The organism is Rosenbergiella australiborealis, assembly GCF_018494035.1.
In the GTDB taxonomy this organism is placed as follows: Bacteria; Pseudomonadota; Gammaproteobacteria; order Enterobacterales; family Enterobacteriaceae; genus Rosenbergiella; species Rosenbergiella australiborealis.
Genome location: NZ_JABBFO010000002.1, coordinates 115,344 through 230,686, shown reverse-complemented (window position 1 = coordinate 230,686; position 115,343 = coordinate 115,344). Strand labels below are relative to the sequence as shown.

Annotated in this window: 107 protein-coding genes and 2 pseudogenes (2 of these 109 cut by a window edge); 46 read left to right on the top strand and 63 right to left on the bottom strand. The window is 44.5% G+C overall.

The genetic code is table 11. The features are described from left to right. The 5 genes from anmK to uhpT form a co-directional block, all read left to right on the top strand. Positions 1-744 carry the 3' portion of an anhydro-N-acetylmuramic acid kinase gene (gene anmK, locus HGT73_RS03690; protein ID WP_214212315.1) on the top strand. It extends 378 nt beyond the left edge of the window, so the window shows 744 of its 1,122 coding nt (coding positions 379-1,122); its start codon lies off the left edge, out of view; it ends in the stop codon at positions 742-744. 34 nt (positions 745-778) lie between these two features. Continuing rightward, complete coding sequence (gene pdxH / locus HGT73_RS03685; protein ID WP_214212314.1) at positions 779-1,438, top strand: pyridoxamine 5'-phosphate oxidase; 660 nt, start codon at positions 779-781, stop codon at positions 1,436-1,438. A 129-nt stretch (positions 1,439-1,567) separates the two neighbouring features. Next, entirely contained in the window at positions 1,568-2,842 is a 1,275-nt protein-coding gene (tyrS, locus tag HGT73_RS03680) for a tyrosine--tRNA ligase (protein WP_214212313.1), read from the top strand. Between the two features lie 57 nt (positions 2,843-2,899). Next, the gene (gene pdxY / locus HGT73_RS03675; RefSeq protein ID WP_214212312.1) at positions 2,900-3,769 is read left to right on the top strand and encodes a pyridoxal kinase PdxY; all 870 of its coding nucleotides are present in this window, start codon (positions 2,900-2,902) and stop codon (positions 3,767-3,769) included. Positions 3,770-3,895: 126 nt separating this feature from the next. Beyond that, positions 3,896-5,281 carry a hexose-6-phosphate:phosphate antiporter gene (gene uhpT / locus HGT73_RS03670; RefSeq protein WP_214212311.1) on the top strand — a complete coding sequence of 462 codons (1,386 nt, stop codon included), beginning with the start codon at positions 3,896-3,898 and terminating at the stop codon, positions 5,279-5,281. A gap of 31 nt (positions 5,282-5,312) precedes the next feature. On the opposite strand, the gene dtpA is transcribed toward uhpT, so the two are convergent. The 9 genes from dtpA to add form a co-directional block, all read right to left on the bottom strand. Beyond that, positions 5,313-6,794 (bottom strand): dipeptide/tripeptide permease DtpA, encoded by a 1,482-nt coding sequence (gene dtpA / locus HGT73_RS03665; RefSeq protein ID WP_214212310.1) that lies wholly within the window; start codon positions 6,792-6,794, stop codon positions 5,313-5,315. Between the two features lie 232 nt (positions 6,795-7,026). Beyond that, positions 7,027-7,659 carry an endonuclease III gene (gene nth, locus HGT73_RS03660; protein ID WP_214212309.1) on the bottom strand — a complete coding sequence of 211 codons (633 nt, stop codon included), beginning with the start codon at positions 7,657-7,659 and terminating at the stop codon, positions 7,027-7,029. Beyond that, the gene (locus HGT73_RS03655; protein ID WP_214212308.1) at positions 7,656-8,360 is read right to left on the bottom strand and encodes an electron transport complex subunit E; all 705 of its coding nucleotides are present in this window, start codon (positions 8,358-8,360) and stop codon (positions 7,656-7,658) included. The genes nth and HGT73_RS03655 overlap by 4 nt, the downstream gene beginning before the upstream one ends. Next, positions 8,357-8,989, bottom strand: coding sequence for an electron transport complex subunit RsxG (gene rsxG / locus HGT73_RS03650; protein ID WP_214212307.1), 633 nt, complete (start codon positions 8,987-8,989; stop codon positions 8,357-8,359). The genes HGT73_RS03655 and rsxG overlap by 4 nt, the downstream gene beginning before the upstream one ends. 3 nt (positions 8,990-8,992) lie before the next feature. Then, complete coding sequence (rsxD, locus tag HGT73_RS03645) at positions 8,993-10,051, bottom strand: electron transport complex subunit RsxD (protein ID WP_214212306.1); 1,059 nt, start codon at positions 10,049-10,051, stop codon at positions 8,993-8,995. Continuing rightward, positions 10,052-12,322, bottom strand: a complete 2,271-nt coding sequence (rsxC, locus tag HGT73_RS03640; RefSeq protein ID WP_214212305.1) for an electron transport complex subunit RsxC — start codon at positions 12,320-12,322, stop codon at positions 10,052-10,054. It abuts the gene before it with no gap. Beyond that, a complete protein-coding gene (gene rsxB / locus HGT73_RS03635; RefSeq protein ID WP_214212502.1) occupies positions 12,315-12,893 on the bottom strand; it encodes an electron transport complex subunit RsxB in 579 nt (192 codons plus the stop codon). Before rsxB ends, rsxC begins: the two co-directional genes overlap by 8 nt. After that, complete coding sequence (rsxA, locus tag HGT73_RS03630; protein WP_214212304.1) at positions 12,893-13,474, bottom strand: electron transport complex subunit RsxA; 582 nt, start codon at positions 13,472-13,474, stop codon at positions 12,893-12,895. The genes rsxB and rsxA overlap by 1 nt, the downstream gene beginning before the upstream one ends. A gap of 122 nt (positions 13,475-13,596) precedes the next feature. Then, complete coding sequence (add, locus tag HGT73_RS03625; RefSeq protein ID WP_214212303.1) at positions 13,597-14,604, bottom strand: adenosine deaminase; 1,008 nt, start codon at positions 14,602-14,604, stop codon at positions 13,597-13,599. 196 nt (positions 14,605-14,800) lie between these two features. Here add and HGT73_RS03620 point away from each other — a divergent pair, with 196 nt between their 5' ends. Continuing rightward, positions 14,801-15,049: a hypothetical protein gene (locus tag HGT73_RS03620; RefSeq protein WP_214212302.1), complete on the top strand. Its 249-nt coding sequence runs from the start codon at positions 14,801-14,803 to the stop codon at positions 15,047-15,049. A 343-nt stretch (positions 15,050-15,392) separates the two neighbouring features. Further along, positions 15,393-15,653 (top strand): putative hemolysin, encoded by a 261-nt coding sequence (locus HGT73_RS03615; RefSeq protein ID WP_214212301.1) that lies wholly within the window; start codon positions 15,393-15,395, stop codon positions 15,651-15,653. 55 nt (positions 15,654-15,708) lie between these two features. Here HGT73_RS03615 and HGT73_RS03610 read toward each other — a convergent pair whose 3' ends face one another. Beyond that, positions 15,709-17,199 (bottom strand): YdgA family protein, encoded by a 1,491-nt coding sequence (locus HGT73_RS03610; RefSeq protein ID WP_214212300.1) that lies wholly within the window; start codon positions 17,197-17,199, stop codon positions 15,709-15,711. A gap of 251 nt (positions 17,200-17,450) precedes the next feature. Here HGT73_RS03610 and fumC point away from each other — a divergent pair, with 251 nt between their 5' ends. Further along, positions 17,451-18,848, top strand: coding sequence for a class II fumarate hydratase (fumC, locus tag HGT73_RS03605; RefSeq protein WP_214212299.1), 1,398 nt, complete (start codon positions 17,451-17,453; stop codon positions 18,846-18,848). On the opposite strand, the gene tus is transcribed toward fumC, so the two are convergent. Then, complete coding sequence (gene tus, locus HGT73_RS03600; RefSeq protein WP_214212298.1) at positions 18,845-19,768, bottom strand: DNA replication terminus site-binding protein; 924 nt, start codon at positions 19,766-19,768, stop codon at positions 18,845-18,847. The two genes, fumC and tus, sit on opposite strands and share 4 nt — an antisense overlap. A gap of 190 nt (positions 19,769-19,958) precedes the next feature. Between tus and HGT73_RS03595 the strand changes: the two genes are divergently transcribed. From HGT73_RS03595 to HGT73_RS03580, 4 genes are all read left to right on the top strand, one after another. Next, positions 19,959-20,411: an RrF2 family transcriptional regulator gene (locus tag HGT73_RS03595; protein WP_214212297.1), complete on the top strand. Its 453-nt coding sequence runs from the start codon at positions 19,959-19,961 to the stop codon at positions 20,409-20,411. Positions 20,412-20,515: 104 nt separating this feature from the next. Next, positions 20,516-20,857 carry a helix-turn-helix domain-containing protein gene (locus HGT73_RS03590; protein WP_407073139.1) on the top strand — a complete coding sequence of 114 codons (342 nt, stop codon included), beginning with the start codon at positions 20,516-20,518 and terminating at the stop codon, positions 20,855-20,857. A gap of 122 nt (positions 20,858-20,979) precedes the next feature. Next, positions 20,980-21,447: a ribonuclease domain-containing protein gene (locus HGT73_RS03585; RefSeq protein ID WP_214212296.1), complete on the top strand. Its 468-nt coding sequence runs from the start codon at positions 20,980-20,982 to the stop codon at positions 21,445-21,447. Further along, entirely contained in the window at positions 21,448-21,723 is a 276-nt protein-coding gene (locus HGT73_RS03580) for a barstar family protein (protein ID WP_214212295.1), read from the top strand. 46 nt (positions 21,724-21,769) lie between these two features. On the opposite strand, the gene HGT73_RS03575 is transcribed toward HGT73_RS03580, so the two are convergent. The 4 genes and pseudogenes from HGT73_RS03575 to HGT73_RS03560 form a co-directional block, all read right to left on the bottom strand. Then, entirely contained in the window at positions 21,770-24,562 is a 2,793-nt protein-coding gene (locus HGT73_RS03575; protein WP_214212294.1) for a virulence factor SrfB, read from the bottom strand. Then, on the bottom strand, positions 24,562-25,722 hold the full coding sequence (locus HGT73_RS03570) for a hypothetical protein (RefSeq protein WP_214212293.1): 1,161 nt from the start codon (positions 25,720-25,722) through the stop codon (positions 24,562-24,564). The genes HGT73_RS03575 and HGT73_RS03570 overlap by 1 nt, the downstream gene beginning before the upstream one ends. 280 nt (positions 25,723-26,002) lie before the next feature. Continuing rightward, positions 26,003-26,296, bottom strand: a pseudogene (locus HGT73_RS03565) (hypothetical protein); the annotation flags it as partial. Positions 26,297-26,496: 200 nt separating this feature from the next. Beyond that, positions 26,497-26,658: a hypothetical protein gene (locus HGT73_RS03560; RefSeq protein WP_214212292.1), complete on the bottom strand. Its 162-nt coding sequence runs from the start codon at positions 26,656-26,658 to the stop codon at positions 26,497-26,499. Between the two features lie 152 nt (positions 26,659-26,810). Between HGT73_RS03560 and HGT73_RS03555 the strand changes: the two genes are divergently transcribed. Continuing rightward, entirely contained in the window at positions 26,811-27,680 is an 870-nt protein-coding gene (locus tag HGT73_RS03555; protein ID WP_214212291.1) for an NAD(P)-dependent oxidoreductase, read from the top strand. Positions 27,681-27,720: 40 nt separating this feature from the next. Here the strand turns inward: HGT73_RS03555 and dld are convergent, their stop codons facing one another. The 4 genes from dld to HGT73_RS03535 all read right to left on the bottom strand — a co-directional run bounded on the left by dld (position 27,721) and on the right by HGT73_RS03535 (position 31,824). Beyond that, entirely contained in the window at positions 27,721-29,418 is a 1,698-nt protein-coding gene (gene dld / locus HGT73_RS03550) for a D-lactate dehydrogenase (RefSeq protein WP_214212290.1), read from the bottom strand. A gap of 117 nt (positions 29,419-29,535) precedes the next feature. After that, positions 29,536-30,180 (bottom strand): oxygen-insensitive NAD(P)H nitroreductase, encoded by a 645-nt coding sequence (gene nfsB, locus HGT73_RS03545; protein WP_214212289.1) that lies wholly within the window; start codon positions 30,178-30,180, stop codon positions 29,536-29,538. Between the two features lie 88 nt (positions 30,181-30,268). Continuing rightward, complete coding sequence (locus HGT73_RS03540) at positions 30,269-30,889, bottom strand: trimeric intracellular cation channel family protein (RefSeq protein ID WP_214212288.1); 621 nt, start codon at positions 30,887-30,889, stop codon at positions 30,269-30,271. 125 nt (positions 30,890-31,014) lie between these two features. Then, the gene (locus tag HGT73_RS03535; protein WP_214212287.1) at positions 31,015-31,824 is read right to left on the bottom strand and encodes a shikimate 5-dehydrogenase; all 810 of its coding nucleotides are present in this window, start codon (positions 31,822-31,824) and stop codon (positions 31,015-31,017) included. A gap of 240 nt (positions 31,825-32,064) precedes the next feature. On the opposite strand from HGT73_RS03535, the gene ada reads away from it, so the two are divergent. Next, on the top strand, positions 32,065-33,153 hold the full coding sequence (ada, locus tag HGT73_RS03530; RefSeq protein ID WP_214212286.1) for a bifunctional DNA-binding transcriptional regulator/O6-methylguanine-DNA methyltransferase Ada: 1,089 nt from the start codon (positions 32,065-32,067) through the stop codon (positions 33,151-33,153). Here ada and pmrB read toward each other — a convergent pair. The 4 genes from pmrB to HGT73_RS03510 all read right to left on the bottom strand — a co-directional run bounded on the left by pmrB (position 33,150) and on the right by HGT73_RS03510 (position 38,177). Beyond that, positions 33,150-34,244 (bottom strand): two-component system sensor histidine kinase PmrB, encoded by a 1,095-nt coding sequence (gene pmrB / locus HGT73_RS03525; protein ID WP_214212500.1) that lies wholly within the window; start codon positions 34,242-34,244, stop codon positions 33,150-33,152. The two genes, ada and pmrB, sit on opposite strands and share 4 nt — an antisense overlap. Positions 34,245-34,249: 5 nt before the next feature. Beyond that, complete coding sequence (gene pmrA, locus HGT73_RS03520; protein ID WP_214212285.1) at positions 34,250-34,918, bottom strand: two-component system response regulator PmrA; 669 nt, start codon at positions 34,916-34,918, stop codon at positions 34,250-34,252. Continuing rightward, positions 34,915-36,546 (bottom strand): phosphoethanolamine transferase EptA, encoded by a 1,632-nt coding sequence (eptA, locus tag HGT73_RS03515; RefSeq protein ID WP_214212284.1) that lies wholly within the window; start codon positions 36,544-36,546, stop codon positions 34,915-34,917. The genes pmrA and eptA overlap by 4 nt, the downstream gene beginning before the upstream one ends. Before the next feature lie 170 nt (positions 36,547-36,716). Continuing rightward, positions 36,717-38,177 carry a catalase gene (locus HGT73_RS03510; RefSeq protein WP_214212283.1) on the bottom strand — a complete coding sequence of 487 codons (1,461 nt, stop codon included), beginning with the start codon at positions 38,175-38,177 and terminating at the stop codon, positions 36,717-36,719. A 194-nt stretch (positions 38,178-38,371) separates the two neighbouring features. On the opposite strand from HGT73_RS03510, the gene HGT73_RS03505 reads away from it, so the two are divergent. The 3 genes from HGT73_RS03505 to HGT73_RS03495 all read left to right on the top strand — a co-directional run bounded on the left by HGT73_RS03505 (position 38,372) and on the right by HGT73_RS03495 (position 42,507). Beyond that, positions 38,372-39,610, top strand: a complete 1,239-nt coding sequence (locus HGT73_RS03505; protein WP_214212282.1) for an MFS transporter — start codon at positions 38,372-38,374, stop codon at positions 39,608-39,610. Between the two features lie 787 nt (positions 39,611-40,397). Continuing rightward, complete coding sequence (locus tag HGT73_RS03500; protein WP_214212281.1) at positions 40,398-41,495, top strand: DNA cytosine methyltransferase; 1,098 nt, start codon at positions 40,398-40,400, stop codon at positions 41,493-41,495. Between the two features lies 1 nt (position 41,496). Further along, positions 41,497-42,507, top strand: coding sequence for a hypothetical protein (locus tag HGT73_RS03495; protein WP_214212280.1), 1,011 nt, complete (start codon positions 41,497-41,499; stop codon positions 42,505-42,507). Positions 42,508-43,167: 660 nt separating this feature from the next. Here the strand turns inward: HGT73_RS03495 and HGT73_RS03490 are convergent. Beyond that, positions 43,168-44,379, bottom strand: coding sequence for an MFS transporter (locus HGT73_RS03490; RefSeq protein ID WP_214212499.1), 1,212 nt, complete (start codon positions 44,377-44,379; stop codon positions 43,168-43,170). Positions 44,380-44,644: 265 nt separating this feature from the next. Between HGT73_RS03490 and HGT73_RS03485 the strand changes: the two genes are divergently transcribed. Together HGT73_RS03485 and HGT73_RS03480 are read left to right on the top strand one after the other, a co-directional pair. Continuing rightward, entirely contained in the window at positions 44,645-45,994 is a 1,350-nt protein-coding gene (locus HGT73_RS03485) for a carbohydrate porin (protein ID WP_214212279.1), read from the top strand. Between the two features lie 253 nt (positions 45,995-46,247). After that, positions 46,248-46,874 carry an alpha/beta hydrolase gene (locus tag HGT73_RS03480; RefSeq protein ID WP_214212278.1) on the top strand — a complete coding sequence of 209 codons (627 nt, stop codon included), beginning with the start codon at positions 46,248-46,250 and terminating at the stop codon, positions 46,872-46,874. Positions 46,875-46,918: 44 nt separating this feature from the next. Here HGT73_RS03480 and HGT73_RS03475 read toward each other — a convergent pair whose 3' ends face one another. The 20 genes from HGT73_RS03475 to HGT73_RS03380 all read right to left on the bottom strand — a co-directional run bounded on the left by HGT73_RS03475 (position 46,919) and on the right by HGT73_RS03380 (position 65,062). Then, positions 46,919-47,554: a carbonic anhydrase gene (locus HGT73_RS03475; protein ID WP_214212277.1), complete on the bottom strand. Its 636-nt coding sequence runs from the start codon at positions 47,552-47,554 to the stop codon at positions 46,919-46,921. A gap of 83 nt (positions 47,555-47,637) precedes the next feature. Then, complete coding sequence (glsB, locus tag HGT73_RS03470) at positions 47,638-48,561, bottom strand: glutaminase B (protein WP_214212276.1); 924 nt, start codon at positions 48,559-48,561, stop codon at positions 47,638-47,640. Between the two features lie 289 nt (positions 48,562-48,850). After that, positions 48,851-49,714: a LysR family transcriptional regulator gene (locus tag HGT73_RS03465; RefSeq protein ID WP_214212275.1), complete on the bottom strand. Its 864-nt coding sequence runs from the start codon at positions 49,712-49,714 to the stop codon at positions 48,851-48,853. A gap of 11 nt (positions 49,715-49,725) precedes the next feature. Continuing rightward, a complete protein-coding gene (locus HGT73_RS03460; protein WP_214212274.1) occupies positions 49,726-50,628 on the bottom strand; it encodes an AEC family transporter in 903 nt (300 codons plus the stop codon). A gap of 51 nt (positions 50,629-50,679) precedes the next feature. After that, complete coding sequence (locus tag HGT73_RS03455; protein ID WP_214212273.1) at positions 50,680-52,146, bottom strand: aldehyde dehydrogenase family protein; 1,467 nt, start codon at positions 52,144-52,146, stop codon at positions 50,680-50,682. Positions 52,147-52,179: 33 nt separating this feature from the next. Continuing rightward, positions 52,180-52,707: a lactoylglutathione lyase gene (gene gloA, locus HGT73_RS03450; RefSeq protein WP_214212272.1), complete on the bottom strand. Its 528-nt coding sequence runs from the start codon at positions 52,705-52,707 to the stop codon at positions 52,180-52,182. 405 nt (positions 52,708-53,112) lie between these two features. After that, a complete protein-coding gene (locus tag HGT73_RS03445; protein WP_214212271.1) occupies positions 53,113-53,988 on the bottom strand; it encodes a metal ABC transporter substrate-binding protein in 876 nt (291 codons plus the stop codon). After that, positions 53,985-54,851 carry a metal ABC transporter permease gene (locus HGT73_RS03440; RefSeq protein ID WP_214212270.1) on the bottom strand — a complete coding sequence of 289 codons (867 nt, stop codon included), beginning with the start codon at positions 54,849-54,851 and terminating at the stop codon, positions 53,985-53,987. The genes HGT73_RS03445 and HGT73_RS03440 overlap by 4 nt, the downstream gene beginning before the upstream one ends. After that, positions 54,851-55,519 carry a metal ABC transporter ATP-binding protein gene (locus HGT73_RS03435; protein ID WP_214212269.1) on the bottom strand — a complete coding sequence of 223 codons (669 nt, stop codon included), beginning with the start codon at positions 55,517-55,519 and terminating at the stop codon, positions 54,851-54,853. The genes HGT73_RS03440 and HGT73_RS03435 overlap by 1 nt, the downstream gene beginning before the upstream one ends. Before the next feature lie 114 nt (positions 55,520-55,633). Then, a complete protein-coding gene (gene benD / locus HGT73_RS03430; protein ID WP_214212268.1) occupies positions 55,634-56,419 on the bottom strand; it encodes a benzoate diol dehydrogenase BenD in 786 nt (261 codons plus the stop codon). Continuing rightward, positions 56,416-57,438 (bottom strand): benzoate 1,2-dioxygenase electron transfer component BenC, encoded by a 1,023-nt coding sequence (gene benC / locus HGT73_RS03425; RefSeq protein ID WP_214212267.1) that lies wholly within the window; start codon positions 57,436-57,438, stop codon positions 56,416-56,418. The genes benD and benC overlap by 4 nt, the downstream gene beginning before the upstream one ends. A 9-nt stretch (positions 57,439-57,447) precedes the next feature. Further along, the gene (locus HGT73_RS03420) at positions 57,448-57,936 is read right to left on the bottom strand and encodes an aromatic-ring-hydroxylating dioxygenase subunit beta (RefSeq protein WP_214212266.1); all 489 of its coding nucleotides are present in this window, start codon (positions 57,934-57,936) and stop codon (positions 57,448-57,450) included. Then, complete coding sequence (locus HGT73_RS03415) at positions 57,933-59,294, bottom strand: Rieske 2Fe-2S domain-containing protein (RefSeq protein WP_214212265.1); 1,362 nt, start codon at positions 59,292-59,294, stop codon at positions 57,933-57,935. The genes HGT73_RS03420 and HGT73_RS03415 overlap by 4 nt, the downstream gene beginning before the upstream one ends. 45 nt (positions 59,295-59,339) lie before the next feature. Further along, a complete protein-coding gene (gene catA, locus HGT73_RS03410) occupies positions 59,340-60,269 on the bottom strand; it encodes a catechol 1,2-dioxygenase (RefSeq protein ID WP_214212264.1) in 930 nt (309 codons plus the stop codon). 40 nt (positions 60,270-60,309) lie between these two features. Further along, the gene (gene catC, locus HGT73_RS03405; protein ID WP_214212263.1) at positions 60,310-60,600 is read right to left on the bottom strand and encodes a muconolactone Delta-isomerase; all 291 of its coding nucleotides are present in this window, start codon (positions 60,598-60,600) and stop codon (positions 60,310-60,312) included. 14 nt (positions 60,601-60,614) lie between these two features. Continuing rightward, positions 60,615-61,727, bottom strand: a complete 1,113-nt coding sequence (locus HGT73_RS03400; protein ID WP_214212262.1) for a muconate/chloromuconate family cycloisomerase — start codon at positions 61,725-61,727, stop codon at positions 60,615-60,617. A gap of 6 nt (positions 61,728-61,733) precedes the next feature. Continuing rightward, positions 61,734-62,489, bottom strand: a complete 756-nt coding sequence (gene pcaD, locus HGT73_RS03395) for a 3-oxoadipate enol-lactonase (protein ID WP_214212261.1) — start codon at positions 62,487-62,489, stop codon at positions 61,734-61,736. Beyond that, complete coding sequence (gene pcaF, locus HGT73_RS03390) at positions 62,479-63,708, bottom strand: 3-oxoadipyl-CoA thiolase (RefSeq protein ID WP_214212260.1); 1,230 nt, start codon at positions 63,706-63,708, stop codon at positions 62,479-62,481. Before pcaF ends, pcaD begins: the two co-directional genes overlap by 11 nt. Then, on the bottom strand, positions 63,701-64,366 hold the full coding sequence (locus tag HGT73_RS03385) for a 3-oxoacid CoA-transferase subunit B (protein ID WP_214212259.1): 666 nt from the start codon (positions 64,364-64,366) through the stop codon (positions 63,701-63,703). The genes pcaF and HGT73_RS03385 overlap by 8 nt, the downstream gene beginning before the upstream one ends. A gap of 9 nt (positions 64,367-64,375) precedes the next feature. After that, positions 64,376-65,062, bottom strand: coding sequence for a 3-oxoacid CoA-transferase subunit A (locus tag HGT73_RS03380; protein WP_214212258.1), 687 nt, complete (start codon positions 65,060-65,062; stop codon positions 64,376-64,378). Between the two features lie 276 nt (positions 65,063-65,338). Between HGT73_RS03380 and HGT73_RS03375 the strand changes: the two genes are divergently transcribed. Next, complete coding sequence (locus HGT73_RS03375; RefSeq protein WP_407073140.1) at positions 65,339-66,076, top strand: IclR family transcriptional regulator domain-containing protein; 738 nt, start codon at positions 65,339-65,341, stop codon at positions 66,074-66,076. 44 nt (positions 66,077-66,120) lie between these two features. On the opposite strand, the gene HGT73_RS03370 is transcribed toward HGT73_RS03375, so the two are convergent. Next, positions 66,121-67,716 carry a GMC family oxidoreductase gene (locus tag HGT73_RS03370; protein WP_214212256.1) on the bottom strand — a complete coding sequence of 532 codons (1,596 nt, stop codon included), beginning with the start codon at positions 67,714-67,716 and terminating at the stop codon, positions 66,121-66,123. 273 nt (positions 67,717-67,989) lie between these two features. Between HGT73_RS03370 and HGT73_RS03365 the strand changes: the two genes are divergently transcribed. Both HGT73_RS03365 and mdlD read left to right on the top strand, forming a co-directional pair. After that, positions 67,990-68,871 (top strand): transporter, encoded by an 882-nt coding sequence (locus HGT73_RS03365; protein ID WP_214212255.1) that lies wholly within the window; start codon positions 67,990-67,992, stop codon positions 68,869-68,871. A 16-nt stretch (positions 68,872-68,887) separates the two neighbouring features. After that, positions 68,888-70,192 carry an NAD(P)-dependent benzaldehyde dehydrogenase MdlD gene (gene mdlD, locus HGT73_RS03360; protein WP_214212254.1) on the top strand — a complete coding sequence of 435 codons (1,305 nt, stop codon included), beginning with the start codon at positions 68,888-68,890 and terminating at the stop codon, positions 70,190-70,192. On the opposite strand, the gene HGT73_RS03355 is transcribed toward mdlD, so the two are convergent. After that, complete coding sequence (locus HGT73_RS03355; protein WP_214212253.1) at positions 70,189-71,106, bottom strand: helix-turn-helix transcriptional regulator; 918 nt, start codon at positions 71,104-71,106, stop codon at positions 70,189-70,191. The genes mdlD and HGT73_RS03355 overlap by 4 nt on opposite strands. 88 nt (positions 71,107-71,194) lie before the next feature. Between HGT73_RS03355 and HGT73_RS03350 the strand changes: the two genes are divergently transcribed. After that, positions 71,195-72,109 (top strand): bestrophin family protein, encoded by a 915-nt coding sequence (locus HGT73_RS03350; RefSeq protein WP_214212252.1) that lies wholly within the window; start codon positions 71,195-71,197, stop codon positions 72,107-72,109. A gap of 1 nt (position 72,110) precedes the next feature. Here the strand turns inward: HGT73_RS03350 and rutD are convergent, their stop codons facing one another. Genes rutD through rutA form a run of 4 tightly spaced genes read right to left on the bottom strand, consistent with a single transcriptional unit; the run spans position 72,111 to position 75,194 of the window. Next, positions 72,111-72,926: a pyrimidine utilization protein D gene (gene rutD / locus HGT73_RS03345; RefSeq protein ID WP_214212251.1), complete on the bottom strand. Its 816-nt coding sequence runs from the start codon at positions 72,924-72,926 to the stop codon at positions 72,111-72,113. A gap of 15 nt (positions 72,927-72,941) precedes the next feature. Then, on the bottom strand, positions 72,942-73,331 hold the full coding sequence (rutC, locus tag HGT73_RS03340; protein ID WP_214212250.1) for a pyrimidine utilization protein C: 390 nt from the start codon (positions 73,329-73,331) through the stop codon (positions 72,942-72,944). A gap of 10 nt (positions 73,332-73,341) precedes the next feature. Continuing rightward, positions 73,342-74,094, bottom strand: coding sequence for a pyrimidine utilization protein B (gene rutB / locus HGT73_RS03335; RefSeq protein ID WP_214212249.1), 753 nt, complete (start codon positions 74,092-74,094; stop codon positions 73,342-73,344). Continuing rightward, the gene (gene rutA, locus HGT73_RS03330) at positions 74,094-75,194 is read right to left on the bottom strand and encodes a pyrimidine utilization protein A (RefSeq protein ID WP_214212248.1); all 1,101 of its coding nucleotides are present in this window, start codon (positions 75,192-75,194) and stop codon (positions 74,094-74,096) included. The genes rutB and rutA overlap by 1 nt, the downstream gene beginning before the upstream one ends. A gap of 285 nt (positions 75,195-75,479) precedes the next feature. Between rutA and rutR the strand changes: the two genes are divergently transcribed. Then, positions 75,480-76,112, top strand: coding sequence for an HTH-type transcriptional regulator RutR (gene rutR, locus HGT73_RS03325; RefSeq protein WP_214212247.1), 633 nt, complete (start codon positions 75,480-75,482; stop codon positions 76,110-76,112). A 172-nt stretch (positions 76,113-76,284) separates the two neighbouring features. Then, the gene (locus tag HGT73_RS03320) at positions 76,285-77,358 is read left to right on the top strand and encodes a glycosyltransferase family 9 protein (RefSeq protein ID WP_214212246.1); all 1,074 of its coding nucleotides are present in this window, start codon (positions 76,285-76,287) and stop codon (positions 77,356-77,358) included. 493 nt (positions 77,359-77,851) lie between these two features. Here HGT73_RS03320 and HGT73_RS03315 read toward each other — a convergent pair whose 3' ends face one another. Continuing rightward, the gene (locus HGT73_RS03315) at positions 77,852-78,724 is read right to left on the bottom strand and encodes a LysR family transcriptional regulator (RefSeq protein ID WP_214212245.1); all 873 of its coding nucleotides are present in this window, start codon (positions 78,722-78,724) and stop codon (positions 77,852-77,854) included. A 154-nt stretch (positions 78,725-78,878) separates the two neighbouring features. Between HGT73_RS03315 and HGT73_RS03310 the strand changes: the two genes are divergently transcribed. Together HGT73_RS03310 and HGT73_RS03305 are read left to right on the top strand one after the other, a co-directional pair. Next, positions 78,879-79,616 carry an SDR family NAD(P)-dependent oxidoreductase gene (locus HGT73_RS03310; RefSeq protein WP_214212244.1) on the top strand — a complete coding sequence of 246 codons (738 nt, stop codon included), beginning with the start codon at positions 78,879-78,881 and terminating at the stop codon, positions 79,614-79,616. Positions 79,617-79,627: 11 nt separating this feature from the next. Next, entirely contained in the window at positions 79,628-80,326 is a 699-nt protein-coding gene (locus HGT73_RS03305; protein WP_214212243.1) for an acetolactate decarboxylase, read from the top strand. A 238-nt stretch (positions 80,327-80,564) separates the two neighbouring features. Here the strand turns inward: HGT73_RS03305 and HGT73_RS03300 are convergent, their stop codons facing one another. After that, on the bottom strand, positions 80,565-81,296 hold the full coding sequence (locus HGT73_RS03300) for an SDR family oxidoreductase (RefSeq protein ID WP_214212242.1): 732 nt from the start codon (positions 81,294-81,296) through the stop codon (positions 80,565-80,567). 365 nt (positions 81,297-81,661) lie between these two features. Beyond that, a complete protein-coding gene (gene eco / locus HGT73_RS03295) occupies positions 81,662-82,156 on the bottom strand; it encodes a serine protease inhibitor ecotin (protein WP_214212241.1) in 495 nt (164 codons plus the stop codon). 180 nt (positions 82,157-82,336) lie between these two features. Here eco and hpxO point away from each other — a divergent pair, with 180 nt between their 5' ends. Beyond that, on the top strand, positions 82,337-83,494 hold the full coding sequence (gene hpxO, locus HGT73_RS03290; protein WP_214212240.1) for an FAD-dependent urate hydroxylase HpxO: 1,158 nt from the start codon (positions 82,337-82,339) through the stop codon (positions 83,492-83,494). Between the two features lie 10 nt (positions 83,495-83,504). Here hpxO and guaD read toward each other — a convergent pair whose 3' ends face one another. Further along, on the bottom strand, positions 83,505-84,821 hold the full coding sequence (guaD, locus tag HGT73_RS03285) for a guanine deaminase (protein ID WP_214212239.1): 1,317 nt from the start codon (positions 84,819-84,821) through the stop codon (positions 83,505-83,507). Positions 84,822-85,008: 187 nt separating this feature from the next. Here guaD and ydfG point away from each other — a divergent pair, with 187 nt between their 5' ends. The 3 genes from ydfG (at position 85,009) to HGT73_RS03270 (ending at position 86,417) form a co-directional block, all read left to right on the top strand. After that, the gene (gene ydfG, locus HGT73_RS03280) at positions 85,009-85,755 is read left to right on the top strand and encodes a bifunctional NADP-dependent 3-hydroxy acid dehydrogenase/3-hydroxypropionate dehydrogenase YdfG (protein WP_214212238.1); all 747 of its coding nucleotides are present in this window, start codon (positions 85,009-85,011) and stop codon (positions 85,753-85,755) included. A gap of 71 nt (positions 85,756-85,826) precedes the next feature. After that, a complete protein-coding gene (locus tag HGT73_RS03275) occupies positions 85,827-86,162 on the top strand; it encodes a DUF1283 family protein (RefSeq protein ID WP_214212498.1) in 336 nt (111 codons plus the stop codon). A gap of 15 nt (positions 86,163-86,177) precedes the next feature. After that, positions 86,178-86,417 (top strand): DUF1161 domain-containing protein, encoded by a 240-nt coding sequence (locus HGT73_RS03270; RefSeq protein ID WP_214212237.1) that lies wholly within the window; start codon positions 86,178-86,180, stop codon positions 86,415-86,417. 67 nt (positions 86,418-86,484) lie between these two features. On the opposite strand, the gene bioD is transcribed toward HGT73_RS03270, so the two are convergent. Beyond that, a complete protein-coding gene (bioD, locus tag HGT73_RS03265) occupies positions 86,485-87,159 on the bottom strand; it encodes a dethiobiotin synthase (RefSeq protein ID WP_338111576.1) in 675 nt (224 codons plus the stop codon). A gap of 344 nt (positions 87,160-87,503) precedes the next feature. Between bioD and HGT73_RS03260 the strand changes: the two genes are divergently transcribed. The 6 genes from HGT73_RS03260 to HGT73_RS03235 all read left to right on the top strand — a co-directional run bounded on the left by HGT73_RS03260 (position 87,504) and on the right by HGT73_RS03235 (position 94,674). Next, complete coding sequence (locus HGT73_RS03260; RefSeq protein WP_214212236.1) at positions 87,504-88,724, top strand: sugar transporter; 1,221 nt, start codon at positions 87,504-87,506, stop codon at positions 88,722-88,724. A 96-nt stretch (positions 88,725-88,820) separates the two neighbouring features. Next, complete coding sequence (locus HGT73_RS03255) at positions 88,821-89,765, top strand: LysR substrate-binding domain-containing protein (protein WP_214212235.1); 945 nt, start codon at positions 88,821-88,823, stop codon at positions 89,763-89,765. 379 nt (positions 89,766-90,144) lie between these two features. After that, entirely contained in the window at positions 90,145-90,897 is a 753-nt protein-coding gene (locus HGT73_RS03250; protein ID WP_214212234.1) for an FNR family transcription factor, read from the top strand. Between the two features lie 127 nt (positions 90,898-91,024). Continuing rightward, entirely contained in the window at positions 91,025-91,945 is a 921-nt protein-coding gene (uspE, locus tag HGT73_RS03245; RefSeq protein ID WP_214212233.1) for a universal stress protein UspE, read from the top strand. Positions 91,946-92,116: 171 nt separating this feature from the next. After that, positions 92,117-93,067 (top strand): DUF1471 family protein YdgH, encoded by a 951-nt coding sequence (ydgH, locus tag HGT73_RS03240; protein ID WP_214212232.1) that lies wholly within the window; start codon positions 92,117-92,119, stop codon positions 93,065-93,067. A gap of 215 nt (positions 93,068-93,282) precedes the next feature. Next, positions 93,283-94,674, top strand: a complete 1,392-nt coding sequence (locus HGT73_RS03235; protein WP_214212231.1) for a basic amino acid/polyamine antiporter — start codon at positions 93,283-93,285, stop codon at positions 94,672-94,674. Positions 94,675-94,724: 50 nt separating this feature from the next. Here HGT73_RS03235 and HGT73_RS03230 read toward each other — a convergent pair whose 3' ends face one another. Next, positions 94,725-95,102, bottom strand: coding sequence for a hypothetical protein (locus HGT73_RS03230; protein ID WP_214212496.1), 378 nt, complete (start codon positions 95,100-95,102; stop codon positions 94,725-94,727). A 183-nt stretch (positions 95,103-95,285) separates the two neighbouring features. Between HGT73_RS03230 and rstA the strand changes: the two genes are divergently transcribed. The 5 genes and pseudogenes from rstA to HGT73_RS03205 all read left to right on the top strand — a co-directional run bounded on the left by rstA (position 95,286) and on the right by HGT73_RS03205 (position 100,312). Further along, positions 95,286-96,014, top strand: a complete 729-nt coding sequence (gene rstA / locus HGT73_RS03225; protein WP_214212230.1) for a two-component system response regulator RstA — start codon at positions 95,286-95,288, stop codon at positions 96,012-96,014. Then, a complete protein-coding gene (gene rstB, locus HGT73_RS03220; protein ID WP_214212229.1) occupies positions 96,011-97,333 on the top strand; it encodes a two-component system sensor histidine kinase RstB in 1,323 nt (440 codons plus the stop codon). Before rstA ends, rstB begins: the two co-directional genes overlap by 4 nt. Then, positions 97,330-98,817, top strand: a complete 1,488-nt coding sequence (locus HGT73_RS03215) for a carboxypeptidase M32 (RefSeq protein ID WP_214212495.1) — start codon at positions 97,330-97,332, stop codon at positions 98,815-98,817. The genes rstB and HGT73_RS03215 overlap by 4 nt, the downstream gene beginning before the upstream one ends. 125 nt (positions 98,818-98,942) lie before the next feature. Further along, positions 98,943-99,251 (top strand): annotated as a pseudogene (asr, locus tag HGT73_RS03210) (acid resistance repetitive basic protein Asr); the annotation flags it as partial. A 248-nt stretch (positions 99,252-99,499) separates the two neighbouring features. Beyond that, on the top strand, positions 99,500-100,312 hold the full coding sequence (locus HGT73_RS03205; protein ID WP_214212227.1) for a trypsin-like serine peptidase: 813 nt from the start codon (positions 99,500-99,502) through the stop codon (positions 100,310-100,312). Positions 100,313-100,330: 18 nt separating this feature from the next. Here the strand turns inward: HGT73_RS03205 and hrpA are convergent, their stop codons facing one another. After that, positions 100,331-104,233: an ATP-dependent RNA helicase HrpA gene (gene hrpA / locus HGT73_RS03200; RefSeq protein ID WP_214212226.1), complete on the bottom strand. Its 3,903-nt coding sequence runs from the start codon at positions 104,231-104,233 to the stop codon at positions 100,331-100,333. A gap of 250 nt (positions 104,234-104,483) precedes the next feature. Between hrpA and HGT73_RS03195 the strand changes: the two genes are divergently transcribed. Beyond that, positions 104,484-105,077: an FMN-dependent NADH-azoreductase gene (locus HGT73_RS03195; RefSeq protein ID WP_214212225.1), complete on the top strand. Its 594-nt coding sequence runs from the start codon at positions 104,484-104,486 to the stop codon at positions 105,075-105,077. 90 nt (positions 105,078-105,167) lie between these two features. On the opposite strand, the gene HGT73_RS03190 is transcribed toward HGT73_RS03195, so the two are convergent. After that, positions 105,168-105,383, bottom strand: coding sequence for a YnbE family lipoprotein (locus HGT73_RS03190; RefSeq protein ID WP_214212224.1), 216 nt, complete (start codon positions 105,381-105,383; stop codon positions 105,168-105,170). Continuing rightward, positions 105,380-108,001, bottom strand: a complete 2,622-nt coding sequence (locus HGT73_RS03185) for a YdbH family protein (protein WP_214212223.1) — start codon at positions 107,999-108,001, stop codon at positions 105,380-105,382. Before HGT73_RS03185 ends, HGT73_RS03190 begins: the two co-directional genes overlap by 4 nt. Before the next feature lie 147 nt (positions 108,002-108,148). Between HGT73_RS03185 and HGT73_RS03180 the strand changes: the two genes are divergently transcribed. Continuing rightward, positions 108,149-109,144, top strand: a complete 996-nt coding sequence (locus tag HGT73_RS03180) for a 2-hydroxyacid dehydrogenase (RefSeq protein WP_214212222.1) — start codon at positions 108,149-108,151, stop codon at positions 109,142-109,144. Positions 109,145-109,171: 27 nt separating this feature from the next. Here the strand turns inward: HGT73_RS03180 and HGT73_RS03175 are convergent, their stop codons facing one another. Beyond that, positions 109,172-109,438, bottom strand: coding sequence for a putative hemolysin (locus HGT73_RS03175; protein WP_214212221.1), 267 nt, complete (start codon positions 109,436-109,438; stop codon positions 109,172-109,174). A gap of 253 nt (positions 109,439-109,691) precedes the next feature. Here HGT73_RS03175 and ttcA point away from each other — a divergent pair, with 253 nt between their 5' ends. Next, positions 109,692-110,627, top strand: a complete 936-nt coding sequence (gene ttcA / locus HGT73_RS03170) for a tRNA 2-thiocytidine(32) synthetase TtcA (RefSeq protein WP_214212220.1) — start codon at positions 109,692-109,694, stop codon at positions 110,625-110,627. A 229-nt stretch (positions 110,628-110,856) separates the two neighbouring features. Here ttcA and zntB read toward each other — a convergent pair whose 3' ends face one another. Next, positions 110,857-111,840 (bottom strand): zinc transporter ZntB, encoded by a 984-nt coding sequence (gene zntB, locus HGT73_RS03165; RefSeq protein ID WP_214212219.1) that lies wholly within the window; start codon positions 111,838-111,840, stop codon positions 110,857-110,859. An 81-nt stretch (positions 111,841-111,921) separates the two neighbouring features. After that, entirely contained in the window at positions 111,922-113,529 is a 1,608-nt protein-coding gene (locus HGT73_RS03160) for a peptide ABC transporter substrate-binding protein (RefSeq protein WP_214212218.1), read from the bottom strand. Positions 113,530-113,694: 165 nt separating this feature from the next. On the opposite strand from HGT73_RS03160, the gene tpx reads away from it, so the two are divergent. Then, the gene (gene tpx, locus HGT73_RS03155; RefSeq protein ID WP_214212217.1) at positions 113,695-114,198 is read left to right on the top strand and encodes a thiol peroxidase; all 504 of its coding nucleotides are present in this window, start codon (positions 113,695-113,697) and stop codon (positions 114,196-114,198) included. Positions 114,199-114,249: 51 nt separating this feature from the next. Here the strand turns inward: tpx and tyrR are convergent, their stop codons facing one another. Beyond that, on the bottom strand, positions 114,250-115,343 hold the 3' portion of the coding sequence (gene tyrR / locus HGT73_RS03150) for a transcriptional regulator TyrR (RefSeq protein WP_214212216.1). The gene runs 457 nt beyond the window's last position; 1,094 of the gene's 1,551 nt are visible here — the last part of the coding sequence; the start codon falls outside the window, past its right edge — the gene reads right to left on this strand; the stop codon is at positions 114,250-114,252.

Sequence of the window (115,343 nt, the reverse complement as noted above, 5' to 3'; positions counted from 1 at the left end):
ATTACCGTGGTGGGCGATTTTCGCCGCCGCGATATGTCACTGGGTGGGCAAGGAGCCCCTCTCGTTCCGGCTTTTCACCGTGCTTTACTGACCCATCCGACTGAACGGCGAGTTGTCTTAAATATTGGGGGTATTGCAAATATCTCCTTATTGTCTCCGGGAGAAATGGTCAAAGGCTTTGATACCGGACCGGGTAATATTTTGATGGATGCTTGGATTTGGCATCAACAACAACAGCCTTATGATAAAGAAGGGCAATGGGCGAGTACCGGGCAAGTCGATTCGGTATTGCTCAGTGCAATGCTTGATGATCCGTGGTTCAAGCGTCCTGTTCCCAAAAGCACCGGGCGTGAGTATTTCAACTTTGCTTGGATCGAAAATAAGCTGTCAGCATTCCCACCGATCCCGCCAGAAAATGTACAAGCCACACTATTGGCCTTAACCGCTATCAGTGTGACGGATTTGATCAAGCAGCAGGGACACTGGGATCGTTTACTGGTGTGTGGAGGGGGAGGACATAACAAAGCGCTTATGCAAAAAATAGCGGCATTACTCCCCTCTACTCATGTTGCACTCACTGATGAAGTCGGTATAAGTAGTGATGATATGGAAGCATTGGCCTTTTCCTGGTTAGCATATCGAACAGTATCAGGATTACCAGGTAATCTGCCGGCAGTGACAGGCGCAAAAGATTTCACGGTGCTAGGGGCAATCTTCCCAGCAAATACACTAAGTACCCGTTAACGTTCTTAATGATACACAGATGAGCTAACTCCCCATGAGCCAAGAAACTGAACACTTTGCGAAACTCACAGAAATACGCCGTGAATATACCCTTGGTGGATTACGGCGTGAAAATCTGCCTGATACCCCAATCATGTTATTTAACCAATGGTTACAACAGGCATGCGATGCTCAATTGCCTGATCCGACGGCAATGTGTGTCGCCACGGTAGACCAACAAGGTCAGCCTTATCAACGGATTGTTTTACTTAAACATTTCGACGAAAAAAGTATGAGTTTCTATACCAATTTAGGCAGTCGTAAGGCCCAACATCTGCAAGAAAATAACCGTATTTCCCTGCATTTCCCTTGGTATTTTCTCGATCGACAAGTCATGGTTATAGGGCGTGCGGAAAAACTCCCTGTTTCACAAGTGCTGACCTATTTCCATTCCCGGCCTTTTGAGAGTCAAATTGGGGCGTGGGTATCGAAACAATCGAGCCGTATTTCTGGACGCAGTTGTTTAGAGACCGCCTTTAGGGAAATGAAAGAAAAATATCAGCAAGGTGAGGTGCCACTACCCAGTTTTTGGGGAGGTTATCGAGTCAACATCGACGCCATGGAGTTTTGGCAAGGCGGAAAACATCGTCTACACGACCGTTTTATCTACCAAAAACAGGACGATTGCTGGAAAATTGATCGTCTTGCGCCATAACGCATAAATTATTGTGTTCAAAGCTGGAACCTTTATGCATAGCGAATTATTCTATGGCGCTTACTTTATCCGCCGGTGGCGGAAACTGTGTACCAGTTTAGGTGCAGACTGTTCAACGTGGAGTCATTAATGACCAGTAGTAACCTTATCCAACAATTGCAAGAAAGAGGGCTGATCGCCCAGGTAACGGATGAAAAGGCGTTATCAGAGCGACTGGCACAAGGGCCTATTGCACTGTATTGCGGCTTCGATCCTACCGCTGATAGCTTGCATCTGGGGCATTTGGTGCCGCTGCTTTGTCTAAAACGCTTCCAAGATGCGGGACATAAACCTGTCGCATTGGTGGGTGGAGCCACTGGCTTAATTGGTGACCCAAGTTTTAAAGCTGCCGAACGAAAATTAAATACTGAAGAGACTGTCCAAGAGTGGGTTGAAAAAATTCGCCGTCAAGTTTCTCCGTTCCTTAATTTCGAGTGCGGCGAAAATAGTGCGATTGCCGCCAACAACTATGATTGGTTTGGTGGGATGAATGTTTTAACCTTCCTACGTGATATTGGCAAACATTTCTCAGTTAACCAAATGATTAATAAGGAAGCCGTAAAACAGCGCCTTAACCGTGAAGATCAAGGGATCTCCTACACTGAGTTTTCTTATAATTTGCTGCAAGGTTATGACTTTGCCTGCTTAAACAAGCAATATGGCGTAGCGCTGCAAATTGGTGGCTCTGATCAATGGGGTAATATTACTTCAGGGATTGACTTAACACGTAGAATGCACCAAAACCAAGTCTTTGGTCTTACCGTTCCTCTAATCACTAAATCCGATGGGACTAAATTTGGTAAGACTGAAGGGGGTGCCGTTTGGTTAGATCCGGTTAAAACCAGTCCTTATAAATTCTACCAATTCTGGATCAATACGGCTGATGCAGATGTATATCGCTTTTTGAAATTCTTTACCTTTATGAGTATCGAAGCAATCAATGCATTGGAAGTGGAAGATCAACAGAGCGGCAAAGCGCCACGTGCACAATATGTCTTGGCTGAAGAAGTGACGCGAATGGTTCACGGCGAAGCCGGGCTAGAAGCTGCTAGACGTATTACCCAAAGTTTATTTGCAGGAACACTCAGCGACCTGACTGCCAGTGATTTTGCACAATTAGCTCAAGATGGCATGCCAACGATTACGCTCACCGACGAGGCAGACTTGCAACAAGCGCTGGTGGCGGCTGAATTAGTGCCTTCTCGAGGCCAAGCCCGCACTATGATTAATTCTAAAGCCGTTTCAATCAATGGCGAAAAGCAAGATGATGCCGAATATCGCTTTACTGAGAGTGATAAACTACATGGTCGATTTACCTTATTGCGTCGTGGAAAAAAACACTATTGCTTGATTGATTGGGCATAGTCAGCAGTTAAAGGCCGGAAACGGCCTTTTTTTATTTATAATAATAGACATGCAAACATGAAAAATATCTTAGCAATACAATCACATGTAGTTTATGGTCATGCCGGCAATGCAGCAGCGGAATTCCCTATGCGACGGATGGGGGCTAATGTATGGCCGTTAAATACGGTGCAATTCTCTAATCATACCCAGTATGGGCACTGGGCCGGTACAGTTATGCCAGCTGAACACCTGACTGACATCGTGCAAGGTATTGCCGCAATCGATCGCCTTAAGACCTGTGATGCAGTATTAAGTGGCTATTTAGGGTCCGCAGAGCAGGGTGAAAAAATCGTTGAGATCGTCAAACAGGTTAAAGCGGCTAACCCTGCGGCATGGTACTTTTGCGATCCCGTGATGGGACACCCGGAGAAAGGATGCATTGTCGCACCAGGCGTTGCCGAGTTCCATTGTCACGTTTCACTGCCTGCCAGTGATATTGTTGCCCCGAACCTATTAGAATTAGAAATGCTCAGTGGGCGAGTGATCAATAATATTCATGAAGCCATTGATGCGAGTCGCGCACTCATTGAAAAAGGGCCGAAAGTCGTCTTGGTTAAGCATCTATCTCGTGCGGGGTTACGCAGCGATCAATTTGAGATGCTGTTAGTAACTGAGCAGCAAGCATTGCATATTCAACGTCCTTTGATCGATTTTGGTGTAAGGCAACCTGTTGGCGTGGGTGATCTGACCAGTGGCCTTTTATTGGTTAATCTTCTTCACGGTCATTCATATCAAGACTCACTTGAGCATATTACTGCTGCGGTATATGGCGTGATGCTAAAAACCCACAGCATGGGAGAATACGAATTACAGTTAGTGGCTGCTCAAGATGAAATTGCTACGCCGACTCATCATTTTGCTGCAATATCTATGGATAGTATTTAATAGAACTGTGAACTTTATCCCAAGGATAGGCGTTATAGTCCCTAAGCTGTGACACATATCTGCCTATCTTTGGGAAATATCTCCTAGACTCTTCCTTACCTTACTACTCAAGGAAGAGTGACGATTATGTTTAATTTTTTGCAGCAAAAACGCCTCCCTACGCTTGATCTTCCCGTTAGTACACGACGTAAAATGTGGTGTAAACCCTTCTTACACTCTTATCTCGTCGTTTTTATCTGTTATATGACCATGTATCTCATTCGTAAAAATTTTAATATTGCACAAAATGATATGGTCACGACATACGGCTTAAGTCTGACGCAATTAGGATTAATAGGATTAGGTTTTTCAATTACCTATGGTGTAGGGAAAACGCTACTCTCTTATTATGCTGATGGAAAGAACACCAAACAATTTCTACCCTTGATGTTAATTTTATCAGCCCTGTGCATGTTAGGGTTTAGTGCGAGTATGGGGTCAGGCTCAGTGGCATTGTGGTTAATGGTTGCTTGCTATTCGCTGAGTGGTTTTTTCCAAAGTACCGGCGGATCATGCAGTTATTCAACCATTACCAAATGGACACCTCGATCTAAACGGGGGACTTTTCTCGGCTTATGGAATATTTCACATAATCTGGGAGGAGCCGGTGCCGCAGGGGTAGCCTTATTCGGTGCCCACTACTTTTTCAACGATCACGTCATTGGAATGTTTGTTTTCCCCTCGATCATAGCATTGATTGTTGGGTTAATAGGGTTAAGGTTCGGTAACGACTCTCCAGAAGCCTATGGCCTAGGAAATGCTGAGGAGTTATTTGATGAGCCTCAAAGTGAGGAAGATGAAGAGACCGAGAACGATTCGCTGACCAAATGGCAGATCTTTGTCACTTACGTCTTAAAAAACAAAGTTATTTGGTTATTATGCTTCGCCAATGTCTTTCTCTATATTGTTCGTATTGGTATTGATCAGTGGTCAACGGTTTATGCCTATACCGAGCTGAAGCTCTCAAAGGAAGTTGCTGTACAGGGATTTACGTTATTTGAAACAGGGGCGTTAGTTGGAACGTTATTATGGGGGTATCTCTCAGATTTAGCTCGTGGTCGCAGAGCGTTAGTGGCTTGTATTGCACTTGTTTTTATTATTATCACTCTTGGCATTTACCAAAAAGCGACCGAGCAATGGGTGTACTTAACATCCTTATTTTTCTTAGGGTTTATGGTTTTCGGTCCGCAATTACTTATCGGTGTGACAGCCGTTGGCTTTGTCCCTAAAAGAGCAATCAGTGCAGCGGACGGGATTAAAGGAACCTTTGCTTATCTTATTGGTGATAGCTTTGCGAAACTGGGATTGGGGATGATTGCAGACGGTCACTCTATTTTTGGTATGACAGGATGGGCGGGGACCTTTGCGGCACTTGATGCAGCGGCGATAAGTTGTATTACCATTATGGCGGTGGTGGCTATTTTAGAAGAGAAGAAAATTCGTAGTATAGCAAAACGTGCAGTCAAACCTTAAAAAAAACCCGTCAGAAGACGGGTTTGTAAGATTAGTGGGTTTCTTTACGCGTCATACGTTGTAACAACGGTGAAAGTAATGACATCACTACCGCAATGATCAAGGTGAATTGACCTATTTGCATAAACACATGACTATAGATAAGCAGTGATTGAATCGGATCCACCACATTATCGGGAACCGCCATACGGTTAGCAACCTTACCGGCAATCATCGCGGCGCCAGCGGTTGTTAGGAACCATGACCCCATAATAAAGCCCATTAGGCGTTGTGGAACCAACTGTGCAACCATTGCTAGACCCAGTCCAGAAATCATCAGTTCGCCGACACTTTGTAACGCATAACTTAAAACAAGCCAATAGACGGAGACAGTGCCTTGTGCCGAGGCTAAGTTTGCTCCCAAGGGTAGCACGAGAAATGCCGCAGAGCTCAGTAACATGCCGATAGAAAATTTATACGGCATCGGCAAACGATCACCTAATTTATTATAAATGATTGCCAATAGCGGGCTTGCCAACATAATCCAGAAAGGATTCAGTGCTTGAAACTGCTCTGGTTGGACAGTAAAGCCGAATAATTGATGCTCTACATTATGAATAGCAAAAAAGTTTAATGACGTTGGCATCTGCATATATAGGACGAAAAAAACGATAGCCTCTAACATCATCAGAAAGGCCACAATCATCTTCCGACGCTCGGAACCTTTAAGCTGTAAGGTTTCTTTTAAAAACACCAATAGAATACCGACAGCAATTACCCCAAGCGTAATACGTGCAATATTTTGGTGGTGCAGTAGCCAAGTAGCAAGGCTCACCAAGACGACCACGCCGACGAGGGTCATCAAGAACTTATTCCACTGTAGAGGCGCAAAATCTGGCTTTGAACCGTAGTTTTTTACCATGCCTTGGCAGAAAAGGAAGTTTAATAAGGTGATAACTAAACCGACCACAGAGAGTGAAAAGGCGGCGCTCCACCCATAATGGGCAGCCAGTACAGGCGTTAACATCATGGATACCAGAGAGCCAATATTGATCGACATGTAAAACATCGTGAAAGCCCCATCGATTCGGGGATCATCTTTCTCATAACAGGTCGATAATAGTGATGACGGGTTGGCCTTAAAAAGTCCACTACCGACGGCAATAGTCCCCATTCCGATATAAACAAGTGGGATATTATGACCAGAGAACGCAATTAGGCTATAACCTATAGCTAACACGATAACCCCGAGTGTTAGCACGCGTTTAGTGCCTAGCACTTTATCACCCAGCCAGCCACCGATGGCCACCATTCCATAAACTAGTGCGCTAAAAGAGGAGAAAAGGGTGATCGAGTCGGACTCCGACATACCAAGTTGTTTGACAAGGTAGACGGCCATGATGGCTTGTAAGCCATAGAATCCGAAACGTTCCCAAAGTTCAATCGAAAAAATTAGGTAGAAGGCTTTAGGTTGTTTGAAAACGTTCAAACTTACCTGCTCATTTATTTTATGTTGTTTGTTTGTCGTAGACACATAAACCTCGGTGCTGCTAAATCTTAAATGGCTAGGTATTGCATAATCCAGCAATAGAGAGCCAAAAGAGTGGTTATTGTAAAAAGAAGGGGGGTAATGTGTCGGAATATTCCAGTCAGAGCAAGAAGTTTTTCTTATATGGTTAAAGAGTGGTCTACTAGCGATAAGAAATGTGATAGAGATTAATATCACATGAATATGCTGTGACAGTCATCGCTAGTAGAATTTCGTATTATTCAGTTTTATCTTTATATTCACAAAGATCTTCGATGAGACAGGAACCGCAACGTGGCTTACGGGCAATGCAGGTATAACGGCCATGTAAAATAAACCAATGATGACAATTTACTTTAAATGCCGCAGGGACGACGCTGAGTAACTTCTGTTCAACAATATCGACGTTCTTACCTGGTGCAAATTTTGTACGATTCGCGACACGAAAAATATGAGTATCGACTGCAATTGTTGGCCAACCAAAGGCGGTATTTAACACAACATTTGCGGTTTTGCGTCCAACGCCGGGTAAGGCTTCTAAGGCCTCCCGATTTTCGGGAACGCATCCTTGATGTTTTTCAACCAAAAGCTGACAGGTTTTGATGACGTTAATTGCTTTTGTATTAAACAAACCGATAGTTCTAATATGTTGTTTCACGCCATCTACCCCAAGGGCAAGCATTGCCTCTGGGGTCGGGGCCTCGGCAAAAAGGCCGACGGTAGCTTTATTGACGCTAACATCGGTAGCTTGTGCCGAAAGTAAAACGGCAATAAGCAGTTCAAAAGGGGAACGGAAAACTAACTCGGTCGTGGGATGGGGCTCGTGATCACGAAGACGTGTTAATATTTCCAAACGTTTAACTTTGTTCATCCCGCTTGTCCTACGGAGTGATCATCTGCCAGTTGAGACGCTTTAGTCGCTTTACGCACGCTTGCCTGACGGGTACGTTGGTCAATTAAATATTTAGCCGCCAGTAACATCCCCAAACCGATAAAGGCGCCCGGAGGAAGCATGGCTAAAAGCATAGGGGAGTCGAAATGGAAAACTTCAATACGCAACACTTTTGCCCAAGGGCCAAGTAGCTGATCAGCACCATTAAAAATTGTGCCATTACCAATAATTTCTCGAATAGAACCAAGGGTTACCATTGCACAGGTTGCGCCCATACCGATAGCAAAGCCATCTAATGCTGAGAGTCCGACGTTCGCCCGTGAGGCAACAGCTTCTGCACGACCAACGACAATACAGTTCGTCACAATCAGAGGAATAAAAATACCTAATGATTGATAAAGGCCGTGAGCGTAGGCATTGATCAATTGCTGAACGCAACTGACTACCGAAGCGATAATCATCACATAAATCGGTATACGGATCTCTGAAGGCATCCAACGACGGGAGAGAGAGATCGCGCTATTGGTAAGTGTTAGCACAAGGGTCGTAGCTAATCCTAGTCCGAGTGCATTGGTCGCGGTAGACGTTACCGCTAATAAGGGACACAGCCCTAACAGTTGTACCAGGGATGAGTTATTTTTCCATAACCCACCGACCAGGAGTTCTTTTGCTTCACTCATGGTGTTGTTCCCCCACATTTTGGAAGTGTATTAATTTTTGGACGTAGCTCTGCAATAAACAACGTTGTCCGTTTAGTCTGATTAACCACTGCGCGTGGTGTAATTGTAGCACCGGTGAACTGATCGAAATCACCGCCATCTTTTTTAACTGCAAAATGACTATCTTGAGGGCCGTGAATTTTAACGCCGGAAAAATGGGTGATCCAGTCTGAAATACGTAACTCAATCTTATCCCCTAAACCTGGTGTTTCATGGTGTTCCGTCACGCGTACCCCAAGTACCGTCCCAGAAAAATCAGCCCCGACTAACATTTTAATCGCGCCAGAATAGCCATCTGGCGCGATAGTTTCAATTGCGCCAGCAATAGGTTGTCCCGCTTTACGAGCAACATAGAAGGGGTGATGCTGATCGTCACCTAAAACGGGATTTGTGACCCAGTAACATTCCTTTTGTAGATTATTATCGTACAACGTCGGCGGAACGACTTGGTCTAGTAATATTTTTTCTTGAATAGCCATCTGTTTTTCGACAGTAGGCTTAGTCACTTCATTGACTAATGCGGTGACTCCTGTCGTTACTGCGGCAAAGATCGCTAGAATTACCCCATTTTTACGGATAGTTTCAATCATGCCTTACTCCTTATTATGGCCGTAAACAGCGGGTTGCGTATAATAATCGATCAACGGCACACAAATATTGGCGAGTAACACGGCAAAAGCGACACCATCAGGATAGCCTCCAAAACTACGGATTAGCCAGACTAAACACCCAATTAATGCGCCATAAATAAGACGTCCACGGTCAGTGGTAGAGGCAGATATCGGATCGGTGGCGATAAAGAATGCGCCAAGCATTGTTGCACCAGAAAATAGGTGGATTACTGGTGACACCAAGCTGTTCGGTGAGAAATACCATCCTACACAGGCACAAAGAGCAAGTGAAAGTAAAAAGCTTACAGGAATATGCCAGCGAATAGTGTTAGTCGCTAATAAGTAAAGTCCACCAAGAAGAAAACCGATATTGATCCATTGCCACCCTTGTCCTGCAATGACGCCATGATAAATAGGTTGTGCGAGAAGATCTTGGGCAGAATGACCCGCACGTAATCCAGTTTTAAAAGTATCAAGCGGGGTGGCCTGACTTACGCCATCGACACCTATTTGTAGCTGTTGAAGGCTTAGCCCAGCCGTGTTATGGCCAGTAAAAATCATTTGCCAAGTTTGAGCAAAATCCAATGTCGAATGTTGCAGCGCCTCCGGGGGTAACCAGCTTGTCATCTGTACTGGGAAAGAAATCAGTAAAACGACATAGCCGACCATCGCCGGGTTAAACGGGTTTTGACCTAATCCACCGTATAATTGCTTAGCGAAAATCATACAAAAAGCGGTACCGATGACAATGACCCACCACGGTGCCAAAGAGGGAATACTCACCCCTAATAACAGAGCGGTAAGTAATGCCGAATTATCAGCAAGTGTCGGTAGAATAGGTTTTTTTCGCAGGTATAGAACGCCTGCTTCACATCCCCATGCGACTAAGATAGCCACACCGATTTGGATGAGATTTCCCCAGCCGAAGTAGTACCATTGCGCAATAACGCCAGGAATAGCAGCAAGCAAAACTAGGGTCATAATACGATTTGTACTACGACGATTATGTGTGTAGGGAGAGCTAGCGATGCGAAATGCCATTTATTCCTCTGATACCGATGTCGGGTGTAATGTCTGAGTAGGGGGTTGCGTTGTTGTAGTGGCCTGTGCTTCACGTTTTGCTTTCGCACGGGCAATGGCTGCGGCGACTGCGGCTTTACGCGGATCGGCTTGTGGCTCAACGGTAGCGTCCTGAGTCAGGTCTTCACTGCTTTGTGCTTCACGTTTTGCCTTCGCACGGGCAATGGCTGCGGCGACCGCGGCTTTACGTGGATCGGTTTGCGGCTCAACGGTAGCGTCCTGAGTCGGGTCTTCGCTGCTTTGTGCTTCACGTTTTGCCTTCGCACGGGCAATGGCTGCGGCGACTGCAGCTTTACGTGGATCGGCTTGTGGCTCAACGCTAGCGTCCTGAGTCGGGTCTTCGCTGCTTTGTGCATCACGTTTTGCTTTCGCACGGGCAACGGCTGCGGCGACCGCGGCCTTACGTGGGTCGGCTTCTGAAGAAGGTAAAGGCTCTACTACAGCATTGACACCAACACTGTTAGCATTTAGCTGGCTATCATAATCATCCGCAGTAATGAATGTTTCCTCTAATACCGATTGGCTTTGTGCCTTTTTTGCTTTGGCGCGAGCTATCGCCGCCGCTACCGCAGCATGACGTGAATCTTCTTCAAGATTAACCGCCTGCTGTTCGGCTTGATATGCTTTCGCTTGTGCTTTACGTGCCGCACGCTGTGCAATCACTGCACGGTTATCGGGGGCTTCAGCAGTGGTAAGCGATGTCTTTTCGGTAGCGGGAGCCTGACGAGCTTTAACACGTTCTAACGCGGCATTAACCTGCTCTTTTTCCGCATGAGTCACCCGCGCCTTAGCGGCGGCGTGGCGAGCTTCACGGGCAAGTTTTTCTTTCTCTAAGCGAGCCTGACGTGCTTCAAAACGTGCTTTGGCTTCTTGTGTACGTTGGGCTTCAATATCGATCGCTAATAACTCGGCTTTTTCTTGTCGATAATATTGAACAAGAGGAATATTACTAGGGCAGACATAAGCACAGGCACCGCATTCTATACAGTCATTTAAATGATATGCACGGGCTTTTTCATGATCGCCTCCTTGGCAATACCAATAAAGTTGCTGCGGTAGTAGACCGGCTGGGCAAGCGTCTGCACAAGCACTACAGCGGATACATCCTTGCTCTTCTTCAGGTTGTCCCATCTCGTGACGACTAGGGGCGAGGAGACAGTTAGAAATTTTAACGATCGGAACATTCAAGGCAGGCAGCGTAAAGCCCATTAAGGGGCCGCCCATAATAACCATCTGATCAGCTTCTGGTTGGAAACCTGCAAAGTTTAGAAGATGTTCAACGGAGGTTCCCAAACGACCCCATACATTGCGTGGATCGCTGAGTGCCTCGCCAGTCAACGTGACAACACGTTCTGTTAATGCTTCACCGTCAATGACTGCACGCTTTACCGCAAAGGCCGTCCCAACATTCTGCATCAGGACACCAATATCCGATGAACGTCCCCCTCTAGGCACCTCGCGACCCGTTAGGATTTTGGTTAACTGCTTCGCTCCCCCTGACGGATATTTAGTCGGGATCACACGTAGAATTATATCACTGGCACGATTAAGCGCTGCAGTTAAGGCGTTAATGGCTTCTGGCTTATTGTCTTCAATACCAATAATGACTTTTTCAGCTTGTAATAACCAACCTAAGATGCGCGAACCTTCAATGACTTCTTCAGCATAATCTTGCATGAGCCGGTCATCAGCGGTGATGTAAGGCTCACACTCTGCACCATTAATGATTAGCGTATTCACGCCGGATAGTGCACTACGCACTTTTGTCGCAGTAGGAAATCCCGCTCCCCCCAAACCGGCTACGCCAGCTTGATGAATACGCTCGACAATATGCTGACGCTCATAGTCTTGATAAGCAGATATCGCTGGCATTTTCTGCCATTCATCAAGGCCGTCTGACTGAATAAAAATAGAAATTTCAGGGAGTGCCGAAGGATGGGCGGTAATATGCGGAGCAATTGCGGTGACGGTACCCGAGGTAGGAGCATGGATAGGTAACATTTTGTCTTGACCAAAGGTCAAAGGTTGCCCGCGCAATACCTTATCACCCACCGAAACTAAAATCTCACCTTCATGACCAATATGCTGTTTTAAAGGTAAGACAAATTGCTCAGGGAGAGGAACCTGAGTTAAGGGGGTGCCAGACGATTGAGACTTCATTTCTGGTGGATGAATACCGCCCTTAAAATCCCAAATTGGCTCGCGGCGTAAACGTGAAAAAAGTTTAAACATGATTATCAACCGGTATCACTCGGACAGGGATCGTATGTAAATCCCACTTCCAATTATCCTGAGTCGTTGGTACTGGACGCATTTCAATGCAATCAGTAGGACAAGGTGCAACACACAGATCGCACCCTGTGCAGAGATCGGTAATGACCGTATGCATCGCACGGGTTGCGCCGACAATGGCATCAACGGGGCAGGCTTGGATACATTTAGTACAGCCTATACAATTACTTTCATCAATCCACGCAATCTGTTTAACAGGTTGCTTCGCGTTTATATCGCCATCAATCGGTTGAGGATCAACGTTTAATAGCTGTGCTATACGAAGCATTGTCTGCTCGCCGCCTGGGGCGCATTTATTGATTAACTCGCCTTGGTTACCGACAGCCTCTGCATAAGGTTTACACCCCGGATAGCCGCACTGACCACATTGACTTTGAGGGAGTAGTTCATCAATTTGTTCAACAATCGGATCTTCTTCAACGTTGAAGCGTCGAGAGGCATAGCCTAACAAGCTCCCAAATCCTAGTCCTAATAAACTGAGTGCGACGATCGCGATACAAATAGCCGTAATCAAAACTTCACCAATCCTGTAAAGCCCATAAATGCCAATGCCATTAACCCTGCGGTGACGAGTGCTATGGACGAACCTTTAAAGGGTGCAGGAACATTGGCCAACACCAGTCGCTCACGAATCCCCGCAAACAGGACCATTACCACAGAAAAACCGAGAGAGGCGCTAAAGCCGTAAACCGCGGCTTGTAGAAAGCTATGATGCAAATTAACGCTCAGTAACGGCACCCCAAGAACGGCACAGTTTGTGGTGATTAATGGCAGGAAGATCCCTAATAACCGATACAGAGAAGGGCTCGTCTTACGCACTACCATTTCAGTAAATTGAACCGTGACGGCAATCACTAAGATATAAGCGAGTGTCCGCAGGTAAACTAAATCCAGTGGGACTAAAATGAGATGATTGACCAACCAAGCGCAAATCGAGGCAAGAGTAATCACGAAGGTCGTTGCCATCCCCATGCCGATTGCCGTCTCAAGTTTTTTTGAAACACCCATAAACGGGCAAAGCCCTAGAAATTTTACTAGCACGAAGTTGTTAACGAAAACAGTGCCAATAAATAAAAGTAGATAATCAGTCATGTATTTGCCATTAGATGAGATCCCCCTACATTATCTGAAAATATAGGGAGTATCTCAATGCAGGAACTTAAATATCACCGCAGGTAGCACTGAGTATTAAATCAGGTTAAAAAGTAACCATCTCATCCTGCTCGTTGTGCGACTTTTTGTTTGAGGGCCTGTTTTTCTTGCTGGGAAAGAAAAGCCATATACAGCCCGTTCTCTTGTGCTTGACCAATCTCTTCGGCAGTCAACCCCGCAGCAGGAGCGGCAATCTCATATTCATGGGCAAGCTCAATACCCTGAACGGCGGGATCATCAGTATTCAACGAGGCCATAACACCGTGTTGTAAAAATTGTTTTAAAGGATGCTGGCGAAGATCGCCAACGGTACTGGTTTGAATATTAGACGTCAGACAGGACTCAATACCGATACCGTGCTCAGCCAGATAATCCATTAATGCAGGATCGTTAACGGCCTTGACACCATGTCCGATTCGTTCAGCACCTAAGTGTTGAATGGCCTGCCAAATACTTTCAGGACCGGCGGCTTCACCGGCATGGACGGTGATATGTAATCCGGCATCGCGCGCGCGCGCGAAATGTTGCATAAAGCGATCACCGGGATATCCCAGTTCGTCACCGGCAAGATCGACGGCCACGATATTATCGCGATGCGCTAAGATCCCAGCAAGTTCTTGTTCACAGGCTTTTTCACCAAAAGTTCTGCTCATAATTCCAATCAGTTTGGCACTTACGCCAAAATCGCGACAACCGGCCTGCACACCATCGATCACTGCCTCAACAACCCCCGCGACGGGTAATTGATGAGTCATCGCCATATAACCGGGTGAAAAACGTAATTCTGTATAATCTATCCCTGCACGCAAAGCATCTTCGATATTTTCATAAGCAACGCGTCGACAGGCATTGAGGTCACCTAACACTTTTACTCCCCAGTCAAGTTTTTGCAAAAAGCTGACTAAATCAGGTTCATTTGACATCACTTGCACATAGGGGCGTAAGCTATCGAGCGTATCAGCAGGCAATCCACAATTAAATGCACGCCCTAAATCGAGAATAGTGCTCGCACGAATATTGCCGTCTAGATGACGGTGAATATCGGTAAGGGGAAGTTGGGTATTAATCATGGTCGACTCTTTATCATTATTAAGGGCTGCATAGTATAAAAACATCATCCGGTTTTATGCCAACGTTTTAATGTTCTATTCAGGGCTTTTCAATAAATGAAGTGAAATTCGTATTTTCGATAAGTAAATTAGATTGAATGGATAAAATATATAGTTAGAATAATAACCGTAGACGTCCAATTGAGAGGTGATGAATATGATGACTGAATTTCTTCGACTCGCGAACGATGAAACATTGTCCCTATTACGAGAAACGCATTGGTATCATCAAGGTCAGCCCTCCGTCAAAGAGTGGCAAATCGTTGATGGGCACGGCCATGTCACCGGAGCAGTTACCCTGCAGGATCGGATGAATTTACGTCGTTCTTACAGTGGTGATTACCGACTGACACAACGCAATTGTGAGGGTGAGATTGTTGTAGATCGCCTTATTAACCTTGTTTAACCGCTTTGTCTCATTGCCTTCCATGCTTCCTTATCTTGTCTGCGGGATGATGGCATGACATGATGGCTCTTCACGCTTATCCTAATTCTCTTTCGGCAATGGATTGTCGGTTAATTTGATGAATTTTCCTTATCAATCCATCTTAATCGAGGGCAGCTATTGTGCGTGCTAGGTAATGCCAAGGCGTAAGGGTAGGGAAATGAGAAATATCATCTTAACATCAGTCAGGATGATAGCTGTCTTGTCGTCGTTAATGATCAGAATTTATCACGAGTGATTAATAAGGTATTCATTCACCGAAATGAGTACCGTTACTGACTTTGCTATAACATGGAGAAAAACTATGAAGCAACGAGCCTTGCTAACTGTGTCGCTAAATTGTGTGGTGTTAGTGGCACTAACGGGCTGTTCATCTTCGCCTACAAAGACAGCGCAACAACGGAATATTGGAATGGCTAATCCTGCTTCCGTCTATTGCTTAGCGCAAAAAGGACGTCTTGATAGTGTCAGTACTACGCTTGGAGTGAGCAGCTTCTGCACGTTACCGAATGGAGAACGTATAGAAGAGTGGGCGTTATTCCATCGTGATCATCCACAACAATAGTTTACTGATAATAAAAACCCCACGAAAGTGGGGTTTTACGTTTAGTTCAGCGTTATTATTGACTGCTGTCCGTCGTGAGGTATTGCTCGATAAATTTTTCTAGCGTCATTTTATCGTCATTTACCGTGACTTGTCCTGCGCTATATTGGAGAGCCGTGCTGATATCGTCGGCATTGGTGGTAGCAAGATGGTAACTCTCACCTAAGGTTGATAATGCATTGATTTGTTGAGCGGCAAACTGATCGGATTGTTCAACGGCAGCGCCTTGAGACTGTGCAATCACGGAAAGTAGCTGGGTTGCCATTGGCTTATTGACCGATAAAGAAGCACTCAGTTGTTTAATGTATGTATCAACAATGGCTGATAATCCCTGATCTGTGATTTGTGCTTTAGCGGGATCATTAAAGTCAACTTTCATTGAAAAATGGCTTTCGCCTTTATCATTTTTAAGACTGAAATTATCGATAGAAAAATGCGGTGAACCTGCCAATAGTGCGGGGATATTTTGTAATACCGTTGTATTCACTTCATTTTGCATGGCTTGCAATTGGTCTTGAGTGGTAACGTGTGCAATATTCGCCATGTTTTTTTGTACAGCGAGGTTGTACTGATCGTAAAAGGTTTTCATCCCGCTAGCACTAAAGTCACTCAACGACAGTTTGAGTGTTGTCGAGCCCAGCGGCAGTTGTTGCCATTCAATTTTGTCGATTTGATAATTTAATTCGCCATTAAGTAAATTGTTATGGCTATCTAAATTTGAACTTCCTTTCACTCCAACGAGTTGTAGCGACGGTTTATGATTGACCGCATAAACAAAATTGTCTGCGGCAATATGTTGTGTCCCGATACGAAGTCCTTCACTGCTTAACTTGCTATCTGAATCAAGGTTAAGATTATTAAGGGTTATTTCCGTTTCGGTGTTGGCCTCGTTATCAAACCCAAGTGTGAGCTTGCCAGCATTAACTTTTAATACAAAGGCTTTGTTCTCAACAGCGGTCGTGAGGGCAATCGTGATCGGATCACTGGATAAGCGACTATCTTCCGTCTGATAGTTCAAGGGTTCAATACGGATAGACGAAGATGTCGATTGGTTATATCCAACACGTGTTTCTGCAGATAAAGGGGTTTTACCTTTAGTGAAGTCGAAAAGCGATTTCACTGTAGGGGTATTCGCAAGTTCGCTATGTATAGAGGCTAAAGCCGGTACTAGGTTGAAATGTTTCAATTGCGCGAGTGGAAAAGGGCCATGACTGATTTTTTCATTAAATACCAGCTCGTCACCCGGCGCTAATAATGCGTTAGCATCACTGGCGGGTAAGCGACTTTTCACGACAAATTGTGTGTTGCTTGAAAAAAGATGACGTTGATACCCTTGGCGAGTCACGAATAACCCTGCCTCTGGAAAGTTCTTAGTCAATTGCTCATTGAGCTGAGCGACAATATCATCAATATGCTGTTCGGCTTTTTTTCCAGTGAACCAGGCGCCAGCAGTCCAGAGGACGCCAATTCCCACGATAACTGCAATAGTAACTTTTGACTTCTTCATAAAATAGTTAGGTCCTTATCGATCCTGATAGCTGGCCAGTGGTCACTGTGAAGGATCTTCTTCAAAGCTACACAACAGTTTTACATGCTTTTACATTCTAACCCCTTAATCTGTCAAGATTCTGTGTAGCACTCTTTCGATTATTACGGCATCTTACTTATTGGCTTCTTCATCTTTTGACTAAAAGAAGCTAATTCAGACATTCCGCATAGAATTAAATGCTACTGACAGTACAAAGAAAAGGGCCAAAAATGAGTGATTTTCGTTACGAGCAGGATTCTATGGGCAAAATTGAGGTCCCCGAAGCTAAACTTTGGGGTGCGCAAACCCAGCGTTCCTTAGCTCATTTTCATATTTCTACTGAAAAAATGCCACCCGCATTGATCCATGCACTGGCTATCACTAAACGGGCGTCAGCGATCGTCAACCAACAGCTCGGATTACTGGATAAAGAAACGGCGAATGCGATTATTGCAGCGGCCGATGAGGTACTTGCAGACAAACATTCTGGTGAGTTTCCGTTAGCCATTTGGCAAACGGGGTCTGGTACACAAACCAATATGAATATGAATGAGGTATTGGCGAATCGTGGGAGTGAAATCCTAGGGGGACCACGAGGGATGTCTCGCCTGATTCATCCCAATGATGATGTCAATAAAAGCCAGAGTTCTAATGATGTATTTCCGACCGCTATGCATATCGCGGCAAAAGTTGCATTAACACACGAACTTTTTCCGGCACTAGAGCGATTAACCACTGAGCTTGCGAAGAAATCAGAACAATTTCACGATATCGTCAAAATTGGGCGCACACATTTACAAGATGCTACACCCTTGACGCTCGGTCAGGAAATTTCCGGTTGGGTCAGTATGCTCAAGTTTTCTCACTCTCATTTACATGCTTGTACTGATCATCTTTCTGAATTAGCCCTTGGTGGTACCGCTGTTGGGACAGGACTCAATACGCACCCGCATTACGCGCGACGGGTAGCTGAAGAAATTTCTTCGTTCACGAGTATCCCCTTCACCTCGGCAGAAAATAAATTTGAAGCATTAGCCACTTGTGATGCGCTTGTCCATCTACACGGCGCTATAAAAGGGCTGGCGGTTTCATTGATGAAGATAGCGAACGATGTACGTTGGCTGGCCAGTGGACCACGCAGTGGGATCGGTGAGCTTAAGATCCCTGAAAATGAACCGGGTAGTTCCATTATGCCGGGAAAAGTCAATCCTACTCAATGTGAAGCATTGACGATGATCTGCGCACAAGTGATGGGTAATGATGTTGCAATTACGGTAGGCGGAGCATCAGGGAATTTTGAGCTTAACGTATTTCGTCCGATGATTATCCATAACCTATTGCAGAGCCTACGCTTATTGGCCGATGGAATGCATAGCTTTACAATACACTGCGCGACAGGTATCGAGCCTGATAGGGCGCGTATTCAACAATTGGTTGAAAACTCATTAATGTTGGTTACCGCGCTTAATCCTCATATTGGTTATGACAAAGCGGCGGAAATTGCTAAAAAAGCCCATCACGAAGGATTAACTCTCAAGGACTCTGCGCTTCAATTAGGCTATTTAACTGAAGCGCAGTTTGAGCAATGGGTCAGACCTGAACAAATGACCGGAGAGAAAACCAACTAATCCTCCTTCCAAAGCCATAGGCGTGGGATGATAAGCGTCGCAGGACGCGCATCCGGCTTATGGCGATGGGTAACGTTTGCCTCGTCATAATCTGTTAAAGTGCCTAATTCTGGACAGGTTTCACCCTCTAGGCAGGTGACAATCAATGGGTTAGGGCAGGCTAGCTGTGTTTGTTTCTGTTGGTCACTCTGCCATACGCGGGCTATCGGTTGTACTTTAACCGGCCGTTTGATTTTTAATTTAGTGTCAGCCGGTAAGGCTTTAATCAGCGCTAACTCTTCTTGGACTTTTTCTGCCCACTCTTCTCGTGTCCACGGTGCACGGGCACGTTTAGCACTCAGACTTTTTTCTAACGTTTGTATTACGTCATCGGGCGTTAAACGCTTAATAACGTGTTTGTTCGCCCAGCCAAAATTAATCGAATCAACGCTTGGCAGTACGGTCAGTGTGCGATAAACATTTAGCGTCAGTAAGCCAGGAAAATGTTGATGAACAAAAGGGAAGCGTGCGGCAGCGGGAAGCTCAGCATCTACCGTCACCAACTGCTGAAAATACTGTTTAGCTTGATTTATTCTTTCACTCAGTAAGGTAAGGCTATTTTGCTGTTGTGCCGTGACGTTTAAACAGAGTGCGCCAGGTAATCGGGTCGCGCTACGCGTACTTTTCTTTTCAGATTGTTGTTGTAAATAGAGATGAGCGTAATGCTGTACCGCGAGTTGCCGAGCCTTATTGCCCAATTGCTGCTCAACATGAATGGTTGGGGTGGGGGTGAGCTCTTCTCCCTTATGTATGGGCGGCAGAACGAAAACACGAGCCATCATTAAGCGACTCTCGCTGATTATTTGACAGAATTGCAGCAAATCCTGCTCAATGCAGTTGAGCGTCTCACGCATATCTTCGACAAGGGAATATCGCATCACAATCCTTAGTTACAACATACTATAATCATAAAATCTTACCGTGCTTCGGTGACCAATACAAGTCTTCGGTTGAACAGAACAAAACTTAATGTGCGATGAATCTCTGGTAGCCTTCTTCTCAGACCGAGTTTTTGTTACAGTATAAAGGTTCAGCATAAACGTTCTTATTTCTGATGTGACGAGGCTTTAGATGTTAGATTATCGTTTTCCAACCGCGCTACAAATGGTTCTCAGTGTGGCAATGTCTGAAGAACAAGGAAAACGTTCGACTAGCAATACTCTTGCAAACGGCGCTGAAGCCAATCCTAGTTTAATTCGTAAACTCATGGTTCCGCTAACCCGTGAGGGTATTTTCATCACTACTTTAGGGCGAACAGGCTCAATACATCTTGCACGTTCTGCTGATAAAATTTCACTGTGTGATATTTATATGGCGGTGACTGATGAAAAAAAATTATTAAATTCTCGCCCTGATGTGAAAAAACCTTGTTGTATAGTCAGTGCCAACGTCTGCTGGTACTTCAAACAGATTGCTGAAGAAGCGGAACAAGCCTCCCTACAAGTATTGGCAAAGCACACCGTTGCTGATGCACTTCAAGCCCTAAAACAGGGTAAAGACCTGGCACATCAATATACGAGCTGATAGCGCAGCGAGAATAAAGTGTAACTTTAAAGGTTGCATTTAATCAGGTTAGGGTGCATTATTTAATGCAACTAAAACAGATACACTTTCTCTAGGAGTCGCTGATGAATGGTTCTTTCTTTGATGATTTAATTCATTGGATCGATAGCCATATCGAGAACCGCTTAAACTTAGATATGGTCGCTGATCGTGCCGGCTATTCAAAATGGCACCTACAACGTATGTTTAAAGAGCATACCGGTCATTCTTTAGGCGAGTACATCAGAACAAAAAAACTCGAAAAGTCAGCCTGCCGATTAACACATTCGGATGAGCCTATTTTGTCCGTTGCGATTTCTATGGGGTTTGATTCTCAGCAATCTTTTAACCGTAGTTTTAAACGTCAATATGGTATGGCACCGGGTACTTGGCGACGTAATGCCGCTCCTGTTCAAACAATGCACTAATTTTTATCGTTGACCGCCTGATGACAAGGCGGTGTTTCCTGCCTTAATCGCATTTCTGATGACTCTCTGCTAAACTTTCACCACGATTTCTCGACATTTAAACATTTATGCAGAGTAAAAAAATGCGTCCCGTGATCATTATGATCATGTTATTAATTGGTGTATTCATCAAATATTGGCACACGCCATCATCGTCACACCACAGCGCTGCACCTTCATTTTCCCCACAAAATTCCAGTACTCCTACTCCTACTGCCACTGACGTTAATACCGATCCACTCACTGTTGCTCATTACCTTCAGGCTCATCAACGGTTGCCAGATTTTTATATTCGTAAAGGCGAGGCTCGTCGCCAAGGTTGGATTGCGGCGAAGGGAAATTTATGTGAGGTACTACCTGGTCGTGTTATTGGTGGTGATCGATTTTCTAATCGTGAAGGTCAACTACCTAACGCATCTGGACGTGTTTGGCAGGAGGCGGATGTAAACTTTCGTTGTGGGCACCGCAATAGTGATCGATTGTTGTTTTCTTCCGATGGTCTGATTTACCTAACCACCGATCACTACCATAGTTTTCAACAGGTACCCTAAATGTTTACGCTCCATTTTAACTGTCAAACTATTCATTCTCGGGATGATTTTTATCGGCAACTTTGTCAGCAATATCAGACAAATCAACCCTTTGGATACTCACTTGATGCATTATGGGACTGGCTGACTGGTGAACTACCGTTACCTCTTACTTGCCATTTCCATAATTTGCAAAGCTATCCTTTATCCGCCGAACAACCCTTAGCCGCTATTATCGAGTTATTGCAAGAGGCTAGGGCGGAGCAACCTGAGCTTTATCATATTGTTATCAACTAATGCCTAAGCTTAAAGTGTGCCCACATCAGTGGGCACCGAACTGATACTAGGTGATTGATCGCATCACGCAACCGTCATCTCGCCAATAACTCTCCTGATTATTGCCTTTGTACGAAAGGGTGTTCATCACAACGCTAAGGTTTTCACTATTCAGCGGCTGTTGCTGGTGATCCTTAAGGCTAATCACTGAAGGGAGGCTCATTAACTCGCCTTTTTCATCAAAATGCCATGCAAGTTCTACCGTTACCCCTAACGCTAAAGACGTGATCACTCGTCGATTCGGTATTAAAGTAAATAGCGGGGATGCAATAGCCCTCGGATGCGAGCTACATCGGTAACCCATCGATATCGGGCCAGTTATTATTTGTTGAGTATGAAGTATCCCTTGATACGGAGGACTAAGCAGAACTTGTTGTAGGTAGCCTTCTTTTTGTATTGGTCCATACCATCGTTCGGGGGCAGTAGTACCGATATTTCCCGATATGATCGATTGCTCTAACAGATATTGTTCATCGACTAACGCATACAGTAAGGCTCCCACACTAGTCACATGTTTACCATTATCGAGCTTTCCTTGTGCGCAAAAAGGTAATCCCGAATGTATGGGCAATTCTGTCAGTAGACAAGTATGAAGCGAGGGCTGTTTAAAAGGATGTTGAAAAACAGCGAGTGCCATAACTTGCCCGCTTAACAGCATAACATCGCACTGATTATCTGTGACAGTGTCACTAATTATTCTGAGTAGTTGACTTAGTCGACATTCATCACTTTCCAAAAACTCAGTTAGTGTGCCAAATGAAAATTCGATGCACCACTGAGATAATTCAAAATAGGCATTGCCAGACGTAAAGCTGGACATTTTTTCCCTCAGTGTCGATTCGATAAAATACATACAATCGTCACCGGTTAGTCGGTTAACTCGACAGAAATAGCGCTCTTCCGCCAGTTGATAACGCGCTAAAATATCATGCACCACCGGTAGAAAAAGATGCCGGACAATATACTGTCGCCACGTACTGTCTCCTTCATCACTTTTATCTCGGCTAAATAGTCGCTCTAAATGGGTTTCAACCGAGGACAATCCTTGCTGTTTGAGATGACAGATCAGTTGAGGAAATAAAAAATAATTGATGACATCTTCCAATACACTATCGCCAGCTAAAGTAAAACCTTGCCGTAATAGGACTCTAGGGGAAAGGGCAAGCGTACCGACATCCTGAGGATGCAAACAGCGAAATTCAGTAATGGCAAGATCAGTCGTCCCGCCGCCAACATCAATGAGTCCGACTCGTAAATGATTCGTTTTAGGGTGGCGATGGTAACGAGCAATTAATGCCGTGACGGAATACTCACGTAATTGTTGCCATAGCCAAACTATTTGCCCACAACAAGCCTCGTCCCACGGGAAGACCATCTCAATGTCGTGGGCAGTGATCGGGAAAAAATCAGGTTGCGTTGTTTGTAACAGTATCAACGCTTGTCGTGCAAGCTGCTCAAAACGCTGTTTCTCTAATTGGGTAAAATTTACCGGTAAGGTAAAAATCACACGACGTAAATAACGCGGTTCATCGGCAGCACTATGGCGTTGTCGATAGCGCTGGCTATTAATTTGTATCGCTATCTGATTGAAAAGTTCTGTCAGTAAGAAAGCGAAGAGGGTTGCACGGGAAAATTGTGGGATAAACATTGGGATACGTTCAGCCAACGGTAACTCGCTTAATAACGTACCATAATCATCAAGTAGCAAGCTAAAAGGATGGTCAATGGCGGAAAAATCTGCGTGATGCGCTTGTGCGGCATTAAACCATGTGAAGCGCGAGGGGTTATCATCCCACAAATAGCGCCGTGGGCTCGTTATCCCTTGATATTGTAAATCGAAATGTGATTGTCCATTAAGACGATGGGCTTCAGGGCCTATACGTACTGGCGAGAGCCATTGAAATGCATCCAGTCGACCACTTAATGAGGATAATCCTCGATCTCCAAAAGGTGCAGTACAAAAATTCATTTCGCTGCTAAAAAGCGAAGCGGGTGTATTAGTCGGGCAACTCAGATCGCGGATCACCAGTTCACTACATAGTGCAAGGGGATTGGAGTAGTCAGTTCCCGTCTCATATAACACACCACAACTATTTGTATTACCCAGATCGATAATCGCGGTAACGGCCACGCTGGTATCTTGAGAATGCGGCTGTCGCAATACGATAGGGCGTGGCTGAACATGCTGTGCTAAATAACGAATAAGCGTGGTGTAGTGTGCTTGCCAAATAAAAGTTGGATAGTCGGCACGATGAGGATGGCTCTGCACGACGGTTTCCATCCAAGCACTCATCCATTGCTGTTCAATAAAATGCTGCCAGCGTTGTGGCTGTTGGCAAAGGGTAAATTGCTGTCCTTGTTGAATATCGGATAGACTCGGTTGGGTCATGTTTTCATGGCAACTGACACGAGTATCAAAAGCAAAAGTGATCGCCCAACCCTGTGGAACTGTCGGGCTTTCGGTTAAGAAGGCTCTTGCCCAATTAGTGGGACGCAGACCTTCACTTTGCGTCGTGCTATGCAAAAAAGGGATGGGTAACCAATGGTTTTGTAAGTAGTGTAAGGAGTGCTGTAGAGAAAAAAAATACTCCGGCCTTACCCACTCGGCGGGACTCTCTTCTGTTGGACGGTAAACATAATGTCCGGATGACTCGCGCATCACCTCCCGAAGCGGCCCACCGACCTTAGCGCGAATAAAAGCGGCGTCAGGATATAGTGGATCGATAACAAATGATTGGTCAATAAATTGAACCCCCGAGTTGACGAACAGTACATGGGGTTGTTGGCCTAACGTTGACATTATGTTCCCTCACGGTAAAGCGTCATTGGCAGGGATGATGAGGCATTTTTTTTCCACTGACATTCAGTATTAGGTTGGCTTTTTTCACACAGAATGGTGGTCGCAGGGAGGGTAAGTTGCCCCTGACAGGTACTACGCGCTGTTACTATGGCTAACTGCCCAGCGGAAGAAAAGGAGGCATGGCTTTGCGTGACGCAATGTTGCGATCCAGACCTTAGGATGGTTTTTGCCTTACCGTGACGAAAATCAAAAGTAAAACGAGTTGTATGATTATTCTCCTGCACCTCCGCATACCAAATCCCATCAAGAAATGATGTACTGCCTTGGTAACGTGCTGCCGTCGGGATCATCAAAGCCTGTTTCGTCTTTTTAGCTTTTACTTCCGCCAATTGGGGAGCAGGAGCCTGATATTTGGCAGGTTGAACGGGTAAATTATGCGTGATGGTGGTTAAATTCTGCATTATTACTGCCATATCGTCCGATTTAGCAATCTGAGCAACCTCTTTACTATCATCTTGATGCGGTATAGTGAACACCGATTGGTGATAAAACCCCCATGCCGTAGCAGCGAGGATGACAGCAAGGAGTCCGTTACGAAGCGCTATTTTGTGACACCGACGGTGTTGAGCGGATGGCTGAGGCACGCTAACCGGAGGCGAGGGAACAGCCTGCGTTTCGCTTAATGAATCGTAGCACTGACGAAAGTCGACCGTTCGCTGATCCGTGCCGTAATAGCCCCAGTAAAGTAATACTGGCTGCTGATTAATCAGGAATATTGTCTCGATGGAAGGAATGAGAGTCAGGCTTTTCAATATTTGATCAATGAAGGATAGTGACCTTTTAGCCTGTTTAGGTAATGCCAGACGTAAGCGTTCGATGGCATCAGTCATGGCAATCAACTGCTGTAACCCACTTAATTTCTGTGCCGTGGATGCTTCTTGCCATGGGGTAAGTGTCTCGAAACGGGTATCATAAAACCATTGCGCTTTATCAGCGTGTGAAGAAAAAACGGGTTGAGCAAAGTATCGACTGATCCCCTCTAAACCGTATTCAGTGAGTAGCTGACGAATCTGTGCGGCATAACGCCCGATGGGCATACCTTTAACCTTTACTGCGATAAATTCCTCGCCACTGCCAGCCTGTAATCCAATCCTAACCATAAGTTATCTCTGCGAATAGTCGTGCAAAATTAATAACGTATGTTACGTTTAGCGTTAAGTGATTTATGTTATGAATAGAGGGTGTTTAGTCAGCGTAACGACTCTTTTACTGAAATAATTAGGCTTATTGTTATGATGTGGCTGATAAAAGTGGTCGTAATTATGATCAGAATAAGAGTACCGCTGCAGTCACTAGGACGGTATATCAATAGGGAGCAATTTATTCTTATTCTCCTAGAAAAAACGAGAGGATCGACTACGAGATCCTCCCGTTAAAATTTTATTCAAAGGCATAGTGAACAGTCAGACCCTCTGAGAAGTTTCTGCAAGGTGTGGGTCCATAATAACGCCCATTACCTTCGTTCACGATGACCGAGCCGATATAGCGACGCCGCGTTTGTCCGGCATTCTTATAGGTTGAACGGCCATCATTATTATTGATAACAATTTCGTTATCAGTATTCATTTGGAACACTGCCGCAGTGAGAAGTCCTAACCCTATCCGTTTCTTACTGCCCACTTAAACAGGCTTTAGTGCCAAGTTAAGACTAGGGCTGCCATCAGGGCGATAGGCCGGTCCACGTTGCGAGATTCAAACTATCGCTTAACTCACGTGTGTAATGAACACCAGCCTGTGTTTGATTAACGTTTTTACGCGCATTATAAAGTAATACGTTACGCGCGACTTGATAGGGATTACTTTCCCACATTTTGTCGATTGGCAATTTGTAAACCGGGCACGCCAGAAAGGCCTTCAGAGTGTCGTGCTTGGTGTCAGTCATCGCCGCAGATAATGCTGATCGCAGCAGAAGTATCTAGTTCAGAAAGGAATTGGTCCGCTGGGCTTGAAATAATTAATGTTTCAGAGGGTTGAGGAGCCAGTGAGGTCATCATTGGAACACAGGTGACTACTGCATAAATGATCCTGCTATTCATAATAGTCCCTAGGGTGAATCATAGGTGCAACAAAACATGTCAATACTTTACAATTTAATAAATAACTTAATAAAAAATTTCCCACAGGCATGCTAAGGATTATTTCGGGGAAGTTTGCACTACACTGAAATAAATCGATTAAGGAAAAAACTATGCAAACGAAGATAAACACGGTCGCAGTACTAGGTTTAGGGGCAATTGGGCACGCTTTTGCTGTGAATTTGGCTAAAAAATCTTTTAACTTACGCGCTTGGAACCGCAGTGAGGAAAAGGGCAGCGATTTAGTACAGTACGGCGCAACGGTGTCTAAAACACCTGCTCAAGCCGTTGAGGGTAGTCAGGCCGTTATCCTTATGCTGGCAAATGCCGAAATCACCTTAGATGTCGTCACTCAAACACTCGCTTCACTCGACAATAACGCGATTGTTATTCAGATGGGGACTATTGGTATAGATGCGACGCAACAACTGAATAAGTTGTTGCAAGAAAAAAGGCCTGATGTAACTTTTATCGATGCACCCGTTTCTGGGACTAAGCAGCCAGCAGAGATGGCACAAATTGCTATCCTCGCCAGCGGTAATCCTGATGCGCAACCTGTGGTTGCACCGGTTTTCGATGCTATCGGAAAAGTGACGCATTGGTTAGGTGACGTTGGGGCGGGTAGTGCAATGAAGCTGGTCGTCAATAGCTGGCTAATCGGCATGGTACAGAGCTTGGCAGAAAGCCAATGTTTAGCCTCACAGCTTGGTTTTACTCCCGAAACCTTATGGTCGGTGCTTGAAGGAGGGCCTTTAGCCGCTCCGTATGCGAAGAACAAATTAGCGATGATCAGTGAAGGGACATTTACTCCGCAAATGCAGCTAAAGTGGGCGTTGAAAGATGCAAAACTGGCGGCTACGGCGGGAGAGGCAGGGCAAACACCCAATCTACAATCAATTACGGAGATCTGGCAATCTGCGGTAGATGCTGGCTTTGGTGAAAAAGATCTTTCTGTTATTGCTCAGTATCTTGCTCAACAGTAAAAAATAAGGCGATCACTTTTCTGTGATCGCCATACTGCGACTATTTCCAAAATTTACGGCGGCTGGTTTTACCTATTCCGGGATTACAGGTATTGGTGGGATCGAGTTGATGCCAATGTTGCTGATAGTCCTCTCGAGCCGCATACAAATGCCCAACATTGTGTTCCGCTGGATAGCGCGCACCACGTTGCTCAATATAATCAATAACCGCCTGCTTAAACGCTTTGCCATCTACCCCCGGTTTCAACACATAGTCCTGATGATTCACCAAGCAGAAAAAATGTCCGCAGCATGCGTCAGCTTGAATCTGCTGCTGTAAATGCGTAGGTAAATCAAATAACCACTGCTCATCATTGCGGCGCAATGCGGCATCGAAAGCAATGAGTCTTTCATTGGGATCGACGCCAAGATAATCACAATAAGCAATGGCAGCGCCTGCAACTGCGAAGCGAAGTAAAAAGGCGTCTTTTGCCTCTTTCTTATCGCAAACAAAATAGTCGCCCTGATTAGCGCTAAAAAATTGTTTGAGCAATGAGGTTAACTGTGGTGCCTGCTCGCTATCTGCTTTGATGATAAGGTGATGGTGAAAACGCTGACGATACTCAAGGATCCGTTTAGCCACCAAGGGGGGGGTTACTTGGTTAAAGCCTTGGATTAACCGGTCAGTGAGATTATGAGGTAGCCATCGGATCTTTTTCACTCTCACATCGCACATGGCTTTTTTCTTCATCAACCCAGGGATAGACTGGGGGCCAAGTTGTCGAATGGCTAAAATCATATGCTTTGCATAACGTAATGTCATGTCGAAAGCATTGGCATGAATATACTCAGCCTGAATGGGTAGATGATCAAGATGCTGCAGTAAGTGACGCCGTAACGTAATAAGCACTTTTTCATCATCCGTACCGATATACCAAGTTTCTGCGCCACTACTGGCAGGAAACGTCGCGAGCCGTGCTGCAAATACAATAATTTTTCCCGCACAGCCAGCACTATCGTGGAGATAATGTTTATCGCCATTAAAACGTGCGGGTAAGTCAGATTCTGTATCGCGGAGTTTCTGAGCATAATCGTCAGCCCAAATCTTACCCTGCCAATCGTCTGCATCACCGATAGTGAAGTGTTTGTTCTCTAAATTACGTAAAATCTCTTCCGGTGTATCACCTAGTTTAATGCCTAGATGATTAATAAGAGTAAGCTCGCCTTGTTCGCTAATTTGAGCATACAAAGATTTTTCAGTAAAAGCTGGCCCTCGACGAATTAACGACCCTCCAGAATTATTACATAGACCACCAATGACTGATGCACCGATACAGGATGACCCAATGACAGAATGGGGTTCTCGTTGTAAAGGCCGTAATATTTCTTCTAACTCAGTGAGGGTAGATCCTGGATAAGCAATGACTTGCTGTCCATTATCAATCACTTGGATCCCGGTTAACTGGCGAGTACTAATAATGACTACCGGACGGTCATAATCGTTACCATCAGGTGTCGACCCGCCTGTAATACCTGTGTTAGAGGCCTGCATGAGTATAATAACGTCTTGTGCAACGCACAGCGTCAACACTTGCCATAGTGCCGTGAGGGATTGAGGAATAATGACGGCTAAGGCATCACCTTTCCCCACCCGAAAACCAGTGGTATAAAATGATTTTTCATCTTGATCGGTTATTACCTGTTTAGTACCGACAATTCCTGATAATCCCTCTAGAAATGCTGAAGTGTGTAATGTCATAGCTGCCTGCTCCCTCATGCTGAATGATAGGAAAACAATATACCTAAATCAGTGTACGGGAAAGGGGTCAGGATGGGCTATTCGGCAACCGTAAAGACGATTACCGAATAAGGAGGATTAAAGATGAGTTACTGTTTTCGTTAACGGGAAGCGGGATTTAGGGAGTTGTGCGTTAAAGTCACTGTCGCTGTTATAACCGACTGTCGCCATCACAACACTGTGCAACCCTTGTTCTTCAAGGCCTAAAATACGGTCCATTTTTTGAGTATCAAAACCTTCAATAGGGGTCGCATGTAATCCGAGTGCTGGCGCACCTAATAAAAGAAAGCCCAGCGCAATATACAGCTGACGTTCTAACCAAGAGTATTGAAACTCTGGGGAACTTGCATAATTATTGATATATCCGCGGCGTCCTGCATCATTTTTTTGACGTGAAGCATCGTCACGATAGCGCCCGTCAGCATTTTCTTGCGCGACCAGTGCATCTAAATGTTGGTCGGTGACGCGATTCATGCTGGAAAAAACAATGGCAAGGGGCGCTTCGGCAACTTTATTACTATTTAATTCATAAATAGCAGGGGCTATTTTTTCTCGGCCAGCCTGTGTGCTGATGATATGAAAGTGCCACCCTTGCACATTGAGCGATGAAGGACTGTTTTGTAATAGGGAAATTACAGCCGTAATTTGTTCGTCAGTGAGCGAACGAGAAGCATCATAGGCTTTGGTTGTGAAGCGTGTTGCGGCAAGATCAGTAATATTCATCGTCGTTTACCATTATGTTTTCAACTAAACGATACGTTACTGATTAATCACCGGCAGAGCAATCGTTGCCGCACATAGCGTTAATAACTTAATCAAGATACTTATTAGCAATCGTCTTTAGCGTAATATTATAGTGTAATGAGAGCATACGAATTGCTGTGCAGCTGCCAATAGCAATCCAAATGCTGTACTGCGGAGGAATCACTCCTGATGAGCCCAAAATCTGAATACTGGCACCGACTAACGCCGCACTGGCGTAGATTTCCTTAGTGAGGATCACTGGGGAACGTCCCGTTAAAATATCCCGCAGGCAGCCCCCGCCGACAGCACTAACACACCCCATTAGGATAGAAAAAAAGATTTCATGTGTATGCTCAAACGCCTTATTGGCACCAAAGGCGGCAAAAAAGCCTAGGCCGAGGGCATCGAAAAATAATGCAGGCTTTTCAAAAGAGAATACAATTTTCTGAAAAAAACTAATCAGCATGATTGCGACAATAACACAAATTAGATACTCGATATTGATCAGGCCCGCGGGCGGCGTTGCGCCCAAACACAGGTCTCGAACACATCCACCCCCTACAGCAGTCACAAAAGCAAGAACAAAAACCCCGAATAGATCGAAGCGATGTCTTACACCTACCGTCGCGCCACTCAGCGCAAAAACAAAAGTACCAAATACATCAATAAAATGCAGCAAAACAGTCATGGTAAGGGCACTCATACAGAAGTAGGGAGCATCATCAATCAGAGACTCAACGAAACGGGGAGATAATATGCTATAACCGGCACGGAAAAAAGCGTTTCCCGTGCCTTGAGGTGATCGTAAAGGGGTTAACGACGAGAAAAAAGTGAGGCCTCTTGCATTAATTCATCACTCGGTCTGACGCCGGTATACAGCGCAAATTGCTCTAGAGCTTGCAATGCGATAACGCGATCACCGCTAATCACTGACTTACCTAACGCTTTGGCTCTTTTGACGAGAGGAGTTTCTGCTGGGAAGGCAACGACATCAAAGACGGTCTTAGCGGCAGTAATTAATGCGTCATCAAATGCGAGTGTTTCGCTGTCGGGACCACCACTCATGCCTAAGGGTGTGACATTAACGATAATGTCTGCGGGAGAGCATTGCTCAGGTGACTGATAAGTGTATTGATATTTTTCAGCCAGATTCCGACCGTTTTTTTCATTTCGAGCCATTACTGTTAAATGGGTGAAACCTGCATCATGGAAAGCGGCGACGACCGCTTTAGCCATTCCCCCAGCACCTTGTACCACGACATATTGCTGATTATCAGGAAGATTCTCCGCGATTAATTGACGGATAGCTAAAAAATCCGTGTTATAGGCGGTCAGTACCCCCTTGTCGTTAACAATGGTGTTAACTGAATCGATAGCTTTGGCTGAGTCGGTTAAATGGTCGATAAAAGGAATGCAGCTTTCTTTAAAGGGCATAGAAACCGAACACCCACGGATCCCGAGTGCCCGCACGCCTTTAATTGCCGCTTCGATATCATTGGTGGTGAAGGCTTTATAAATAAAATCGATATCAAGTTTTTGATAAAGATAATTATGAAAGCGCGTGCCAATATTACTGGGGCGGCCGGAAAGAGAGATACAGAGTTGAGTGTCTTTATTAAGCATTATTCAGTCCTAGTCACAATATATAACACCTATTATTATCAGTGAACCGATACCATTGAAAGGCCATTAACGAAAAATTGCGACACCGAGTTGTTTTTTAGCTTTATTCAGGGCAAAGATTAAAAAAACGTTGTTTATCGCGTCAAATAAGTGCACTGGGAGTGTAAAAAACGGATATTTTCTGCCGTCGATATGTTTTATCGTGATGAACAATTGAGTTGCTTTAGGAGTGAATTTCCTATGTCAGAGAACAGAGGTCAAACACGGCTTTATCTCAGCGATGACGAGCGTTGGCAAGCGATAAAGTCGAGAGACAAGACAGCGGATGACCACTTTGTTTATGCCGTTACCACGACCGGATACTATGGGCTGCCCAGTGCTGCCAGAATTTTGCCGCCACGGGAAAGCGTCTGTTATTTTACGGACAGTAATGCCGCACAGGCTGCCGGCTATCGGGCGAGTCCCCCCGAATTGCCTGTTACTCTCACATATCCAGAAAAATGGCTAAGCATTGTGGAAATGGTATGTAACGCGTTAGATAACGCTGACAGCGCACCGAGCTTAGCGAGTTTGGCGCAACAGTGCGGGATAAGCCAAACCTATTTGCACCGCCTATTTAAAGCGGTCACGGGATTAACGCCTAAGTCATACAGTGCAGGGTTACGTGCTTGTCGCTTACGCACGCAATTAGCCAATCCCCAGCAATCGGTCACTGAAGCGATTTATCAAGCGGGATATAATGCAAATAGTCGAGTTTATGAAAGTGCCAGTGGTAGGCTAGGTATGACCCCAAAGCGTTATCGCGAAGGGGGAGAGGGTAGCACTATTTATTTTGCACTGGGTCAATGTAGTTTAGGCGCCATACTGGTTGCACAAAGTGAAAAGGGAATTTGTGCAATTAGTCTTGGGGATGATCCTGAACCTCTGATCAACCAATTACAAACGCAATTTCCTCATGCTGAATTGCGCGGCGGCGATAACCACTACGAGCAGTACATCGCCGATGTTATTCGTTACATTGAACAACCACGCTTAACTTGGCACTTACCCTTAGATATACAAGGAACCGTTTTTCAAGAGCGAGTTTGGCGTGCCTTGCGTGAAATTCCTATCGGTACCACAGCCAGTTATAGTGATATCGCTGAACGATTAGGCGCCCCTAAAGCCGTGCGTGCAGTAGCTCAAGCCTGTGCGGCAAATCGTATCGCGGTGATCATTCCCTGCCACCGAGTTATTCGACGTGATGGCAGTCTATCTGGCTATCGTTGGGGGATTGACCGAAAACAAGTGTTACTGTCTCGTGAAAAAGCGCATCGTAATACCGATTAACGTGGCTGATCGTTGTAAGTAAATTCCTGTTCAAAAGTGACCGAAGCGCGGCAGCCATGAGGGCTTCGATTCGTTAATGAAAAACTGGCGCGGTGTAATTCACAAATTCGTTGCACAATATTCAGCCCTAACCCGATCCCTTCGTAGCGCCGGTCCATACGTACAAAGGCTTTACTAAGTTCATTTGCTTTTTCAAGATCAATACCCGGGCCTTCATCATCGATATCAAGTTTTATGGATTGATGATGTAGACTGACTCTTAGCACTATTTGGGATGATTGAGGACTATAGCGGTGGGCGTTCTGAATCAAATTTTGAACAACCATCTGTAGTAACGTGATATCACCGCGCAGTTGCAAGTGTTCAGTAGGAAGTTCTAGCACTAAAGTTTGTTGCCGTTGTGCTAATTGTCTTTCTAACTCAGGAAGCATCGGCGTGATAATCGCTTGCACTAAATCAAAATATTGATAACTCCCGGCTGAAAAAGATTGCCCAACGCGGGCCAGTTTTAGTAGTTGACTGACACTCGCCGTCATTTGATCAAGACGTGAAATCAAATCCCCCAAATTCAGCTGATGTTTTTTTTCAATAAGTTGTAAGTGCAAACGTAAGCCTGCCAATGGGGTCCTTAATTCATGAGCGACATCGGCGGTAAACAGTCGTTCTCGTTCTAAGGTCACCGTTAAGCGTGCCATTGTTGTATTAATAGCTTCAACGACGGCACTAATCTCAGTGTATTCACTGCACGCACTCAAGGGCTCAAAGTTGTCTTCAGTGCGTTGTTTCAGTGCCTCACTCAAGTCGGCAAGCGGTTTTGTGACCCGGCGTAACGCATTAAAACAGAGAATCAAACAGGTAATAATAATCAGCAAAGAGGGAACGGCCAGGCTTGCAACCGCCTCATGGACCTCTTTTTCATAGTCGCTATGACTATCGTGATGGTTGATAGCGCTTTGTACAAGGATAGCGACCTGTTCACGGCTCTCATGCCATAGCCAAAGAATACTGATCACTTGACAAAAAAAGATAATCGCTCCCACCGTTAACATTAATTTCCAACGTAATGTTTTGGGAGAAAAGGGGAGTAGCATTGTTTTCACGGGTTTCTCTGGGTCGGCATCGAATAACCAAAACCCCTTAAGGTTTGAATGCGTTGTTTACCAATTTTTTCGCGGAGGTTATGGATATGAACCTCAAGCGAATTGGTCGTGGGTTCGTTATCCCAACTATAAATATCGCTGTATAACACGTCACGATGAACCGGCTGATTCGCTTTGAGCATCAACCGTGACAAAATAGCGTACTCTTTTGGCGTAAGGTCAAGTAACTGTTGATCAAGAAAGGCTTGGTGTCGCCCAATATCAATCGTGAGATTGTCTATTTGCAGGAGATTATCTGATTGTTGATGATAACGTCTAATCAATGCTCGGCTGCGAGCTAAGAGCTCTTCGAGTGCAAAAGGCTTAACCAAATAATCATCCGCACCACTGTCCAGTCCAACGACCCGCTCTTCTAAAGTATCACGGGCGGTTAGAACGATAATGGGCAGGGCGACTTTTTGTTGCCGCAAATTTTTTAACAGTGTTAGCCCATCACCATCAGGTAGTCCAAGATCGAGCAATACTAAGCTGTAGTGTGACGACTGAAGAAATTCTTCCGCGCGTTTTATGCCGCTGGCAACATCGCAGAGATAGTTTTCACTCTGCATAGCGAGGAGAACCCCCTGCTGTAGCAGGGGGTCATCTTCAATAATCAATACTCTCACGCTTTTCCTCGGCAGCCATTTAAGAGATCAAGCTTAGGTTGGTATTCTTTTGTTTGAACACCAAGCAAGCCTAGCATTGTCGGGAAAAGATTATCTTGAGAACTTTGCATACGATTTGCCTGCTCTGTCATGCATCCTGTGTTCACAGCATAACGCTGCTGGTAGTCAGGGGAAAGCCAAACTAACATGGGGACATGTTTTTGTTGTATCGGCGCGACCATATAAGGTAAGCCGTGCAGATAAACACCATCTTCGCCCAACGATTCACCGTGATCAGAAAGGTAGACCAAGCTCGTGGTGAAACGCTGAGAGTTAGCTTGAAGTAATTGAATCCCTTGGTCAACGATATAATCCATATAACGGATGGTGTTATCGTAAGTATTGACCAATTGTTCAGTACTACAATGTTGTACCTCATTCGTTTCACACGTCGGGGTATAAAATTTAAATTGTGGTGGATAGCGGTGATTGTAGGTCGGCCCATGACTACCAATTGTATGGATAACAATCAGTGTATTACCGGTCTGTTTATCGATATAGCTTTGCAAGTTGTGATAGAGAACTTGGTCATAACACTCACCGTCAATACACATTCCCGGTAAATTCTGCGAAGTCATCTCTTCGGTAGGAACCCGCGTACATGCGCCTTTACATCCACCATCGTTTTCACGCCAAAAGACATGGACACCCGCACGTTGGACAATATCGAGTAAACCTTCTTGGTGATTGGCCAGCTCGTCATTATAGTGATCATGACCCATACCAGAGAACATACAAGGGACAGAAACAGCAGTAGATGTCCCACAAGAGAGAGTATTCGGGTAATAAACGACATGATCCTTCGCCAATAACGGTGTGGTTTGGCGTTGATATCCACCTAGGCCAACATCTTGGGCACGAGTCGTTTCACCCACCACTAAAATCGTTAAAGTAGGCTTACCCGTAAGGTGATCTGCGGCTTGGTGGGCATCTTCGCCGATATGGATTAAGGGTAAATTCGCGGTACGTTCATGTTTGTACCACGATATCCCGGCCGCAATACCGTTTGAAGGACTGAGGTTGGTAATAAGCTCACGGTTATTGCGAAAGAGTGATGCATAGTCTTTGTAAAAATTATCTGAAATTAAGTAGAGTCCTGCGCCCGAAACCAATAGCGCGATCAGAGCATAGCCAATACGGGGAAGATAGCGTTGACGCGTTAATCGCCGAGCTAGAAATAGCAGGATAATGGGAATGATAGCGGTGGCAATAAAATAGCCAATCATTTCAGGCGTTACCAATGCGAAGCTCTCTGCTGTCGTGGTATTGGCCATATTCGCGATCATTGAGCGATCCACGACAATGCCGAACGCACTAATGAAATACTGTGCGCTACTGGCGAGTAAGATGAAAACGATAGCCAGTGGAAACGCTAGCCAGACCAATTCGGCGAGCATTAATAAGCTGAATAAGACGAAAAATGAGACCCAAGGCATGCTCAACTGAAATAGCCAAGTATGGGCATTATTGGGGGAAATTAGTGCGTATGTCTTTTGGAAAAAAGGAATATTTAGACACAAGGTAATTAGCACTGCCGTCAGTGCATTGAGTACTGGATGTGTTAACCGCGCGCGTAACCAACTTTTCATAACCGAAACCCGAAACAATCATCAAGTCGGTAAGTATCCCCTACAGACCTTAAGATAATATTAAGTTTGTATGAAAAATGCCAAGGGAGGAGTCGGCGGGTATAGAGGGTAAAGCAATTGGATCTTACAACAATGGAGTGAGAAACGCCCTGCATAGCAGGGCGTTAATATTAAGATTGTGCAGCTTTTACTTTCTCAGCAATGCGGTCGCCAATATTTTGATCGATGGCACGCCAGTAGTCGAAGGCACGAGACAGCACAGGCTCTTTAACACCGTTTAGCAAATGACCGGCGACATTGTTAACCAGGCGATCACGACCAGCATCATCTAATACTTTGTTGACCAAAGTATTAGCTTGACCATAGTCGTCATCTTCTGCATGTAACGAATAGGGGGCGCGAACTAACTCACCTTGAGTTCCCCATGTGGAGTCAGTCGGATAACGTTCGCCATCAGCAGCGGGGCCGCCTTTGCTGTTGGGCGCATAGACCGGATCGCTCACCGGTTGCATACGCATAGCGCCATCTTTGCTATAGCTATTGACAGGACAACGTGGGCTATTGACAGGAATTTGCTTGTAGTTGACCCCTAAACGAGCACGGTGAGCATCAGCATAGGCAAAAATACGGCCCATTAGCATTTTGTCAGGGCTTAAACCAATTCCCGGCACCAGATTATTTGGCTCAAATGCAGCTTGTTCGATTTGTGCATGGTTGTCGGTCGGATTTTGATTCAGCGTCAGTTTACCCACTTTAATTAATGGATAATCGCTGTGCGGCCAAACTTTAGTAAGGTCGAATGGGTTGAAGCGGTAGTTGTCAGCTTCATCAAAAGGCATGATCTGCATGTACAACGTCCAGCTTGGATTATTACCTTCCGAGATCGCGTTATATAAGTCACGAACGTGGAAATCCCCATCGGCACCGGCTAGTTTGTCTGCCTCGTCTTGTGTTAAACACTCAACGCCTTGATCTGTTTTGAAATGATATTTAACCCAGAACTTTTCGCCCTGTGCATTCACCCACATATAAGTATGGCTAGAGTAACCATTCATATGGCGCCAGCTTTTAGGGATACCCCGGTCACTCATCAGCCATGCGACTTGGTGTGCAGATTCTGGAGAAAGTGTCCAGAAATCCCATTGCATGTCGTTATCACGTAAATTATTGTCTGCGCGGCGTTTTTGCGAACGGATAAAATGTTGGAATTTCATCGGGTCACGAATAAAGAAGACCGGCGTGTTGTTGCCGACCATATCGTAGTTCCCTTCCGTTGTGTAGAATTTGATCGAAAATCCGCGAGGGTCACGCCATGTATCAGGACTGCCTCGTTCGCCAGCAACGGTAGAGAATCGCATGAGGACATCCGTTTTCACACCCGGTTGAAAAAGGGCCGCTTTGGTGTACTGACTAACATCCTCGGTCACTTCAAAATGACCGAATGCACCACTGCCTTTAGCGTGGGGCTGACGCTCAGGAATGCGCTCCCGGTTAAAGTTAGCCATTTGTTCGATAAGGTAATGGTCGTGCAGAACAATAGGGCCGTCTGGGCCTACTGTTAATGAATGTTCATCGCTGGCAACGGGGATTCCCGCATCCGTCGTCGTTACCTTTCTTTTTTGATCGCTCATCACTGCCCTCATTATTTTTATTCACACATTGCTCATAATCAGTGTAGACGAAAGTTAGCCGTTCCGACTAGAGAAGTTATCACTTTTAAATCGATAGGTAATTTCGTTCATTGCGGCTTTTCACCGCTAAAAAAAATATAATCATGATATTATTACCAAACTAATTAACAATACGATTGCATTGGAGTCAAGCCTTGGATCCCGCTCATTCCTCACTATCACCTTATCGCCATCGTGGATTTCGACATTACCTGATCGCTCAAACCTGTTCTTCACTCAGCTTTCAGATTATTTCTCTGGCGGTAAGTTGGCAATTGTATGCGATGACACACAGCGCGTTTATGCTGGGAATGATCGGATTAATGCAATTTTTACCCTCTGTTCTATTGGCGCTTCCTGCCGGTCACATGGCCGACCAATATAATAGGAAAAAATTAATTCTAATCGGGCAAAGCCTTGAACTAGCAGCAGTCATCGGATTGATTGCTTTACCGTTATTGTCAGAATTAACCACACCGGCGTTATTAGGATTAGTAGCCCTTTTTTCGATTGCAAAAGCCGTTGAAGGCCCAGCTAACACGTCATTGCTCCCGGCGTTACTGCCTACGACTTTGCTCTCAAAAGGGATGGCGGCTAACCAAGTTTTTCGCGAGGCGATGGTTATTGCCGGACCTATGCTTGGCGGGCTACTTTATGTCTATTCCCCCGAAGCGGCTTATGGGGTTGCAGCTGGCTGTTATTTGATTGCGCTTATTATGACGGCAACTTTACATTACACCCCCATTGCTGTAACACGCTTACCGATGACGATGAAAAACCTCTTTGCAGGATTACATTTTATTTTTGATCGTAAAGATGTGCTCGGTGTCATTTCCTTGGACCTGTTTGCTGTATTACTGGGTGGCGTCACGGCCTTATTACCCATTTTTGCCCACGATGTGTTAAATACGGGGCCTTGGGGATTGGGGGCGCTACGTGCTGCACCTTCTGTGGGCGCATTGATCACCGGTGTCTGGATCAGTCGTCATGTCTTTACCCGTCACACTGGCCTTATCATGTTCGGTTCGGTTGCTGGATTTGGCGTAGCAACATTAGTGTTCGCACTGTCTCATCATCTTGTGTTATCACTGATTGCGTTGGTTGCACTAGGGGGATTCGATATGGTCAGTATGGTTATCAGGGGGGCTATGGTGCAGCTTGATACTCCTGACGCAATGCGCGGAAGAGTGAATGCTGTGAATTCAATATTTATCAATACCTCTAACCAATTCGGTGAGTTTGAAACAGGGGTATTGGCCAGCATGGTAGGGGCGGTACCCGCATCGGTAATTGGCGGCGTTGGAACGCTATGTGTGGTCGTGCTATGGATGAAAATGTTCCCGACATTACGCAGACGTCAGCAGTTAGCTCCTACTTTGCACGACGAGCGATAGTACCCTGCGAGTAGGGGAATATTTTATTACGCAACTGGTACTGAACAATTAATTTATCTCAAAGAAATTTTAACACAATTACTTAATTGAAAGTGTTAGTTGTAATTTTAAACAGAATGACTATAGCTGGTACAAGAGCCATCATCATATTGAAGAGAAAAACTCTATAAGTTCAGTCATTAGGCTTAGCTTGTTGGATTTTATTACTATAAACAATAAATATTGTCTTGATTTCTCATTACAAGTAATATTTGTAGTGAATTTTTTACGGGCAAAAGCGTAAGGTAGTCTACAAAACGGGGATACAATAGGCATGCTATAAGCAAGTGTAGAGCTGATGAAACTTGTACAACGCGAAACAGAAAGCTTGACGGTCGTAGCTGAGGCAACCTTAGACCTGAAAAAGATGGTCACGATTCAATGGATTAATCGCTAGAATTTGCTGCACAAATGAAAATAGATCAAAAACAGAGAATTGCGGAGTTTTTATAAAAATTAGACTTCATTACACTCATTAATGTAATTGGGTATTGTGTTAGCAGTATTATAACAATGAAGTGAACGGGGTTGCTTTAAAGTAGTTTATTTATAAAATATGGTATAATCGTGCAGTATTGAGAAATACTGAAAGTAGCGTTAAAAAATAAATCGCTATTAATTATATTTAGCATCGCTAGTAAATCGTGTGTTAATTCACCTCGGTGTAATATATATACAAAGTTTTATTTTAAAAAAAATTTATTTGGTAAGTTGTATTTTAGTTAATTTTTTACATAAATGAGATATTATGAAATCTGTAGAGCTTTTTTCTGGGATTGGCGGATTTAGAATTGCCTGCGATGAGCTTGGTATTGAGACTATTTGGGCAAATGACATAGATAAAAATGCCTCGAAAGTGTATATGAATAATTACCCCGATACTAATTATATTAATGGGGATATAAATGAATGCCTATCTGCTATCCCAAAACATGATCTACTTACAGGTGGTTTTCCATGCCAACCTTTTTCCAGCGCAGGTAAAAAACTTGGAGTAAATGATGTTCGAGGGACATTGTTCGCTACTATTATAGAAATAATAAAGGAAAAAGAACCTAAGTTCTTTGTTTTGGAAAATGTTAAGAGACTTTTATCTATGGATAATGGATCTCACTTTTCTATAATTTTGAGTTCTTTAAGCTCAATTGGTTATTTTATAGAGTGGAGAATGCTCAATGCCATTGATTTTGGATTACCTCAAAATAGAGAGAGAGTAATTATTATTGGCTGGAAAAATAATCCATCCTCTGATAATAAACCTAGAATGCTTCCAGAGGGGGATTTAATAAATATAAATAAAAAGAATATCACTGATATTAATGACTTTTCAAAATGGATTAATTTTTCAGATCACAGATTAAAGTTCAAAAATTGGGGTTGTGCCTATGAAGGTAAATTTATAGATTTGAATATTAATACTTTTTCAATGGCAAAGCCGGCTAAGAAACTGTTTGAGGTTTTAGAAGAGCACCCTAATGAAAGTTTCTTTTTTAATGAAGATACAAAGGAAAGGATAAAAAATAGCGTAGAAGTTAATAGGTATTTTAATGGTGTTGAAATAAGATACAACCAAAAAGGAGGTGCTCGTATGGGATACTCAATTTTCGGTATTAATGGCGTTGCACCCACGCTAACTAGTTCAACTAGTAGACATTATGAAAGATATGAAATAGAAGGTAATTATAGGAGATTAACTAATATAGAGTATGCAAGGATACAAGGTTTTCCAGATATGCATTGTCAGTATGTTTCTGTTTATGATCAATATACTTTATTTGGCAATGCGGTACCTCCAGCCTTAGTCAAATGGGCCATAAATCAGCTTATTAATAACGAGAGAAATTAATATGAGTAAAAAAATAAATGAAGCTTGCGATGCTAATCATTTGAGAGGAGTTGTTGCTTGTAATTTACAAAAAGTTCAATTTCAGTTGAATAACTATTTAGCTGGTAATAATTTAAATGAAATTGAAGAAATATTAACTAGACTTGGAAGAGGGGGAAAAATTCCCCATTGGTATGAAGGATTATCTAAACGATTAATCCCAAATTATGATGGTAAAACTATAGGCAGTATTGTTGAAATGATGCTGTTAGCAACCATTGAAAAGAAGGTACTATGTGGGATACCTGACTTACCGACACTAATGATTAACCCAGCAAAAGGAGTTGATTTTCCACAGCTAGGTTTAGGAGTTAAATCACCATCAGATAATTTTTGTACTAGTGAACCATTTTTTTCAACGTATGAGAGGCTACTTGGCAACATGCATGATAGTTTGGTTTTATTAACTAATTATCAAGATCCTGATTTTAAAAATAAAACGAAGCCTCTTTCTATAAAGAGTACAAAATTTTTACGTGGTAGTGAACTAGCAGATAAAAATTTATGTTCTTTAGCGAAAGCACATCGAGAATTTTTATTGAGTAGAAATGAAACCTTGTGCAAAAAACTTGTACAGTTTCTCGCTCATGTCAATCAGTCAAATATAGTTGCTAACTATCTTGTTTCTTTAGTGAAAGTTCTTCAGGAATCTAAAGATAATGTAGACCATACTATTTCATTAATAAATAAAAAGTTTGATAAAAAAATAAAAAGCCAAGTTGATAAAGGGGAGGTCCCTTTTGAAAAAGATATGATTTCAGAAATATTAAAAATAAAGGATAATCCATACCAAGTTGATGCTATTATAAACTGTTGTAATGACTGGGTGATAGAGAACCATAAAGAATTTGCTAGATACCCTAATGATAATGAATGGGATAGGTTTCTCACTAGCCCTTTAGATGGAAAAATATCAATTAGTTTTGCTTTGCAATGGCGTTATAATTTCGCAAGTGTTTTTAATTTAACTTGAAAATACCTTACCTCAAGTAAGATATTTTCTATATATAGCTTATGTGACCATAGTGATCTAAACTTCAACTAGTGATTACTATGGGGCATAGTCTATATATTGAAATGTAGCAAGTATCATTAATTTACAGAAAAATAACCATTATAAATCAAAATAAAAAATAAATTCGTAAGTTTAATTAATTACACCACATTGAATACATACCTGACAAAATAGAATTTGTTTATTTTTACCTATAAACCATAGCCTTAGGATTACTCTATTTGTGTTCGATTATATCGTTGAACGAGTTTTTCAAGTGATTTTACTATTTCACATAATAAGGCCACGATAATTTTACTTTTCTGTAAAGCAATAAATATTCATCATCACAATATTATTATTTGGTTGGCAATTTAAATTAACTGTTCAGTCACATTCTCTGTGTATCTTACTAAGGCATCTTACTTTAATGATAATTAGTTCAATCTTGAAAATTGAATAATTATGAATAATAATTTTTGGACACATAAACTATTTTTCATGAAGAAGTTATTCTGTGGAGAATAAATTTTATTTGTTTTTAGGAAAAACACCAGTATCCAGCCCCCTTTTTATCGCCTATAAAGGGGGGGCGCTGCATGATAGCAAGACCGAGAATCTCCGTCCTAGCCTCGATGGTTATTCAATCAGGCCCCGAAACGTTGAACCTGTATTGCGCAGCGATAAGAGAAACACGCTAAGATTTATCACGACGATAATTGCCGATAAGATAAATACCCACTGCATACCTAAAAGTGACGAAGTAACTGCCCCCAAAAGCGGACCAATCACATTCCCTAGATTCATAAAAGATTGGTTATAGCCAAATAATCGACCAGAAAGTTCTGACGAACTGTAAACAATAATCAAACTTTGAATAGCAGGGAACATCGCACCGTCAGCAATCCCTAACAAAAGTCGAGTAATTGAAAATTGCCAGACCGTAGCAACCCACGACATGCTGAAAAGTATCAAGATAAAAATAGACGAAGCAATAATAATGACCCACTGTGCGCCGTATTTATCGCCAATTTTTCCCCATATTGGCGCAGTCAACAACGCGGAAAATCCGGGTAATGCTGCTATAAATCCGCTAATAAAGGCTAAATCATTTCGATCTGGGGATAAGTGCTCGACATAAAGATAAAGAATTGGATTAACCGATCCATTGCACAGTTGCACAACCAAGGTTGTGAATAGGAGCGAGATGATCAGTTTTTTTGCTGGCAAACGCTGCCAGCTCAACGTAGGCGTATTTCTCCTTGTGAGCGGCAACCCATTGCCGACTGATTCCTTTACAAAGAAAAGGGTGACTAACGTGCTGATACAAAGCAGGCCCGTCGTAACAAAGAAGACTGGACGTAACCCGAGATGATCCGCTAAGTAGCCCCCTAATAGTGGCCCACATAAAAAACCACTAATTTGTGCGGTTGATAGCAGACTGAAAGCAAAACCGCTCCGTCCTTTTGGCGCCTGACTGGCAATCAGTGCCATCGCGTTGGGGATATAACCTGAGGCCAGACCCATCATTCCTCGAAATAAACAGAGCTGCCACACCGATTGGGCAACACCTTGACAGGCAATCGCTATCCCCATTCCCACAGTAGCACGCAAAAGCATTAATTTTCGGCCCCGTGTGTCTGCGAGTTTTCCCCACAGAGGGGAGACTATCGCTGAAATTAGAAACGTAATACTAAACGCAATGCCTGACCATAATGTCAGTTGTGTCGTCGAATAATGGCCTAGCTGTGAAATATATAAGGGCAAGAAGGGCAATAGTTGGCTAGTTCCAAGACCGGTAATAAAACAGCCTACCCACAGTGAAAGTATATTTTTTTGCCAAGCCGTCATTAGGTCGCCAGATAAGAGATATTGAGTCATCGAGGAAGCGTTCATAATATCCCTCATCCCTTTTTTGTAAAGATGAAACACAGGATCAATGGCATTGTCTCTGAGCGAGCAAAGATGATCTTTATCAAAGGTAATGCAGAGATGATCGATTCTCTATTGCCAACTTAGGAGGCTTTGTATACAAGAAGCTCTCCACATTCATTTCAGCATGTTGGAATAACCTGAACGACAACAACAAAGTCCATGAAGGACTTGGAGAAATTGCATGGATGTAAAATCACTCTACTCTTGGCTATTGTTAGCAGGAATCACTGTGTCGGGCTCACTGTCTGCCGCGCCTTTTAATCCCACAGTGTTAGGCTTTGAAGCGCCCCCAAAAGAAGGGATGTTCGGCGATATGCTTGGACTGCGTCACCGGCTAGAAGACAGTGGGTTACAATTTAACCTAGGATACCTTTCCCAGATTGCAACGAATATGCACGGTGGCGCAGATACGCGACATAAAGTTGCCTATATCGATCAATTTGCGTTTACCTTTACCCAAGACTTATCCACGCTGACCGGTATTCCTGGAGCGGTGATAGAAGGTAATATTGTTAACCGAAATCATAATTCAAACTTAGCCACACAACGTTTACAGGCAAGCTCGGTACCGATGACCGATCTTGCCCAAGAGAGTTGGGGAGGGCAGTCTATCACCCGATTAGGCTGGTTCACGGCTGGACGGAGTTTTTTTGATAATCAGCTCTTTTGGCGTATTGGATTGATGAATAAGGTGCAAGTTTTCGATCAAGGTATTCCATGTGATTTCCAAATTCTATCGTTATGTGGAGGTAAATCCGCTTACTCCATGACGTGGAATAACTGGAATGTCCATACATGGGGAACCAGTGCCGAGTGGAAATTCACCCCCGAACTGGCAGTAAAAGTCGCGTTAATGGAACAAAACCCACAAGCAGCCAGTCGCGCGCACGCATGGAGTGTTTCAACGCAACATAGTAAAGGGGTTATTCTACCCGTTGAAGTTGAATGGAGGCCGTTGGTGAATCAGCTCCCGGGTATTTATAATCTCGGCGTCAGTTGGACAAATGCTGAACAAACCCATCTTGCTCGTGGGGTCAATCAATATTGGGGAGCCAGTGACCCACAAGGTTATGCAAAAACGCATAACTCCTATTACCTATGGGCAGGGGCGAATCAGCAAGTAACGAAACATGCGGATGACCCATTACGCGGCATCAGTCTCTCTGCAAGCCTAGGTATCGGTGATAAAAAAACCTTACGTCTACCTTTTGTTAGCTCTGTATCGGCCCGGTATCGCGGACCATTCTCGTTACGTCCGAATGATTGGTTGGGTTTAGGCGTTAGCTACGTCAAGGTTGGAAAGTGGGCGAATAAAGATCAATTACAAATGCAAGAAATCGCTGGAGGGCAAAGCAGTCTGGATTATTGGCCAACAGGAAGTTCTGCAATTAATACCGAGCTTTTTTATCGACTACAAGTCACACCTTGGTTCCAGTTACAGCCAAGCGTTCAGTATTGGCACAATCCTGGCGCAATTAGTGAAACGGATGATGCGTGGGTACTTGGACTAAAAACTGTCGTAACCTTCTAATTATTTAGCACATAAATTATTGAGTCTTCAAAATATTAACCATAGGGGGGCGTAGCGCTCCCCTAATGCTTTAAAAGTCATCACCTTCTCTGTTTCTAATGCCTCATGACTACCACTACCAATTATTCGGCTACTTACCCTTACTGTTCATCTTTGCCCGCGTGGAAAAACGCGATATGCTCAGTGTTAATAAGTGATCAGTGAACTATTACTGATAGTTTGCTGAACACGCAATCGACATATGGGTATTTCAATGAAACAGTTAGTTATTTTATTTCATGGCTATGGAAGTGATGGCGATGACCTAAAAGGGTTAGGCGAATTTTGGGCCGGTGCACTACCGGGACTGAATTATGCCTCACCCAATGCACCGCAGCATTGCGAAGCAGGAATTGGCTATCAGTGGTTTAGTTTAGCTGAAAATAACGAGGCCAATCGCCGCCAAAGCTTAGCGGATGCACGGCCAGATATTGATACACTGCTGGCAACGGTATTGAATGACCATTCGATAGATCCTGTAAATGACCAAATTATGTTAGTTGGCTTTTCTCAAGGAACGATGATCGCTCTCGATATCTTACTGCGTAGCCATTACAACATCGTGGGTGTGATCGGATTTTCTGGAAGGTTGATTGAGACACCGACAGCTACCACCCAGACTTCGGCAGAAGTCCTGCTGATTCACGGTGAGTCCGATGAGATTGTTCCTGCACAAGAGACATTGCAAGCTCAAGCAGAACTTAATCAATTGGGCATTCCTTGCCACTACATGATCGAACCTGGCGTCGTACATACGATTTCTGCCGCTGGCGTCGAAGCCGCGACTCAGTTCTTAGCCGAGCGATTTGGCTGGGAAGATGAAGAAGAGTCAGACGAATAGGGTAAAACCCCAAGGACCAGAACGAATCCTTGGGGTAAAGAGAATTACTCGAAGTGCACGCCTGGATTATCAGCTAAACTGACGAATTGCTCGCCATGTTTATCTAAAGCATGAATTTGTCCACTCTCAATATCATAAACCCAACCATGAAGATTAATTTTCTTATTACGTAATGCTACCGCAACAGAAGGATGTGTTTTGATATTGTTCAGCTGAGCGATGACGTTCTCGCGAACCATCGTATTAAGTTTATCTTCCGGTGTCGCGTGTTCAAGTTTTTCAACCACAGCTTTCGCTGCATCAGCATACCGTAACCAGTGACCTACAGCAGGCATAGTGTCAAGGCATTGGCAACTGGCAATCGCTGACATTGCACCGCAATTTGAGTGACCACAAATGATAATGTCAGTCACGCCAAGAGCCATCACGGCATATTCAATGGTCGCAGAAACACCACCGGGTTCAGGACCAAACGAAGGCACGATGTTTCCTGCATTACGAATAACGAAAAGTTGCCCTGGCTCTTGCTGTGTAACAAGTTCAGGCACGAGGCGACTGTCTGAACAAGAGATAAAAAGGGCTTTCGGCTTTTGGCTTGATGCGAGACTACGGAAGAGTTCTTCCCTTTCAGGATAAATTTCTTGTTGAAAGTTTAGAACGCCATCAATAATTGTTTTCATTTTTATTCCCTATTTATGCAGGTGTTTAAAAGTGATTATCTTGGTGACAAGAGTTCACAAGTTTTTTTATGAAGAGAGTTCTGTTAGAAAACAGAAAACTCGAGCCGGTCAGAGATATGTTCTAATACGGCCGTTCCAGCGAGTGAATTACCAAACTGGTCAAGTTCAGGCGACCATACAGCAATACACATCTTTCCTGGCACTATCGCAACAATACCACCGCCAACCCCAGACTTAGCCGGAAGGCCAACACGCCAAGCAAATTCGCCTGCTGCGTTATACATTCCACTAGTCATCATTAAAGCATTGATATGACTCACTTGTCGGCTATTAAGTTCATGTCTAAACAAAACATTACATAACTCAGGGGAAACTAAGTAACGAAAGCAGAGCGCGAGCTCCTCACAACTCATCGATAATGCACAATAGTGGAAATAATTCTCTAACACAGTATTAACATCATTATTAAAATTATCAAATGACTTCATTAACCAAGCTATCGCTGCGTTACGGGCAGAATGGGCGAATTCAGAGCTTGCCACTTGTCGATCAAAATGAATATCCTCAACACCGCTTAACCGACGAACTAAACTGAGCATCTGTTGGCGAGGAGCGGAAAGACGACTTTGTAGCATATCGCAGACGACTAAAGCTCCAGCATTAATAAAGGGATTTCGTGGGATCCCTTGCTCCATCTCCAACTGCACAAGAGAGTTAAAAGGCTGGCCGGAAGGGTCTTTACCCACACGACGCCAAAGTGCCTGTTCGCTGTAGCGGGTCATTGCGACAGTTAATGATAAAACTTTCGAGATAGATTGGATTGAAAAGCGTGTTGATGAGTCACCGGCGGTAAACAATTGGCCGTCATGGGTACAGACCGCTACGCCCAACTGATCGGCTGGCACACTAGCAAGAGCGGGGATATAACTGGCCACTCGACCTTGACCTAATAAAGGACGAACTTCATCGAGAATCGACTCAAGAAAAGCATTATCTAAACGCGACACGTCACGCTCCCATCCATGATTTTAAAAGGTGAGCATGATGCGTTGCCGACACTCTAAATGCAAGTGTAAATCCCCCTGACACCTTTTCCTAGGCTTACCCCTTCATCTGTATTCCATATTATCATTACCGGCACTGATCCGCAGCAGAGGGGGAAATGTCTTATCCGGTTTGATTAGGCAAACGGTGTGTCTGATAACACTATTTATTCATCTTATTGCCACTGAGGAGAGGGCAGGTAAGTTGTATTATTTGATTAATAATTATGGTCAGAACTATCGTTGTCAGTGACTAAGCGATTACCCCGTTATTCAGGGCCAAGAATGTTTTTTCTACTGGAGAGGCGGTATAGCGACGCCAAACAAGATAGATATCACACGATGAGATATCAGTGAGGGGATAACAATAAAGGCCGTTAACTTGGGGATTATCGTTAATAAAACTTTCGGGCATTACGGTGAAACCCAATTGTTGGTGAATCGCCGCTAGGATCATCGAGTAAGACTCAATATCACATTGTTGTCGAGCTTGAAGCTGCTGCGAAGCTAGCCAATCCTCGATCAGAACATGATAAAAGCAATGTTCGCCGAAGGTATATAAGGTCAGGGCTGCAACTTTCGACGAAAACTCATCAAGGGTTGCACAATGTGTCACTACTCGTAATCTCTCCGGTGCGAAGAGTTGACTTTCCAACACTGGGTGATCAATCGGGCCATCGACAAGGATCATATCAACCTCACCGGCGAGCAAACGATCCATTAAAGGTAGGGAAGAAAAACAAGAGAGTGACACTGTCACGTTTGGGTTTTGTTTCATAAAAGTAATCATCAACTTTTCAAGTTGTTGATTAAGCGCAACATCGAGAGCCCCCAAGCGTAAGTGCCCATGCAGGGATTCAGGTTTGAAAAAATTGAGACACTCCTCGCTCTGCCTTAATAGTTTTTGAGCTTGGGGATAAAAAGCACGTCCTTCAGGGGTTAACGTCAATCGTTGTTTGTCGCGGTTGACCAAATTAACCGTCAGACTCTCTTCCAACTCACGAATACGTGTGGAGATATTTGACGGCACACAATGCATTTTTTTAGCAGCCTGTACCACACTGCCACTCTCTACCAGCGCACAAAAAATTTTTAACTGCGGTAATTTTAACTGCATGGCAATCTTCCTCAGAATGATTTAACTAATAGTATGTGCCAAATCGGTAGGGTAAGGAAAGAGAGTAAAATGGCGTAGCCTTGAATAGCATTGGCTAAAGCGGGTTGTAGTCCTGCACGCTGCGCCATAATAGCGGCGGCAATCATGGGGGCCATCGCGGCTTCAATAATCGTCACTTGCTGTGTTAGTCCTGTACTACCGGTTAGACTGACCACCCCCCATACGATGAGCGGGGCAAATGCTAATTTCCATATCACGCCACTGAATAGCGGTACGATTACTCCTCGTGGTGGACGTAATGAGATTTGCAGTCCCACGCAAAACAGAGCCAAAGGGCTTAAGGTTGCGCCAATTTGTGCCAGCGGCGTTTCGAGAAACTCAGGTAATCCATTGAATGGCTTAATGACAATGCTCACACAGAGTGCGATGAAAGGTGGGAAGCTGAGCACTCTTTTGATAATCATCTTCGCCGTAGGGCGTTGTCCGGCGCACAGTGTCATGGTTATGACACCCGCTGTTGAGAGAATAATAAAACTTCCTACTTGGTCGGCAATCACGGCTATTTGTAAACCCGATGCCCCGTAGTAACTTTCGACAATCGGATAACCCATAAAGGAGGTGTTGCCAATTCCTCCGACTAACGCAACCACGCCAATCACTTCTTTTGACCAAGAAAATATTTTGCCTAAAATAAGGGCAACCCCTAATGCGCCGATAAACACACACCACATCCCAGCAATCGGGACTAATGACTCTTTTGTTATAACAGTATGTGGAATAAGGGTAATAATAAGGCAGGGTAGCGCAATGGTAATTAACCACCAGTTAATAGAAGGTACAAGTTGCTCGGGGAAGGTCAAATAACGACGTGCCGCGATACCAAGCAATAGGCATATAAGTAATAAAGGATTCATTAGGTATACCGGGGATCACTATAAGAACCGGTGCCAAAGCACCGGACAAACTTAAGATTGATAGTTTAGATAAACGGTTTTTTGCTTAACGTAGAGTTGATAACCATGTTCGCCGTCATCACCACCAATACCGGACAGCTTCCAGCCAGCATGGAAGCCATTAATTTCTTCAGGGCCATAACGGTTAATGTAAACTTCACCGTATTCGAGGGCATCGCTGATTTGCATAGCAGAAAGTAAATCACGAGTATAAAGATAAGAACTTAAGCCATACTCACAATCATTCGCTAACCTAATCACTTCATCAATGGTGTCAAAAACGACCACCGGTAGGATAGGGCCAAAGGCCTCTTCTTTCAGGATGGTTGCATGCGCCGGTAAGTCCGTCACAATCGTGGGAGCGACCCAGTTGCCGCCTTTGAATTTCTTGGCATCGGGAATTTTTCCCTGCCAAAATATGTTACCACCCTCTTTTTTTGTTTGGGCAAGCAGTTCTTCAACATGTTCTTTTTCAGCTGCTGACACCTTAGGGCCCATCGTGGTCTTTTTCGCTAAGGGATCACCGACAATAATTTTTTCCGCCGCTTTTTTTAGTGCGCGCATAAACGGTTCATAGGCTTCACGCTGAATATAAGTACGTTCGTTACAGATACAGACTTGTCCACAGTTGGCCATCCGTGCATCAATCGCATCTTGTGCGGCTTTTTCTATATCAGCATCGGCGAGAACAATAAACGGTGCTTTTCCGCCTAATTCCAAAGATACAGGGATGACTTTCTCCGCGGCATTTTTAGCGATGATTTTCCCGGCGCGCGTCGAGCCTGTCATTGTGACAAGTTCAACATCTGGGTGTTTAACCAGTGCATCACCGACCTTGGAACCTTCGCCACAAATAACGTTAATCACGCCGTTGGGTATTCCCGCGGCGTGGCTCAAGGTTGCCAGCGCCAGTGAGCATAGTGGTGTATTTTCACTTGGTTTAACCACAATGGTATTGCCAGCTAATAATGCAGGCGCCGTTTTACGTGCAAAAATGGCTAATGGGAAGTTCCAAGGAATAATTGCCGCTACCACACCAAGCGGTGATTCTTTAGTAATGGCTTGATGGTGAGGATGATTCGAGGCTAACACATGCCCTGTGCGTTTCCAGCCTAATCCGGCATAAAAACGTAACATCAGAATCGCCGTATCAACCTCGCCTTCAGATTCGGCCAGAGGCTTGCCTTGTTCAGTGGTCAGTAAGGTGGCCAACGTTTTTTTGTTTTTTTCTATTTGGCGAGCAAACTCATAAAGGTATTCTGCACGTTGTGGTTGTGGGACTGCGGCCCATTTTTTTTGTGCTTTTTTCGCAGCAGCAACAGCCTTGTCTGCATCAGCTTTCGATCCCATCGCGACTTGTGCAATAGTTTCGCCAGTCGCAGGGTTAGTAACCGGATCGGAAGATTTGCTAGATACCCAAGAATTATTAATGAAATGTGCAGCATTTTCCGGCAGTAATTTTTTAAAATCAGTAGACATGTTCTCTCCTAAATTTCTATCGTTACTGAAAAATTAATTATTAAGGGGGGTAGGTTGTAATATCTCAATCCAATACCCATCAGGATCTTTGATGAACGCGATGTGTTTCATTCGCCCATCGGTCAATCGCTTTTGAAATGTGACGTTAAGCTGCTCAAACCGTTTGCACGCCTGACGAACGTCCGGGACTGAAATACAGATATGGCCGTAGCCTTGGGGAGCATCATTACCATTATGATAATGAAAATCGGGTTTCAGTTCAGTGCCGTGATTGTAGGTAAGTTCGAGTACACCGGTTTGACGGAGCACCCACTCTTGGCGAGCGGTATCATCATCAGGAATCGAAGCCAACGGGGCACGAATTAAATACACAATAGTGAACGCTGCGTCAGAATTGATATGTTCACAAACAGGTACAAAGCCTAACACTTGGGTGTAAAAATTAATCGATGCTTGTAAATTTTTTACGCGGATCATCGTATGATTAAATTGGTAACCGGCCGATGCTTGACTTATTTCACTGTTAACCGAAAATTTTTCTAATAACGCTGATAAAGCCATGAATACTCCTAAGCCGTAGGTGAATTATCGTACTAATTAAAGTGTAGGATAGGATTTGGTTTTACGAAAGTGACAGTTTCAGTGAAAATATTTTCATATTTTGTGAAATAGTGGTCAGCGATGTCGTTGTGCCTAATCGCAGTTTAAGAGCATAAAATGACCTGTCTTAACGATTAATGGGGCGTGACGAGAAGGGGGTTGAGAGATGGGGACTGCGACAGTCGTGGGGGTGTGTAGCTTCGGCTGCTTTGACGTAAAGCAGAAGTATTGCCAATACCGTACTGTGTTTCGCCAGCGAGTTAGACCGCGAGCGTCAATCTTGTTATTGATAGGATATAGTTCGGTATCAAAGGCCAACCCCGTCCGACGTGATAACAGGTTTCGTCAGGGATTGGCCGATTACAACTAACGCATACTCTGGAGTAATTGCTCTGTATTATATTTAAAGGCACTCAGATAAGTCGGTGCAGGGCCTTCTGCGGTGGACAATGCTTCTGGATACAGCTCCCCACCAGGTGTGGCACCGCTGGCTACGGCAATCTGTTTGACCAACCTCGGATCAGTTTGATTCTCAGTAAAATAGTGCTTAATGTGCTTTTTTTTCATCTGAGTGATTAGGTCGCCGACTTGTTGGGCAGAGGCTTCAGATTCTGTCGATAATCCTAATGGCGCACTAAAGGTGACACCGTAACGCTTACCGTAATAGCCGAATGCATCATGGCTTGTCAGCACAAGGCGGCGGTTAGCAGGAATAGATTTATATTGTTGTATCGCCCATTGATCAAGCTGCTGCATTTTTTGAATATAAGCGTCTGCGCGTTTCTGGTAATCAGCTGCATGTTCAGGATCAGCTTTTTCCAAGGCTTTCATGATATTACGTGCATAAATTTCACCGTTTGCCAGACTGTTCCAAGCATGAGGATCGGTAACGGTTTTACCCTCTTCTTGCATAGTATTAGTGGTAATACCGGAGGAAGCGACCGTGATTTTCCCACGATAACCAGAGGCCATTACTAAGCGGTCCATCCATCCTTCCAAGCCTAATCCATTAACGACAACCACTTGAGCCATAGCTAGTGCCCGACTATCATTGGCAGTAGGTTCAAAGCTGTGAGGATCGCCATTCGGTGCGACAAGACTTTTTACCGTCACGTCATTGCCGCCAATCTGTTGAGTGATATCGGCTAAAACGGTAAAACTTGCGACCACTTGTACTGGTGCTGCCAGTGAAAAATGGCTAATAAGTAAGAGACTGCTGACAGCTAGTGCGGGGACCTTCATTGTTTAGCTCCTGAATGACGAAAATAGACCTTTGCTAACCAGCCATTTGTTCGGCCGGTTAGACATGAAATAAGAAAAATAACGGCGCTGCATAAAACAACGGCAGGCCCAGCGGGTAGCGCACTGTACCATGAAAGCATCAAGCCTATCACTGACGATAATACGGCAATCAAGCTGGCAATAAGCATTGTTGGGAGTAAACGTACCGCCCAGAATCTCGCACTTACCGCGGGAACCATCATTAAACCGACAGACATTAATGTGCCGAGGATCTGAAAACCTGAGACCAAATTCAGAACGACTAAAAATAAAAAAACGCCATGAATTATTATCGCGAGCGGTCGATGGCGCACTCGTAAAAAGTCGCTATCAAAGGTATCGATCACTAATGGGCGGTATATCAAACGTAGCAGGATGAGAGAAAATAGGCTGATGGTTGCTGTCGTAATGAGTGCTGAGTGGCTTACGGCTAATAAGGAGCCAAAGAGAATATTCAGTAAATCCATGCCAGATCCCTTAATGGAGATCAACGTAATACCCAATGCTAATGCGCCCATATACAAGCCAGAAAAACTCGCATCTTCTTTTAATAGAGTTGTGCGACTGATGATTCCTGAGAGTAGAGCAACTAGTAGGCCCGCGATAAGTCCGCCGATTCCCATCGCGAGCGTCGACATACCAAAAAGTAGATAGCCTATCGCGGCACCTGGCAATACGGCATGGGAAAGGGCGTCTCCTGCCAGTGATAGACGGCGTAATGAAAGTAGCACCCCTAGCGGGGTAGCACTTAGCGAAAGGCATAAGCAACTGAGCAAGGCATGACGCATAAAATCAAATTCAATAAATGGCTGAAAAAACGTCATTAACTCACCTCAGATAATGGCCGACGTTGAGTAGAGTGCGGCGTGGTCCAGTAAGCCATTTTTTCCGTCAGACGTATTTGTATATCAAAATAGCGCTGCACTAACTGATCATCATGTAACACCATAACCACCGTTTTACCGTCATTCGCCGCTTGCATGATTAATGTCATCAAACGCGCGATGGTGCCCTCATCGACTCCAGTAAAAGGCTCATCCAATAACCAAACATCGCTAGGTTGTAACCACATTCTTGCAAATAACGCCCGCTGTAATTGCCCACCAGACAAATGACTTAAAGGGGTTGATGCTAACGACGTGATACCGGTGATAGCCAGTGCTTGTTCCACGTTTTGTTTTACCGACGTTGGTAATCGGCCATACCATGTACGTTGCTGCCAGCATCCCATCGTGACGATATCGCGAACGGTAACCGGAAACGTCCTATCAAGGGACTGCTGCTGAGGGAGTAAGGCGATGTGTGAGGAATGGATACAATAATATCCTTCGCACGGGGGTTGTAAGCCTGCCAGTGTTTTTAATAGTGTTGATTTCCCACAGCCATTCTCGCCGGTGATTGCGGTAAGACTGCCTGCGGGAAGTTGTCCGTTAATAGGAGGAGTAATGCTGCGTCGCTGATAGCCTGCACGCAGGTCTGTGAAGTGGATCATAATTCTCAACCTTTATTGTAATAGTATAACATTACTCTAATTCGGCGAATTATGACAACTCCTGATGTAATAAAATATGTCAAAACTGGCCACATATTGTGGCCATCGGCACGACTAGCCTAAATCGCCCCCGGCGACCGGCAACACTGTACCCGTAATATAGCTGGCCTCATCGCTGGCAAGAAAAAGAATTGCCGCAGCTTGTTCATCTAAGGTTCCATATCGATGCATTAAGCTCGTCTCACAGGTTTGATCAATCACCCGTTGATACCATGCTTGTTGTTGTTCCGTCGGTTGAGAGGGATCGGTATGGCGTGGGATTTTGCGCTCCGGTGCTTCGGTTCCCCCCGGAGCAGTAGCATTGACGCGAATACCGTAAGGGGCATACTCAAAAGCCAATGATTGTGTCAGCGCATTGACTCCCCCTTTGGCGGCAGAATATGGGACTCTATGTACCCCTCGTGTTGCGACAGACGAAACATTGACGATAGCTCCCGAACCTTGCTTAATCATCGTCGGCAATACCGCACGACATCCCCACAAACAAGGGAAAAGTGAACGGCGGATCTCCGCTTCAATTTGATCTTCAGTATATTCAGCGTAGGGCATTGCCCAAATCGTACCGCCGACATTATTGATCAAGATATCGATTCGTTCAGTTTGCTGGACAATTTTCTCAAAGGCATGATAGGTCGATGACCATTGCTCTAAATCGGCCAACATGCCCACGGAGTGGCGCTGACCATCACATAATTGTTCCGCAACATCGAAAACTAACGGAGAACGGTCAAGTAAAAAGAGGGTAGCTCCTTGTGCAAAAGCACGCTCAGCCACGCGCTTGCCAATTCCTTGTGCTGCGCCCGTAATGACAATTGTTTTATCGATTAATCGTAGTGTCATACCTGCTCCGCCGTGATCTGTGGGGTGAATTTCTCATAGTAGAAATTTGTAGGGGCGATCTGCTGCTCTTTTAATGTTGCTATTACAGACTCGACCATCGTCGGTGGACCGCATAAGTAGATATCCACATCACCACCATGCAAATGCTCTGGACGCAGGTGATCAGTGATATGGCCAGTTAGTGGTTCGCTGGTAGTTGGATCTGACACACAAAGTTGGAACGTAAAGTTTGGGAGTTGCTGAGTAAGTTCAGTGAGAACGTCGGACTTCACTCGGTCACAATCTTTTGATACGCCATACAGTAAATGAATAGGCATCGATGATGCCCGCTGCTGTAGGCTATATAGTATGGAAAGCATCGGCGCAAGCCCCGTGCCTCCAGCTAGCAGTAATAGCGGGCGGGTAACCTCCCGTAAATAAAAGCTACCTTGGGGGCCGGTTATCGTCATCGTATCGCCAGGTTTGGCTTGTTGTGTTAAATAGCCACTCATCGCACCATTAGGGACATTTTTTATTAAAAATGTCAGTGTTGAGGAACCCGGTAGGTTGCTGAACGAATAGGGGCGGGTGATATCACCCTGTGCGGTAGAAAGATTGACATACTGCCCACTCAGGAAATGGATTTCTGTTTCTGCACACTCAAGCGTTAATTCAAGCGTAGTCGGTGATAAAGCATTAATGTTAGTTATTGATGTTTGAAAGCATTGTTGAGCGGTTTTACATAGTGAAGACGCCATAGGAACAGTAATAATACAATCAGATTCAGGCACCATCTGGCAGGTTAATACCATATTCTGTTCACGTTCACTATCAGAAAGGGCATCCTCGAGATAGTCATCACCTAAATCAAACCGACCTGATTCACATTGACATTTACATGTTCCACATACCCCATCTGAGCAGTCCATGGGTAAATTGATCTGTTGTCGATAGGCGGCATCAAGCACTTTTTCATTTGCATTACATTGAATGAAGCGGCTTACGCCATCTTCAAAATTTAGGGCAATGGTATAAGTCATAGTGCCTCCTTAAAGATGATAAATATCAATTACCTGGTGGATATAATCATTATTCAGTTGAATTTTTTTACTCATGATTTGCCAGCCGAGCTCATGTTGCGTTAACTGGCAAATAGCATGACCAAAATAACACTCACTCTGCTGGTAGCGGTGACTATGTGTACACCAGTTATAGCGGACCGTGCAGGTCTGATTATTTTCCTCAAGGACTTCGATATTACTCAGAAAATGCGTAGTACGTGGTTCAGGGGTGCTGGCCGCCGAGCGTTCAGTTTTAATGCGATAAATGCGATCTTCTAAGCCCTCACGTGACGGATAGTAAATCAATGACATGTCGGTATAAGGATCAACGGTCAATAGGTCATCATCCCCCCAAGCCGGCATCCAATACACGACTTTGGGGTGATAGCATTTGATCCACTCGTCCCATTCTCGGTCGTCCAGTAGCCGCGCCTCTCGGTAAAGAAACTGACTGATTTCAAGTAGTAACTGGCTCATTTTTCAGCCTCCCTTTTACGTTGAATCGCCGCTAATAGGGTGGTTTGCCAATGGTGATGATGGGTGATATAAAGCCCTTCGTCTTCTGATCGTGGTCCAGAAATAATGGGGTGCATATCAATTTGCTGAGCATTTTCATCCGCCCCTTCAATCCAACGCATTGCACCGCGACTCATATCACTCCACGGTAAAGCACGCGCATGGTACCCTTGTTGGCAGGCGCGAAATTCTTCTAAGTCATCCGGTGTTCCCATGCCGCTGACATTAAAAAAATCCTCATATTGACGAATACGTAAGGTTCGGTCTTCAGCCGGTTCATTTTTTGGAGCAAAACAGAAAATAGTTACTTCTGTTTTATCTACAGATAGGGGGCGCACAATACGCAATTGCGTCGAAAACTGATCCATTAAATAAAGATTGGGGTAAAGTGCGAGATTACGTGTTTGCTTCACCATCATTTCTGCACGTTTATCTCCGTAGCGTGCTTTTAGCGCATCGAGATGCCGATAAATTGGTCTAACCTCTGCGTTAATAACCTGTGTCCACAACAACATATGACCATTCTCGAACCCATAGACGCCACCAAGACTTTTGGACCAACCATTTGCATCAACGGTTTTCACGCCATCTTCTTCGTAATTACGTCGTGCCATGGTTGAGGCATAGTTCCAATGCACGACACTGACGTGATAGCCATCGGCCCCATTTTCCATTTGTAGCTTCCAATTGCCTTCATAAGTATAAGAAGAGCTTCCTCGAAGGACTTCGAGTCCATCCGCCGCGGAATCCACAATCAAGTCAATAATTTTTCGGGTTTCCCCTAACCACGCATCGAGGGTCGAGACATTGGCGTCCAAGCTGCCAAATAAGAATCCACGATAGTTTTCAAATCTTGCCATTGCAGTAAGATCATGTGATCCATTCTGCTTAAAACAAGGGGGATATTCACCGGTTTTCTCATCTTTTGCTTTTAATAATTTGCCGTTATTACTAAACGTCCAACCATGAAATGGGCAGGTAAATGAGCTTTTATTTCCTTTTTTACGCGTCGCAAGCATTGCCCCACGGTGGGAACAACTATTGATAAGGGCATGTAATTCGCCGTCTTTATCGCGAGTGATCATCACCGGTTGACGTCCGACTGTTAGGGTATAAAAATCCCCAGGTTTTTCTATTTGACTTTCATGCGCCAAATAAATCCAGTTACCTTCAAAAATATGTTCCATTTCAAGTTCAAATAGTTCTGGGTCGGTAAAAATACCACGGTGACATTTATAAATGCCTTTCTCTTTGTCGACAACAAGAGCTTGATTGATTTTTTCTATAATATTTTTTCGGGCTACTGGTTGCTGAGTCATGATGCACCTCACTCATTTATTGAATTACAACTTATCTACCAATTTTCATTCCTCACCCACGCGAGGACGTTTTATTGGTGTTTCTTCATTATGTTTTTGCGCTGGCTGTAAAACAAAATCGAAACTAACTTCAGTATGATTACCAGGTAATTCTCGCTGCTTAATCAAAGAGGGATCACTAATTTTAATTGGGTCAGCAATTAACTCCTCCCGTGTTGCAAAGGCAAAGTCATCCCATAAATATTTATCACCACTGAGATTAATTTGTGTTGTGAGGTGCTTGTAGCCTGGAGCTGAAATAAAAAAATGAATGTGAGCGGGACGGTTACCATGACGGCCTAATAAATTTAATAACTGTTGAGTGGGGCCGTCAGGAGGGCAACCATACCCAGAGGGTAAAATACTCCTCGCATAATAAGCACCATCCTCATCGGTGATAATTCGACGCCGTAAGTTGAAAGCAGACTGTGATTGATCAAAGAAGGAATAATTCCCTAATGTATTTGCATGCCAAACATCGACGACCGCACCAGAAACTGGTTGTCCTTCAGTGTCACGAATAACACCGTGTAACCACATTATTTCTCCAGTATCATCGCCATCATCCATACGGGTAACACCGGAGCTTAATGGAGCATTGGCGACATAAAGTGGGCCTTCAATAGTCCGTGGCGTACCTCTTAGTTCACCTGCTAATTTTTCTTTGGCATCGGATCGTAAATCAAGAAAATGCTCTAATCCGAGACCGGCCGCTAGCAATGCGGTTTCTTTCTTTTCACCCAAAAAATTAATATAATTAACGGCCTGCCAAAACTCTTCATCACTAACATCAAACTGCTCAATAGTTTGACATAGGTCACCGACAATTTTACGAACAATAGCGTTATAACGATTATTTCCGTTATGCTTGTCACCGCCACTGATTAATTCTAAAAACGTTTCGAGAGTTTCTTTATTTATAATTGTTGTTGACATGGCACACATCCTTTTTTGTAGGGAGAGGATTTATATTTTATTAACAGTCGCTTTCATGGATTGATGAAGGATGGCGACATAATGGTGTTACGGTAATATCCATATAAGGGTATAGCGGTAGGGCGAGTAAAAGATTGTGTAACTCCTCATGACTTTCAACGTCGAAAATACTGATATTTGCGTATTGTCCAGCAATGCGCCAAATATGGCGCCATTTCCCCTGACGCTGTAGATCTTGTGAATAAGATTTTTCACGTGATTTAATTTCGTCAAAAGTCGAGGCATCCATCTCTTTAGGGGGCTTAACCACCATTTCAACCTGATATAACATGATAGACCTCCTGATTATTTACGGGCGTAATAGGCTAATTTGTCCTGATCGACATCAATACCCAGTCCATGACCTGTTGGCAGGCTAAGATGTCCGTCTTTATAGATAAGAGGCTGGGTGATCACATCATCTTTTAATAACAATGGGCCAAACATTTCGGTCCCCCATTCCAAATCAAGGGTCGACCAAGCATGTAGTGAGGCAATAGTCCCAATACTGCCTTCTAACATCGTGCCACCGTATAGACTTATCCCGGCAGCCTGCGCCACATGTGCCAACTTCAAGGCTTGGAACGGCCCGCCTGCTTTCGCAATTTTTAATGCAAAGGCTCCGCTAAAGCCTTGACGAATGAGTGAGAGTCCTTGCTGCGCATCAGTGACCGCTTCATCAGCCAATAGGGTCACTGGGAAGCGTTTGGCTAAATCGATCAATTGATCGACGGCAGTGAGGGCTATTGGTTGTTCAATTAACGTAATACCGGCAGCCTGTAAGCGCGGAATGGCAGATAAGGCCTGCGCCATACTCCATCCTTGATTAACGTCAACATGAACATGAATATGTTCACCGAGGGTTTGCTTAATACGCACTGCATGGTTCACATCTGTTTCTAAATCCCGTGCCCCAATTTTTAATTTAAAAGCATGGTGGCGTCCTGTTTCGAGGAGTCGATGTGCTTCATTGAGGTCGTTGTCCGTGTCACCACTGGCTAACGTCCAAAGTGCGGGAAGCCTTTGATGGCGGGCTCCCCCAAGTAACGCGGCCATCGGAAGACCGACATATTTGCCATAGGCATCTAAAAACGCGGTTTCTATTGCAGATTTTGCAAAACTATTACCACGGACTGCGGCTAATTTTTCACTCAGCGCGGTCACACCAGACAGAGGCTGACCGAGTAATAATGGCGTAATATAGCGTTCAATAGTCAGCTTCATGGCCTCGGGACTTTCTGGACCATAACTTAGCCCGCCAATGGTGGTACCTTCTCCCCAACCGACAATACCTTGTTGACAGCGAATCTGGACCAGCATCAGGGTTTGGCTGCCCATTGTGGCCATCGACAACTTATGTGGTCTTATAGTCGGGATATCGACTAACCAGCAGCGCACTTCTTCTATCGTTAATTCCATAAATACCTACCGAGTAAGAAACTGAGTGACAGATTGAGCGAACGTGGTACTGCATTCGACATTTGATAAATGAGAAGCCGGTAGTCTGAGGAGTTCGCTGTGTTTGACTTGTTGTACGAGAGTGATTGCATCACTCACCGTTGTTACTGGATCATAGACTCCGGCGATGACTAAGAGCGGACACGACAAAGCGTTAATTTCATCGCGTAAGTCGGCATTAGCCAATGCCTCACAACAACTGGCATATCCCTGTGCCGATAAATGGCGAAGATCCTGTTTGAAATGTTCGACGATAGCGGGCTGTTCGCGTAGAAACGCTTCGCTAAACCAACGGCTACCAGCACTGTCAGCCAGGGCGCTAAGACCTTCGCGTCTTACCTGCGCTGCACGAGACATCCACGCCTCGTAGTGACCAATTTTCGCCGCCGTGTTAGCGACAACCATGCGCTCAAAACGATCTGCCGCGTAACGATTGAGCCATAATCCCGTCAGCCCGCCCAAGGAAATGCCACAAAAATATGCCCGCGCGATGTGCAGATGATCTAACAGTGCAACAACATCTTGGCCAAGTTTTTCCAGCGTTAATTGACAGTGACCAACGGGGCTACCCCCATGACCGCGCGTGTTATAACGTAAAATACGAAATGTTTTACTCCACGTTTCAACTTGGGCATCCCAAAGTGACCAGCGGGTCCCCAACGAGTTGGAGAGAACTAATACTGGCGCGTTATCCGGGCCATCCAGCCGATAATCAAGATCCATATTGACCTCCTGAGACTCGCTCAATAATCATGGCGATACCCTGGCCTACACCAATACACATGGTGCAGAGTGCATAGCGACCTTGTTGAAGCTCTAATTGATGGAGGGCATTTAATACCAGTCTGCCTCCCGACGCACCGAGTGGATGACCTAAGGCAATGGCACCACCATTGGGGTTTAACCACGCTGCATCTTCTGGGATCCCTAATGCCCGCGCACAGCTGATCACTTGTGCGGCAAAAGCTTCGTTCAACTCGATAACATCCATTTGACTGAGTGCCAATCCCGCCAGTTTAAGCACTTTATGCACGGCATCTACAGGACCAAACCCCATTACGGTAGGAGCAATCCCACAGCAAGCACTCGCCACGATACGGGCCCTTGGTTGTAAATGATGGTGCTGGATAGCTCGCTCACTGGCCATCAACAAAGCACAAGCGCCATCATTTAACCCCGAAGCGTTACCCGCAGTAATCGTCCCTGTTGTATGTACCACCGGGGAGAGACGCTGCAAGGCTTCGAGCGTAGTTAGCCGTGGGTGTTCATCAATACTGAGATTCACTTCGCGTTGAGTACGCGTTGCAGGTTGATGGACTGAAATAGTATGACTGGCATAAAATCCTTGCTCGATCGCTTTTGCCGTTCGTTGTTGGCTACGCAGTGCGTAAGCATCTTGATCGGCGCGCGTAATTCCGTCTCGTTGCGCCAAATTTTCTGCAGTCTGTGGCATCGTTTCCGTGCCGTACAGGGCGGTTAACCGTGGGTTCACAAAGCGCCAGCCCATAGTGGTATCTTCGAGCTGCATTGCACGGCTGTACGCATGATCAGCCTTACCCATGACAAAAGGGGCGCGGGACATACTCTCGACACCTCCTGCAATCAATAAATCCGCTTCACCCGCTTTAATCGCTCTAGCCCCCATTGCAACGGCATCGAGGCTCGATCCGCATAAACGATTCAACGTCACACCGGGAATCGTCTCTGGGTAGCCAGCTAACAGTGTCGCCATACGCGCCACGTTGCGATTGTCTTCACCCGCCTGATTGGCACACCCTAAAATGACGTCATCAATTTGACTCAGATCTAAGGTCGGATAACGGTCACGTAGAGCAATCAAGGGTAAGGCTGCTAATTCATCTGCGCGTATTGCCGCAAGCCCACCATTAAGCCGTCCAAAAGGGGTACGCAGTCCATGACAAAGATAAGCTTGGTTACTCATGTTTTGCCTCCCGTCCAGTGGCTGCAAACATGAGGGGAACAGGTGTCAGTGCCTGTAATGCCTCTGCACTGATATCGGCGAGAATTTCTGTTACCACTAACCCTTCTGCCGTCACGTCCATAACCGCGAGATCGCTATAAATACGATCTATGCACGCCAGTCCGGTTAGCGGAAACGTACAGGTTTCGACGATTTTACTGTGACCATCGCGAGTCAGATGATTCGTCATAACAAACACCTTTTTCGCCCCAGTAGCCAGATCCATTGCCCCCCCAACGGCTGGAATCGCATCTGGATTCCCAGTGCTCCAATTTGCCAGATCGCCGGTTGCGGAAACCTGATAAGCGCCCAATACACAGATATCCAGATGCCCGCCACGCATCATTGCAAAGGAGTCACCGTGATGAAAAAAAGCGCCCCCCTGAAGTAGGGTTACCGGTTCCTTACCTGCATTGATTAAATCAGGGTCGCTTTGTTGCGCTTCTGGATAGGGCCCCATTCCTAATAGACCATTTTCGCTATGCAAAAAAATGTCCTTATTACTGGGTAAATAATTGGCAATAAGAGTGGGTAAACCGATGCCCAGATTGACATAGGCACCCTCAGGGATATCTTTTGCGATACGCTCAGCTAGCTGATGATGAGAGAAAGGGATCATTAGGGTCTCCTAAGCGGAAAGACGGGTTTGCGCGTGAGGCGTGTGAACGACCCGAGTGACGTAAATCCCCGGAGTAATGACATGCTCAGGATTAATTCCCCCTAAGGGTACAAGCTGAGTCGTTTGAGCAATCGTGCACTTTGCCGCACTCGCCATGATCGGCCCAAAATTACGTCCAGCTTTATTAAAGGTTAAGTTACCCCATCGGTCTGCACAGTGTGATTTGATCAGGGCATAGTCGGCGAACAGTGGATATTCCAAAACATAAGGCTTGCCGTTAATAACGCGAGTTTCTTTCCCCTCAGTCAGTGCAGTACCAAAACCTGTTGGGGTAAAAAAAGCACCGATACCCGCCCCAGCAGCTTGAATACGAGCCACCAAGTTGCCTTGTGGGACTAATTCAAGCTCGATACGTTTGTCGCGGTATAACTGGTCGAAGACCCATGAATCGCTCTGCCGTGGGAATGAGCAGATCATCTTATCCACACAGCCGGCCTTAAGTAATGCGGCAAGGCCAAAGTCGCCATTGCCTGCATTATTACTAATTAAAGTGAGGTGCTTGGGGGCATGCTCGATTAGCGCATCAATCAATTCGACGGGTTGTCCTGCGGGGCCAAACCCCCCGATCATAATGACTGAGCCATCGGCAATGTCAGCAATTGCATCCTGTGACGAAGGGTAGAGTTTATTAATCATGGCTTAACCTTACTCAAGTTTGATAACTCACTCTATGCGCTCTTCAGTCTAGCGAACAAGTGCGAATAACATTCATTTGTGCGATTATCGTTACTATTGTGAATCTAATGTTTTATTTGTGATCTATGTTAAAAATAGAAGATATGATTAACGATATTGGATTTTGGCACCGTGAGGAGATGAGAAATGAGCCCAGAGATCACTAATCCAGCACTGGTCAGCATCACTGAATTTTTTACGCAAGTAGAGCGCCAATATAAAGGCGATCCTAACTTTATGACCTCGCTTGCTCGGGGATTAATAGTGTTGCAAGCCTTTAGTCCCGCCCATCAAGCTCTTTCGACCGCTGAGATCAGTCAAGCGACCGGCTTACATCGCGCAACAGTCAGACGATGTCTTTATACTCTAAATGCATTAGGTTTTGTGGACAGTTCCGATAATCGCTATTTTCATTTATTGCCAAAAGTCTTGACCTTAGGTCAAGCCTATTTGCAAGGATCTGATTTAGCTCGGCATGCGCAAAATGCCCTCAATTATCTCGCCAAAGAAATTAACCAATCATGTTCGGTTGCGACCTATGATTCAGGGATGATTGTGTATGTTGCACGATCATCAGTGCAAAAAATTATGCGTATAGATTTAGGTCGAGGAAGCCGTCTACCTGCCTACGCGACGTCTATGGGGCAGGTATTATTGAGTGAGCTTCCCGATGTCCAACGTGAGCACTATCTGACGACAACCCCTTTACTACCGTTTACGGCATTTACCCTTACTGATCCCCAAGCCCTGCGCGAACGATTAGCGCAAATCAAAGTACAGGGGTATGCGCTGAACGATCAACAACTTGAATTGGGTCTGATATCTTTGGCCGTACCAATGTATTCCGCACGGGGTAAGGTAGTGGCCGCGATGAATGTGGGGATGAATACCAGTCAGATGACTGTGGGGGAATTAAAACAGCGAATATTGCCGCGACTACAGCGTGCAGCTATGGAGCTGTCGCTCGTGCTCTAAACGAAAAAACCCCTATGCTTGGGGAGCATAGGGTAAAAAGAGCGCTAAGCGTAAAAGCGTTTTACAAAGCGTTTGGCGGCGACTAACGCTAAGGCTTGAGTCGGTGCATTAGTATTACCACTGGTGATGGTAGGCATAATGGATGCATCAATGACATAAAGATTATCGGTGCCTCTGACTTGTAAGTTGGCATCGACCACGGCCATCTCGTCGGTACCCATCCGACAAGTTCCAACTGGATGCCACATCGTTGTTGCGACTTGTTTGACAAATTCGCCGATTTCTTCATCAGTTGTCACTTGCTTACCGGGCATCACTTCTTCTTCAATAACTTGAGCCAACGACTCTTGTTTCATCACCTCGCGCATTGATTTAACGGCTTGAATACCAACGTCTAAATCGTATTGTTCACCGATAAAATTAGGATCAATCAACGGCATAGCGAGGGGATCATGGCTAGAGAGTTTAACCGACCCGCGACTTTTGGGTTGAAGGACAACTAAAGCAAATGTAATACCTGAACGGCTACCAGTAGGGGTTAAGCCATTGGTTGAGATGATAGGCTCGTGATAACACTGTACCGTTGGTTCGGCGGTCAAATCCAGCGGGTTCCAATAGGATACCGTTTCAATACCATTACCGGATGCTGGCCCATCTTTCGTAATATAGTAGCGCATTCCCGCTTTGATAGTTCCGAATCCGAGTGCCGCCGTTTGATACCCTAATACACCTTTTACGTAAGCGCTGACGGGAATAATAGGGTGGTCATGCAAGTTTTCGCCAACCCCCGGCAAATCAACCGTCACTGTTATACCAAATTGTTTGAGCTCAGCGGCTGGACCAATCCCCGAATGTTTGAGAATAACCGGTGATTGCACTGCACCGGCAGAGAGAATGACCTGTTTGGCTGAGATGTTCTTAATAGTACCGTTAACATCGACTTCAACCCCGGTCGCCGTCGTGCCGGAAAATAATACCTTACGCACAGTGTGTTCAGTCAGTAAGGTAACTCTGCCTGATTCAATATGGCGTTGGAGGTGAGCAACGTAGGCACTACAGCGTTTTTGACCTCCCACATTACTTTGAACGGGCGATACTCCCACTTGGCTGTCACCGTTATAGTCGGGATTATAGGGCAAGCCATATTCCTGGAAACCTTTTAAACAATACTGGTTGAGCTCATTAATACCGTGGGGTAATTGTACGGCGAGATGACCTTTTATACCGTGGTGTTTATTGTGAAAAGTATCGTTTTTTTCTTGTTCAATAAACGTCTTCCATAAATTATCAAAAGACCAATCTGGGTCGTTGCCGCTAGCCTCGTACCAAGTCTCGAAGTCGCGCTTTTGACCGCGTACATAACACATCGCATTGATTGAAGTCCCACCGCCAACCACTTTTCCCATCCGAAAACGACGGACCGAGCCATGCTGGGGTACGGTATCATAAGGCCAAACATGGTGGTCTTTAGCCAAAATTTGTCCATATCCTGCCGGGATATGGATCAGGGGATCTTTATCCTTCACGCCCGCTTCGAGTACGGCAATACGCGCTTGGGTATTTTCTGCTAGGTAGCCTGCTATGACGCAACCTGCCGCGCCGCTACCAATAATAATGACGTCGTAATTTTCCTGATTCATAGCTTTTCCTTACAGGGTTACCCTCTTATCTGTTATTTATTTTTAATAATAAAACAGAAAAACTCAATACAAATAATTAACAAATGACGTGAAAAGCTAAAAACGAGAATTATTTTAACAAACTGAAATATATGGATTTAATTTTTTATGCACTCACCAATAAATTAAAATGCACCGTAGAATAAAAAACAATGTTTCATAATTGTTAGATTATTCATAGGGTATGATCGATATGTTTGAGTAAATTCTCTAACTGTTCAGGATAAAATAAAAATGAAAATAACACTTAGCCAAGTCGGTTTTCTAGTCGCCACAGCCTTATTCGCGACTGACAGCTTCGCCGTCGATGTTAATACGGGTGATTACGATGCGCTTCCGGCTGGAACCAATCTCGCCATGGTCTATTTGCAGTACAGCGAAGCCAATGATTTTTATCAGCAAGGTGAACGCAATAAGGGGTATTTACGTACAGAAATGTCGATCACGCGGATTATCCACTATACCGAAATAGGGGGAATATTAGTTGATCCGCAGATTTTACTGCCCTATGGGGCGGTACGTGGGGCATCCGTGAATGGTCAATCACTCGGGAACGCAACTGGATTCGGTGACCCGATTATCGGGGCAACTTTTTGGGTGGTTAATCAACCTCAAGCGGGATATGTGGGACGTTATGTAGGGATAACACCATTACTCACCTTACCCTTAGGAAATTATGACCGACATCACGCCATTAATATCGGTGAAAATCGGTATAAAGCTGATTTACAAATCGGTTGGGTTGAGCCGCTATACAAGCAATTTAGTTTTGAACTTTTACAAGATAGCGTTTTCTATGGTCATAATGATGACGCCGGAAGTGGTGATCAGACCTTAACGCAGCACCCTACTTATGAAGTCCAAACTAACTTACGTTATGACTTCAATCATACTCAAAAAATGGCCTTAGGTTATGCACTTTATACGGGAGGCCGTCAGCACCTTGATGGCGACTATAACGAGACAAAGACGGCTAGCCAACAAATGCGTCTTGAGTACCAACAACTTTTCGCCGGACATTTTCAAGTTAGCACGCAATTGATACATGATTTCAATGTGCAAAGTGGCTATAAAAAAGATACAGGTCTAAACCTAAGACTACTTTATTTATTCTAATGATAACGAGGACACAATGACTATTCAAACCATCATTGATCAGACTTTTGATGCACAGAAAAAAGCATTTTTATCTGGCAAAACAGCTGATGTTTCAACGCGCCTAACTCTTTTAGAGCGTTTTAAACGTGTTATTCTCGAGCATAAACAAGAGATTTACCAAGCACTGGATAGCGACTTAGGAAAGACACCAGACATTATTGATATGGCCGAGATTGGTGCTGTAACGGAAGAAATTGACGTCATGCTTGAGAACTTAGCCACCTGGACGGTCGATGAGGTGTTTCCCTTAACAGGGGCATTTGAAGGTTCAGAAGGGCGAATTCGAGCAGAACCTTACGGGGTGGTGTACATTATCGGTCCTTTTAATTATCCGTTTAATTTAACCTTAACGCCGTTGATCGGTGCCATTGCCGCGGGCAATACCGCGATTTTAAAACCCTCGGAATCTACTCCTGCGACGTCTGCTGTGATCAAAAAGGTCGTAGAGAAAACGTTTGATGCCGACATTGTGACGGTGATTGAAGGGGGGCGTACGGAGAATGAAATTCTTTTGGCGAAACCTTTCGACTTTTTCTTTTTTACCGGAAGCCCGAATGTCGGCAAGATTGTGATGAAAGCCGCTGCGGACCAGCTCGCCCCTGTGGTGCTCGAACTAGGTGGGAAATGCCCAGTCGTAGTATTTGAAGATGCGGATAGTGATCTACTGGTTGAGCGACTTGCCTTTACTAAGTTCTTAAATAGCGGGCAAACTTGTGTGGCTCCAGACTACCTTCTCGTTCCTACATCCATCAAATCATCAGTTATTGAAAAGCTTATCAACACACTTCGTCGCGACTATGAGGGTAAAAATATAGGGAAAGTAGTCAGTGAACGGCAGATCGAAAAGTTAGCCGGCTATTTAGAAAAAACAAGAGGTCGCGTACTACTTGGCGGTGATTACCAAGAAAATAGCCGTCAATTTTCAGCCACCGTAGTTTCAGACGTTGAGTGGGACGACGCCCTTATGCAAGATGAAATTTTTGGGCCAATCTTACCGATTATCACTTATGATGATTTAGCCACGGTGCGTAAAAATATCATCGAACACCATGAAAAACCCTTGGCGTTGTATGTCTTTAGTCGTAATGAACAAGCAGCTCTAGATTTTATTAGCACGATTCAATCTGGGGATGCGCAAATTAACGATGCGCTGACGCATGCGATGTGTCCACAACTGCCTTTCGGTGGGATAGGGCCTTCAGGTATGGGTAAATATCATGGTAAAACGAGCTTCGATATTTATTCGCATAAGCGCTCGATTCGTACAGTCAAAGCCTAAGTCGTTGATGGATGCGAGTACAACACTCGCATCTGTTTCGGTGTCATCCCATATTGTCGGCGAAAGGCTTGTGAAAAATGTGATTGGCTATTAAAGCCACATTGCCAAGCAACTTCAGCCAGTTGCAGACTATTTGCTAATGGTTTTTGTAATAATCGACAGGACTCTTCTAAACGCATTTGCCAAACGAGCTTCATTAATGACAGTCCATCCTCTGCCAAGAGGCGGTTCATATAATTGACTGATAGTCGTGTATGGTCAGCAATCATTTGAGAGGTTAATCCACTATCCTGTAGGTGATGACGGATAAAATCTTTTATCGCAAGAATATTTCGCCGCTTTGAGGCTTTCTTTGTACGTGTTATCGTTTCGCTGTTAAGCAATACTTCACTGAGTGACGCAATGATCATTTCACTGCCAAGTGTTGCCATCATCGGTGTAATTTTCCCTGCTTTGGTAACATGGTTATCAATAAGCGCGGTTAAATAATTGAAATCCTCGGTATCCAATTGTGTTGAGTATCCACCATACTGATGGGTCATCGGGATGACACGTTCAGCGAGACGACGATCGCAGCCAATAACATATAGCGATGTTGGCACACTAAATACCTCTTCAAATTGGCTATGCCACGGCATTAAGGATAAAGAGCCATGAGGTAATAAAATTTCTCCGTAACGATTAGCAATATGAATTTCACCCTTGGTCACTAACTTAAAAATGACTTGGTCGGAGAAGGGGGATTGCCTGTCCGACGTTAAGGTTTCTCGAAAATCGTCAAAATGTGAGAACGTGCCATGAGGAGTACGAATAGCGCAAATTTCATCATCATCTTTGGTAGTCGATGCCACGGGTGTCAAAAATTGTAGCCCATAACTTTCCGCGAGAAACTTTGCTAGATCTTTCGATTTCATACCGGTACTCCATCAGCTAAGCTATTAACCTATGACAAAAAACGCTATTCGGCCGACTCCATAACGTTTAGATATCAGAGATAACACAATGATTATTCGCTCTCACCAGCACTGGTTTGCTCGACTTTTTACTTGGCATGGATCTGTGCTGCCCCAAATTATAGTACGTTTACTTTTAAATTTGGGAATGTCCTTATTTGCGCTAACTATATCGCCTTGGTTAAAACAACTTAATAGCCATCTGACATTACCACCCTTTAGTTTATTAGGGATCGCTGTCGCCATTTTCCTTGGTTTTCGCAATAATGCGAGTTACAGCCGCTATATTGAGGCAAGAAAAATATGGGGCTCGGTGATGATTACGAGTCGAAGCTTGATTCGTCAAACTCTTTGTGCCGTCGATGCTACACAGAGCGCAAAATTAGCAGCAAATTATTTAATCGCTTTTGCATGGAGTTTGAACCATAGCTTACGGGGAACACCGGCTAAGCATGACTTACAGCGCTTGCTAGGGGAAAAAGAGGCAGAATCATTATCATCTCACCATGCCTTGGCCAATGGACTGCTGGTCAAGATTGGGCTGTTTTATGCAAACCTGTTACGCGAGGGGCGCATATCTGAACTTAACTACCGCAATATTGATGACAATCTTAACGAACTTTCGCGCTGTCTTGGTGGATGTGAGCGCATTGCTAACACACCGGTGCCTTTTGCTTATTCATTGATATTGCAACGCACACTCTATCTTTTTTGTACACTATTGCCTTTAGCACTGGTCGTCGACTTACAGTGGTTTACGCCTTTTGTGTCAGTCTTTATCTCATATACTTTTTTATCGTGGGAAGCTGTCGCCGAAGAGATGGAACATCCATTTGGTGAAAGCGCTAATAATCTTGCACTCAATGCTATTTGTACGGGCATTGAGCGCAATCTCCTCGAGATGACTGATCAAGCACCGTTACCCCCATTACTCAGTGTCGATCGTCACTATAATTTAACCTAGCTTAAACAGTCATGGCTTGCTTCTGTGACGTTGTCACTGAATCAAGCCAAGTGGTAATGATAGTATTAAAGGGTTGAGGATCGCTGCGACACATTGCATGGCCTCCATAGCTAACTTCTTGGTACTGGCTGTGGGGCAGTCCAGCGGCTAACGTTTGAGAACAAAACCAAGGAACCAGTAAATCGTCCCGGGCGCAGAGCACTAAACAGGGATGTTTGATAGAGGATAAAGTGTCAGTAAGGTCAGTCTTCATCAAGGCAGATAATCGACATTGTAGGTTATGCCGCCCTTGAAAATGTTCGCGCTGACTATTTTCTTCATCTGCAATGTCGTCTGCATGGCGAGATAACCAATCGGCAGGATAAAGGAATAGCGGCTGTGCCTGTAAATAGGCGTGTTCACTTAAGGTAAGAAGCTGGAGACGTACCTCAAAACAACGTCGAGTATGGCTGTCTAAAGTTACCCATCCATTGATAATGGCTAAACTACTGAGACGATGAGGTGCGAGAGTGGCCAAAGTAAGGCCAATCATGCCGCCTAAGGCATGGCCGATAAAGTGACATTGTTCGATGCTAAGATCGTCAAGTATTTCAATGACCTCTCGTGCCATATCCGCCATCGAATATCCCTCATCGAGCTGACACGCGCTGCCGCCGGTTCCTCGTTGATCATAGACAATCACACGATATTGGGATTCTAGTATAGCGAGTTGAGGGTGCCAAAAACTACCCACACCACCTAATCCCGATGAAAGTAAAACAGTTGGCGCTTGAGTATCAGTACGCCCACTAATGCGGTAAGCCAGTGTAGAAATCATGATCACTCCTTAGCTCTATTTACAGCCAATATGGGCAATGCTAGCAATTTCTACCAAAGCATCAGGTTTGACTAAGCCACACTGAATACAATAGCGGGCGGGTTTTTCTCCCGGAAAAAATTCAGCATAAACTTGGTTAATTGCTGCGTAGTTAGCCCAATCGGTAAGAAAAATTGAGTTAAAAGTGACATCTTCTAAACTGCCTCCGGCAGTTTCAATTACCTGCTGAATAAGGGTTAAGACATGTCGAGTCTGTGCCGCTGCATCACCGGGGTAAACGACATCATTATTACTATCAAAGGGTAACGTGCCGGAAACGTAGACAACACCATCAGCCAGTGTACCGGGCACAAAAGGAGCGATGGGCGTTGAGGCATTGGGTAAAGTAATAATTTGTTTAGGCATAGTTCCGCTCCTAGGCACTTTTTTCTAAAGGGGAATAACGGTTAGCCACTGCTTGGCAAAAGTGATCAACGGTCGATACCCAGCCGAAGAAGGTTTCAATATTGTAGAGTGCCGCCTGTTGTGCATAGGGAGGGCCTGCTTGATGGGTCGCATCCTCAAGCACTACACTGAAATATTCTAAGAAGAAACTGTCCCTGAGCGTCGACTCAACACAGACGTTGGTTGCGATACCGGTGAAGATTAAATGATGTATGCCATAGCTACGTAATAGACTGTCCAATTGTGTATTAAAAAAACCACTGTAACGCGGTTTGCTTAATACGATGTCTCCCGGCTGTGGCGTAAGCTCATCGACCAATGCATAGTCCCATTCTCCCTTAGCCAAGAGTTTCCCTTGTAATTCTGGTTGCTTACGCATCGTTTTGAGCGCATTTGATTTATGAAAGTTAGGGGAACCGGGGCCACCGGCTTCTACATAGTGACTATCCCAGCCATTTTGAAAGAAGATCACCTTAATATTTGCTTTACGCGCAGCGGCTATGGCCCGTTTAATCTGCTCAATGACAGGGCCGGTATGTGATACATCGAACCCAGCTAAATCTAAATAACCTCCGGCTGTTGCGTAGGCATTTTGCATATCAATCACGATCAATGCGGTTTGCTCGCTGGGCAGCGCCAACGCTTCAGGCTTCGCTTTTACCAGTAGCTCATCGTCTGTTACGGTATTGGCACGGCGGACAATCGGGGTATCAGAATATTTCATTATGCAACCTCTTTATCAGTGGTTTCTTCGGGATAGATATGTTGACGCGTCAGCATCAGTGGTTGAATAAACTGTCCAAATTGTTCAATGCCTCGTACAAAGTCATCAAAAGTCAATAATACGCCCCCGGTTCCCGGCACGGTGGCAATCTCATCTAACATCGCAGCGATTTGTGCATAAGATCCGATTAATGTGCCCATATTAATATTAACGGCTGATGTCGGATCAGCCATTTGCCGTACATTAGTGGTCGTATCTGCACGCTTATCTTGCTGAGTTTGTTCAGTTAACCAACTTAATGCCGCTTCATCGGCACCTGCTTTATAATGCTCCCACTTTGCTCGGGCAGCCGCTTCCGTCTCATCGGCAATAATCATAAAGAGAACAAAGGAGGGGACGTCACGGCCGGTTTTGTTTGCGGCATCATTCATTCGCTCGACGGTACCCTTAAACGCACAGGGCGTATTAATCCCTTTACCAAAACAGAAGTTGTAATCGGCATGGGCCGCTGAAAAGGCAAGACCCGCATCACTTTGCCCAGCACAAATAACGTCCATTTTCGCCATCGGTTGTGGGCTGACACGGCAATCATCCATATGAAAATACTGGCCTTGATGATGACTACAGCCGCTCCCCCACAAATCACGAAGTACCGAGACGTATTCCGTTAAGTAGGCATAGCGTTGAGAAAAGTAGTCATCACCCGGCCATAACCCCATCTGTGAGTATTCGGGTTTTTGCCAGCCTGTGACAAGATTAACGCCAAATCTGCCTTGAGAAATGGAATCGATGGTGGCAGCCATCCTCGCGATAATCGCTGGTGGCATCACTAATGTTGCCGCGGTAGCATAGAGTTTTATTTTTTCGGTGACTGCTGCCAAGCCGGCCATTAAGGTGAAAGACTCTAAGTTATGATCCCAGAATTCTGTTTTCCCACCAAACCCACGGAGCTTGATCATCGATAAGGCGAAATCAAACTGATAGTGTTCCGCACGCTGGACGATAGTTTTATTTAGCTCAAAGGTTGGTTTATATTGCGGCGCGTTTTCTGAAATAAGCCAACCGTTGTTACCAATAGGAATAAATACACCGATTTTCATTTTGCCACCTCTCGCGATAGTGTGGTGCAACGCACCAGATAGCGATGATTGAAGCTCAATCGCTAAAACCATTTAGACGGTTGCAAGCTGAATGCCAACTTTACTAACAACTATTGATCAATGACTTAAAGTTTATTAATGGATATATTTGAGCAAACAGTCCATTTTTGACCAATTGGTTCGATAATATTGCTCAATCAGTGAGCAGTGCTGGTCATTAGCAGTGCACTAGTCGTTTAAGCGGTTGTTTGTCATAATGTTTAGAACAGCAGAGAGGAGAATAGGGTGAGTAACGCTAACACGACGACTCGGCGCACAAGAGCGGCGACCAAAAAGCGCCGTACTATTATGAGTGCAGCATTAGAGATATTTTCACAATTTGGTTTGCATGGAACATCATTAGATCGTGTTGCCGAATTGGCTGATATTTCCAAAACTAATCTTCTGTATTACTTTCCGTCTAAAGAGGCACTGTATATTGCGGTACTCGAAGATATTCTTGATCTGTGGCTCGCACCTCTCAAGGCTTTTGAAGCGGATCAACACGCCAAGGTAGCCATAGAACAATATATTTATCTTAAGCTGACCGTGTCGAGAGACTACCCACAAGCCTCAAAACTTTTCTGTCTTGAGATGTTGCAAGGCGCACCATTATTAAACCAAACATTGAGTAGTAGTTTAAAACAGTTAGTGGATGATAAATCAGCTATTATCCGTGATTGGATAGCCGCCGGACAACTCGCACCCATAGAGCCGATGCATCTATTATTTATCCTCTGGGCAACCACTCAGCATTATGCCGATTTTGGCGTACAGATTGCCGCGATCAGTGGCTGTACACTTAATGATCCCCATTTCTTCCAACAAACTTTTGATAATTTGCAGAGAATAATTTTACAGGGGCTTTTACCTGATTAAGGGGAGGGAAGGGTGACTGATTCAATCGGGTTTTTCACCTTGAAAGCCAAACACTGAGTAAACACTTACCAGAAAGGTAGTTTCTTAATAATTGAACATTTTATTGTTATCACGGTCAGCTATATACTTATTACACTAAAAATATAATTGATATAGCGCGGTAATATAATAAATGTCCAGACTCATAAGTTTAGCATTACGAATATTTGATTATAAGACTCAGCCTTTAGACGCGCAGAACGTCAATCTCGTGGTACTGCATATTCCGGATCAAATTGGTGATGCTATGGCAACTTTTCCGCTGATCCGCTCACTGGAAAAGCAGCAAATTGGCCATTTAATTATTGTTGCTTCAACGATTAATAGCCCAGTTTTTCAAGCATTAGTGCTAGAGAACACGCGACTGACCGTTATTACTAGCCAATTTCAGGATATCGCTACTTATCAAGAAATCACCTCACTGGCTCATAAGATCCGTCAGGAACACGGTGTTCCCGATCTCTGTATTGAGGCTATGCGTAAGAAAAACATTAAAACGCTCCTGTTTGTCAAAACATTACGGGCAAAGGCCAATCTGCAAGCCGTCGGCTTAACGCTAAACTGTTTTTCGCCGGTATGTCGTGTGGCGTCACGGATGGACCAAAAGTTTCGTGCGCCAGTGCCGATGACCTGGTCAATTTTGATGCGAGATGCTGGCTTCCCAGTGGTAAATGCTTGTTTTGAATTGCCTTTAGCTACTAATACCCTGCAGGAAGTTGGTGAGCAGTTACAGGGGTTAGGCGCTTATATTGCACTTAATTTAGAAGGTAGCATCGCGAACAGAACCTTTTCGCTCGAGAGCGCTAGACAATTAATCACACTGATTCAGCAGGTGACAGCATTACCGATAGTCATTGTGCATAGTCCAAAAAAAATGGATCAGATGTGTCAGCTGGTGGCAGAAAGCGAAAATGTTTATCGGTTAAGCCTAGACCCTTCAATTTTACGTACGGCGGCGGTGATCAAGGATGCGTACCTAACGATTTCCCCAGATACGTCAATCGTACATATGGCCAGCGCTTATCGCACGCCTGTATTGGCGGTCTACACAGATTTTAAAACGCGTTGGCCACCGATGGAAAATATTGCAGAAATTGTGGTGGTGGGTAGACAAGTCAGTGAGATTAATCACAATGAATTCACTGAGAAATTATCGCGCTTAATAAAGCGAATTTCTGCAACGTCAACAAGTGGAAGTGACGCATAACGTCAGCATTATTTTTATAAACGTGGTTTGGGTTATCGACCACCATATTGCGATACTGACAGTGGCTAATAAAATTTGTTCAGTTGTCAGTATCGACTCAGAACTATCATCAGAGCAATAATCATCCTGCCGGGAAAACATCGTCTAAGTACAAGCAGTTGGAGTCACCCGATAACGTTATGTAGCAAAGTGGGTGTACCGATTGAGTAGGGTAGACCTAGCACATTGAGGTAAGTCATTTAGGCTAAGCGTATTTGGCTTGAGGCCGATTGCGGTGTGAGAGATAAGCCAGAAGATTGTACATTGTAGAGATTACAGTAACCTGATTATCAATTTAACATAATATACATTATGCGCACCGAGATGACGGTACGCAAAATAGTTGAAATATCCTGCAGACTTAGTCTGATTATGTTGCTGGTTAAAGTACGAATAATTTGACGTTACAGCCCTCAGCTAAAGATAAGTTTGGGCCAACTCCGGTAGATAAAAACTAAAAGCTCAACCCCGCCAGTAACTCTTCTTTAATCTCTTTTTTGAACTGGTAAATCGGTGTCTCAGGATTGATATATAACCACATCGATTTCTTCATCACCGGCAGAAACCCGGTTAGTTGACAAAGTTTGAAGTGTCCTTTGGCTAATTTACTGGAAATAATACGGGAAGATTCAAAAGCAATACCTTTTCCACTTTCCACTGCTGAAAAAAGTTGCGATGCCCGGCTATAATACATTTTTCGATGATTGGGTATCGAAATCTGATTAATCGTGAAAAACTCATCCCAATGCGCCAGACCATGTTGATTATAAAGCAGCGTATACTGTGACAAATCTTCAATGGTTGTTATACGGTCGGCAATATCCGGGAGACTAAAAGGATAATATAAATCGTCGCCCAAATAGTGTGTGCCAGGTTGTGAATGTTCAAGCGAGTGAAAATAAACGACAATATCCCAATCACTCAGCTCTCCTTCAAAGGGTTTTTCATCGGAAACCATCTCAATATTATCGAAATGATAGCTTAACTCTTCCAGTAGTTGTTGATTGAGCAATAAAGAAGAAATGCCCGGTGGAGTAAAAATTCGGATTTTACTCCCCTTTTCTTTTAACTGTTCAATGCCTCTATTCAGAGTATGTAAACTCTTGTGTGCGTAATCAACGAATAGCTGCCCGGGTTTAGTCAGGCTAACTCCTTGCGTCTCTCTTAAGAATAGCTTAACGCCTAGCCGTAATTCTAACTTCTTGATTGCCTGACTGACCGCACTAACACTAAGGTGAAGCTCTTTAGCGGCACCTGAAAAGGATTGTGCATCGGCCACCGCGACGAATGCTGGGAGACAACTTAATACCACGGGATCGTTTTTCATATTTTTTGTTCTTCAATCGATTGTCTGTTAAGGATAACTCCTCTACAGCATAAACTATCCTATTAAGTTTTACTTAACATCCCTTTAAAAAAGTGTAATGGACACCGCGACTGTAAAGCCTAAACTATATTTATGTTTCATTAGGAGAGAAAGCATGTCTCAACAACGCCCCATCGCTATTGTCACAGGTGGTTCACAAGGTATTGGTCTAGCTATTGTTGAAACCTTACTTGCCGCTCATTATGTTGTAGTGATTGCTGATTTACAGCCTCCTGCAGAGCACGCAAAAATCACACAACCTACTTCGGTGATGTATCAGCAATGCGATGTCTCAGACGAAAAATCTGTGGAAGAACTGGTCATAAAAACCGTTGCACAATATGGTCGTATTGACGTCGTTATTAATAATGCTGGAATAGTTTGCCAAGGAGAATTGACTAGCCTCTCTCAAAAAACGTGGCAACGTGTTTTCAAAATTAACGTTGAAGGCCCCTTCTTACTCTGTCGCGCTGTTCTTCCTATTATGCAGCAACAACAACATGGGCGTATTGTTAATATTGCTTCTGTGGCAGCACAAACGGGTGGCGGATTTCTTGGTAATACCTGTTACGCATCAAGTAAAGGTGCGGTTATTTCTTTATCAAAGGGTATTGCGCGAGAATATGGCTCGCAAGGAATAACGTGTAATACACTTTGCCCAGGTTATGTAGAAACACCGCTAACAGAAGCCATGAGTGAGGCTCAAGTCGAATATGCGGTTAATGCCATTCCGGCTAAACGCCCGGGGAAACCTAGCGATATTGCTGAAGCAATACTACTCTTAGTGAGCGAAAAAAATAGTTATATCAACGGCGTCACCCTCAATGTTGATGGTGGCTTAATTCGTTATTAACAGGAAATATAATGAGCAAAATAACACAATACTCAACTATTGGTGCCCTCATGTCCGGTCATTTATCGGGTGATTTTGCCACCGGTACACCCCATAATAAGCAATTATTTGGGCTTGGCTGCTCTTGCGGGATAAGTGGTGAATTGACCGTCAGTCAAGGGCAATTTTGGGAAGCGACTGCCGGTGAACCGCTTCATCATTTTACCGATAAACATCTCCCCTTTTTACAGGTCACTGAGTTTGTCGCTGAACATTCATTTTCTGCTAAGAATGTTACCGATAACAATATCGATAAATTATTATCAGAGCAATTACCAATCGCTAATATTTTCTTAGCCGTGAATGTCAAAAGCTGTTTTGATGAGGTCGTGATTCGTCGTCCGCAACGTGATGAGAAACATAGCCGTACCGCTAAAGAAATGTCCGAAGTCCAACACGTTGATAAACTTTCCTCAGTCTCTGGCCAATTAATTGGTTTCTGGACGCCTGAGTTATTTGGTCGAATATCGGTTCCTGGTTTTCATTTTCATTTTTTAAGTGATGATGAGCAGCACAGTGGTCATGTTCTTTCATTCAGTGCTGCGGAAGCCACTGTCGACTATCAAGAAAAAGAAACTATCGAGATCCATAACGCGACCAGCGAAAAATTTAAATCACTCGATATTGATATTACACAATTAGACGAGCTAATTAGCCAAGTCGAAAAATAATCCATCAGGCAATTTTTATTCCCCCCTCTGCTGAGGGGGTTGCCCTGTCATTATATATAAAGCGTTATTTCTCTTCTTTATTATCCGCTATATAACGTTTATTTCATCACTCATTACGAGTGAAAACTAAACTACTATCCCTAAAAAAACATAATAGATGCTTTAAGTCATTTGAGATGACAGATAAAAAAGAGCACATCCCTTTATAGGAGGTGCTCTCTAAAGCCGCGGTATTTAATTAGGCAAGGAGTCCACCATCAACAGGCATTGCAATACCTGTGATATAACCCGCATTCTCACTCACTAAGAAAGAGACTGTATTCGCCACATCTTGCACTTGACCATAAGCGCCAGTGGCCACGAAGCCACTTAAGTACTTAGCTTCTTCGGTATCACCGGGATTAAGGTCAGTATCAATTGGACCTGGTTCTACTACATTAATAGTGATCCCTTTTTTACCTAGATCGCGTGCTACGCCTTGTGCAAATCCACGTAAGCCGGCTTTAGTTGCTGAATAAATCGACAAGCCTTCAAAAGGAACACGTCCGGCAAAAGCGGAGCCCATTAATACGATACGGCCACCTTCTGACATCACTTTTGCCGCTTCGCTCGTTTCGACCATCATACCGCGCAAATTGAGGTTAAGAACCTCTTCAATATCATCGCTTGTTGCTTCGGTAATTGTTTTATGTTTTCCCATACCAGCATTACAGACTAGTACGTCCAATCGGCCTAATTGTTTAACAGTTTCTTTAATCACTAATTGATTACCTGCCACCGTTGAACCATCAGCTTGAATTAATACTGCCTTACGGCCTAATCCGGTAATGTACTCAGCAATTTCATCCGCTTTGACCTTATTACGCGCATAGGAAATGGCAATATCAAAACCTTGTTCAGCCAATTGACGGGCAATAGCAGCGCCAATTCCACGGCTTCCACCAGTAACGAGTGCGACTTTATGTGTCATGGTTAACTCCTTAAGCGTAATAAAATTTACCGATAATGTTCGGTACATAAAAGTGTGACAATGTTAACACTTTTACCTTAATGTCTAAAGTTATCGACGTTACCATTAATGCTTAATACGTTGATTTTTTCTCAACTATTTACTGTGAAGAAGTTAGTCACATAACAATAACCGCGGATAAATTCCTGGGCCTTACGCGGCGTATTTTTTAAATAGAACTGCGATAACCGGTGCAGATGATGCCCTTATCCACTACAAAAATTCGGTGCGGGATCGCCTTACTTACGTGACACTGTCACATTGGAATATGTTATTTCCTATACAGAAATCGTAAAAGAGCGCGCAGCAGCGCTCTTTATGTTTCGCTATTTTTTATCTGCGGTATGCAGTGTCGCGCTCGCTTGCCAAACCCGATATTTCACCTCAATGTTGTGAGGGGCATAGATCACAATGGGAAGCTTGCTGTTGTACCGAACAAACCGCTGTGCAGTTGTCAGTGGCAAAGTGATAAACTTTTTCTGCTTTGCTTGCTCGAGGCAAGCCATCTTTGTCGAAACGAGTCCGGGTTTGATGGCGACTTGATAATAATCATATCCCCAACCACTCAAAGGTTTTACGGACAGTGAGCCTAGCAGTGATGTTGAATTACAATCTACCTCTTCAATTTTGCCAATAATCAATTCTACCTGTTGATCATCTTCTCGCCCTACCGCGGGGAGTTGAATGACGTGACGTTGTAACCCTGGAAGAGATTCAGGGTAAGCATTTAGGGGGTGTTGATTATTCGTTGTCGCACAGAACGCGCCAAACGACAGACTCCACCCGCTTATACAAAGTGCGGCAACTATAAACTTCTTCATCGATAATTTCTCCTGGTTATGCATCACTACGATAGTGCAATGTTCCATATTGGTGCAAGAAAGATCCTAGAATAAGGGGCATAGTGTAACCGTTGCCGTGAATGAAACCAAAAAAACGCGCTTTTAGTAATTGGTACAAAAGTTGCAAAGCTGACGGATTCGTTAGCAACGGGGTTTACTATGAAAGCTATAATTATTGGCGCAGGCATTGGTGGAATGTCGAGTGCAATTTCACTAGAGAATAAAGGTATTTCAACTGAGGTGTTTGAAGCGGTAAAAGAGATGAAACCGGTTGGTGCTGCCATTTCGATCTGGCCCAATGGTGTGAAATGCCTCAATGCTCTAGGGATGGGTGATAAAATTAGAGCGATCGGCGGTGATATGCAATCGATGGCTTATTATGATTATCAACACGGAACGCCGTTGACTGAATTTAGTATGAAACCACTGGTTCAGCGCGTAGGTGAAAGACCGTACCCAGTTGTTAGGGCTGAACTGCAAGATATGCTGATTAATCACTACGGTAAATCCCGCATTCATTTCGGTAAACGTTTAGTTAATATTGAACAAGATCAGCATGGTGTCACTGTCACCTTTGAGGACGGTGCTCAAGCTAAAGGTGATTTTCTGATTGCTGCAGATGGCACGCACTCGGTAGCTCGCCCTTACGTTTTGGAACAAAGTCCTCCACGACGTTATGCCGGCTATGTAAATTGGAATGGCTTGGTGACTGTAGACGAAGCCATCGCCCCAGCCGCTCAATGGACAACCTATGTGGGCGAAGGCAAGCGTGTATCGTTAATGCCCGTCAGTGAAAATCGCTTTTACTTTTTCTTTGATGTTCCCCTGCCTTTAGGTCTTGCTGAAGATCGTTTGACTCTAAAACAGGATCTTAAAAAATATTTTTCCGGTTGGTGTCCAGCCGTGCATCACCTTATTGATGCCCTTGACCCCGATACGACTAATCGCGTAGAAATCCACGACATCGAACCCTTTGATACCTTTGTTAAAGGTCGTGTTGCACTATTAGGCGATGCCGCGCACAGTACCACCCCCGATATCGGACAAGGCGGTTGTGCGGCGATTGAAGATGCTGTGGTGCTTGCTGATATTCTACACACCCATTCTCTTGGTATCGAAGATAGCCTGCAGCGCTACCAACAACGTCGCACAGTTCGGACTCGCGATCTTGTGTTGAAAGCGCGTAAACGTTGCGATGTTACTCATGCTAAAGACCCCCAATTGACGGATGCTTGGTATCAAGAACTCCGTTCAGAAACCGGCGAACGTATTTTAGCCGGTATGTGTGAAACCATTGAAGGTGGGCCTTTAGGCTAACCCGTGACGTTTATTCTTCTTCCACATGGCGCTGGAAAGCACAGCGCCCATTAACCCACGTTTGTCGAATGTTGCGCTCATCACCCAGTATCATCAACACGAATAGACGTTCCCAAATATCGCGACTCCGTGCCTGTCTAAGTTTTTGCAAAGGGGTGACAGCAAAATCAATAACAATAAAGTCCGCCTCTTTCCCCACTTCAAAATTACCGATTTGACTGTCGAGGGATAATGACACCGCCCCACCCAGTGTCGCGTGATAAAACGCCTCGGCAACCGTCAGTGAATACTGCTGCAATTGCTGTACTTTATAGGCCTCAGATAACGTTCGCAAAATCGAGAAACTGGTACCCGCCCCAATATCTGTTCCCATACCGATTTTGACATGGTGCTGGTGAGCTTTACGTAAGTTAAACAATCCGCTTCCAAGAAATAGATTCGACGTTGGACAAAAGCTGATGGCAGAGTGAGTTTGTGCAAGACATTCCCACTCTTGCTCTTCTAAGTGTAGGGCATGAGCAAAAACACTTCGTGGCCCAGTTAATGCGTAGTGATGATAAACTGAAAGATAATCTTGATGCTCTGGGAAAAGCTGTTTCACCCAGGCAATCTCTTGTGGGTTTTCACTAAGGTGTGTCTGCAACCACACATCTGGATACTCTTGCTTAAGTGTACTCACTGCAGTGAGAAGCTCAGGTGTTGATGTGGGGGCGAAACGCGGCGTTAATGCATAGCCCAGACGCCCTTTGTTATGCCAGCGCTCAATTAAGTTTTTAGTTTGTTGATAACTCTCGGAGACCGCTTCACACAGGCTATCAGGCACAAAACGATCCATCATCACCTTACCGGCGATGATTCTCATTTCACGCTGTTCGGCTGCATTAAATAAGGCATCGGTGGCAGCCTCATGCACAGAGCCAAAAATAAGTGCTGTCGTCGTGCCATTTTCCAAACATTGGTCAAGGAATCGCGAAGCCATCTCTTTAGCAAACTCGGTATCCTGATAGGCCATTTCGGCCGGAAACGTGTACTCCTCTAACCATTCGAGAAGTTGCTCTCCCCATGAACCGACCATGCCAATTTGTGGAAAATGGATATGTGTATCAACAAAGCCAGGCATAATTAATTGCCCACTCAGATCGTAGTAAGTATACCCTTGCCAATCAGGGATACTGGCCCTACTTTCCCATTCCACCAGCGCCGTGATTTTACCGTCATGAATAAATAATACGCCATCTTCAATGTAACGTGCATGTTGACTGGCTTGTGTCACATCTTTTATAGGTGTTGGAAAATCGAAAAATGCCGCCCTAATTGCATAACGCATAACGGTTCCTTTAGTCAGTAATCATATCAATAGTTAGCAAACCCTGTGCCAAGTCGATCGCGTTAACTTTATGTAAAATAAAGTCATTAAACAGAGTGTATCGTGCTTCCTGCTAAATCAAAAATAGAGCAGCCGTTGAAAATGAATGCTATGTTAAATAAATAACGCCTTCAATCTAGGAGTAAAGATGATCATTTTAGTTACTGGTGCAACTGCGGGATTTGGAGAAGCAATCACTAAACGTTTCATTCAACACGGCCATAAAGTCATTGGAACAGGACGAAGAGAAGAACGTCTTCACGCTCTGAAAGAAGAGTTAGGCGAAGCCTTCTATCCAATCACACTTGATGTTAGAGATTATGCGGCCATTGAACAGCAGCTTGGCGCATTACCGAGTAGTTGGCAGGATATTGACATTGTCGTTAACAATGCTGGTTTAGCCCTTGGATTAGGTCACGCCCAAGAAGCCGATCCCAAAGATTGGGAAACAATGGTCGATACCAATACCAAAGGGGTTATGTATATTTCCCGTGCGGTACTCCCCGTCATGGTAAAACGTAATAAAGGGCATATTATCAATATTGGCTCAACCGCAGGAAGCTGGCCTTATGAAGGTGGAAACGTTTATGGCGCGACAAAAGCCTTTGTGCGTCAATTTAGCCTCAATCTTCGTACTGATTTACACGGTACCGCTATTCGGGTCACCAATATCGAACCGGGATTAGTGGGTGGAACAGAATTTTCAAACATTCGCTTTAAAGGTGACAACGATAAAGCAGCAAATGTCTACCAAGGTACCCAAGCGCTAACCCCCGAAGATGTAACCGAAGCTGTTTATTGGGTGGCGACCCTCCCGGCGCATGTTAATATTAATACTTTAGAGATGATGCCCGTCAGCCAATCTTATGCTGGACTGCGGGTTGATAAGGCTTGAAGTAAAAAAAGGAATGCCAGGTCTTAAACGCGCGTGAGTGTTAAGGCCATACCCACAAAGGAGAAATAATGATGAAGTTATCAATTAAGGTATTACCCGCGGTAATTATGCTCAGTAGCTTATGCTCAATGAGTCAGCCACTTTGGGCGCAGACCGAGCGGATTATTATTGATAATGGCCAGAGCAACTATAGTAATGAGTTGGCGAGAGAGCATAAAGAGCAATGGGATGATACTCGCTCCCTACGTTCTAAGATCAATGCTCGCAATGAAAAAGACTTCAACCGTGTCGATCGTGCGATCGATGTTAAAGAGGCCTGCCAACAGAGTTTGAATGTTAATGCTTATTGGGAGCCGAAAACACTACGTTGTCTTGACCGCCAAACGGGAAGACCAATTCAACCTTAATCAAAGGAAAAGTGGATGAAAAAATCAGCCTTAACACTACTCGCTGCAATGACTCTGGTTCCGATGCTATCCTACGCATCTTGTGACTCGGTAAAGGCGGATATTCAGCAGAAAATCATCAAAAATGGCGTTGCCGAAACAGCATTTACCCTCGATGTCGTGCCCAACGACCAAGCCGATCAGCAAGGTGGGTTAGTCGTCGGTCATTGTGAAAATGATCAGCAAAAAATTGTTTATAAACGTACTGGTGAATAGTACGTACACAGTACGTTGTCACATTTTCTGATGCTTGACTCGCTACAGGGCGTCTGCCCTGTTTTTTTTATGCCAGAAACGATAGCGCCTGAACATCAAAGTAAGGGGTCAGATCTTTTTGTTGAATATGGGGTAAATAGGGAACTTCTCCAAGTTTAGGCGCAGGAATATGTTGTTGAAGTAGCGTGATAAGCTGTTGATACTCTTCTAACCCAGGATTAATCCGATTGGCTACCCAGCCGACCAACTCTCCACCTTGCTGTAAGATAGACTCCGCGCTTAAGATTGCATGATTAATACACCCAAGCTTAATCCCTACCACTAAGATAACGGGAATATTCTCTTTGACCACCCACTCGGATAGCGGATGTTGAGTATTAATACGACTATGCCACCCCCCCGTTCCCTCTATCACTAGCCGATCAACATGGCTTTCCAACCATGACATACCGGCGGTTAGGCACTGTTCATTGACCGAGGTAATTGCCCCTGTGCTCACTTCGCTCCCTGTAAAAGGATAGGGATTAATTTTATCGTAGCTTAACTCACAGGTTGAGGCTTGTTGAAGAAGTTGCGCATCAGTACATTGCAATCCTTGTGCCGTCGGTTGAGCATTTTGCGACACCGGTTTATAGCCAGCACAATTTATTCCATGTTGCTTGAGTATTTGTAACAACGCGAGTGAAACTGTGGTTTTGCCCACAGCGGTATCTGTACCGGTGATAAAGACTTTGTTCACTATGTTATCTTTCCCTTTTGCTCTCCAGAGATGGGGGATTTTAATTAATACTTCTTAAGAGAGAGTTGCGTTAACGCAAACTTTACGCGTATTAACAGATCGGACAATGGATACCGAATAAGGACAGTGAAAGGAAAATACCCTTGTTGACGCGGAGTGGAGCTGTTACTAAAGAGGAAAGTGATTGATTTTTATTCTTTATATGGAGCCTATCTTCAGATGAAAGGCTTATCAAAGATGGCACCTATCAAGTTATGGATTATACTTATCATTGTATATATTGAAACTACGACACTGACACTATACTGTGATCAAAATCACGTTAATTTTAGGCATATAAGATTTCTATGATTGTAGAACCTTCAGTAACATCTTCTCAACAAGAAGATATCCCCCCAGTATCACGAAAAGTGGCTTGGTTGCGTGTGCTCCTACTGGCAATCTCAGCATTTATTTTTAATACCACGGAGTTCGTACCTGTCGGGTTACTCTCGGATATCGCAACGTCATACCATATGAAAACCGCTGATGTGGGGATCATGATTACCATTTATGCATGGTGTGTTGCCCTTTTATCACTACCGCTGATGCTTGTCACACGGAACATTGAACGCCGATTACTCCTAGTCGTCCTACTCCTCATCTTCACGGTGAGCCATGTATTATCGGCATTTGCTTGGGATTTCAACGCTTTAATTGCTTCTCGAGTCGGTATTGCCATCACTCATGCAATATTCTGGTCAATCAATGCTTCTCTGGTCATTCGCATTGCGCCAATGGGCAAGCGTACACAGGCCTTGAGTATGTTGGCAACGGGTACGGCGCTGGCAATGGTGTTAGGGGTTCCGATTGGAAGAATCATTGGCCAATACTTAGGCTGGCGTACTACCTTCGGTTTAATTGGTCTCTCTGCATTTATCCTTATGATTATGTTGGCACGGTTATTACCCAAATTACCTAGCGAGCACACGGGATCACTGAAAAGTGTCCCAGAATTATTCCGTCGCCCTCCTCTTGTGTGCTTATACTTACTGGTCACTATCGTTGTGACTGCACACTACACGGCTTACAGCTATATCGAGCCTTTCATTCAGGCGGTTGCTTTACAAAGCGCGAACTTTACCACGCTACTATTATTATTGTTCGGCGGTGCTGGCATTTTCGGCAGCACACTATTCAGTGCATTGGGTAAAAAGTTTCCTTCCGGTCTCCTGCTTGGCTCGATCTTTCTCATCACGCTTTGCATGGCGTTGCTGTATCTCAGCGCCGGACATAATACGGAGACTATTTTGCTCTGTATCGTATGGGGTATCGCAATGATGATGATTAACCTCGCCCTACAGATTAGAGTACTCTCTCTTGCCCCAGATGCGACGGATGTCGCGATGTCATTAATGTCCGGTATTTATAATATTGGTATCGGTGCGGGTGCATTGTTAGGTGGACAAATTAGTAACGTATTAGGGCTTTCTGTTATCGGTTATGCAGGCGCAGCCTTTGGACTCGTCAGTTTACTTTGGTGTGCATGGAGTTTAAAACGCTATCCGATACTGCGTTCTAACCTATAGACTCTCCCTAGTTATCACAAACAGCCCGCATTTACATGCGGGCTTTTTTCTGCCATAACACTAATAACATAACAATAATTTAACATTAGGTGATCGGTGGATAATCAACACTTCACTCAAAAAATTCGTCTGAGGCACTTTCATGCCCTCGCAGCCGTCGCTCAACAAAAGTCGATCAGTGCCGCCGCGAAGTCCCTTTCGATAAGCCAGCCTGCGCTGTCTAAAACCCTCAGTGAATTAAAACAACTCTGTGGGTACGATATTGTTATTCGTCATGGACAAGGCGTCATCTTGACTCATGAGGCCCAACAACTCCTCCCCCATGCAGTCCAAATACTTAATACGCTACAGCATGCAAGCGACAGTCTTCTCACCAAAGAGGTCACCGCGGTACAAGTCATTAGGCTAGCCGCACTGACTACTGTGGCGATGGGAATTTTACCGAAGATCATTGACGCATTTCACCAACGAAATCCTAGCATACAACTACAGGTCGCGACCCTACATAATAATGTTCTATTGGCGGCGCTACGCGCCCAAGAGTATGACTTAGGGATCGGCCGTCTTGCACAAGCGTCCTTTATGGATGGTCTGGATTATGAACTCCTCTTTAAGGAAAAAATTAAACTCGTCGTTAATCCTACCCACCCGCTTCTTAAAGGTAATGTGAGCTTAGCTGCAGCAATGAATTGGCCCGTAGTCATCTCACCCGAAGGCACGGCACCTTGGCGAATTGCACAGCGCATCTTAGAAAGCCAGCACTGTCAACTCCCCGAAACTCGCCTGGAAACCTCCTCGACTTCTCTAGCACGCCAATTAGCGCTAAATTATCACTATGTTTGGTTTGTTCCTTCTGGCGCGGTACGTGAAGATTTACTACATCAAGTTTTGTCAGCGCTTCCCTTACAGTTTACTGATCCTGGAGAAAAGGTAGGGATTATTACCCCGATATCGGTCTCCCAAAACACGACGGTTGATCGCTTAAAAACCACGATACGTGAACAATGTTTTCCTTATAACGAACGCACTTTTTTAGAGTGAAAAAATATCTTTTATTCATTATATTCAATCACTTAATGATGTATTTAATATATAGGTATAAGAGTAAAATAAAATAAAAACATTTAAAAACAAAAGTAATCATTTTACGTAACAAACAGGCTTATGTAGCCTCATTTTGAGGATGATATCCTTAGGTTACTAATATTAATTATATTTATAAATTAAATGCATTTAATGTATTTGTATGTAAATAATAGAGAGGGGTGATTTTTATATTTAACCTAAATAATTGATTTTAAACAAGATAAATACCATATTTTTTAGGAGGAAAATAACAATAAATTGATCGTGGATAATACCTTTTTTTCTTCGCGAAAAATGTTAGAGTATGCCCAGATAATTTATTGGAGAATTCATCATGCTCAGTGAAAAAAGACTTATTAAACGTGCACCTGTTAATGGTAGTTCTATTCATTGCCAAGATTGCAGCATTAACCAACTATGTATTCCTTTTACACTGAATCAGCATGAACTGAATCAACTCGATAATATTATTGAGCGTAAAAAACCCATTCAAAAATCACAGTCGCTTTTCAAAGCCGGCCATGAATTGAAATCACTTTATGCCATTCGCTCCGGTACCTTGAAAAGCTATACCATTACGGAGCAAGGTGATGAGCAAATTACCGGCTTTCATCTTGCAGGCGATGTGATCGGTTTTGATGCAATCACCAGCGGCCATCACCCTTCTTTTGCCCAAGCACTCGAGACTTCAATGGTCTGCGAGATCCCGTTTGATACACTGGATGATTTGGCAGGTAAAATGCCAGCACTGCGCCAACAGATTATGCGGCTGATGAGTGGCGAGATTAAGGCTGATCAGGAAATGATCCTATTATTATCTAAGAAGAATGCTGAAGAACGTTTAGCTGCCTTTATTTGGAACCTTTCCCAACGCTTCGCACAACGAGGCTTTTCTCAGCGTGAATTCCGTTTGACTATGACACGCGGTGATATTGGTAATTATCTTGGGCTCACGGTGGAAACCATTAGTCGTTTATTAGGCCGTTTCCAAAAAAGTGGCATGCTCTCTGTTAAAGGGAAATATATCACTATTGAGAATCATGACATGCTGAATGCGTTGGCGGGGCATGTACAGAAATGCGCTTAATAATTATCTAGATAACTCTAACCGGATACGCTATGTTACTGGGCAATGATGATCCGGTTTTTTTCACCCGTCTACTCTCAAATCCGGGCTATCCTTAGGTTAACGTTTTGCGCTGAGGGGATGTCATATGACGCAGTACCACCATATTCTTGTTGCTATCGACCCTGATCAAGATGACCAACCCGCTCTTCGGCGCGCTGTTTATCTTAATCAACGATTGGGCGGTAAAATTACCGCTTTTTTAGCGATTTATGATCTCTCTTACGAGCTCACGACTGCACTGGCTTCTGAAGAAAAAGAAAGTATGCGTCAAGAGATGATCCAACAACGTACTGAGTGGCTAAAATATCAAGCCCGCGTCTACCTTGAATCGGGTATTGAGATTTCAATCAAAGTGGTTTGGCATAATCGTCAACATGATGCCATTTTGCAAGAAATCGAAACAGGTGGATATGACTTAGTATTAAAAATGGCTCATCAGTACGATAGAGTCGAATCCGTTATTTTCACGCCTACCGATTGGCATATTTTACGAAAAAGTCCTTGTCCCGTATGGATGGTCAAAGATCAACCTTGGCCCGAAACTGCAACGGCAGTTGTTGCTGTCAACTTAGCCAGTGATGATGAACAACACGACGCACTTAATCAAAAATTAGTTCGTGAAACACAAGTGCTCGCTGAAAAAGTGAATCGCACTGACGTTCATTTAATTGGTGCCTACCCGTTAACACCGGTTAATTTAGCCATTGAATTACCCGATTTTGATGCCCAGAGCTACCGCGACGCGGTGCGAGGCCAGCATTTATTAGCCATGAAATCTCTACGACAACCCTTCTCTATTGAAAGCGATCACACGCATATCGAAGAAGGAGAACCTGAGGAAGTCATTCCCGAAATGGCGGCGCATCTTAATGCAGGTGTTGTAGTGCTCGGTACCTTTGGTCGCACCGGGTTTTCTGCAGCCTTTCTTGGCAATACCGCTGAGCAAGTGATCGACCATTTACGCTGTGACCTCTTGGTGATGCGCCCTGATCCGGATTCAAGATAATATAAGCCTTACCCTCATCTCGCAGAGTAGCGGGATTAACCGCTACTCTGCCTGCGACATAAATGATGAGACAAAGGTCAATAAATTGCCTAAGACAGCTTGTCTTTTCCATGTAATAATTATCTTTCAACAACAAAAATTCTAATTTCTGCGTAAGCTGAAGGATCGTTTATGAAATTTAATGCTACTGTTTTAGCAACAGCGCTTATTTCGCTAGGGCTATCTACTGCCTATGCGGCACAAGAATTAAGTCCGCAAAAAGCAGCCACTCTCGCCCCTTATAAAAGAATTAACTTTTCCGGCCGTTTTAACTCATTAATCGACGTCAATAATGCCGTTTCCAAACGTGCGGATCAGGCCGGTGCTGCAGGATTTTATGTAGTCTCCGTCCACGATAGCAACAGTAATGGCGGTAACTGGCGTATCACGGCTGATCTTTATTTACCGGATGCGGCTCCAGCCCCCAAGAATCCGCAATATCGCTATATAAATGGCATCAAAGCGCTACCCAAAGCGGAGGCTTATCGCCTACAGCCCTATGATACTGTCAGCATTCGGGGATATTATCCAAGCCAGCCACAAGTTGAATATGCGATTTCCCGGGCAGCAAAAGCTAAAAATGCAGATGCCTTTTTTATTATCCGCCAAATCGCCGCGAACAACGGCGGTAACCAGTATATTACCGCTTATGTTTATAAGGCCGATGCCCCACAACGTATTGTCCAAAGCCCCGATGCAATACCCGCAGACTCTGAAGCAGGAAAAGCCGCGTTGGCTACTGGCGGTGTCGCAGCAAAAAATGTTGAAATCCCTGGCGTCGCATCCTCGGAATCGGCCCCTAATATCGGACGCTTCTTTGAGACACAAACGACCTCGACCAAACGCTACACAGTGACACTGCCACAAGGGCAAAAGATTCAAGAAATTAATAATATCACGGCTGCACAAATGACGCCTTTTGATACCGTAACTATGACGGCCCACTTCGGTAACCCTACGGAAATATCGACCGCTATAGCACGCCGTGCTGCGGATAAAGGAGCCAAGTACTATCATATTACTCGTCAATGGCAGAACCAAAGCGGTGGTAATCTCACTGTAACAGCCGAGCTTTTCAAGTAGTACTAAGTAGGCACCGCCCCGGTGCCTACCTTTTCGCCGACTTCTGCATAAATAATCATTTTTCCGCATTTATACTCATTGCATTCTTAACGCTCAATTCGTAGAATCAGCGCCCTCACTCGTTCCTATAAATATGCTGTGTTGCTTTCCGTTACTAGCATCACCTGCTGTTTTAGTTATCCTAACGAGACATTTTAGCCAGTTTGTAGGTATTTATGACTGAAAAAAAAATAGGTGTTGGTGCACTCACCGCATTAGTCCTGAGTTCTATGCTGGGTGCCGGTGTTTTCAGTCTCCCTCAAAACATGGCTGTGGTTTCTGGCTCAGAAGCATTGATTATTGGCTGGGTTATTACCGGTGTTGGAATTCTGTTTTTAGCCACCGCGATGCTCTATCTCTCACGTCTACGTCCAGATCTTGATGGCGGCATTTTTACCTATGCCGAAAATGGATTCGGTAAAACAATCGGTTTTCTCTCCGCTTGGGGTTATTGGCTGTGTGCGGTGATCGCCAATGTTTCTTATCTAGTGGTCGTATTCTCGGCGTTGAGTTTCTTTACTGACTCTCAGAACCATGTCGTGTTTGGTGATGGAAACACTTGGCAATCAATGCTTGGGGCATCAATACTGTTATGGGTGATCCATGCACTCGTCTCACGGGGTGTACAAACGGCTGCGAGTATTAACTTGCTAGCCACGCTCGGTAAACTGATACCTTTGGTATTGTTTATTGTATTGGGGATCATGCACTTTAACTATCAGCAGTTTTCGTTTGATTTTTCCGGTACACAACTCCATCTTCCCGTTTGGGCGCAAGTCAAACAAACCATGCTGATCACTTTATGGGTCTTTATTGGTGTTGAAGGTGCAGTAGTAGTTTCTGGGCGTGCAAAAAATAAAAACGATATCGGTAAAGCGACGCTATACGCTGTTATTTCAGCATTGATTGTCTATTTATTGGTGACTATCCTCTCATTGGGTATTCTGCCACGCGCATCATTGGCCGCGATGAAAAATCCCTCAATGGGAGGATTGCTTGCGCAAATGATTGGGCCTTACGGTTATTGGATAATTGTTGGCGGCATCATTCTTTCTGTCTCGGGCGCGTATCTAAGCTGGACAATTATGGCGGCAGAAATTCCATTTATCGCGGCAAAACGTGGTGCGTTTCCGAAAATTATTGCAAAACAAAACAGTGCCGATGCGCCTATTGGTAGCCTTTGGATGACCAATGTTAGCGTACAGCTTTGCTTAATTGCGATTGCGTTTTTTCATCTTGATTACAGCACTCTATTAACTGTCGCGTCGGAGATGGTGCTAGTCCCTTATTTGTTAGTCGGACTCTTTTTAGCCAAAATCGCATATAGCAGTCGTCACTATCGACCTTTCTTTATTGGCCTAGGCGCAGCGCTTTATGGCGTTTGGCTAATCTACGCATCGGGTCTTGAGCATCTTTTCATGTCGCTGACGCTCTATGCCCCTGGACTATTGGTTTTCCTCTATGCAGGATGGCAACATCGACATCAATATAAACTACGCCTTTTGGATAAATTATTGATTATCGCCATCATTGCTAGTGGGATGGTAATTGGTATCACTAGATTATAAAAAAAGGATAACCCATTTGGGTTATCCCTTTTTTTCAAAATGGTAGAACATTAGAACGTGACGTGTAAAAAATCATTCTCTTGATACAAATTAACCGGCTTTCGGTATTCTGTATAAATAATCGCGATTTGATGCTCTGACAGAGAGTACGGCAGTTGAATGGTGAAATAGTTTATATTTTGTTGTTCAGCCAGTACCAATAGTCGTGCAATATTCATTTCATCACTAACTTGCGTTGAGATTATTTGTAACGCGAGTTCTTTAAAATATTCAGCGGTTTCTAGCTTATTTAAGGCTGATTTTCGGGTTACAACGCCGAAAATAGGCAGAACGCCATAAATTGCATCAACGAAACGCCATTTTTTCTTACAGGACGCTGAGAGCAAACTACTGTAATTGAATGAAATACAGTCATTTTCTTTAAACATTGATGTCGATGGTACCGTCACATCATCCCCCAGTATCCGTCATTGATTCCACTTATCTGCGGCGCTTATAGTCGCATATAATTACGCAATTATACCAGCAAGAGATGCCTTTTTCGTGATAACGTAGTTATAATTTCCAATAACGTTGTTTTATTGTTAAATAATAAAAGAAATTTGTTAAAAATGAATAAAATAGTTTACGTTGAAGATGAAATTGAAGTCGGTCAATTAATTGCCGCTTACCTTAAAAAACACGACATTGATGTGATTATCGAAACACGTGGCGATCGGGCGGAAGAGGTCATTTTAAATGAGAATCCTGACCTCGTGTTACTTGATATCATGTTACCTGGAAAAGATGGGATGTCCCTCTGTCGAGATTTACGGACACAGTGGCAAGGGCCGATAGTTCTTTTAACCTCACTGGATAGTGATATGAATCATATTTTGGCGTTGGAGATGGGGGCAAATGATTACATATTAAAAACCACCCCACCCGCTGTGCTGTTAGCACGGCTACGTCTCCATCTGCGTCAAAAACAGCAGCACGCCCCCTCAGAAGAACGAACAGTGACACAACGGCATAGCCGAATGGTGAGCTTTGGCAAACTCTCCATTGATATGCTTAACCGGCAGGTGGTGCTCGATGGTGAAATCATTGCCCTTTCAACGGCAGATTTTGACTTATTGTGGGAATTAGCTAGCCATGCGGGGCAAATTCTTAATCGTGATGTGCTATTACAAACCCTACGTGGGGTAAGCTATGATGGCATGGATCGCAGTATCGATGTCGCTATTTCACGTCTGCGGAAAAAACTCTACGATAGTGCCACTGAGCCTTTTCGTATAAAAACAATTCGTAATAAAGGGTACCTGTTTGCCCCCCAAGCTTGGGAAAAAGATTCAGAATGAAAAAATTGTTCATTCAATTTTACCTGTTACTGTTCGTCTGTTTTATCGTGATGACTTTACTCGTGGGCTTAGTCTATAAAATGACCGCCGAGCGGGCTGGCCGACAATCTATGAACGATTTAATGGCCAGTTCGTTGTCATTAATGCGTAGCGAATTACGGGAGATCCCGCCTAAAGATTGGAATAGCACTATTGCTAATCTTGACCTAAATCTCTCGTTTAAATTACATATTGAACCCCTGACTAACTATCAGCTGCCTGCTGACGATATGCGTCGATTACATGCAGGCGAAATTGTTGCGTTAGACGACCAATATACGTTTATCCAGCATATTCCCCGCAGCCATTATGTTTTATCTGTAGGCCCGATTCCTTATCTCTTTTTCTTACATCAAATGCGCATGCTTGATGTCCTGCTATTAACCTTTATCGCCATGTCACTGGCACTGCCGGTCTTTATTTGGATGCGTCCGCATTGGCAAGAAATGTTGAAGCTGGAAAAAATGGCCCAACGATTTGGCGACGGTGATTTAGATGCGCGAACACAATTTGAAAATACATCGAGCCTATACCGTCTTGGCGTCGCCTTTAACCAAATGGCAGATAATATTAAAGATTTAGTCGCCAGCAAAAAACTGCTTATCGATGGCATCGCTCATGAACTTAGGACCCCCCTAGTCCGTTTACGCTATCGCTTGGAAATGAGTGATAATCTCTCACAAGCAGAGTCAAGCGCATTAAATCGTGATATAGGCCAATTAGAAGGATTGATCCAAGAGCTGCTCACTTTTGCTCGATTGGACAGACCGCAAGTTGCACTCTCACTACAACAAGTTGATCTGCGCGAGTGGCTCATCGAATGGGGAGATGATTTACGCCTGATCCGCTCAGATAAAAGTATTGAACTGGATATTCCTCCGCAGGCACAGCTGCATATTACCGACCATCGATTAATGGAACGTGTGCTTGATAATTTAGTTAATAACGCCCTACGCTATGCAGAACAACGGCTACGTATTAGTTTATGGTTCGATCAACAAAACGGATACTTACAAGTTGAAGATGATGGACCGGGTATCCCCCCTGAACAACGGATGAAGATATTTGAACCCTTTGTAAGGCTAGACCCGAGTCGTGATCGGGCAACAGGGGGTTGTGGCCTCGGTCTTGCGATCGTTCATTCCATTGCCCAAGCCTTCCAAGGAGGTATTCGTGCGGAAAGTAGCCCGCTTGGTGGCGCCTGTTTTCGTTTCAGCTGGCCATTGAGTGTTTTTACCAATGAATCCATGACACTGTCCTCTGTTCGTAAGGATAAATAATGAACGCTTATCACTCACTCACTGAACGCTTTAAACGTTTATCCCGTTTGGAACACCTTTCTGCTATTGCAGGATGGGATATGCAAACCATGATGCCCAGCGGGGGCAGCCAAGCTAGAGGCGAAGCACTGGCTGAATTAAGTGTGATGCACCATGAAATATTAACGCAATCCAGCACCGGAGAATGGCTTGATCGCGCTGCGCAAGAGAGCCTTGACGACGATCAGCGTGCCAACCTCACAGAGATGCAACGCCACTACACCGATGCGGCACTTTTACCTGCTGAATTGGTTGAAGCAAAAGCCTTAGCCGGTAGCCGTTGTGAGCAAGCCTGGCGACAACAGCGTATAGATAACGATTGGCATGGCTTTAAACAAAATCTTAAACCTGTCGTCGAACTTTCCCGTCAAGAAGCCAAACTGCGAGCAGCCGTACAGGGAAGTACACCTTATGATGCCCTATTAAATCTTTACGAACCGGGCATGACAAGTGAGCAACTCGATACACTGTTTGGTGATTTAACCCAATGGTTACCGGAACTGTTACAACAGGTTGTCGCCAGTCAGCCGCCATTGCCTGCCTTACCCGCGACACGGATTTTTCCCATTTCGCAACAAAAAGCACTGGCTGAAACGGTCATGCAATTACTCGATTTTGACGTGACACAAGGTCGACTTGACGTGAGTGCACACCCTTTTTGTGGGGGCGTCCCTAGCGATGTTCGCATCACAACACGCTATGACTCAGCAGAGTTTCTCAGTGCCTTAATGGGCGTTATTCACGAAACCGGTCATGCACGTTATGAACAAAATCTCCCTAAACACTGGGCGGGACAACCGATTGGCCTAGCCCGCTCTACTGCGATCCATGAGTCACAAAGTCTATTTATGGAAATGCAATTGGGTCGTAGTCAACCCTTCCTCCAGCGTATCCACCCACTTATCTGTCAACATTTAACGGCAGCTAATGCTCTCTCGCTTAATGATTTAGTTCGACAGGTGCAACATGTTTCCCCTGGTTTGATTCGTGTGGATGCAGATGAAGTCAGTTATCCCGCTCATATTATTTTGCGCTATGAAATAGAACGTTCATTAATTAATGGCGAAGTCGAGGTCGAGGACATTCCCGAGTTGTGGGATGACAAAATGCAACGTTATTTAGGACTCAGTACTGCAGGTAATTATCGTGATGGTTGTATGCAAGATATTCATTGGACCGATGGCTCTTTCGGCTATTTCCCGACCTATACATTAGGTGCAATGTACGCCGCACAACTGTTTAATGCCATGCAAACCCAATTACCCAAAGTGCATGAGGCCATTAAAATTGGTGATTTTACACCTGTTTTCCAATGGCTTAATGATAATATCTGGTGTCACGGTAGCCGCTATCCAGTCAATACATTGATTCGTCAAGCCACGGGTGAAATATTGAATCCGCGATGGTTTAAACAACATTTGCAGCATCGTTACCTCGGCCGATAAGCACATTGTACATACCGTTACATACCGATACCAATCACATACGGACAGCAGCAGCGATTACTCATATAGTGCATCTACCAGCTCCGCAGTGGGCTATCCGATAATGTGATATGAAGGAAATTAAAATGAAAAAGCTTTTCGCACTGGTAGTTGCCGCGGCTATGGGTATTTCTTCAGCAGCTTTCGCTGCAGACACCACCGCTACTCCAGCAGCTACAACTACTGCTCCTGCAGCGACTTCAGCAACTACAACTGCTAAAACGACTGCAGCGCCTACTAAGCATCATGCTAAAAAGCATCATGCTAAGAAAGCAAAACCTGCAGCAGCTCAAAAAGCGCAAGCAGCTAAAAAGCACCACGCTAAGAAAGCAGCACCTGCAGCCGCTCAAAAAGCACAAGCAGCTAAAAAGCACCACGCTAAGAAAGTCACTAAGAAATAAGATAGCTTAACACTCTACTAGCGTCATAGTGATATAAACACCCGGTCAAACCGGGTGTTTCTTTACTGGAGTCTACCCATGATGCGCCGCTACCGTTATGAAATTATTCTTCTGACCGTCGTTGTCTGCGGCATTATGGCTGCGTGCTGTTTTATCTAACATCATAATTACCTTCCCTTTTCTGAACTGATACGTCTATAGTATCGCTACACTAAAATTTCCTTCCTGCCGTTGAGAACATTATGCACTTCAAAAGATTGTGTTTATTTGCCCTGATCTGCTGTAATTTTCATGCTTACGCGGATGACGATACGCCTAGCGCATCTCAAATTAAAACACTGTTTTTTGGTAAAGATCACCGTGTGGAAATCAGTCGTCCTCAAGATCATCCGTGGGATGCCATCGGGCAACTGGAAACGGAAAGCGGCAATCTCTGTACCGCTACCCTCATCTCACCTCATGTTGCTTTAACCGCGGGACACTGTTTACTTGCCCCTCCTGGGAAATTTGATCCCCCTGTAGCGATTCGTTTTGTCACAACTAAGAAAGGTTGGCTGTATGAATTGCACGATATTGATGCCAAAGTGGCCCCTGGCCTTGCAGGTAAATTAAAACCGGCCGGAGAAGGATGGATTGTCCCGGCAAAAGCGGCTCCTTCTGATTATGCCGTCGTGATCCTACGTAATCCCCCTTCGGCAATTACACCAATTCCAATCTTTAATGGTGAACGAAGTCAGTTAATCGCCGCCCTAAAGTCGGTAAATAATCAAGTCACACAAGCGGGTTACCCTGCAGATAATTTAGATAAGCTCTTTGCCCATGAAGGATGTAAGGTAACGGGATGGTCACAAACTGCCGTTCTTTCTCATCAATGCGATACGTTACCGGGTGACAGTGGTTCACCGCTTATGATTAATATTAATAATCAATGGCAAATCATTGGGGTACAGAGTTCTGCTCCTTCACCGGAAGATCGCTATCGCGCAGATAACCGCGCCATTGCGGTAAGCTCATTCAACAGTAAAATTCCAACATTGACTAATGCTATTAACTAGCGAATGACCGCCGAGCCTTTAGCTCGGCGTTTCCTCGAGTAACTGAGTGATACGTTTTTCTGATACCGGATAGGGGGTGCCTAATTGTTGAGCAAATAAACTGACTCGCAACTCCTCGATCATCCAACGCACTGTTATTACTTTCTCATTTTCCTGTTCAGCTTTTGGTAATTTATTACGATAGCGCTGCAACTGTTGTTCAACCTGCTGCACTCGTAACATACGAGCGCGATCACTGTGCGGATCGACAGGTAATTTATCGAGTCGTCGTTCAATAGCTTGCAAATAACGTAATGTATCACCGAGTTTCTGCCAGCCATTTTTCGTCACAAATCCTGAAAAAACAAGATGTGAAAGTTGTGCTTTAATATCGCTTAGCGCTAATGCTAACGCCATATCCACACGACCTTTTAGTCGCTTATTAATAGCAAATACCGTCGAAAGAATCTGTTCAACTTGCTGGGCAATTTCTACAACAGTCTGGTTAAGTTCAGCCCTAACCTTTTCTTTGAGCACCGTAAAATGCTGCTCATCCCACACTAATCCACCTTGCTGTGCCATAATTTTATCAATGCCGCAGTGGATACAATCATCAATAAGCTGTAACACTTGTCCATAAGGGTTAAAGTAGAGACCAAGTTTGGCTTTATTCGGCAGTTTTTCGTGTAGATACTTTATTGGCGACGGAATATTTAATAATAATAGACGACGCTGTCCTTGCCACATGGCATGTTGTTGCTCGGCTTCGGTATCGAACAGTTTTATTGCCACACTCTGCTTTTCATCCACCAACGCAGGCCACGCCTTGAGGGTAAACCCGGCTTGTTGACGACTGAAAATTTGTGGTAAGTCACCAAAACTCCACTCGGTAACCCCCTGTTGTTCTAACCCAACATCAGCAACTTCTGATAAGGTTTCACGTACCTTGCCTTTAAGTTTACGTTGCAGGTCTGATAAGGATTTACCTTCCTCTAATCGTTGGTTATCGCCATCCACCACACGAAAAGTCATTTTTAAATGATCGGGGATCTGCTCAAGCTGCCAAGCTTCGCGATCGATGGTCACCCCACTCATACGCCGAAACTCTCGTTCAAGACTTTCGAGTAACGGAGCCTCAAATGCCGCGGCACGTCCCAAAAAGGCTTGGGCATAATCCGGCGCTGGAACAAAGTTACGGCGTAGCGGTTTTGGTAGCGACTTAATTAAAGCCACTACCAACTCTTTACGTAGGCCGGGGATCTGCCAATCAAACCCTGTTTCATCAATTTGATTTAACAACGGCAATGGAATATGTACAGTAACACCATCCGCATCGTTACCTGGCTCAAACTGATAACTCAATGGCAATTGAACATTGCCTTGACGCCAATGATTGGGATAATCGTTCGCATCAATCTGCCCTGCGCCATCACGTACCAACATTGTTTTCTTGAAATCGAGTTGGTGGGGATCTTGTTGAGAAGCGCGTTTCCACCACTTGTCAAAATGACAAACCGAGACAATATCGCTAGGAATGCGTTGTTCATAAAACGCAAACAGTGTTTCATCGTCGACTAAAATATCTCTACGTCGTGATTTATGCTCAAGATCTTCAACCTCAAGGCGTAGTTGTTGATTATGAGAAAAGAAGCGATGCGAGGTTAACCACTCACCTTCGACTAACGCATGGCGAATCAATAACTCACGACATAGATGGGGATCAATAGCGCTATAATTCACTTTACGTTGGGCGACAATCGGTAACCCATACAGCGTCACTTTTTCATAAGCGGCAACGGCACCTTGCTTTTTCTCCCAGTGGGGTTCGCTGTAACTCTTTTTAACCAAGTGGCCTGCAAGAGGCTCAATCCATTCGGGTTCAATTTTGGCTGCAATTCTGCCCCAAAGTTTGCTCGTTTCGACGAGCTCGGCCACCATGACCCACTTTGGCGGCTTTTTAAATAGGCTCGATGCAGGGAAAAGATGAAAGCGAGTTTGACGTGCCCCGATAAATTCGCCCTTTTCGACCTCTTTTTGCCCTATACGAGATAATAATCCGCTTAACAATGCGCTATGTAACTCACGATACGGCGCTGGTTGACTATTAACGGGTAAGCCTAGTTCACGTACAACTTGGCGTAATTGCGTATAGATGTCCTGCCATTCACGAATTCGCAAATAGTTAAGATAGTCACTTTTACAGTGTCGACGAAATTGATTGCCTGATAACGCTTTCTGCTGTTCTTGCACATAATTCCACAAATTTACCCACGCAAGAAAATCAGACTCTTTATCGGCAAAGCGGCGGTGTTTTTCATCAGAAGCTTGCTGACGATCAATGGGTCGCTCACGTGGGTCTTGAATCGATAGCGCCGCGGTGATAATCATCACCTCTCGCACACAACCAAACTGTTGGGCCGATATCACCATTTTGGCCAAACGCGGATCAATAGGTAGTTGTGCCAGTTGTCGACCAATAGCAGTAAGCCTATGTGCCCCTTGCGAACTATTGTCTATTGCCCCCAACTCCTCAAGTAACCGCACGCCATCTTGAATGTTGCGGTTATCCGGCTTTTCAACAAATGGAAAATGCTGAATATTACCGAGACCTAGCGCTGTCATTTGTAAAATCACTGACGCGAGATTAGTTCGTAAAATTTCAGGATCAGTAAATGCCGGTCGTGACAGGTAATCATCTTCAGCATATAGACGAATACAAATTCCATCGGAGACCCGTCCACAACGACCTGCCCGCTGATTCGCCGAGGCCTGAGAGATAGGTTCTATGGGTAAGCGTTGTACTTTAGTCCGATAGCTGTAACGACTAATCCTAGCCGTGCCCGGGTCGATGACGTATTTAATTCCCGGCACAGTGAGTGATGTTTCGGCAACATTCGTGGCTAAAACAATCCGGCGTCCACTGTGCGATTGGAATACTCGGTTTTGTTCACTGTTAGAGAGTCGTGCATACAGAGGTAAGATCTCAGTATGTTTGAGATCCCGACGAGACAATGCGTCAGCAGTATCACGGATTTCACGCTCGCCACTTAGAAATATAAGGATATCGCCAGGGGGTTCACGGTAGAGTTCGTCCACCGCATCGAAGATCGCTTGTAGCTGGTCACGGTCGCCCTCACTGCTCTGTTCACTGACAGGACGATAGCGAATTTCAACTGGATAGGTACGACCCGATACTTCAATAATTGGTGCATGATTAAAGTGCTGTGAAAATCGCTCAGGATCGATAGTTGCCGAAGTAATGATGACTTTTAAATCGGGTCGTTTTGGCAGAAGTTCACGTAAATACCCGAGCAAAAAATCGATATTCAGACTACGTTCATGCGCTTCATCGATAATGAGGGTATCATACTGCAGTAGAAGTTTATCCTGCTGGATCTCTGCTAACAAAATTCCGTCAGTCATCAATTTAATATGAGTCTGCTCAGAAATCTGATCGGTAAAACGTACACGGTAACCGACGACACTCCCCAGTGAGCTACCCAGTTCTTCGGCAATTCGTGTTGCAACGGTTCGTGCTGCTAAGCGTCGCGGTTGCGTATGACCAATTAAACCTTGGCGTCCACGCCCCAAAGCCAAACAAATTTTCGGTATTTGCGTTGTCTTACCTGAGCCGGTCTCACCGGCAATAATCACTACCTGATTTTCTTCGATGGCTTGGGCAATCGCTTGCTGCTTTTGGCTGACAGGGAGATTATCGGGAAAATGTATGACGGCAGGTCGGCTGGCATCGTGAATAGCCAACCGCTGTTCTGCAGCCTGAAGGTCATCTTCAATTTTCGATAAAACAGCTTGCCGTGATTCAGGGCGTGTAATTTTATCGATACCTCTCAATCTTCGGCGAAGCTGTTGGCGATCACGCAGTGATACCTTTTCAGCGCGCGCCCAAAGAGAAGAAAGAGTCATCGATTCATGAGTAGACATAGAACGGAATTACCTTGAAATATAAGCAATGGAGGATGTTATCTCTATGGTAGGCGAAATCGCTTATCCTTGATGCTGCGAGTATAGCATAGCTCTATGTTAAACGGCAGGCGGCGGAATTCGACAGCCGCGTAGGGATTAACACAGTATTATTCAGATTATTTGAATAGAAACATCGAAAAGATTGCCTTTTTTCCACCAACATTTCCCTCTATAGTAACGTTAACTTAACGTATAACGAGGAAATCCCATGAGCAAAGTATTGATTCTGAAGTCCAGTATCCTGGCGGAATATTCTCAATCTAACCATCTTGCTGATTTTTATGCTGAGCAAGCAAAAGCCAAAGGTGACACTGTCACTATTCGCGACTTGGCTGCTAACCCAATTCCCGTTCTTGATGGCGAGTTAGTCGGTGCATTACGTCCTAGCGAAGCACCACTGAGTGATCGCCAACAAGAAGCATTAACGCTTTCTGACCAACTTATCGAAGAGCTAAAGGCACATGATGTCATCGTTTTCGGTGCCCCCATGTATAACTTCAATATCTCGACGCAGTTGAAAAACTACTTTGATTTAATTGCTCGTGCAGGCGTGACTTTCCGCTACACCGACAAAGGGCCGGAAGGGTTAATTACCGGGAAAAAAGCGGTGGTACTCTCAACGCGTGGTGGTATCCACAAAGATACTCCAACTGACCTCGTTACCCCTTACCTCGCACTGTTCCTCGGTTTTATCGGTCTTACCGATGTTACAACCGTGCTTGCAGAAGGAATGGCTTACGGTCCAGAATTTGCGACAAAATCTCTTGACCAAGCGAAAGCGGAAATCACTGCGCTGATTTAATCCTCAGTCAAGATCAATAAAGCGCCTTGGTGGCTATCCCTAGAAAACGTAACGTGACTGGGGACATCCTCTCGGCGCTTTTTTTATAGATTACTTGGGCGCTTGCATTTTCGACGGCGTTCTTTCAGCTTGTCGCTGATTAATTAAACGCTCAACATCAGGATCGGCTTTAATAGTGATCTCATGGTCAACCTTGACGTTCATATTGATGGTAATTGGTTCTTTAGGCGCCGCAACTTCAATTTTGGGTATACATCCGACCAATGCTGTTGAGATAACAACTATCGCGATAATGCCTATTTTCATTGTCTGTTCTCCATATTAGCAGGCAGCCGAGTCTGTTCCTCTATCCACGACTGTAAATTATCGCCATAGCTCAAACTCCGCCATAGCATAAAAATATTTTCCTCATGTTGATAATTTAAATTTACACGTTGTCTTTTATCATCAAAGAGGCTCGTTCCATGAATTTGAGATCTCATTAATAAATCCCCTTTAGCATTTACTTGTACTGTGGCATAGGATTTTGAGATCTCCATATAGCGCAACCAATCTATTGCGGCTCCGGCTGCAATATTATTCTTCAATATTTGATCCAGTAAATCCTTATCAACGCGAAGTGTTAGGCCTTTATCATCCTTTATCCACCCGTTTTCAATTAACCACGGTGAATTCTCAATCCAGAAAGGCAACTCACCACTGACTTTTCCTGACATGGCAATCTGTTTAGGGTGAATCGCGGTAATGAGCTGACTTAACCCAAGATGCTTAATCTCTAATAATGCGCTGTGATGCTGAGGAAGATGCAAATGTTGCATGGCGAGTGTGCCGCCAAAAATATTGAGAGAGGCATCATTAATATCCAAAGGGTGTTCTTCATCCCAAGGCCAACTCCCTTTAACTTTAAGGGTGAGATCACTCATTGGAAATTTGTTCTCAATATTAGCAATATGTAATGACACTGGCGCACGCAGACCAAAGTGCCAACGATCTTGGCTAAAGCGAAAAGGCAAAGAGAAATTAACCCCTTGAAATTGGTAATCAGGTAGCCAGACATTCCCTTCAGTCACGACCCCATGACCACCGGCTTGGAACCCTTTTTCATCGGTGAAAGAGAAAGCGGCCTGCGCGCGTAATCGTCCAGCGCGTAAAGCAATATTTTTCGATGAACCCACCAGAGGCTGAAAAACAGTCAGCGACTGTTCTGGCCACCATGCTCGGCCTAACCAGCGCCGATTATCCCGACGCCCAATAACACGAACTGGGCCGATATTCCCAGCCACCATTTGTCCTTTAAAGGTAAATTGCTCAGGAGTCGGTCCTTGGACACTGAGATCTAATTGCGATGACGGGAGCTGGCTGGTTTGGCCGAAAAAGGTTTGATCAGCGGTAATTTTAAATTTTCCCGTAAATTGGCGATTATCCTTTTGCGTCACCCAATGAGCGGGATGCTGCAATGTCATACGTGGTTGTTGCATTAACATGCTGCCATAACGGATTTGGTCGAAGCCGGTGGACAACGAGGTTAATGTAATTTCCTCGTTATGCCAAAAACCTCGCCCTTGCACATCCCAATTAGCGTTGATAGGTAAAATCATTCCCTTTCCCCAATAACGCCAATCCCATCGACCTTTATCCGGTAAAAAGTTACTGGCCATACCGGCTAAATGCAGCAAATAAAAACTACTACGTTCATTTCTAACCATAAAGTTGGCTTGTAACAGACCGCTTAACCCTTGCGATGTCAGACGAACCCCCGCAATTGGCCAGCGCGCTTCATCAACTTCCCAACCAGGAAGGATCTCACCGCGCATCAATAACATCGCTTTAGGTTGAAAATGAATAACGGGTGAGAATAATGAGCCTCTCAATAGTGCAGGAAGCCCGGCATAAAATTGCAGGGCTTTCAATTTCGCAGTGCCAGTGAGTCTCAGCGGAAATTCGTTTTCTGAAAACGATAAGCGACCCGGACCTAAGGTTAATACGATATTTCCTTTTCCACCTCGTCCTTGGGTCAGAGCATTAACACGACCGGTCAACGTAGTCTGTTCGATCCCCTTTTGCCAATTTTTTGCAGAGAGTGAGAAGAAGCCACTTAGGTTTTGCCCGACCAATGGCCATGCCCACTTTCCTTGTTCAATACTGAACGTATCGGCGGTTAATGCATAAGGCGCGCTTAATAGTTGCTGTTGTGTACTATCATCATTAACAGTCAATGAACCTTGTTGATGGTCATGGGTTAAAAGAATACTTAGGGGATTCGGGTATGTGTCTACCCAGGCTTTAGTTTCTATCGACATCTGCTCAGGGAGTGCCGTTAACTGATCGGCAAGAGTTATTTTTCCTGACAGCGTTAATGGTTGTTGAAAGAGAGGATATTCGATCGCTACTTTGTGGATATTGAGCGTTTGCCCAACGAGATCCATATCGAGCTGTAATGCTGTACCCTGATAGGTCAAATGCTGCTGAGCGCCCAAAGATGTAAAGTGTAAAGCACCTTGATAGCTAGGCCAAGGCGTGATTTCCACTGAGGCGATATCAAGATTACTACTTGGCAAAATTTGCTGTAATTGTCGAAGAGTCATCGGTGCTGCGTTAGACGAACTTACTGTTGGCCACTGCTTGATACAATCGCTATTAATCGTCAGCTTTTCTGCGGAAATTTTCAATGGATAGCCGCTCAGTGCCACACGAGGATCGGTTAACTGCGCGAGCTGACACCCTTGTGCAGAAAGTGACAAGGACGGTAACGAAAGATGAGACAAGGAGAGCGAAAATCCGCTTTGTCGCTCGACCGTGACCCCATCAGGAAGATAATAATGGACTAATGGGATAAACCAAAGATTAATAGAAAGGACTAAGCCAATCAGGCTAATACCTATAATTGCAAAAGCAAATACAATATAGCGCAACGCTAACGACATATTTCCGTATCCCTTATAACGCTTTTAACAAATCCTATTAACTTATTAATTCTATTTATTATTTTACGCATATAAAAATGATGTAGCGCAAAAAATGTAATCGCCTATCGAAGTATAACATCACCAGTCTCTAATGGAGAAAAAACTATGAAAATTGCGGTTTACAGTACTAAAAGCTATGACCAAGCAGTCCTCACTCATGTCAATAAACACTTCAATTATACATTTAGTTTCTTTGACTTTCGCCTAACCGCCGAAACGGCGAAAAATGCCGTCGGGCATCAAGCCGTCTGTTTGTTTGTCAATGATGAGTGTAATGAAACTATTTTAACTGAACTTCATCGTTTAGGTATTCACGTAATCGCGCTGCGCTGCGCTGGGTTTGATAATATCGATCTCCCCACTGCACAAAATTTAGGTATGAGTGTCGTACGCGTTCCCGCCTATTCACCGGAAGCGGTTGCCGAGCACGCTATCGGTATGATGATGTGCCTAAATCGCCGTATTCATCGTGCTTATCAACGGACGCGTGAAGGTAACTTCTCTCTTGAAGGACTGACCGGTTTTAATATGTTCGGGAAAACGGCAGGGATTATTGGTACGGGAAAAATAGGCCTGGCTACATTACGTATTTTACGTGGATTTGGCATGGAGTTACTTGCGACAGATCCCTATCCCTCTTCCGAGGCACTGAGTTTAGGGGTAACCTACACGCCGTTAGAAGAATTACTCACCCGCGCAGACATTATCTCCTTACACTGCCCAATGACAGCCGATAATCACCATCTACTCAATGCAGAGGCATTTGCGAAAATGAAAAAAGGGGTGATGATTATTAATACGAGTCGCGGCAGTCTGATTGATTCCTCTGCAGCCATTGAAGCGTTAAAACAGGGCAAAGTAGGATCGCTGGGTATGGACGTCTATGAAAATGAGCGTGATCTGTTTTTCGAGGATAAATCGAACGAGATCATCCAAGACGATATCTTTGGACGCCTCTCAGCGTGCCATAATGTCCTCTTCACTGGACACCAAGCCTTCCTCACGCAAGAAGCGCTGACCAGTATTGCACACACAACCCTGAGTAACTTATCGCAAATTTTTGCCGGTCAACCCTGCGAAAATGCGGTCAAGTACGAGTAGAAGTGTATTGCACGCTAGGGATAGCCGTTAGCGTGCACAATGCCCATTGATTAACGCTGCTTCACTACAACGCTTACCATTGACCAACTGGCACATGCCAATACGGCTACCGTCTAATTGCCGTGTATACGCAAGTGCCCCCCCTGCCATGGCACAGTTATCCATCGCGACAACAGACATATGTACGGGTTGGATGTGAGCGGCTGTTGCTTGCTGTTCAGGTTCTACATTTTTGTGACTGCAACCAGCGAGTAGCACGATACTACCAGCAAGCATCAAAGAAACAACTTTCATTCGGTTAGCTCCAGAGGGGTCTATAATATCCATGAAAATATGTCAGAGTTGCCGCCATTAATCGAGTCATTACATATCTTTTTACGATTTATTTTAACAAAAACATCTAGAAGGGTAATTTTAAAGAGTTTTGATGCAAAACTTCTGATTAACGTCGGAATTATGCTAGACTTCGCGGCGCGTTTGAACCGTCGCCCGTTCATCCGATATCAGACGACTTTTTCGTAGAATTCTTGATTCAGGTACTCGCTTAATGTCATTCAATCCCGAAATTAACAGTAAACAGCAATATAACCTTAATAAATTACAAAAACGCTTACGTCGCAACGTCGGTGAGGCGATTGCTGATTTTTCTATGATTGAGGACGGCGACCGAATTATGGTCTGCCTCTCTGGCGGTAAAGATAGTTATACCTTACTTGAAATGCTACGTAGCTTACAAAAAAGCGCGCCGATCTCATTTTCCTTGATTGCGGTTAACCTAGACCAAAAACAGCCAGGCTTTCCTGGACATATCCTGCCTGAATATCTTGAGTCGCTAGGGGTTGAGTACAAAATTGTTGAAGAAGACACCTACTCTATCGTTAAAGATAAAATTCCTGAAGGGAAAACCACTTGTTCGCTCTGCTCACGGTTACGTCGCGGTATACTTTATCGTACGGCTACAGAGTTGGGCTGTACGAAGATTGCGTTAGGCCATCACCGCGATGATATTATTCAAACCTTATTTTTGAATATGTTTTACGGTGGAAAACTGAAAGGTATGCCACCGAAACTGATGAGTGACGACGGTAAACATATCGTTATTCGCCCCTTGGCCTACTGCCGGGAAAAAGATATTGTGCGTTTTTCTGAAGCGAAACAGTTCCCAATAATCCCTTGTAACTTATGCGGATCACAACCCAATTTACAACGTCAAGTCATTGGCGATATGTTACGTGAATGGGATAAGCGTTATCCTGGCAGAATCGAAACGATGTTTAGTGCCATGCAAAATATTGTTCCTTCGCATATGGCAGATACTGCATTATTTGATTTTCATGCAGTGACTCACGGTAGTGCTATTGTCGCGGGAGGAGATTTAGCTTTTGACCGCGAATCCTTACCCACAACGCCGATGGGGTGGCAGCCAGAAGATGACGATAATGAGCCACGTATTCAACAACGATTAGATATTGTTGAACTTTAATACCCAGAGGAAAGCAGCAGCTTTCCTTTTTTTTCGATAAAAAAAACCGGCCCTAGAAAACTAGGTGCCGGGGTCATGAGAATCAATTACGCTATGCTTTAATTCAAAAAGTAAGACAATGTGGAGCACAACGCCCATCGCTTGACGTTGCATTCACCTGCAAGAGAAATTATGCCTAAATGGCCACATTGACGTCTTGATTCAGATCACCTTTTAGCAAGTCTGGTGATTAGAGCCATTTTCGGTTCTTTAACCATAGAAAAACTGCAATCGCAATAATAACGAGCAACACACAGAAAATCGGAAAACCATAATGCCAACTGGCTCCCGGTATTCCCCCAAGATTGACGCCAAAGAGACCAGTCAAAAAGGTAGCCGGTAAAAATACCATTGCCATTAGCGACATGATGTAAGTTCGACGGTTCATCGACTCTGCGAGTAGTGCATCAATTTCATCACTGATCACGGCGGTACGTGCGATACCTGCATCTAGGTCTTCCAGCCCACGCCCTAACCGGTCGGAAATATCCTGCATAAGACGACGATCTTCATCTGCCATCCACGTAAATTTTTCGTTAGCAATGCGCGCAAATACATCCCGCTGGGGAGCCATATAACGTCGCATCACAATCAATTGTTTTCGTAAAAGAGCCATCTCCCCTCGAGCAGGAACTTTACCGTCTAATAGTGCATCTTCAAGAGCGATGATTCGATCGTAGAGTTGTTCAATAAACTCCCCACTTTGCTCTGTCAGGGCATCACAAAATTCAACAATCCAGTTACCCGCATTTTCCGCACCATGACCCTTTTGTAAATCTTCCCAGACATTATCGATGGCGCGGGCTTTGCGTTTACGGGTAGTAATGATTAAATCGCCATTGATAAAGACCCTTACAGCCACTAATTGGTCAGGTCGTGCATTATCATTATGGTTGATACTTCGTAGTACCAACATAAAGCCATCCGCGAGCCGACTAATACGCGGACGCATGCTGTCCCCGGCCAATGCATCACGAACCGCGTCCGGAATCAGTGGCGTTGATTGTAACCAGTCACGACTCTCTGTTGAAGAGTAATCCAAATGTACCCAACAAGGGTTGGTCGGCCCGACTTGACCTGCTGCACTGAGAGGCAACATTCCCCCTTCACCATCCAACTGGCAAGCGATGATGGCATCTGGCACATGCAACTCTTTAATGTCTATTGAATTCAAAGCTGACCCCTTATGCTCACTTTTAAAAAGTAGTCTAGATGAAAATCCGACTCACTCTGTGACTGAATAAGTAAAATTTTATTAATGTTTTTCAATGCGTAATTGGCGACTGTACACCACATCTTCAGGATTGGTAATCGGATAACCCTTTACCCAAGGCTTTATCAATCGTCCATTGGTATATTGATATATAGGTGCGATAGGGGCTTGCTCTGCAATGATCTTTTCTGCATCGTCATAGCTTTTTTCACGTTCTTCAGGCGAGGATTCGAGACTCGCTGCGTGGACAATTGCGTCATAATTTTTATCTGTAAATCGAGAAATATTACCGCTATTAGTGGAAGAAAGCAGAGAAAGGAATGTGGATGGCTCATTATAATCCCCCACCCATGATGCGCGTATCACATCGAAATTACCTTGTTTACGGCTGTCGATATACGTTTTCCACTCCTGATTGACTAGACTCACCTCAACACCTAGATTCTTCTTCCACATCGATGCAACAGCGATTGCAATCTGCTTGTTGTTATCCGAAGTATTGTAAAGGAGACTGATTTTTAATGGATGGTCTGGCCCAAATCCTGCTGAAGTTAACCACTGCTTCGCTTGCTGATTGCGCTCGTCCTGCGTTAACGACTGGTAAGGTAATGTGGGAGGTGTAAATCCTTGAGTAATATCTGGAGTAAAATACCATGCTGGCTTCTCGCCTGTGCCTAATATCTTGTCAGCGATAATGTTTCTATCGATGGACCAGGATAACGCTTTTCGCACATTTACGTTCGCTGTCGGCCCTTTTTGGGTGTTAAAAGCATAATAATACGTTCCCAATTGTGCCGGCGTATAAACCTCACCGGGTAGAGCCTTCTTTAATATTTGGTAACGGTTTTTTGGAAAGGACTCTGTAACATCGATAGCATTAGCTTCATACCAATGCATAGCGGTGACAGAATCATTGAGCGGCACGAAAGTCACCGTATTAATTGTGGTATGACTATTGTCCCAATAATACTGATTACGTGTGAGGACTACACGTTCATTGACCACATGCTGAGCCAACTGATAGGCCCCATTACCGATTAGATGGCCGGGCAGTGTCCACTGATTTCCATAAGTCGTTATCGCCTTTTCATAAACAGGATAAAGCGCAAAACTACTGGTTAAAATTGGAAACCATGCAACAGGGTGATCCAAGATGACTTGTAAATGCGTTTCATCAATCGCCCTCACCCCCAAACTATCAACAGGTTTTGTTCCTGCAGTAATTGCAGCTGCATTCTGTATGGCTGCCAATGCCGGAAACCACGCATACGGTGAGCTGGTTTTTGGATCAACCATTCGCCGCCAACTATATACGAAGTCTTTCGCTGTGACGGGTTGGCCGTCTGACCATTTTGCCGTTTTACGCAGCGTAAATATCCATGTTCTTTGGTCATTGGTGTGCCAACTTTCAGCGACTCCGGGAACCGGATGGCCCTGAGGATCCTGATTAGTTAACCCTTCAAATAAATCACGTAAAAGAGGAATTTCAGGAAGCCCGGTAGCTTGAGCAGGATCTAACGAAGCGGGTTCATCCTTAATTTGGCGGGTGATAGATTGTTGTGCAGCAAGCTCTTCAGAGTACGCCGCTCCTGCGGTGAGTAAACTCAAAGGTACTAGACAGACTATCGTCATTCGCGATAAGCAGTGCATAAGCGATATTCCTTAATCATTGATAGGAGATATAGTCTTAACTTAATGCGTGACTTTCGCATTTCAGCTCTCGATTAAACTGAAAAAGTATGTCATAAAAGTCGCGCTAACTCATTAAAGTTCCTACTAAATAGGAACGGTAGTTTTTTAATTAAGGAATCTAGAATGTCTCAAACTGTTACGCTAAAAGGGTCACCATTTGCAGTTGCCGGGCAACTCCCTGTCGTCGGTAGCAAAGCACCGGCTTTAACCTTAACCAATAAGGATCTAACAGATATTGAATTAGGGACTTATGCCGGAAAACGTAAAGTCATCAATATTTTTCCAAGTGTTGATACCGGGGTATGTGCTGCTTCTGTCCGTAAATTTAACCAATTAGCCTCAGGTTTAGCCAACACTGTTGTGCTTTGCGTTTCCGCAGACTTGCCTTTCGCACAAGCTCGTTTTTGTGCCGCGGATGGCCTTGAGAATGTCGATACGCTATCCACATTTCGCCATCCAGAGTTCCAACAGGACTGGGGAGTCGCATTACAAGAAGGTCCTTTAGCGGGATTAACGGCACGTGCAGTGGTCATACTTAACGAAAACGATGAAGTAATTTACAGCGAATTAGTGCCAGAAATTGCTCAAGAACCCGACTATGATGCGGCATTAAACAGCCTGAAATAAATGATTAGGCCAAGCACTTACGTGCTTGGCCTAATAAAAAAAACTTCACCACTACTCTTTATGCTCAGTATTTTTTTGTACAACCCCATATTCACGCAGCTTATTTGCAATAGCGGTATGCGAAACACCAAGACGTTTTGCTAACTTTCGGGTGCTTGGATAACTCGTATAAAGTTTAGTCAGAACCGAACGTTCAAAGCGACCATTAATTTCGTCGAGTGTCCCTTCGAGTTGTAAAACGTCAATCTCTTCATCGGTAGAATAATTGGGTAAAATAACATCTTGAGGGCGAAGTTCTTCACCATCACATTGCGCCATCGCAGCATATAAGCAATTTTTGAGCTGACGAATATTACCAGGCCAGTGATAGCGTCCTAAGTGGGCGGCAAGCGATGGAGAGAGACGCGGTGCAATGGTTCCCTGCTCTTGGGCAAAACGTGTTACGAAGAAACTTGATAGCGCCATAAGATCCTGCGGATGCTCGCGCAATGCTGGCAGCTGAATCGATAATACATTTAGGCGATAAAACAGATCCTCACGAAACTTTCCCTGATCGACCAGTTCTTGTAGATTTTTTTGTGTCGCACAAATCACACGCACATCAACATGAACTTCATGCTCATCACCAACTCGTCTAAAAGTACCATCATTGAGGAAACGCAATAATTTCGTTTGCAAACTGGGTGACATTTCACCAATTTCATCCAGAAACACGGAACCGCCTGCGGCCAACTCAAAAAATCCCTTTTGACTCTCTATAGCATTAGGATAAGCGCCGGCAGCATGGCCAAATAACTCACTTTCTGCGACATCATCGGGGATAGATCCACAATTCAGTGCGAGAAATGGGTGGCCATGTCGCGGGCTGTACTGATGACAGGCGCGCGCAAGGATATCTTTTCCCGTACCCGTTTCGCCGATGATTAACAATGGTGCATCGTGCATTGCCAGTTTTTTTGCACGTTGCACGAGCTGCCGCATTTTTGGACTCTCTGCAATAAAATGGTTAAAAGCTCCCTCAGTTTCCAAGGGATCAGGCTGTGATACCACTCCCCTCTGTGCCGTGGATTTGAACAGCAGCAATGTGCCGGTTTGTTGTACTTGTTGACTTTCATCATCTGGCAAGAAAAGTGGACAAGTTTCGA

Bases quoted from the DNA above. Each gene is read 5' to 3' on its own strand.
- rstA (WP_214212230.1), top strand. From the start codon at position 95,286: ATGAATAAAATAGTTTACGTTGAAGATGAAATTGAAGTCGGTCAATTA.
- HGT73_RS03230 (WP_214212496.1), bottom strand. From the start codon at position 95,102: ATGTTTAAAGAAAATGACTGTATTTCATTCAATTACAGTAGTTTGCTC.
- HGT73_RS03535 (WP_214212287.1), bottom strand. From the start codon at position 31,824: ATGCTTAATAAAGACACTCAACTCTGTATCTCTCTTTCCGGCCGCCCC.
- HGT73_RS03590 (WP_407073139.1), top strand. From the start codon at position 20,516: ATGAATGGTTCTTTCTTTGATGATTTAATTCATTGGATCGATAGCCAT.
- HGT73_RS03620 (WP_214212302.1), top strand. From the start codon at position 14,801: ATGATGACTGAATTTCTTCGACTCGCGAACGATGAAACATTGTCCCTA.
- rsxC (WP_214212305.1), bottom strand. From the start codon at position 12,322: ATGTTTAAACTTTTTTCACGTTTACGCCGCGAGCCAATTTGGGATTTT.
- mdlD (WP_214212254.1), top strand. From the start codon at position 68,888: ATGACTATTCAAACCATCATTGATCAGACTTTTGATGCACAGAAAAAA.
- HGT73_RS03185 (WP_214212223.1), bottom strand. From the start codon at position 108,001: ATGTCGTTAGCGTTGCGCTATATTGTATTTGCTTTTGCAATTATAGGT.
- HGT73_RS03235 (WP_214212231.1), top strand. From the start codon at position 93,283: ATGACTGAAAAAAAAATAGGTGTTGGTGCACTCACCGCATTAGTCCTG.
- HGT73_RS03480 (WP_214212278.1), top strand. From the start codon at position 46,248: ATGAAACAGTTAGTTATTTTATTTCATGGCTATGGAAGTGATGGCGAT.
- rutA (WP_214212248.1), bottom strand. From the start codon at position 75,194: ATGAAAATCGGTGTATTTATTCCTATTGGTAACAACGGTTGGCTTATT.
- HGT73_RS03365 (WP_214212255.1), top strand. From the start codon at position 67,990: ATGAAAATAACACTTAGCCAAGTCGGTTTTCTAGTCGCCACAGCCTTA.
- HGT73_RS03575 (WP_214212294.1), bottom strand. From the start codon at position 24,562: ATGTCAACGTTAGGCCAACAACCCCATGTACTGTTCGTCAACTCGGGG.
- HGT73_RS03485 (WP_214212279.1), top strand. From the start codon at position 44,645: ATGGATGTAAAATCACTCTACTCTTGGCTATTGTTAGCAGGAATCACT.
- HGT73_RS03205 (WP_214212227.1), top strand. From the start codon at position 99,500: ATGCACTTCAAAAGATTGTGTTTATTTGCCCTGATCTGCTGTAATTTT.
- rsxD (WP_214212306.1), bottom strand. From the start codon at position 10,051: ATGGCATTTCGCATCGCTAGCTCTCCCTACACACATAATCGTCGTAGT.
- HGT73_RS03495 (WP_214212280.1), top strand. From the start codon at position 41,497: ATGAGTAAAAAAATAAATGAAGCTTGCGATGCTAATCATTTGAGAGGA.
- catA (WP_214212264.1), bottom strand. From the start codon at position 60,269: ATGTCAACAACAATTATAAATAAAGAAACTCTCGAAACGTTTTTAGAA.
- benC (WP_214212267.1), bottom strand. From the start codon at position 57,438: ATGACTTATACCATTGCCCTAAATTTTGAAGATGGCGTAAGCCGCTTC.
- HGT73_RS03490 (WP_214212499.1), bottom strand. From the start codon at position 44,379: ATGACGGCTTGGCAAAAAAATATACTTTCACTGTGGGTAGGCTGTTTT.
- ydgH (WP_214212232.1), top strand. From the start codon at position 92,117: ATGAAATTTAATGCTACTGTTTTAGCAACAGCGCTTATTTCGCTAGGG.
- nth (WP_214212309.1), bottom strand. From the start codon at position 7,659: ATGAACAAAGTTAAACGTTTGGAAATATTAACACGTCTTCGTGATCAC.
- HGT73_RS03580 (WP_214212295.1), top strand. From the start codon at position 21,448: ATGTTTACGCTCCATTTTAACTGTCAAACTATTCATTCTCGGGATGAT.
- HGT73_RS03435 (WP_214212269.1), bottom strand. From the start codon at position 55,519: ATGATCCACTTCACAGACCTGCGTGCAGGCTATCAGCGACGCAGCATT.
- HGT73_RS03510 (WP_214212283.1), bottom strand. From the start codon at position 38,177: ATGAGCGATCAAAAAAGAAAGGTAACGACGACGGATGCGGGAATCCCC.
- catC (WP_214212263.1), bottom strand. From the start codon at position 60,600: ATGTTATATCAGGTTGAAATGGTGGTTAAGCCCCCTAAAGAGATGGAT.
- uhpT (WP_214212311.1), top strand. From the start codon at position 3,896: ATGTTTAATTTTTTGCAGCAAAAACGCCTCCCTACGCTTGATCTTCCC.
- HGT73_RS03415 (WP_214212265.1), bottom strand. From the start codon at position 59,294: ATGACTCAGCAACCAGTAGCCCGAAAAAATATTATAGAAAAAATCAAT.
- HGT73_RS03465 (WP_214212275.1), bottom strand. From the start codon at position 49,714: ATGCAGTTAAAATTACCGCAGTTAAAAATTTTTTGTGCGCTGGTAGAG.
- HGT73_RS03455 (WP_214212273.1), bottom strand. From the start codon at position 52,146: ATGTCTACTGATTTTAAAAAATTACTGCCGGAAAATGCTGCACATTTC.
- HGT73_RS03540 (WP_214212288.1), bottom strand. From the start codon at position 30,889: ATGACTGTTTTGCTGCATTTTATTGATGTATTTGGTACTTTTGTTTTT.
- HGT73_RS03440 (WP_214212270.1), bottom strand. From the start codon at position 54,851: ATGACGTTTTTTCAGCCATTTATTGAATTTGATTTTATGCGTCATGCC.
- HGT73_RS03555 (WP_214212291.1), top strand. From the start codon at position 26,811: ATGCAAACGAAGATAAACACGGTCGCAGTACTAGGTTTAGGGGCAATT.
- HGT73_RS03460 (WP_214212274.1), bottom strand. From the start codon at position 50,628: ATGAATCCTTTATTACTTATATGCCTATTGCTTGGTATCGCGGCACGT.
- HGT73_RS03370 (WP_214212256.1), bottom strand. From the start codon at position 67,716: ATGAATCAGGAAAATTACGACGTCATTATTATTGGTAGCGGCGCGGCA.
- ttcA (WP_214212220.1), top strand. From the start codon at position 109,692: ATGTCATTCAATCCCGAAATTAACAGTAAACAGCAATATAACCTTAAT.
- HGT73_RS03275 (WP_214212498.1), top strand. From the start codon at position 85,827: ATGAAGTTATCAATTAAGGTATTACCCGCGGTAATTATGCTCAGTAGC.
- HGT73_RS03300 (WP_214212242.1), bottom strand. From the start codon at position 81,296: ATGACACATAAAGTCGCACTCGTTACTGGTGGAAGCCGTGGAATTGGC.
- ada (WP_214212286.1), top strand. From the start codon at position 32,065: ATGTCAGAGAACAGAGGTCAAACACGGCTTTATCTCAGCGATGACGAG.
- benD (WP_214212268.1), bottom strand. From the start codon at position 56,419: ATGACACTACGATTAATCGATAAAACAATTGTCATTACGGGCGCAGCA.
- HGT73_RS03250 (WP_214212234.1), top strand. From the start codon at position 90,145: ATGCTCAGTGAAAAAAGACTTATTAAACGTGCACCTGTTAATGGTAGT.
- hpxO (WP_214212240.1), top strand. From the start codon at position 82,337: ATGAAAGCTATAATTATTGGCGCAGGCATTGGTGGAATGTCGAGTGCA.
- HGT73_RS03560 (WP_214212292.1), bottom strand. From the start codon at position 26,658: ATGAATAGCAGGATCATTTATGCAGTAGTCACCTGTGTTCCAATGATG.
- HGT73_RS03610 (WP_214212300.1), bottom strand. From the start codon at position 17,199: ATGAAGAAGTCAAAAGTTACTATTGCAGTTATCGTGGGAATTGGCGTC.
- HGT73_RS03320 (WP_214212246.1), top strand. From the start codon at position 76,285: ATGTCCAGACTCATAAGTTTAGCATTACGAATATTTGATTATAAGACT.
- HGT73_RS03400 (WP_214212262.1), bottom strand. From the start codon at position 61,727: ATGGAATTAACGATAGAAGAAGTGCGCTGCTGGTTAGTCGATATCCCG.
- tpx (WP_214212217.1), top strand. From the start codon at position 113,695: ATGTCTCAAACTGTTACGCTAAAAGGGTCACCATTTGCAGTTGCCGGG.
- HGT73_RS03385 (WP_214212259.1), bottom strand. From the start codon at position 64,366: ATGATCCCTTTCTCTCATCATCAGCTAGCTGAGCGTATCGCAAAAGAT.
- HGT73_RS03195 (WP_214212225.1), top strand. From the start codon at position 104,484: ATGAGCAAAGTATTGATTCTGAAGTCCAGTATCCTGGCGGAATATTCT.
- guaD (WP_214212239.1), bottom strand. From the start codon at position 84,821: ATGCGTTATGCAATTAGGGCGGCATTTTTCGATTTTCCAACACCTATA.
- HGT73_RS03375 (WP_407073140.1), top strand. From the start codon at position 65,339: ATGACCTCGCTTGCTCGGGGATTAATAGTGTTGCAAGCCTTTAGTCCC.
- pdxH (WP_214212314.1), top strand. From the start codon at position 779: ATGAGCCAAGAAACTGAACACTTTGCGAAACTCACAGAAATACGCCGT.
- fumC (WP_214212299.1), top strand. From the start codon at position 17,451: ATGAGTGATTTTCGTTACGAGCAGGATTCTATGGGCAAAATTGAGGTC.
- HGT73_RS03570 (WP_214212293.1), bottom strand. From the start codon at position 25,722: ATGGTTAGGATTGGATTACAGGCTGGCAGTGGCGAGGAATTTATCGCA.
- hrpA (WP_214212226.1), bottom strand. From the start codon at position 104,233: ATGTCTACTCATGAATCGATGACTCTTTCTTCTCTTTGGGCGCGCGCT.
- rstB (WP_214212229.1), top strand. From the start codon at position 96,011: ATGAAAAAATTGTTCATTCAATTTTACCTGTTACTGTTCGTCTGTTTT.
- rsxA (WP_214212304.1), bottom strand. From the start codon at position 13,474: ATGACTGATTATCTACTTTTATTTATTGGCACTGTTTTCGTTAACAAC.
- HGT73_RS03190 (WP_214212224.1), bottom strand. From the start codon at position 105,383: ATGAAAATAGGCATTATCGCGATAGTTGTTATCTCAACAGCATTGGTC.
- HGT73_RS03180 (WP_214212222.1), top strand. From the start codon at position 108,149: ATGAAAATTGCGGTTTACAGTACTAAAAGCTATGACCAAGCAGTCCTC.
- HGT73_RS03260 (WP_214212236.1), top strand. From the start codon at position 87,504: ATGATTGTAGAACCTTCAGTAACATCTTCTCAACAAGAAGATATCCCC.
- ydfG (WP_214212238.1), top strand. From the start codon at position 85,009: ATGATCATTTTAGTTACTGGTGCAACTGCGGGATTTGGAGAAGCAATC.
- gloA (WP_214212272.1), bottom strand. From the start codon at position 52,707: ATGGCTTTATCAGCGTTATTAGAAAAATTTTCGGTTAACAGTGAAATA.
- rutD (WP_214212251.1), bottom strand. From the start codon at position 72,926: ATGATTTCTACACTGGCTTACCGCATTAGTGGGCGTACTGATACTCAA.
- rutB (WP_214212249.1), bottom strand. From the start codon at position 74,094: ATGAAATATTCTGATACCCCGATTGTCCGCCGTGCCAATACCGTAACA.
- uspE (WP_214212233.1), top strand. From the start codon at position 91,025: ATGACGCAGTACCACCATATTCTTGTTGCTATCGACCCTGATCAAGAT.
- HGT73_RS03655 (WP_214212308.1), bottom strand. From the start codon at position 8,360: ATGAGTGAAGCAAAAGAACTCCTGGTCGGTGGGTTATGGAAAAATAAC.
- HGT73_RS03310 (WP_214212244.1), top strand. From the start codon at position 78,879: ATGTCTCAACAACGCCCCATCGCTATTGTCACAGGTGGTTCACAAGGT.
- dld (WP_214212290.1), bottom strand. From the start codon at position 29,418: ATGACATTACACACTTCAGCATTTCTAGAGGGATTATCAGGAATTGTC.
- HGT73_RS03175 (WP_214212221.1), bottom strand. From the start codon at position 109,438: ATGAAAGTTGTTTCTTTGATGCTTGCTGGTAGTATCGTGCTACTCGCT.
- pcaF (WP_214212260.1), bottom strand. From the start codon at position 63,708: ATGAGTAACCAAGCTTATCTTTGTCATGGACTGCGTACCCCTTTTGGA.
- HGT73_RS03615 (WP_214212301.1), top strand. From the start codon at position 15,393: ATGAAGCAACGAGCCTTGCTAACTGTGTCGCTAAATTGTGTGGTGTTA.
- pcaD (WP_214212261.1), bottom strand. From the start codon at position 62,489: ATGGATCTTGATTATCGGCTGGATGGCCCGGATAACGCGCCAGTATTA.
- pdxY (WP_214212312.1), top strand. From the start codon at position 2,900: ATGAAAAATATCTTAGCAATACAATCACATGTAGTTTATGGTCATGCC.
- HGT73_RS03475 (WP_214212277.1), bottom strand. From the start codon at position 47,554: ATGAAAACAATTATTGATGGCGTTCTAAACTTTCAACAAGAAATTTAT.
- HGT73_RS03445 (WP_214212271.1), bottom strand. From the start codon at position 53,988: ATGAAGGTCCCCGCACTAGCTGTCAGCAGTCTCTTACTTATTAGCCAT.
- eco (WP_214212241.1), bottom strand. From the start codon at position 82,156: ATGAAGAAGTTTATAGTTGCCGCACTTTGTATAAGCGGGTGGAGTCTG.
- HGT73_RS03270 (WP_214212237.1), top strand. From the start codon at position 86,178: ATGAAAAAATCAGCCTTAACACTACTCGCTGCAATGACTCTGGTTCCG.
- eptA (WP_214212284.1), bottom strand. From the start codon at position 36,546: ATGAAAAGTTGGTTACGCGCGCGGTTAACACATCCAGTACTCAATGCA.
- rutC (WP_214212250.1), bottom strand. From the start codon at position 73,331: ATGCCTAAACAAATTATTACTTTACCCAATGCCTCAACGCCCATCGCT.
- HGT73_RS03420 (WP_214212266.1), bottom strand. From the start codon at position 57,936: ATGAGCCAGTTACTACTTGAAATCAGTCAGTTTCTTTACCGAGAGGCG.
- nfsB (WP_214212289.1), bottom strand. From the start codon at position 30,180: ATGAATATTACTGATCTTGCCGCAACACGCTTCACAACCAAAGCCTAT.
- HGT73_RS03160 (WP_214212218.1), bottom strand. From the start codon at position 113,529: ATGCACTGCTTATCGCGAATGACGATAGTCTGTCTAGTACCTTTGAGT.
- pmrB (WP_214212500.1), bottom strand. From the start codon at position 34,244: ATGCTACTCCCCTTTTCTCCCAAAACATTACGTTGGAAATTAATGTTA.
- add (WP_214212303.1), bottom strand. From the start codon at position 14,604: ATGATTAATACCCAACTTCCCCTTACCGATATTCACCGTCATCTAGAC.
- HGT73_RS03315 (WP_214212245.1), bottom strand. From the start codon at position 78,724: ATGAAAAACGATCCCGTGGTATTAAGTTGTCTCCCAGCATTCGTCGCG.
- HGT73_RS03595 (WP_214212297.1), top strand. From the start codon at position 19,959: ATGTTAGATTATCGTTTTCCAACCGCGCTACAAATGGTTCTCAGTGTG.
- HGT73_RS03305 (WP_214212243.1), top strand. From the start codon at position 79,628: ATGAGCAAAATAACACAATACTCAACTATTGGTGCCCTCATGTCCGGT.
- rsxG (WP_214212307.1), bottom strand. From the start codon at position 8,989: ATGATTGAAACTATCCGTAAAAATGGGGTAATTCTAGCGATCTTTGCC.
- HGT73_RS03585 (WP_214212296.1), top strand. From the start codon at position 20,980: ATGCGTCCCGTGATCATTATGATCATGTTATTAATTGGTGTATTCATC.
- HGT73_RS03380 (WP_214212258.1), bottom strand. From the start codon at position 65,062: ATGATTAATAAACTCTACCCTTCGTCACAGGATGCAATTGCTGACATT.
- tyrS (WP_214212313.1), top strand. From the start codon at position 1,568: ATGACCAGTAGTAACCTTATCCAACAATTGCAAGAAAGAGGGCTGATC.
- HGT73_RS03500 (WP_214212281.1), top strand. From the start codon at position 40,398: ATGAAATCTGTAGAGCTTTTTTCTGGGATTGGCGGATTTAGAATTGCC.
- HGT73_RS03355 (WP_214212253.1), bottom strand. From the start codon at position 71,106: ATGAAATCGAAAGATCTAGCAAAGTTTCTCGCGGAAAGTTATGGGCTA.
- HGT73_RS03350 (WP_214212252.1), top strand. From the start codon at position 71,195: ATGATTATTCGCTCTCACCAGCACTGGTTTGCTCGACTTTTTACTTGG.